The 113323-nt window shown below is 64.6% G+C and carries 107 protein-coding genes, 1 other RNA gene, 1 pseudogene and 1 riboswitch (1 of these 110 only partly in view); of the genes and pseudogenes, 36 read left to right on the forward strand and 73 right to left on the reverse strand.

The annotated features are described in order from the left end of the window. Nucleotides 1–145 precede the first annotated feature (145 nt). Entirely contained in the window at nt 146–613 is a 468-nt protein-coding gene (locus tag IGS74_RS16125; protein WP_192387461.1) for a GreA/GreB family elongation factor, read from the reverse strand. 220 nt (nt 614–833) lie between these two features. Between IGS74_RS16125 and IGS74_RS16130 the strand changes: the two genes are divergently transcribed. Then, nucleotides 834–1268: a pyridoxamine 5'-phosphate oxidase family protein gene (locus tag IGS74_RS16130; RefSeq protein ID WP_192387462.1), complete on the forward strand. Its 435-nt coding sequence runs from the start codon at nt 834–836 to the stop codon at nt 1266–1268. A 129-nt stretch (nt 1269–1397) separates the two neighbouring features. On the opposite strand, the gene IGS74_RS16135 is transcribed toward IGS74_RS16130, so the two are convergent. Together IGS74_RS16135 and IGS74_RS16140 are read right to left on the reverse strand one after the other, a co-directional pair. Then, nucleotides 1398–3590, reverse strand: a complete 2193-nt coding sequence (locus tag IGS74_RS16135) for a TonB-dependent hemoglobin/transferrin/lactoferrin family receptor (protein ID WP_192387463.1) — start codon at nt 3588–3590, stop codon at nt 1398–1400. A gap of 131 nt (nt 3591–3721) precedes the next feature. Then, nucleotides 3722–3940 carry a hypothetical protein gene (locus IGS74_RS16140; RefSeq protein WP_192387464.1) on the reverse strand — a complete coding sequence of 73 codons (219 nt, stop codon included), beginning with the start codon at nt 3938–3940 and terminating at the stop codon, nt 3722–3724. Between IGS74_RS16140 and IGS74_RS16145 the strand changes: the two genes are divergently transcribed. Beyond that, nucleotides 3939–4187, forward strand: coding sequence for a hypothetical protein (locus IGS74_RS16145; protein ID WP_192387466.1), 249 nt, complete (start codon nt 3939–3941; stop codon nt 4185–4187). The two genes, IGS74_RS16140 and IGS74_RS16145, sit on opposite strands and share 2 nt — an antisense overlap. Before the next feature lie 223 nt (nt 4188–4410). After that, nucleotides 4411–5337, forward strand: a complete 927-nt coding sequence (locus tag IGS74_RS16150) for a hypothetical protein (protein WP_192387467.1) — start codon at nt 4411–4413, stop codon at nt 5335–5337. A 47-nt stretch (nt 5338–5384) separates the two neighbouring features. Here the strand turns inward: IGS74_RS16150 and IGS74_RS16155 are convergent, their stop codons facing one another. The 4 genes from IGS74_RS16155 to IGS74_RS16170 form a co-directional block, all read right to left on the reverse strand. Next, nucleotides 5385–6413, reverse strand: a complete 1029-nt coding sequence (locus tag IGS74_RS16155) for a methionine synthase (RefSeq protein ID WP_192391846.1) — start codon at nt 6411–6413, stop codon at nt 5385–5387. A 26-nt stretch (nt 6414–6439) separates the two neighbouring features. Then, a complete protein-coding gene (locus IGS74_RS16160) occupies nt 6440–7423 on the reverse strand; it encodes a DUF1852 domain-containing protein (protein WP_192387469.1) in 984 nt (327 codons plus the stop codon). A gap of 102 nt (nt 7424–7525) precedes the next feature. Next, nucleotides 7526–7738: riboswitch (cobalamin riboswitch) on the reverse strand. 89 nt (nt 7739–7827) lie between these two features. Beyond that, nucleotides 7828–8256: a nucleoside diphosphate kinase regulator gene (gene rnk / locus IGS74_RS16165; RefSeq protein ID WP_192387470.1), complete on the reverse strand. Its 429-nt coding sequence runs from the start codon at nt 8254–8256 to the stop codon at nt 7828–7830. A gap of 548 nt (nt 8257–8804) precedes the next feature. Further along, nucleotides 8805–9209, reverse strand: a complete 405-nt coding sequence (locus tag IGS74_RS16170) for a host attachment protein (protein WP_039192016.1) — start codon at nt 9207–9209, stop codon at nt 8805–8807. A 131-nt stretch (nt 9210–9340) separates the two neighbouring features. Here IGS74_RS16170 and IGS74_RS16175 point away from each other — a divergent pair, with 131 nt between their 5' ends. After that, nucleotides 9341–9682: a CsbD family protein gene (locus IGS74_RS16175; protein ID WP_192387471.1), complete on the forward strand. Its 342-nt coding sequence runs from the start codon at nt 9341–9343 to the stop codon at nt 9680–9682. Nucleotides 9683–9740: 58 nt separating this feature from the next. Here the strand turns inward: IGS74_RS16175 and hisD are convergent, their stop codons facing one another. The 10 genes from hisD to IGS74_RS16225 form a co-directional block, all read right to left on the reverse strand. Continuing rightward, nucleotides 9741–11063, reverse strand: a complete 1323-nt coding sequence (gene hisD, locus IGS74_RS16180; protein ID WP_192387472.1) for a histidinol dehydrogenase — start codon at nt 11061–11063, stop codon at nt 9741–9743. Nucleotides 11064–11078: 15 nt separating this feature from the next. Next, nucleotides 11079–11879, reverse strand: a complete 801-nt coding sequence (locus tag IGS74_RS16185; protein WP_192387473.1) for an ABC transporter permease — start codon at nt 11877–11879, stop codon at nt 11079–11081. After that, on the reverse strand, nt 11876–12814 hold the full coding sequence (locus tag IGS74_RS16190; protein ID WP_192387474.1) for an ABC transporter permease: 939 nt from the start codon (nt 12812–12814) through the stop codon (nt 11876–11878). Before IGS74_RS16190 ends, IGS74_RS16185 begins: the two co-directional genes overlap by 4 nt. After that, nucleotides 12814–13926 carry a PotD/PotF family extracellular solute-binding protein gene (locus tag IGS74_RS16195; RefSeq protein WP_192387475.1) on the reverse strand — a complete coding sequence of 371 codons (1113 nt, stop codon included), beginning with the start codon at nt 13924–13926 and terminating at the stop codon, nt 12814–12816. Before IGS74_RS16195 ends, IGS74_RS16190 begins: the two co-directional genes overlap by 1 nt. Before the next feature lie 34 nt (nt 13927–13960). Beyond that, entirely contained in the window at nt 13961–15097 is a 1137-nt protein-coding gene (locus IGS74_RS16200) for an ABC transporter ATP-binding protein (RefSeq protein WP_246722600.1), read from the reverse strand. A 119-nt stretch (nt 15098–15216) separates the two neighbouring features. Next, the gene (locus IGS74_RS16205; RefSeq protein ID WP_192387477.1) at nt 15217–15987 is read right to left on the reverse strand and encodes a glucose 1-dehydrogenase; all 771 of its coding nucleotides are present in this window, start codon (nt 15985–15987) and stop codon (nt 15217–15219) included. A 95-nt stretch (nt 15988–16082) separates the two neighbouring features. Beyond that, on the reverse strand, nt 16083–17234 hold the full coding sequence (locus IGS74_RS16210) for a hypothetical protein (protein ID WP_192387478.1): 1152 nt from the start codon (nt 17232–17234) through the stop codon (nt 16083–16085). Continuing rightward, a complete protein-coding gene (locus tag IGS74_RS16215) occupies nt 17231–18232 on the reverse strand; it encodes an ABC transporter substrate-binding protein (RefSeq protein ID WP_192387479.1) in 1002 nt (333 codons plus the stop codon). The genes IGS74_RS16210 and IGS74_RS16215 overlap by 4 nt, the downstream gene beginning before the upstream one ends. A 92-nt stretch (nt 18233–18324) precedes the next feature. Beyond that, entirely contained in the window at nt 18325–21459 is a 3135-nt protein-coding gene (locus IGS74_RS16220) for an efflux RND transporter permease subunit (protein WP_192387480.1), read from the reverse strand. Continuing rightward, on the reverse strand, nt 21456–22586 hold the full coding sequence (locus IGS74_RS16225) for an efflux RND transporter periplasmic adaptor subunit (protein ID WP_192387481.1): 1131 nt from the start codon (nt 22584–22586) through the stop codon (nt 21456–21458). Before IGS74_RS16225 ends, IGS74_RS16220 begins: the two co-directional genes overlap by 4 nt. 125 nt (nt 22587–22711) lie before the next feature. On the opposite strand from IGS74_RS16225, the gene IGS74_RS16230 reads away from it, so the two are divergent. After that, nucleotides 22712–23302, forward strand: a complete 591-nt coding sequence (locus IGS74_RS16230; RefSeq protein WP_192387482.1) for a DUF922 domain-containing protein — start codon at nt 22712–22714, stop codon at nt 23300–23302. Between the two features lie 8 nt (nt 23303–23310). Here IGS74_RS16230 and IGS74_RS20095 read toward each other — a convergent pair whose 3' ends face one another. From IGS74_RS20095 to IGS74_RS16265, 9 genes are all read right to left on the reverse strand, one after another. Then, entirely contained in the window at nt 23311–23562 is a 252-nt protein-coding gene (locus IGS74_RS20095) for a hypothetical protein (protein WP_206688181.1), read from the reverse strand. A gap of 15 nt (nt 23563–23577) precedes the next feature. After that, the gene (locus tag IGS74_RS20100; RefSeq protein ID WP_206688182.1) at nt 23578–24093 is read right to left on the reverse strand and encodes a hypothetical protein; all 516 of its coding nucleotides are present in this window, start codon (nt 24091–24093) and stop codon (nt 23578–23580) included. Beyond that, on the reverse strand, nt 23991–24476 hold the full coding sequence (locus tag IGS74_RS20105) for a hypothetical protein (protein ID WP_206688183.1): 486 nt from the start codon (nt 24474–24476) through the stop codon (nt 23991–23993). Before IGS74_RS20105 ends, IGS74_RS20100 begins: the two co-directional genes overlap by 103 nt. 314 nt (nt 24477–24790) lie before the next feature. Then, nucleotides 24791–25819, reverse strand: a complete 1029-nt coding sequence (gene ugpC, locus IGS74_RS16240) for a sn-glycerol-3-phosphate ABC transporter ATP-binding protein UgpC (protein ID WP_192387483.1) — start codon at nt 25817–25819, stop codon at nt 24791–24793. A 19-nt stretch (nt 25820–25838) separates the two neighbouring features. After that, nucleotides 25839–26666, reverse strand: a complete 828-nt coding sequence (locus IGS74_RS16245; RefSeq protein ID WP_039191979.1) for a carbohydrate ABC transporter permease — start codon at nt 26664–26666, stop codon at nt 25839–25841. Beyond that, nucleotides 26666–27625: a sugar ABC transporter permease gene (locus IGS74_RS16250; protein WP_192387484.1), complete on the reverse strand. Its 960-nt coding sequence runs from the start codon at nt 27623–27625 to the stop codon at nt 26666–26668. The genes IGS74_RS16245 and IGS74_RS16250 overlap by 1 nt, the downstream gene beginning before the upstream one ends. Nucleotides 27626–27662: 37 nt before the next feature. Next, nucleotides 27663–28925 carry an ABC transporter substrate-binding protein gene (locus tag IGS74_RS16255; protein ID WP_192387485.1) on the reverse strand — a complete coding sequence of 421 codons (1263 nt, stop codon included), beginning with the start codon at nt 28923–28925 and terminating at the stop codon, nt 27663–27665. A gap of 62 nt (nt 28926–28987) precedes the next feature. Further along, nucleotides 28988–30040 carry a Gfo/Idh/MocA family oxidoreductase gene (locus IGS74_RS16260; RefSeq protein WP_192387487.1) on the reverse strand — a complete coding sequence of 351 codons (1053 nt, stop codon included), beginning with the start codon at nt 30038–30040 and terminating at the stop codon, nt 28988–28990. After that, on the reverse strand, nt 30037–30822 hold the full coding sequence (locus IGS74_RS16265) for a ThuA domain-containing protein (RefSeq protein ID WP_192387489.1): 786 nt from the start codon (nt 30820–30822) through the stop codon (nt 30037–30039). The genes IGS74_RS16260 and IGS74_RS16265 overlap by 4 nt, the downstream gene beginning before the upstream one ends. A 128-nt stretch (nt 30823–30950) precedes the next feature. Between IGS74_RS16265 and IGS74_RS16270 the strand changes: the two genes are divergently transcribed. Continuing rightward, entirely contained in the window at nt 30951–31970 is a 1020-nt protein-coding gene (locus IGS74_RS16270; RefSeq protein WP_192387490.1) for a substrate-binding domain-containing protein, read from the forward strand. On the opposite strand, the gene IGS74_RS16275 is transcribed toward IGS74_RS16270, so the two are convergent. Continuing rightward, nucleotides 31967–32824, reverse strand: a complete 858-nt coding sequence (locus IGS74_RS16275) for a MaoC family dehydratase N-terminal domain-containing protein (RefSeq protein ID WP_192387491.1) — start codon at nt 32822–32824, stop codon at nt 31967–31969. The two genes, IGS74_RS16270 and IGS74_RS16275, sit on opposite strands and share 4 nt — an antisense overlap. Further along, nucleotides 32821–33951, reverse strand: a complete 1131-nt coding sequence (locus IGS74_RS16280; protein ID WP_192387492.1) for a CaiB/BaiF CoA-transferase family protein — start codon at nt 33949–33951, stop codon at nt 32821–32823. The genes IGS74_RS16275 and IGS74_RS16280 overlap by 4 nt, the downstream gene beginning before the upstream one ends. Before the next feature lie 286 nt (nt 33952–34237). Here IGS74_RS16280 and IGS74_RS16285 point away from each other — a divergent pair, with 286 nt between their 5' ends. Beyond that, nucleotides 34238–35215 (forward strand): tripartite tricarboxylate transporter substrate-binding protein, encoded by a 978-nt coding sequence (locus IGS74_RS16285; RefSeq protein ID WP_246722607.1) that lies wholly within the window; start codon nt 34238–34240, stop codon nt 35213–35215. A gap of 55 nt (nt 35216–35270) precedes the next feature. Here IGS74_RS16285 and IGS74_RS16290 read toward each other — a convergent pair whose 3' ends face one another. The 3 genes from IGS74_RS16290 to IGS74_RS16300 form a co-directional block, all read right to left on the reverse strand. Beyond that, nucleotides 35271–35873 carry a LysE/ArgO family amino acid transporter gene (locus IGS74_RS16290; protein ID WP_192387493.1) on the reverse strand — a complete coding sequence of 201 codons (603 nt, stop codon included), beginning with the start codon at nt 35871–35873 and terminating at the stop codon, nt 35271–35273. Between the two features lie 116 nt (nt 35874–35989). Next, nucleotides 35990–37513 (reverse strand): fumarate hydratase, encoded by a 1524-nt coding sequence (locus IGS74_RS16295; RefSeq protein WP_192387494.1) that lies wholly within the window; start codon nt 37511–37513, stop codon nt 35990–35992. Then, nucleotides 37510–38880, reverse strand: a complete 1371-nt coding sequence (locus IGS74_RS16300) for an MmgE/PrpD family protein (RefSeq protein ID WP_192387495.1) — start codon at nt 38878–38880, stop codon at nt 37510–37512. Before IGS74_RS16300 ends, IGS74_RS16295 begins: the two co-directional genes overlap by 4 nt. 185 nt (nt 38881–39065) lie before the next feature. On the opposite strand from IGS74_RS16300, the gene IGS74_RS16305 reads away from it, so the two are divergent. Continuing rightward, on the forward strand, nt 39066–40007 hold the full coding sequence (locus IGS74_RS16305) for a LysR substrate-binding domain-containing protein (RefSeq protein ID WP_192387496.1): 942 nt from the start codon (nt 39066–39068) through the stop codon (nt 40005–40007). A 12-nt stretch (nt 40008–40019) separates the two neighbouring features. Here IGS74_RS16305 and IGS74_RS16310 read toward each other — a convergent pair whose 3' ends face one another. Beyond that, entirely contained in the window at nt 40020–40898 is an 879-nt protein-coding gene (locus IGS74_RS16310) for a LysR family transcriptional regulator (protein WP_192387498.1), read from the reverse strand. 85 nt (nt 40899–40983) lie between these two features. On the opposite strand from IGS74_RS16310, the gene IGS74_RS16315 reads away from it, so the two are divergent. Then, nucleotides 40984–42234 carry an MFS transporter gene (locus tag IGS74_RS16315; RefSeq protein ID WP_192387500.1) on the forward strand — a complete coding sequence of 417 codons (1251 nt, stop codon included), beginning with the start codon at nt 40984–40986 and terminating at the stop codon, nt 42232–42234. Here the strand turns inward: IGS74_RS16315 and IGS74_RS16320 are convergent. From IGS74_RS16320 to IGS74_RS16335, 4 genes are all read right to left on the reverse strand, one after another. Next, nucleotides 42209–43000, reverse strand: a complete 792-nt coding sequence (locus IGS74_RS16320) for a CoA ester lyase (protein ID WP_192391849.1) — start codon at nt 42998–43000, stop codon at nt 42209–42211. The genes IGS74_RS16315 and IGS74_RS16320 overlap by 26 nt on opposite strands. Next, entirely contained in the window at nt 42997–44160 is a 1164-nt protein-coding gene (locus IGS74_RS16325) for an acyl-CoA dehydrogenase family protein (RefSeq protein WP_192387502.1), read from the reverse strand. Before IGS74_RS16325 ends, IGS74_RS16320 begins: the two co-directional genes overlap by 4 nt. Nucleotides 44161–44301: 141 nt before the next feature. Then, nucleotides 44302–45375 carry a tartrate dehydrogenase gene (locus IGS74_RS16330; protein ID WP_192391850.1) on the reverse strand — a complete coding sequence of 358 codons (1074 nt, stop codon included), beginning with the start codon at nt 45373–45375 and terminating at the stop codon, nt 44302–44304. A 26-nt stretch (nt 45376–45401) separates the two neighbouring features. Beyond that, entirely contained in the window at nt 45402–46364 is a 963-nt protein-coding gene (locus IGS74_RS16335; protein ID WP_192387504.1) for a tripartite tricarboxylate transporter substrate-binding protein, read from the reverse strand. 170 nt (nt 46365–46534) lie between these two features. On the opposite strand from IGS74_RS16335, the gene IGS74_RS16340 reads away from it, so the two are divergent. The 9 genes from IGS74_RS16340 (at nt 46535) to IGS74_RS16380 (ending at nt 56909) form a co-directional block, all read left to right on the forward strand. Continuing rightward, on the forward strand, nt 46535–47272 hold the full coding sequence (locus IGS74_RS16340) for a GntR family transcriptional regulator (RefSeq protein ID WP_192387506.1): 738 nt from the start codon (nt 46535–46537) through the stop codon (nt 47270–47272). A gap of 62 nt (nt 47273–47334) precedes the next feature. Continuing rightward, a complete protein-coding gene (locus IGS74_RS16345) occupies nt 47335–48075 on the forward strand; it encodes an SDR family NAD(P)-dependent oxidoreductase (protein ID WP_192387508.1) in 741 nt (246 codons plus the stop codon). 129 nt (nt 48076–48204) lie between these two features. Beyond that, nucleotides 48205–49272, forward strand: a complete 1068-nt coding sequence (locus IGS74_RS16350) for an ABC transporter ATP-binding protein (RefSeq protein WP_192387510.1) — start codon at nt 48205–48207, stop codon at nt 49270–49272. Nucleotides 49273–49303: 31 nt separating this feature from the next. Beyond that, a complete protein-coding gene (locus IGS74_RS16355; protein WP_039191927.1) occupies nt 49304–50347 on the forward strand; it encodes an extracellular solute-binding protein in 1044 nt (347 codons plus the stop codon). Nucleotides 50348–50357: 10 nt separating this feature from the next. After that, complete coding sequence (locus IGS74_RS16360) at nt 50358–52082, forward strand: iron ABC transporter permease (protein WP_192387512.1); 1725 nt, start codon at nt 50358–50360, stop codon at nt 52080–52082. Between the two features lie 109 nt (nt 52083–52191). Further along, on the forward strand, nt 52192–52878 hold the full coding sequence (locus IGS74_RS16365; RefSeq protein WP_192387514.1) for an FCD domain-containing protein: 687 nt from the start codon (nt 52192–52194) through the stop codon (nt 52876–52878). Between the two features lie 103 nt (nt 52879–52981). Beyond that, entirely contained in the window at nt 52982–54394 is a 1413-nt protein-coding gene (locus IGS74_RS16370) for an MmgE/PrpD family protein (protein ID WP_192387516.1), read from the forward strand. Nucleotides 54395–54458: 64 nt separating this feature from the next. After that, nucleotides 54459–55802, forward strand: a complete 1344-nt coding sequence (locus tag IGS74_RS16375) for an MmgE/PrpD family protein (RefSeq protein ID WP_192387518.1) — start codon at nt 54459–54461, stop codon at nt 55800–55802. Nucleotides 55803–55814: 12 nt separating this feature from the next. After that, nucleotides 55815–56909: an isocitrate/isopropylmalate family dehydrogenase gene (locus IGS74_RS16380; RefSeq protein ID WP_192387520.1), complete on the forward strand. Its 1095-nt coding sequence runs from the start codon at nt 55815–55817 to the stop codon at nt 56907–56909. A 3-nt stretch (nt 56910–56912) separates the two neighbouring features. Here the strand turns inward: IGS74_RS16380 and IGS74_RS16385 are convergent, their stop codons facing one another. Then, nucleotides 56913–58136: a rhodanese-like domain-containing protein gene (locus IGS74_RS16385; protein ID WP_192387522.1), complete on the reverse strand. Its 1224-nt coding sequence runs from the start codon at nt 58134–58136 to the stop codon at nt 56913–56915. A gap of 3 nt (nt 58137–58139) precedes the next feature. Beyond that, a complete protein-coding gene (locus tag IGS74_RS16390; protein ID WP_192387524.1) occupies nt 58140–59063 on the reverse strand; it encodes an alpha/beta hydrolase in 924 nt (307 codons plus the stop codon). An 89-nt stretch (nt 59064–59152) separates the two neighbouring features. On the opposite strand from IGS74_RS16390, the gene IGS74_RS16395 reads away from it, so the two are divergent. Further along, a complete protein-coding gene (locus IGS74_RS16395; protein ID WP_192387526.1) occupies nt 59153–60172 on the forward strand; it encodes a 4-hydroxythreonine-4-phosphate dehydrogenase PdxA in 1020 nt (339 codons plus the stop codon). 10 nt (nt 60173–60182) lie between these two features. On the opposite strand, the gene IGS74_RS16400 is transcribed toward IGS74_RS16395, so the two are convergent. Further along, a complete protein-coding gene (locus IGS74_RS16400) occupies nt 60183–61466 on the reverse strand; it encodes an Nramp family divalent metal transporter (protein WP_192387528.1) in 1284 nt (427 codons plus the stop codon). Between the two features lie 66 nt (nt 61467–61532). On the opposite strand from IGS74_RS16400, the gene IGS74_RS16405 reads away from it, so the two are divergent. Continuing rightward, nucleotides 61533–62480: a DMT family transporter gene (locus IGS74_RS16405; protein WP_192387530.1), complete on the forward strand. Its 948-nt coding sequence runs from the start codon at nt 61533–61535 to the stop codon at nt 62478–62480. Nucleotides 62481–62684: 204 nt separating this feature from the next. Further along, on the forward strand, nt 62685–63902 hold the full coding sequence (locus IGS74_RS16410) for a porin (protein ID WP_192387532.1): 1218 nt from the start codon (nt 62685–62687) through the stop codon (nt 63900–63902). A 73-nt stretch (nt 63903–63975) separates the two neighbouring features. Here the strand turns inward: IGS74_RS16410 and IGS74_RS16415 are convergent, their stop codons facing one another. Next, on the reverse strand, nt 63976–64335 hold the full coding sequence (locus IGS74_RS16415; RefSeq protein WP_039191898.1) for a PRC-barrel domain-containing protein: 360 nt from the start codon (nt 64333–64335) through the stop codon (nt 63976–63978). A 134-nt stretch (nt 64336–64469) separates the two neighbouring features. Then, nucleotides 64470–64688: a hypothetical protein gene (locus tag IGS74_RS16420; RefSeq protein WP_156122307.1), complete on the reverse strand. Its 219-nt coding sequence runs from the start codon at nt 64686–64688 to the stop codon at nt 64470–64472. A 207-nt stretch (nt 64689–64895) separates the two neighbouring features. Between IGS74_RS16420 and IGS74_RS16425 the strand changes: the two genes are divergently transcribed. Further along, nucleotides 64896–65846, forward strand: a complete 951-nt coding sequence (locus tag IGS74_RS16425; protein ID WP_192387534.1) for a Gfo/Idh/MocA family oxidoreductase — start codon at nt 64896–64898, stop codon at nt 65844–65846. Here the strand turns inward: IGS74_RS16425 and IGS74_RS16430 are convergent. Both IGS74_RS16430 and mnmA read right to left on the reverse strand, forming a co-directional pair. After that, nucleotides 65843–66040, reverse strand: coding sequence for a hypothetical protein (locus IGS74_RS16430; RefSeq protein WP_192387536.1), 198 nt, complete (start codon nt 66038–66040; stop codon nt 65843–65845). The genes IGS74_RS16425 and IGS74_RS16430 overlap by 4 nt on opposite strands. A 98-nt stretch (nt 66041–66138) precedes the next feature. Next, on the reverse strand, nt 66139–67317 hold the full coding sequence (gene mnmA / locus IGS74_RS16435; RefSeq protein ID WP_192387538.1) for a tRNA 2-thiouridine(34) synthase MnmA: 1179 nt from the start codon (nt 67315–67317) through the stop codon (nt 66139–66141). A 184-nt stretch (nt 67318–67501) separates the two neighbouring features. Here mnmA and IGS74_RS16440 point away from each other — a divergent pair, with 184 nt between their 5' ends. Next, nucleotides 67502–67795, forward strand: a complete 294-nt coding sequence (locus IGS74_RS16440; protein ID WP_039191881.1) for a DUF1153 domain-containing protein — start codon at nt 67502–67504, stop codon at nt 67793–67795. A 149-nt stretch (nt 67796–67944) separates the two neighbouring features. On the opposite strand, the gene IGS74_RS16445 is transcribed toward IGS74_RS16440, so the two are convergent. Beyond that, nucleotides 67945–68712, reverse strand: a complete 768-nt coding sequence (locus tag IGS74_RS16445) for an outer membrane beta-barrel protein (protein ID WP_192387540.1) — start codon at nt 68710–68712, stop codon at nt 67945–67947. Nucleotides 68713–68962: 250 nt separating this feature from the next. Here IGS74_RS16445 and IGS74_RS16450 point away from each other — a divergent pair, with 250 nt between their 5' ends. Further along, complete coding sequence (locus tag IGS74_RS16450; protein WP_246722610.1) at nt 68963–69514, forward strand: thermonuclease family protein; 552 nt, start codon at nt 68963–68965, stop codon at nt 69512–69514. Here IGS74_RS16450 and IGS74_RS16455 read toward each other — a convergent pair. After that, nucleotides 69501–69839, reverse strand: a complete 339-nt coding sequence (locus IGS74_RS16455; RefSeq protein WP_039191875.1) for a DUF6476 family protein — start codon at nt 69837–69839, stop codon at nt 69501–69503. The genes IGS74_RS16450 and IGS74_RS16455 overlap by 14 nt on opposite strands. A 24-nt stretch (nt 69840–69863) precedes the next feature. Here IGS74_RS16455 and IGS74_RS16460 point away from each other — a divergent pair, with 24 nt between their 5' ends. Beyond that, nucleotides 69864–70886 (forward strand): RluA family pseudouridine synthase, encoded by a 1023-nt coding sequence (locus IGS74_RS16460; protein ID WP_192387542.1) that lies wholly within the window; start codon nt 69864–69866, stop codon nt 70884–70886. 211 nt (nt 70887–71097) lie between these two features. Beyond that, nucleotides 71098–72015 carry an RNA polymerase sigma factor RpoH gene (gene rpoH, locus IGS74_RS16465; protein WP_039191871.1) on the forward strand — a complete coding sequence of 306 codons (918 nt, stop codon included), beginning with the start codon at nt 71098–71100 and terminating at the stop codon, nt 72013–72015. A 67-nt stretch (nt 72016–72082) separates the two neighbouring features. On the opposite strand, the gene IGS74_RS16470 is transcribed toward rpoH, so the two are convergent. After that, on the reverse strand, nt 72083–72352 hold the full coding sequence (locus IGS74_RS16470; RefSeq protein ID WP_192391905.1) for a hypothetical protein: 270 nt from the start codon (nt 72350–72352) through the stop codon (nt 72083–72085). On the opposite strand from IGS74_RS16470, the pseudogene IGS74_RS16475 reads away from it, so the two are divergent. Then, nucleotides 72320–72526 (forward strand): annotated as a pseudogene (locus tag IGS74_RS16475) (sigma factor-like helix-turn-helix DNA-binding protein); the annotation flags it as partial. The gene IGS74_RS16470 and the pseudogene IGS74_RS16475 overlap by 33 nt on opposite strands. A 67-nt stretch (nt 72527–72593) precedes the next feature. On the opposite strand, the gene IGS74_RS16480 reads toward IGS74_RS16475, so the two are convergent. Next, the gene (locus tag IGS74_RS16480) at nt 72594–74555 is read right to left on the reverse strand and encodes an integrin alpha (protein WP_192387544.1); all 1962 of its coding nucleotides are present in this window, start codon (nt 74553–74555) and stop codon (nt 72594–72596) included. Nucleotides 74556–74687: 132 nt separating this feature from the next. Between IGS74_RS16480 and IGS74_RS16485 the strand changes: the two genes are divergently transcribed. Then, nucleotides 74688–74852 (forward strand): hypothetical protein, encoded by a 165-nt coding sequence (locus tag IGS74_RS16485; protein WP_192387546.1) that lies wholly within the window; start codon nt 74688–74690, stop codon nt 74850–74852. Between the two features lie 104 nt (nt 74853–74956). Here the strand turns inward: IGS74_RS16485 and IGS74_RS16490 are convergent, their stop codons facing one another. The 19 genes from IGS74_RS16490 to ruvC form a co-directional block, all read right to left on the reverse strand. Continuing rightward, a complete protein-coding gene (locus IGS74_RS16490; protein WP_192387548.1) occupies nt 74957–81370 on the reverse strand; it encodes a putative Ig domain-containing protein in 6414 nt (2137 codons plus the stop codon). A 223-nt stretch (nt 81371–81593) separates the two neighbouring features. Further along, nucleotides 81594–83063 carry a transcriptional regulator gene (locus IGS74_RS16495; protein WP_192387550.1) on the reverse strand — a complete coding sequence of 490 codons (1470 nt, stop codon included), beginning with the start codon at nt 83061–83063 and terminating at the stop codon, nt 81594–81596. A gap of 44 nt (nt 83064–83107) precedes the next feature. Further along, nucleotides 83108–84400, reverse strand: a complete 1293-nt coding sequence (locus IGS74_RS16500; protein ID WP_192387552.1) for an adenylosuccinate synthase — start codon at nt 84398–84400, stop codon at nt 83108–83110. Nucleotides 84401–84587: 187 nt separating this feature from the next. Further along, complete coding sequence (gene serA, locus IGS74_RS16505) at nt 84588–86177, reverse strand: phosphoglycerate dehydrogenase (RefSeq protein WP_039191844.1); 1590 nt, start codon at nt 86175–86177, stop codon at nt 84588–84590. A gap of 102 nt (nt 86178–86279) precedes the next feature. After that, nucleotides 86280–87455, reverse strand: a complete 1176-nt coding sequence (locus IGS74_RS16510) for a phosphoserine transaminase (protein WP_192387554.1) — start codon at nt 87453–87455, stop codon at nt 86280–86282. A 131-nt stretch (nt 87456–87586) separates the two neighbouring features. Next, entirely contained in the window at nt 87587–88342 is a 756-nt protein-coding gene (locus tag IGS74_RS16515) for an outer membrane beta-barrel protein (protein ID WP_192387556.1), read from the reverse strand. 159 nt (nt 88343–88501) lie between these two features. Then, nucleotides 88502–89848: a phosphoglucosamine mutase gene (gene glmM, locus IGS74_RS16520; RefSeq protein WP_039191840.1), complete on the reverse strand. Its 1347-nt coding sequence runs from the start codon at nt 89846–89848 to the stop codon at nt 88502–88504. Between the two features lie 163 nt (nt 89849–90011). Next, a complete protein-coding gene (ftsH, locus tag IGS74_RS16525; protein ID WP_192387558.1) occupies nt 90012–91937 on the reverse strand; it encodes an ATP-dependent zinc metalloprotease FtsH in 1926 nt (641 codons plus the stop codon). Between the two features lie 170 nt (nt 91938–92107). Continuing rightward, a complete protein-coding gene (gene tilS / locus IGS74_RS16530) occupies nt 92108–93295 on the reverse strand; it encodes a tRNA lysidine(34) synthetase TilS (RefSeq protein ID WP_192387560.1) in 1188 nt (395 codons plus the stop codon). Between the two features lie 62 nt (nt 93296–93357). Next, entirely contained in the window at nt 93358–94281 is a 924-nt protein-coding gene (ybgF, locus tag IGS74_RS16535; protein WP_192387561.1) for a tol-pal system protein YbgF, read from the reverse strand. A 195-nt stretch (nt 94282–94476) separates the two neighbouring features. Further along, complete coding sequence (pal, locus tag IGS74_RS16540; protein WP_039191830.1) at nt 94477–95007, reverse strand: peptidoglycan-associated lipoprotein Pal; 531 nt, start codon at nt 95005–95007, stop codon at nt 94477–94479. A 119-nt stretch (nt 95008–95126) separates the two neighbouring features. Next, the gene (gene tolB, locus IGS74_RS16545) at nt 95127–96437 is read right to left on the reverse strand and encodes a Tol-Pal system beta propeller repeat protein TolB (protein ID WP_039191827.1); all 1311 of its coding nucleotides are present in this window, start codon (nt 96435–96437) and stop codon (nt 95127–95129) included. A 76-nt stretch (nt 96438–96513) separates the two neighbouring features. Then, nucleotides 96514–97545 (reverse strand): hypothetical protein, encoded by a 1032-nt coding sequence (locus tag IGS74_RS16550; protein ID WP_192387562.1) that lies wholly within the window; start codon nt 97543–97545, stop codon nt 96514–96516. A 10-nt stretch (nt 97546–97555) separates the two neighbouring features. Continuing rightward, nucleotides 97556–98002: a protein TolR gene (gene tolR / locus IGS74_RS16555; RefSeq protein WP_039191823.1), complete on the reverse strand. Its 447-nt coding sequence runs from the start codon at nt 98000–98002 to the stop codon at nt 97556–97558. A 27-nt stretch (nt 98003–98029) separates the two neighbouring features. Beyond that, the gene (gene tolQ / locus IGS74_RS16560) at nt 98030–98746 is read right to left on the reverse strand and encodes a protein TolQ (protein ID WP_039191822.1); all 717 of its coding nucleotides are present in this window, start codon (nt 98744–98746) and stop codon (nt 98030–98032) included. 214 nt (nt 98747–98960) lie between these two features. Then, the gene (gene ybgC / locus IGS74_RS16565) at nt 98961–99419 is read right to left on the reverse strand and encodes a tol-pal system-associated acyl-CoA thioesterase (protein ID WP_192387563.1); all 459 of its coding nucleotides are present in this window, start codon (nt 99417–99419) and stop codon (nt 98961–98963) included. Beyond that, the gene (gene ruvB, locus IGS74_RS16570; RefSeq protein ID WP_192387564.1) at nt 99416–100456 is read right to left on the reverse strand and encodes a Holliday junction branch migration DNA helicase RuvB; all 1041 of its coding nucleotides are present in this window, start codon (nt 100454–100456) and stop codon (nt 99416–99418) included. Before ruvB ends, ybgC begins: the two co-directional genes overlap by 4 nt. After that, entirely contained in the window at nt 100453–101073 is a 621-nt protein-coding gene (ruvA, locus tag IGS74_RS16575) for a Holliday junction branch migration protein RuvA (protein WP_039191813.1), read from the reverse strand. Before ruvA ends, ruvB begins: the two co-directional genes overlap by 4 nt. Further along, nucleotides 101070–101633 (reverse strand): crossover junction endodeoxyribonuclease RuvC, encoded by a 564-nt coding sequence (gene ruvC / locus IGS74_RS16580; protein ID WP_192387565.1) that lies wholly within the window; start codon nt 101631–101633, stop codon nt 101070–101072. The genes ruvA and ruvC overlap by 4 nt, the downstream gene beginning before the upstream one ends. 139 nt (nt 101634–101772) lie before the next feature. On the opposite strand from ruvC, the gene IGS74_RS16585 reads away from it, so the two are divergent. After that, nucleotides 101773–102846 carry a serine hydrolase gene (locus IGS74_RS16585; protein WP_246722612.1) on the forward strand — a complete coding sequence of 358 codons (1074 nt, stop codon included), beginning with the start codon at nt 101773–101775 and terminating at the stop codon, nt 102844–102846. Nucleotides 102847–102858: 12 nt separating this feature from the next. On the opposite strand, the gene IGS74_RS16590 is transcribed toward IGS74_RS16585, so the two are convergent. Both IGS74_RS16590 and IGS74_RS16595 read right to left on the reverse strand, forming a co-directional pair. After that, nucleotides 102859–103608: a YebC/PmpR family DNA-binding transcriptional regulator gene (locus IGS74_RS16590; RefSeq protein ID WP_192387566.1), complete on the reverse strand. Its 750-nt coding sequence runs from the start codon at nt 103606–103608 to the stop codon at nt 102859–102861. Nucleotides 103609–103688: 80 nt separating this feature from the next. Next, on the reverse strand, nt 103689–104510 hold the full coding sequence (locus tag IGS74_RS16595) for a TIGR00282 family metallophosphoesterase (RefSeq protein ID WP_192387567.1): 822 nt from the start codon (nt 104508–104510) through the stop codon (nt 103689–103691). A 60-nt stretch (nt 104511–104570) separates the two neighbouring features. On the opposite strand from IGS74_RS16595, the gene IGS74_RS16600 reads away from it, so the two are divergent. Continuing rightward, complete coding sequence (locus tag IGS74_RS16600) at nt 104571–105152, forward strand: CAP domain-containing protein (RefSeq protein WP_192387569.1); 582 nt, start codon at nt 104571–104573, stop codon at nt 105150–105152. On the opposite strand, the gene IGS74_RS16605 is transcribed toward IGS74_RS16600, so the two are convergent. The 4 genes from IGS74_RS16605 to IGS74_RS16620 all read right to left on the reverse strand — a co-directional run bounded on the left by IGS74_RS16605 (nt 105106) and on the right by IGS74_RS16620 (nt 106629). Then, nucleotides 105106–105663, reverse strand: a complete 558-nt coding sequence (locus IGS74_RS16605; RefSeq protein ID WP_246722615.1) for a 5-formyltetrahydrofolate cyclo-ligase — start codon at nt 105661–105663, stop codon at nt 105106–105108. The two genes, IGS74_RS16600 and IGS74_RS16605, sit on opposite strands and share 47 nt — an antisense overlap. A 73-nt stretch (nt 105664–105736) precedes the next feature. Continuing rightward, a non-coding RNA gene (gene ssrS / locus IGS74_RS16610) (6S RNA) lies at nt 105737–105894 on the reverse strand. A 54-nt stretch (nt 105895–105948) separates the two neighbouring features. Then, nucleotides 105949–106308: a cell division protein ZapA gene (locus tag IGS74_RS16615; protein ID WP_039192857.1), complete on the reverse strand. Its 360-nt coding sequence runs from the start codon at nt 106306–106308 to the stop codon at nt 105949–105951. Between the two features lie 42 nt (nt 106309–106350). Then, a complete protein-coding gene (locus IGS74_RS16620) occupies nt 106351–106629 on the reverse strand; it encodes a DUF4164 family protein (RefSeq protein ID WP_039192853.1) in 279 nt (92 codons plus the stop codon). A gap of 378 nt (nt 106630–107007) precedes the next feature. Here IGS74_RS16620 and gap point away from each other — a divergent pair, with 378 nt between their 5' ends. The 4 genes from gap to IGS74_RS16640 all read left to right on the forward strand — a co-directional run bounded on the left by gap (nt 107008) and on the right by IGS74_RS16640 (nt 110695). Next, nucleotides 107008–108021, forward strand: coding sequence for a type I glyceraldehyde-3-phosphate dehydrogenase (gap, locus tag IGS74_RS16625; RefSeq protein ID WP_192387571.1), 1014 nt, complete (start codon nt 107008–107010; stop codon nt 108019–108021). A gap of 2 nt (nt 108022–108023) precedes the next feature. Further along, on the forward strand, nt 108024–108596 hold the full coding sequence (locus IGS74_RS16630; RefSeq protein ID WP_039191793.1) for a putative glycolipid-binding domain-containing protein: 573 nt from the start codon (nt 108024–108026) through the stop codon (nt 108594–108596). A 23-nt stretch (nt 108597–108619) separates the two neighbouring features. Next, nucleotides 108620–109813 (forward strand): phosphoglycerate kinase, encoded by a 1194-nt coding sequence (locus tag IGS74_RS16635; RefSeq protein ID WP_192387572.1) that lies wholly within the window; start codon nt 108620–108622, stop codon nt 109811–109813. A 108-nt stretch (nt 109814–109921) separates the two neighbouring features. Further along, entirely contained in the window at nt 109922–110695 is a 774-nt protein-coding gene (locus IGS74_RS16640; protein WP_192387573.1) for an SGNH/GDSL hydrolase family protein, read from the forward strand. On the opposite strand, the gene IGS74_RS16645 is transcribed toward IGS74_RS16640, so the two are convergent. Further along, nucleotides 110674–111687 (reverse strand): ligase-associated DNA damage response exonuclease, encoded by a 1014-nt coding sequence (locus IGS74_RS16645; RefSeq protein WP_192387574.1) that lies wholly within the window; start codon nt 111685–111687, stop codon nt 110674–110676. The two genes, IGS74_RS16640 and IGS74_RS16645, sit on opposite strands and share 22 nt — an antisense overlap. A 95-nt stretch (nt 111688–111782) precedes the next feature. Here IGS74_RS16645 and IGS74_RS16650 point away from each other — a divergent pair, with 95 nt between their 5' ends. Beyond that, nucleotides 111783–112691, forward strand: coding sequence for a methyltransferase (locus tag IGS74_RS16650; protein ID WP_246722618.1), 909 nt, complete (start codon nt 111783–111785; stop codon nt 112689–112691). Nucleotides 112692–112754: 63 nt separating this feature from the next. Then, nucleotides 112755–113323: the 5' portion of a YitT family protein gene (locus IGS74_RS16655; RefSeq protein WP_192387575.1), read on the forward strand. The gene runs 106 nt beyond the window's last position; only the first 569 of its 675 coding nucleotides appear in the window; it begins with the start codon at nt 112755–112757; the stop codon falls past the right edge of the window.

A 113323-nucleotide genomic window follows, 5' to 3' on the forward strand; every position in this document is an offset into this window, starting at 1 on the left:
GCGTGTCGGGGCTTCAAGCACCTCCTCCGCTACCACTTCAAAATCCTGAAAAATCACGGCTCTCATCGCGCATAGCACGCGCGCCAATGCCGGAATCCCGCATGACCGGTTTGCGCAGGGGCCATGAGACGCCGAACCGATGACTTCAGCAGAGAATCGAAATGATCTCTGCCTCGCCCGCACCGGCGCGAACGATTTCTCCTACTTCCCTGCCGACGAGTTGACGCGCCAGCGGAGACAGATAGGAAATCCGCCCCTCGCCGGGATCGGCTTCGTCGATGCCGACAATCCGAAAGACTTGAGTTTGACCGCCGGGGCGCCGGATCGTAACGGCATTCCCGAACTGGACGACATCGCTGTCCTCCTGCGGGATCACGACTTCGGCCGTCGAGCGGCGAGCGCGCCAGTAGCGCAGGTCGCGCCGGATCATGGCGACGGCGATCTTGTTGCCAGCGGACTGGGCCGCATCCAATTGGGCCTGGCCGGCCTCGATCGCCTTGTCCAGCATCTCGAGGCCTCGCACGGTGACGAAGTTGGGATCGGTGCCGAGATCGCGCTCGGGCAGACTTTCGACCTGCTCTTCGTTCGGCTCCTTCACGAACGCCACGCTCATCGCCTGCTCCTTTCCGCACCGCCATTCCGAGGATGCTGCCCTTACCTGACATATAGGGACAAGAGACGTAGCCCGGCAGGGTTGGTTGGATAATTCTCCAGCCCGTCCGTCCATCTCGACCTTCCTGAGGACCGCTTCCAGGATTGGCCTTGGAGCCCGCTGATCTTCGGAACGCTGTCGAATTCTACACGTTCGAACTGCAATCGAAGCGGAGGATACGATGGCAACCTGGACACTCGGCGATATCGCGGAAAAAATGGCCGATATCGATTTCTGCATGCTCGCCACGCAAGAGGCGGGATCGTCGGTCACGGGCCGGCCGATGAGCAATAATGGCGACGTGGACTATGACGGGGACTCCTGGTTCTTCGCCTACGAACAGTCGGCCAAAATCCGGCAGCTCGAGGCGAATGACAACGTCACCCTGACATTCGCCGGAGCAAAGCGACTGCTTGGTGCACCGGGCGTCTTTCTATCCGTCGAGGGGCGCGCGGAACTCGTCCGCGATAAGGCTGCATTCGACGCGCACTACCACAAGGGGCTGGACCGCTGGTTTCCCCAGGGCACCGACACGCCGGGGATGATCCTGATCAAAGTAAAGGCTGGGAAAATCCGCTACTGGGACGGCGAGGACGAAGGGACCGTGGCCCTCTGACAGCAGTGGCCTTTTTGCTTGGCTAGGATTGTTCAGATCGGCCCATGCCGCCGCATCGGGCGGCATGGACCCCTCATTCGTCGCTCCGTACGAAAAACGGCGAGACCACCCAGGTTGTCTTTAAGCCGCTTAGAACTTGTAGGAAACGTTCACTTTGAACGATCGACCCGGCTCTGAGTAGTAGGCATCGGGTTGCGTCCGGGCCAAAGGAACGCTCACCGCGTCGTAGTACTCCTTGTCGAATATGTTGAACACACCCCCGGCCACCTTCAGTCCGGGAACTTGCTTCGGCGCGTACCAGGCGGTGAAATCCGCGATACCGTAGCCCGGCGCCACAAACCCGGTATCGTCCACACGATCGCGGCGGGACGCGAGTTTGGACGAGAGTTCGGCGCCCCATTGCTCCCGGTTATAGGCAAGACCGAGGATGGCCGTCAGCGGCGAAACCGAATTGAGCCACGTATCGTCCGTGCGGTTGCGTCCCTCGGTGTATGCAACCTGGACACGGGCCGTCCAGTAGTCCGCGAAGTCGACATGGCCACCCAGTTCCACCCCCGAAATGCGCGCATCCGGAATGTTGTAATAGGATGAGATCCCGCCGAGGGGATATTCCCCGCCTGGCGGTGCGAGTTGGACCGTGTCTATGAAATTCTCGTAGTCGGTATGGAACAGGTTGATGAAAGCGCCAAAGGTTTCGCGCTCCAGCTTCAGGCCGATGTCGAAGCCGTTGCTCGTCTCGGGATCCAGATAGGCGTTTCCAGTGCGCAGATACGTTCCGGGGGCGCCGAAACGCGAATAGAGCTCTCCGACGGTCGGCGCGCGGAAGCCTTGCGTCCACTGGCCGTAGGCGGTCAGTTCCGGCAGAAGATCGTACTCGACCAGCACCTTCGGAGACCAGGCTGAGTCCGAAGAGGAAGGCGGCAGGGTCCCGTCGAAATCCGCGTTGCGTTCATACTCCGGCGTCAACTTCGGCTTTTCTTCGTACCAGTCGAAGCGCAGGCCGGGCGTTACGCGAAGCCGGCCGTCATGGAGACCGATTTCGTTCTCGGCAAAAAACGCAACCGAGCTGCCGTCCACCTTAGGGGTGTCGGCCTGGTTCGTATGCAGGAAGTTGCACGCCATGATGTCGCCGAAGCCGCGCGGCCGATCACAATTGTCGTAGCCGGCCGAATATTGCGTGGTCTGCGATGTACGCAGCTCGGTGCCGAATATCAGCCGGTTCGCCGATTGGCCTAGGGTCCAGTCGCGTGCTGCATGACCATTGAAGCCGAACGTCTCTTCCTCAATTTCGGCGGTGCGTCCATACGGCCCTATCACGGAGGTAAAGCGATAGGCATCGGTCGTCGACAGGCGCTCCACGGACTGCCAGTAAAGGGTCGCCGACGCGTCGTCGATCAAGCCCGCGCCACGCTCCGGCGCCTGATAATCATAGGTCAGTCCAATGCGCTCGCGCTTGACGTCCTCACCAGTGAAGTAGCTGCCCGCGCGGAAGTTGCCCGTGGCGCTCTGCGTCAGGACGTCGAAGTCTTCCGAACGCTTGAACAACTCTCCGAGCAACCCGATACGATGGCCCCCCTCGATCTCGTGATACACCTTACCGAGCAGGTTGTACTGATCGTAGTCCTCGGGGTTTGCTTCCGTGCGGAGTGTCCCGATGCCATCATTGTCGCCGCGCGTCTCGGTTTGATGCCCCTGGCGGTACCCCCCTTGCAGCAACACAGAAGTTGCTCCGGCTCGTGCTGCAGCCGCGCCGGTGGTGAACCAGCTTTCGTCGGCGGAATCGTAGCCGCTCTTGATGAAAGCGCCGACGGGGCGACCTCCCAGAAGGTCGCCGGGCTCGAGCGTGCGTAGCGCCAGGACCCCGCCCAGGGCTCCCGAACCGAGCAGCGGATCGGCGCCACGCGTCAGATCGGCGGCCGACACCGTATTGAAGTCGAAACTGTCCGAGCCGCCACTGGCGCCACGTGTCGCGTCGGCAAGATAGGGAACACGTATTCCGTCGATCGTCGTGAGAACGCGCGGACCTTCGAGGCCGCGAATATTGATCGTTCTGGAGCTGCGGTTGAATGTTACGCCTGCTTCCTGCCGTCGGCCCAGATCTTCGATGGAATCGATCTGGCGGCTTTCGATCTCGGCGCGCGTCGTCGTCGTTGTCGTCGCTGTGCCGGCCGGGGACGACGCATCGGTCGCGCCCTGGATGATCACCGTGCCCAAGGCCACTGGAGACTGCTCGGAAATTTCCTGCGCGCCTGCGCTGCCCGAAAACAGCACAATGAGAGCGGTGCCCGCCGCGAGATGGTGACAAGAGCGCCTTAGAGACATGGCTCGATCTGCCCAACAAGATTAGAACGAAAATAGATTGGAATGTTTCGATTCTAAATATAAGAATCGGAATAAGTAGTGAATAATCGAATGGCAGATGCAATTCAAACAATATGTACTTAATAATCATTCTAAGAATGATTATAATGCTTTCTGGTCTTGAGTTTCCAGAAGCCGGAAGGCACCGTCCGCATGGCTTTGCCATGCCTGCTCATACGATGATTTTGACGCCTCTCACCCAACCACTGGCGGTTGATGCCGACCAGATCGAGTGCGGCGACAACTGGATTGACGGCGATGTGAATCTGACCGTGTATTGGGTGTCGCAACTCGTCGAAGGTTTTCAACATGTCCATACGCACGCTTACGCTCGCAGCGGTTCTCGGATTGGGTCTTGGATCGATTGGCCATCTCGCAACGACCGCCTGGGCCAACCAGCCGGAGATGGATGCCGCAATGTCCGAACTGCGCTCAGCGCTGGACTCGCTGAGGGCCGCAGAGCCCAACAAGGGCGGGCACCGCGAGCGGGCGATAGAACTCGTCGAGCAGGCAATTGCCGAAACGCAGGCTGGAATCGATTACGCCGCCGGCCAGTAAGCGTCGCGCGGGAGAGGTTGGCGCCGGCACGAAATCGACGCGCCGGTGTCGCTCACCCCGGCGGGCCGACGGCCCTGCGGCCAGCCGGGACGTCATTTGTGCCGACAGTTAGTTGTCAACAAAACTATTATCGGGTGCGCATTTGCGGCACGGATCCGGAGTTGGCAGATGGGCAAGGCAGACGAGAAACTTACGCCGTTAGAGGCCGAAGCCGCGGGCCATTATGAAGCGTATCCAGGACGCGGGTGGCCCCCTCGCCTACTGCATCGGCTATATCAACCACATCGCGCGGCTGAAGGGTGACGGGGCGTTCGTTGTCATCCGCGAGCGGACGGCCTCTTTTCCGAGGATGGCGGTGCAGCTTGCCGCGGCGGGAGCGGCCCATGCCGCCCGGAAAGAAGGCGTGGACGAGGAAATGCGGAGCAAGGCCGAGGCGTGGGCGCGGAATGCGTGGATCCACGCAGCCGGACATTACGTCGACCAGCCTTCCGGAGGTGATGACCCCGAAGTCGTAGAGCATCCAAATGCCCAGTCGATGGCGATGATCCGGAAGGGAGCCGACACCCGCAAGGCGAAGGCCGCCGAGCAATGGGACCGCCTGATCGGCAATGGCGTGGACAGCCTCATGACGCTCGCGCTGGCTGGCCACGAGGCCAGGAAGCCGGTTACCCGAAAAGAAGGATTGATCGCCCTCGCCACTCTGGCCGGACTGGTGCTGGCGATCATAGGCTATGGTGCGTCCCACTGGTACCTGTCTGTAAAGATCACGGCGCCTTACGAGACAGAGGAAGGCCTGCAGCAGCGCCGGGACGCGACAGACCGGGTCATCGCATACGACAAGGTCATGTCCTGGACCCCGCGCAGAGGGGGCATCTTCAAGTTGTTTCTCGATTGGCCCATGTCCCCGACCACGGACGAGGAGGCAGCGTTTATCGAGTTCGCCACCGACATCATCCAGTTCAGGCGGGGCATGATCGAGGAACGCCTGATCTGCGGCGATGCCGAGGTGAGCGATGATCAGGCCATGGGCATCGTGGAGGACGTGAACGACGGTATCGACCTCCACGACAAGACGCTGGAGCCATTTACGCGGGCGCAGTCCCTGATCATCGGAGCGCTCTCGAGATTGTATCCCCTGCCCTGTCGCTGATGTCTGACTGAGGTTTTCGTCTGGAGCGGAGCTCGGCCCGGAAGACGCTACGCTGACAGTTCCTTTCGGACGATCTCCGCGCCCGCGCTAAGCGCCCGAAGCTTGCCGCTGGCGGTCTGCCGAGACAGAGGGGCCATACCACAATTGGTGCAAGGGTAGAGTTTATCGGCATCGACGAATTTGAGGGCCTTGCGGAGAGTTCCCGCGACTTCCTCCGGCGTTTCCACTGCCTCACAGGCCACGTCGATGGCGCCCACCATCACCTTCTTGCCCCGCAGAATCTCAAGAAGATCCATCGGCACATGCGAGTTGTGGCATTCGAGCGAGATCAGGTCGATGCTGGATTGCTGCAATTTGGGAAACGACTCCTCATATTGCCGCCATTCCGAGCCGAGCGTCTTCTTCCAATCGGTATTGGCCTTGATCCCGTAGCCGTAGCAGATGTGCACGGCCGTCTCGCATGTCAGGCCTTCCACCGCCCGCTCCAGGGCGGCAATGCCCCAATCGTTGACCTCGTCGAAGAAAACGTTGAATGCCGGCTCGTCGAACTGGACGATGTCGACGCCCGCGGCCTGAAGTTCCCGCGCCTCTTCGTTGAGGATCGCGGCAAACTCCCAGGCCAGCTTTTCGCGGCTCCTGTAGTGTGCGTCGTAAAGCGTATCGATCATGGTCATCGGACCTGGCAGGGCCCATTTGATCGGCTGTGTCGTATAGCGCCTGAGAAACCTGGCGTCGTCGACAAACACGGACCTGGGGCGCGACACCGCGTCGACGACGGTCGGCACGCTCGCGTCATAACGGTTGCGTATTCTGACGGTCTCGCGCTTCTCGAAGTCGACACCATCGAGATGCTCTACGAACGTCGTGACGAAATGCTGACGGGTCTGCTCGCCATCGCTGACGATGTCGATTCCGGCCTGCTGCTGGTCGGCCAGCGACAGGCGCAGCGCGTCCTGTTTCCCTTCCGCCAAATCCTGATCGTGCAACCTCCAGGGTGACCAGAGTTTCTGAGGTTGCGCGAGCCAGGACGGCTTGGGGAGGCTGCCGGCGGTGGATGTGGGTAGAAGCTTTTTCACGATGCGGGGCTTTCGATCTCGGGACATTAGGCTGCGTTGCCGAAGGACCATTCCTCAAGAGCGGTCCGGTGCGGTTTGATGAGGGTGTCTTCGATGAATTTGCCCTGCTCCAGGGCCAGGCGGCTGCGCTCTTCCCGATCGTAGACGATACGGGTCAGGGAATAGTCGTGATGGTTCAGGCTGGGCCGATAGATTGCCCCCGCGGCGGCATTGGCATTGTAGATTTCGGGACGGTAGATGCGCTGGAACGTCTCCATCGTGCTGATCGTCCCGATCAGTTCCAGATTGGAGTAGTCGGAAAGCAGATCGCCAATGAAGTAGAAGGCCAGCGGCGCGACGCTTCCCGCCGGCATGAAGTAGCGAACCTCCATGCCCATCTTGCCGAAGTACAGATCCGTCAGCGAGCGCTTGTCCTGCCGATACTCGACCCCCATGACGGGATGGCGATTGTCGGTCCGATGGTATGTCCTGCCGGTGGACACGCTGATGCAGATGACGGGCGGCTTGCTGAAATGCGTACGGTACGTCTCGGAACGCAGGAAGCTCGTGAACATACGCCCGTGCAGGTCGCCGAAATCGGTCGGAATGCTGAAGTCCGATCGACCCCTGTTATGCTCCGGCAGCGCCACGCTAAAGTCGAAATCCCGCAGATAGGATGAGAAGTTGTTGCCTACGATTCCGTCGACGGGCCGGCCGGCCTTGCGATCGACGATGGTCGTCTTGAGGACTTCGATCAGGGGGAAGGCATCCCCCGCGCCCAGCGTGCCGAGGGTCAACGCAACGGATACGATCTCCAGCTCGACCGAATAGCGATCGCCCCCTGGATTGTCCCACCCGGCCAGTGCGTTGAACCGACCGTCGATCATCCGCAGTGCCCTGCGCAGATTTTCCTGGCGGTTATCGCCTCTCGCCAGATTGGCGAAGTTGGTGGTGATGCGCGTGCCTTCCGAGGGGACGTAGTCCTCGTTGAAAGGGACGCTCCTGACGGAGAAATTGAACTTCTGAGACATGCTGTGCCCCGTTCGATCTGGGGGCATGGGTCAGCAGACGCATAGCATGAGGGGCCGCGACGATGCGGCTTCCGCTACGGCACACTGGGACACCCCGCCCGTGGACGTTGTTTTGCTGAAGGCAGGTCTCCTGGCTTGCGGCTCACCACTTGCGTCCGTCTTCCCAGGCAGAACCCAGTGACATGCTGGACGCAAGCTCACCGCTTACAGTTGCGGGGGCAGCGCCGGACTTTCCGCATGGACGGATCACCGGCTTCCCTCTTAGCTCCGGCGCGTCGCAGGCGACGACCGGAGACCTTAAGCCTGGCAAGCCTGCTGCATCGGGCTGATAGAGTCAAGTGGATATAAGGATATCCTTATATCCTGGCGTCACCATGATCCTGTTCGGCCAGACTCCTTCGCCCTCACGAGTAGGAGGCAGCACGTTCGGACGCCGGCGCTTCGACGGACTCCACCGTCAGGCGATGGGTCCGCCCGTCCCGGGCCGTCCAGTTGATGGACTGCCCGGCCGACAGGCCGATCAATGCCACGCCGATCGGCGTCAGGATCGAGACCTTGCCTTCTGCGATGTCCGCTTCGCCCGGGAACACGAGCGTGACATGCCGATCCTCGCCGAGGTCACTCGTAAACCGAAGGGACGAGCCCATGCGCACGACATTTGCGGGCAGCCGGCCATCCTCGACCATCTTTGCACGATCCAGTTCCGCAAGCAGTTCCTCGGCCACGGCCGGGTTGCGCTCGGCAAGGGTATCGGCCAGCCGCCAGAGCCGCTCGCTGTCGGTACGCGTCACGGTGATTGCCGGCTTGCGGTTCTGCCTGGTTGCCCGAGCCATCTGAATGCCCTCATGTCTGGCGCACGCGCGCAGAGGCGACGCGGCGCTTGTTATCTAAATCCGGGATTGCTGGTGTCGCTGCCGGCCCGATGTCCGCAGTGGTCGGAAACTGGCCTGTGCCCCACGACCGGGACGCGACAGGCCCTGGCCGGGGGTCAGATGCCCGCGATGGGGCACACCCTGAAAAATGCCAAGAGGGGGTGGTCGGTCGTCAACATGCCATAGACCTGGGCTCTAGCCCGCCTGAAGTCAAGCGAGAGCCCCCCTTCATCATTTTTGCAGAACTTGAGCATGGCGATTGACTTTTCGCTATGGCGCGTCCATATAGAGGCAGTGCAGCGCGTCCCCGAGAGGTTGATGCGCTCATGATTTTGGTGTTTCGTCCGACCACGGATGTACTGGCGAGTTGAGTCACCGAGATCGCACATCTCTGCAGAGAGCGCCGGAGCCGTTGGGTGAGATCCCCAGCGGCTTTTTCGTGTCCGGCCGCTTCGGGCCCGGCCGCCGGCAGTGGTTTTTGACCGCATGCCGGCGCCCGGCAAGCAGCCTCAACCCGCTGCGATCGCCTTGAGTATGTCGTCGCTCGATTGGCCGGTCAGATCCTTCGACAATTCGCCGATCAAAGCCTCCTTCAGCTTGGCGTGATAATGCTTTCGCATCTCGCCAAGCGCCCGGGGAGCGGCAATGATGATGAGGCTCTTGAGCTTGCCCGTCACGGCCCTGTCGTTCAGCTTGGCGACCACTCCGGCTACGAAGCCGTCCTCGTCCTGCGTATTGTCGTCGGGGTTCGCGGAACTGCTGGCGTGGCCGACACCGCCGCTCTTGTTATCGGTATCGATGTCGCCCGTGGCCACCGGCTTCAATTTGGGGTTCTGCTCGTCTCCCGTATTCTGGAAGAAGCTCAACTTCGCTCCATCGACCACCGCAACCATCGTGTCTTTGGGAATTCGCATTCTCATCTCCATCCTTGGACCAGACAGAAACGCGTTGACGTCCAGAACGCTCCCAAAATGAACCAATCGCCGTCTGCGGCCTTATAAGGGCACATCGGAATGTTCGACGCTTACGGCAGGAGAAATCGGATATGGACAAGAACCGTTTTGAAGGCACCGCCAAGGAATTCGGCGGCAAGGTTCAGGGCGCGTTTGGCGATGCGGTCGGATCGGACCGCCAATCGGCGGAAGGCCGGGTACGCGAGACCGAGGGCAAGGCACAGAACCTCTACGGACAGGGCCGTGACGCCGTCCGCGACGCGGCCGACGAAGCCTCGCGCTATGCATCGGACATTTACGAGAACGCCGGCGCTTACGCGCATGAAGGCCAGAAGGTCGTGCGACGCCAGGTTCAGGACCGTCCCCTGTCGTCCCTGCTGGTTGCCGGTCTCATCGGCTTTGCCATCGGCATCACCATGCGCGATCGCGGCTGAGAAATCACACGCCAAGGCAATGGCCCGCCGCACACCGCGACGGGCCTTTTTGCATTCTTTATCGAATGAACTCCTGGCGAAGCGGCGAGACCGCGAGCGCATGGGATGAGAAGCCCTCGTACAGCGCCAGCGTGTGCGCGTGTTTGGCCAGCAGCGGAAAGCCCGCCGCGGTCACGTAGCCGACGGAGCTGCGCTTGACGAAGTCGGTCACCGAAAGAGGTCCATAGGTGCGGGCCCAGCGGCTGGTGGGAAGCACGGCGTTCGGCCCAAGCCCGAAATTGGCGATGCTGCATGGTGTATGCTGCCCCAGAAGTATTTCCGACGCCTCGGTGATCCGGCCCAGATGGTCGTAGGGCTCCTTCGACAGTATCTCCAGATGCTCGGGGGCATAAGCGTTGACGAAATCATAGCTTTCCTCGACCGATCCGGTCAGCACGATGCCGCCCGTCGGACCCGTCAGAACCGCGCGTGAGAAATCCACGCGCTGAGCGCTCATCCGCGCCCAAAGGTCCGGCAGGGCGGCAAGGGCTTCATCTGCGACGCGGCGGCTGTGGGTGACGAGGTAGGCGGAGGAATCGGGCCCGTGCTCGGCCTCGATCAGGAGGTCCAGCGCCGCCAGGCCGCCATGGACCGTGTCGTCGGCGAAGATGATGGATTCCGAAGGGCCGGCGGGCAGCCCGGTGTCGAGGGTTCCGGCCAGCAGCCGCTTTGCCGCCACCACCCACGGGCTTCCAGGTCCAACGATCTTCAGGGCAGGCCTCACCGTTTCGGTACCGAAGGCCACGGCGGCCACCGCCTGTGCGCCCCCCACCTTGTAGACCGTTTCCACCCCTGCAAGCCGCGCAGCCACCAGCGTCGCAGCATCGACGCCGCCATCGGGGGCCGGCGGCGTAACGATGGCCAGATCGGGCACGCCAGCGACCACCGCCGGCACCGCCGTCATCATCGTCACCGACGGGAAGGATCCCTTGCCGCGCGGCACATACAGCGCCACCGAGCGAATGGGCGTGAACCGGTCACCGGCAAAGGCGCCCGGCCGGATCTCCTTCATCCACATGGTCTCCGGCTTCTGCTCCTCGTGGAAGCTGCGGATATTGTCGATGCCGAAGCGGATAGCGTCCACGACCGCCGCGTCCACCGCCGCGAAGGCAGCGTCAAATTCCGCGTCCGACACTTTCAGCCCATCCGCTGCCAGCCCTTCGGCACGATCGAATTCGCGCCCGAAGCGAACCAGGGCCGCGTCACCTTCCGTGCGCACCGCCTCGACGATGGGGCGCACCTTGTCGATGATCGGGGAAAGGTCGGCCTCGGAGCGCTTCATCAGCCGGGCGCGCGCGTCGGACGGAAGGGCGGCATAATCATGAAACGAAACTTCGGACATTGCAGGCTGATCCTGTCACTTCGACTTGAGGAAGATGTCTAGCCCGACCAGCCGGTCGAGCAGCGCGATCGCCAGCGCGGCGCAAACGATGAAGACGACGGAAACCGCCGCGAGATCCGGCGTGATGATCGAGCGGATGGAATTATAGATCTGCACCGGCAGCGTCACCGTTCGCGCGTCGGTCAACAGAAGGCTGACCAGAAATTCGTTGAGCGCGAGGATGAACATCAGGAGCGCGCCGCTGATGACGCCGGGCATCACCGCCGGAAGCGTGACGTGGAAAAACACTGCCAGCGGCCGCGCCCCGCAATTGGCCGCCGCCAGTTCCAGGTCCGGGTCGAGGCCGGAGGCGCTTGCCGTTACGGCCCATATCATGAAGGGCAGGTTGATGACGCAGCAGGCAAGGCCGATGGGCCATATCTGTCCGAGCATGCCCCATTGCCCGAACAGCAGCATCAGGCCGATGCCCGAGCCGATGAGGGGTATGGTAAACGGCAGCAGCAGGTAGATCTGAAGCGTCTTTTCGAAGCGAACCGCATATTTGGCGAGCGCAATGCCGGCCAGCGTCCCGGCAGGGATCGCGATCAGCGTACAGACGGCCGCCACTTTCAGCGAGCGGAAGAAGGCATTCCGCAGGTCGCTGGCCGCGGCGATCTGCCGGTACCATTGCAGCGAAAACCCATCCGGCGGAAACGCGACGATCTTGCCCGAGGTGAAGGATGCGCCGAGGACGACGATCGTCGGCGCCGACAGCATGACGAGCACAAGCGCCACCATCGCCCAGATGACGACGGTCTTGGACAAGGGCTGGGTCATCGGCGCTCCCGCCCCATGGCCAGCGTTCCCGCGCCGAACAGTGTGAATACGAGCCCCACCGCCAGCGAGCCGACCCCGACAAGGACAAGCGTCAGCGCCGCCCCCATTCCCTGGTCGGAGGTGCGAAAGAACTGGTCGTAGATGGCATTCGCGATGAAGTCCTGGGAGCCTCCCCCCAGTATGGCCGGCATGGCGAAATCGGTCAGCGTCAGCGTCATGACCACAAGGCCGGCGCCGATCAGGCCCGGCCGCGCCATCGGCAGCACGACATGGACGAGGGTGCGCCACCAGTTGGCCCCAAGCGAACTGGCTGCCGCTTCCACCTCTTCCGGGATGGCGGTCAGCGCCGGCGACAGCATCAACACGGCAAAGGGCAGCATGTACTGGACGAGACCGAAGATGACGGCCGGATAGTTGTAAAGCAGCCGCATCGGCGGCACGCCAACGAGCCCCATGACCTCGTTGACGATGCCCTGGTTGCCGAGAATGATGAGCCAGCCATAGGCGCGCACCACCTGCCCGATGAAGAACGGCAGGAAAAGCGCGATCAGCAGAATCTTCCGCAGGGTCGCGGACGGTGTGCGCACCATCAGGTAGGCATAGGGCAAGGCGAAGACCAGGCAGATGCCCGTCACGATGACCGACGCCAGCAGGCTGCGCCACAGCACCGTCCAGTAGAGGCCGGTCGTGAAGATACGGCCATAATTCTCGCCTGTCAGCGTTTCAGACGGCAGGAAAGTGGCACGGTCCAGCACGCGCAGGCTGGCATCGCCGATCTGCACCAGCCCCAGTGCGAGAAGCATGACCAGCAGGATGGAAGGCAGCAGCATAAGCCACGGCACGGCACGGTCCAGCCCTCGCGGCCACAGGGCCGCGAGGGTGGCTTCCAGCGCGTCCATCATGCGCCAGCGGAGTGGATAGGAGACGTTGGCCATCAGCCCTGCATGATCGACTTGAACCGGGCGAACCAGTCGCTTTCATGCGCAACCTGCACCGCTGTCGGTATGCGGATCAGATGCTCGAAATCCGCCGGCGTGGTCGGATAGGACGGATCTCCCGCCAGGCCCTCCGGCGGCGTCAGGCCGGATACGACGCCGGGCAGGCCGAGCCCGTCGAGCCAGACCTGCTGGGCATCCCTGGAAATCGCGAAATTGATGTACTGCTTTGCCCAGTACAGTTCGTTCTCGGGCAGCCCCTTCGGAATCCACAGGCCATCCGTCTCGAACTTGGCGCCTTCCATCGGCACTACCCACTCGATATCGATGCCGTTCTTCTGGGCTTCGCGGGCATTGGTGGAAATCGTCACCGCCAGGTCGATCTCGCCGTTCTGGAACCAGTTGGTAAAATCCGGGTCTTCGCCCAACAGGGGTTGCTGGCCCTTGACCTTGGTGATGAAGGCCCAGGCGGCGTCCATGTTGTCGGGGATGTCCTCCAGCTTGCCGCCGCCGGCCACCTGCGCCGGGAAATGGAAGCCGATACCGTCGTTGTAGAGGGCGATGCGCCCTTTGAAGCGCGGCTCCAGCAACACCTGGAGCGAGGTCGGCGGCCCGTCCGGGAAAGCCTCCGGGCGATAGGCCAGCACATAGACATATCCGTAGGTGTTGACGATGGGCACGCCTTCGAGGCCAACTGGCTTGGCCAGTTCGGTCGTCTCGGCAAGGTTGGGCAGGTCGGAGAGATCTTCCGTTACGCCCCGGAGCGCCGACTTGGTGGCATTGGTGGTGGTGTCCCAGTTGACGTGGATGGGCGGCACGCGGCCCTGTGCCACCGCCGCCCAGACTTTCGGCTGGATCTCGTTGTCTTCCGTCAGGTCGTGGCGCACGGCGATGCCGGTCATCTCCGTGAAGGGCTTGGATACGCCGGCATCCAGGCTCGCCACCCAGGAGCCACCCCAGGCCCGCACGATGATCTCGGAGGGCTTCTCGGGCTCCGCCTGCGCAAACGCGGCAAAGGGCGCGCCGATAGCCGCAAGGCCGCCGACCGCCGCCGTTCCGGCCAGGAAGCGGCGCCGCGACATCGCAAGGGGGGAAATCGTCTTCATGTCCATTCTCGAAATCTCCATCTGGTCGGCAGGGTTGAAGTCAGTGGGCGAAGATCAGCAGATCAGGCGCATTCCACCCCACTGCTATGGGGTCCCCGGGCGCAAACTGACGGTGCGTCGCGGGGTCATGGTCGAAGACGCGCAAGACCGGGCCGCCCTCGCCCGCCGCGACTTCGTAGACGATCCTTTCCCCCTCGAAGATCACGTCCAGGACAATGCCCAGCCAACGGTTGCGACACTCAGGCAGCGCATCGGGGTGCGCCCCGATCCGGATTTGCTCGGCGCGCAGGGCGCCGGTGACCGTGTCGCCCGGCCGTGGCGTGCTGCCCTGCCCGGCCCATCGCCCCAGGAGCGGCAGCCCGCCCACGGAAAACGAGATGTCTTCGCCCTCGACCGCGGCAAGCGGCCCGGACAGGAAGTTGGTGACGCCGATGAAACCGGCGACGAAGGCGTTGGCCGGCTTGCGGTACGTGTCCACAGGCGCGGCATTCTGCTGGATGGTCCCCTTGTCCATGACGATGATTTCGTCCGACACCACCAGCGCCTCGCGCTGGTCGTGCGTCACGTTGATCGTCGTCACGCCCAGCTCCCTCTGGATGCGTCGGAATTCCAGCTGCATCTCCTCCCGCAGCTTCCGGTCCAGCGCCGCCAGCGGCTCATCCAGGAGCAGAAGATCGGGCTCGAACACCAGCGCCCGCGCGATGGCGACACGCTGTTGCTGGCCGCCCGACAACTGGTGGATGCGGCGGTCGGCATAGGGGCCGAGCTGCACGAGGTCGAGATAGCGCCGGACGCGGTCCGGTATCGTCCGCGCATCGAAGCGCCGCATCTTCAGCGGGAAGGCGACGTTTTCGGCCGCCGTCATATGGGGAAAGAGCGCCAGCTTCTGGAAGACCATGCCGATCGAGCGTCGATGCGGCGGCACGGCGCTGACGGGCGCGCCGTTGATGTAGATTTCGCCCGTGGTCGGCCGCTGGAAACCCGCGATCATGCGCAGCAGCGTCGTCTTGCCGGATCCCGATGGGCCGAGAATGGTCAGGAAGCGGCCGTCCGCCAGATCGAAACCGGCGTCCCGTACGGCGTGGACGCCGTCATACACCATGCTGACGCCACGCACGGATACGGCGGCCTCAGCACCGAAAGATCGGCTTTCTCGCCTGTGGGGTGCCGACGACATGAACGTCTCCCGCTTGCTGAACCGAGACTAATACTGCCTCGATATGTCTATACAAATAACCGCAGATCGGTCAATTCAAAAACTAGGCAGTCGCAAATTCTGCCAAAAAACTATGCATATCAGATCGACGCCAGGTAGCCTCCGTCGATGGCTATGCATTGGCCCGTTACGTAGGCGGCGGCATCGCTGCACAGAAAGGCGACGGCCCCGCCGACATCCTCGACGCGGCCAAACCGTCGCTGGGGGATGCGGTCCAGCATCCGTGCCACCCAGGCCTCCTCGTCGTAGAAGATCTCGGTCATCTCCGTGCGGAAATAGCCAGGCGCGATCGCGTTGACGCGGATGCCGAGGCATGCCCATTCGCTTGCCAAAGCGCGCGTCATGCCCAGCAGCCCGGCTTTGGAACTGCCGTAGGCGACCGCTGTCGGTACGCCGACGTAGGAGGTTAGAGAGCAGAGATTGACGATCGCGCCGCCGGCCCCGCGCGCCGACATGCAGCGCGCCACCGCCTGCGCGCAGAAGAAGCCACCCTTCAGGTTGGTATCGAGGATACTGTCCCACAGGGCGGCGTCGACATCGAGCGAGGCGCGCACATTTTCGATGCCGGCATTGTTGACCAGAATATCGATTGGCCATTCGGCATCCAGCGCGGCCAATGCGGCCGGTGCGCCGGCCGTGTCGCGGACGTCCAGCACAAGGGCTCGCGCCGCCACGCCGGCATTGCTGAGGGCGGTGACCGCCTCGTCGAGCGCGGCGTGGTTGCGGCCCGCCAGGCAGACTTCGGCCCCCATCCGGCCGAGCGCCTCCGCCACGGCGCGGCCGAGCCCTCGCCCGCCCCCCGTCACCACCGCGCGCCGGCCGGCAAGGCTGAACATCGCTGGATCGAACATCGTGCCCTGCCCCCTCGCGAATCCCATCATGATCCACCAGAGGTTTACACACCGCACATGAAGGCGATGCAAGGCATATCAAAGATGGAGCGTCGTCACCGCATCTGCCGCTCAGTCAACCTGGCCGCGAGCGCAGCGCATTGAACACGGATATCGGGTATGGCGGTAACTTCCCAGAACAAGGCCCGCGTCACCGGCCCGACCCCGAACAGCCGGCCGGAGGCGCGACCCTCCGCGTCGAGGACCGCCCCGGTTTCGTCGGTCTCGATGCCGACACGCAGGGGGTCCAGGCGGGCAAGCCCCGCCCTGACGAGTTCGGCAGCCAGGGTGTTGCCGCCGGACATCGGGTCACGCAGGATTCCAGTACAGTCGATCACGCGCCGCACATCGACGGACATCTGTTCCCCGCCACGCTTGCGCACCGTCAAACGGGTCTGGCCTTCCTGCGACTGCCAGTCGACGACCCGCCCGGCAACGATGTGCAACTGTCCGTCGTCCATGGCCTGCCGCAGAGCCTGTGCGGCCTGCGGCGCCATGCGATGGCGGTGCACCTCCCAGAAGGTTCGGGCATGACGCAGGAAGCGCGCCCGCGCTTCCAGGCTCATCGATTGCCATAATGCCTGGGTGTGCGGACGCACAGCGTCGATCAGATCGCGCCAGTCGCCGCCGCGCCCCGCATGCCAAGCGGCTGCCTGTCGCAGCCAGCGCAGCAGATAAGTGGGGCTGGTGCCGAAGGGGATGTCGGCGGCATCCAGCAGAAACGGAGTGGAATGCCGGGTATGGACATGCGGCAGCAGGCCCCGCCGGGAAACAGCGGTAATCCGCCCGCGATGGCCGCTTCGGCGAAGCTGGGCGACATTGTCGACCATGGACAGGCCCGTGCCGATGATGGCCACGTCGTCATTCTCGGCAAGTCCGAGCTCGGACAGCGCGAGCAAAAGGCCGGAATAGGCCCGCATGGCCGAGGCCGCCAGATGTGGCCAAAGGGTTCCGTCGACGATCATGGCCCAGCCGGTCGCCAGTGCGGTCGATGGCGCCGCCAGCATGCGCTCGGGCAGGAAACCGGTCTGCGAGGCGAGTTCCCATGCCAGGAGAACGACGGCAGGGCCGGCCAGCCGACCGACAGGACCCAGCTTTTCCGGGGTCAGGCGCACTGGCGGCCGTCGTGCGCCAGATGCCGGCCGGGATGCCTTTCGGGCGGCGCGCACCGCGCCGACCGGTCCGGTGACGATGTCCATCAGGCTCATCGGTCGGTTGCGGCCGCAATCACCGCATCGAAACGAAAATCGAACTCTTCTGAGGCATCGAGATGGCGCGGCAGCCCTCCGGCCGCGTGAATGACGTCGATGAGGCCCTGCTGCGTTTCAACAAGCTCGCTCAAGGTCGGGAAAGATGGCTGGCCTTCGCCCTGTGCGGCGGCCAGGCCCTCTTCCGGCGGCAGGCGCTGCAACCCGGTATAATAGGTATCGGCCCAGACCTCCGTATGCTCGGAGCGCCATCGATTGGCGTCGATCCAGCCCCGCACGAACTGCGCGATGGCTGCCGTCTTGCCCGGATCGGCCAGGGCGTCGGGGCTTGCATAGAGATAGGAGAGCGTCCGGGGAAGCCGGTCGTGCTCGGCCTCGGGTAGCGCGCTGGCCCCCGGAAATGTGTTAATGTAGCGGGAATAATGCGGCTCGTTCAGCACCGCCACGTCCACCTGGCCGGCCCGCACGGCATCCGGCATGTCGGCGGCCTTCAGGCTGACGAACTGCACGTCCCCGGGCGTCAGCCCCGCCACCTTCAACGCATTCAGGATGAATGGCTGGCGCCCCGTCCCCTCGGCATAGCTGAGCTTCTTGCCCGCCAGATCCTCCAGCCTGTCGATCTGCAACCCCGGCCTGACCGCCAGATGATAGTCGACCTCGGTGGTGGTGACGGCGCCCACGATCGGCAGCACGAAGCCCGATGCATGGGCCTGTATGGGCGGCGTATTGCCAACCAGCGCAAGGTCCAGGGCGCCGGCGCGGAACGCTTCCAGTATGGCGGGGCCGCCCAGGAAATTGGCGTAGGTGACGTCGGATGCCAGCTTGTCGGCCTCGCCCGACGTCTCCATCAGTGTGCGCAACACCTCGTTCTGGTCCGCAACCGTCAACGTTGTGCCTGCCGGCACCTCGCTGCCCGGCGGCTCCTCCGCCCATGACGCCGCCGCCGCGACCGTCAATCCCAAAGCCAGAAGCCCTTTGATGCTCCAATGGATCGTCATTCCCGCCTCGCCTGTCACTGTCGGCCGATCTTGGCCTTCGTGCACCAGCTTAGCGCGACGGTCGGGGCGTCACAGGCATATTAATCTATCTTTTAACTAGACTTATGGAATTTTCGTTCAGGGCGTCGGACACGCTCCTTGATACCCTGGACCACGCTGTACAGGCCGGGAACGAGTACGATGCCCACTACCGTCGCCGCCAGCATTCCGCCGAAGACGGTCGTGCCGATGGCACGGCGCGCCCCGGCGCCGGCGCCTGTCGCCAGCATCAGGGGCAGCATGCCGAGGATGAACGAGACCGCCGTCATCATGACCGCGCGAAAGCGCTGGCGCGCACCGGTTTCGGCGGCCTCGGCGATCGCCAGCCCCTCCTCCTCGCGCTGCACGCGGGCGAATTCGACGATCAGGATCGCATTCTTGGAAGCGAGCCCGATCAGGAGCACGATGCCGATCTGCGCGTAAAGGCTGTTGGCAAGCCCGGTCGCCAGAAGCATCAGCGTCGCGCCCGCCGCTGCGACGCCGAGTGACAGGAGAATGGTGATCGGCAGCGTCCAGCTTTCGTACTGGGCGACGAGGAAAAGATAGGCGAAGATGAAGGCCAGCGCGAAGATGGCGTAGGCCGTGCCGGCGACCTGCGTTTCCTGGAAGGAAAGGCCCGACCACTCGAAGCCGTAGCCGTCCGGCAGGATTTCCTGCGCCTTGGCGGCCACCGCATCCAGCGTTACGCCCGAGCTTACGCCCTCGGCCGGCTGGCCGTTGATCTGCGCAGAGATGTAGCGGTTGTAGCGGCTGATTGTATAGGGCCCGAGAATGGTGGACACGCTGGCGACGGCCCGGAGCGGAATCATCTGTCCGCCATTGCCGCGCACATGCGTTTCCAGGACGTTGTCCACGACGGCGCGATAATCGGCTTCCCCTTGCATGTTCACCTGGAATACCCGCCCCTCGAAGGTGAAGTCGTTGACGTAGCGTGTTCCGAAAACGGCGCCGACGGTGGAGTAGATTTCGGACAGCGAGACGCCCAGCACTTCGGCGCGGTCGCGATCGACGTTCAGGAACAGTTGTGGAACGTCAGCATTGAACGAAGACGTCGCTCCCCCAACCTCCGGCAGGCCGTTCAACTCTGCAAGAAAACCGCGCATTACCTCGGCCAGGTCTTCCGCCGTCTGGCCCTGAAGAGCCTGGAGACGCAGGTCGAAGCCGCCCACGGCCCCAAGTCCGGGGATCGGCGGCGGCGCGAAGGCAGAGACAATTGCACCTGGAATGGTCGCGAACTCCTGCTGGATCGCGGCAAGTATGGCCGGCAGCGCCAGGGCCTCGTCGTCCCGCTCGTCCCAGGGCGTCAGCGACACCAGCGCAAAGCCGCCATTCGGCGCGACCGTTCCCTGGAGGATGCTGAAGCCCGCCACCGATATGACGTTCGCCACGCCCGGCTGCGCCAGCAGGCGTTCCTCCACATTTTCCATGATGCGCTGGGTGCGCTGCAGGGAGGCCGCATCCGGCAGACGCAGGTCGATGAAGATGGCGCCCTGGTCTTCATCCGGCAGGAAGGTGGACGGCAGGGCCGCGAAGGCGAACCACGCGCCGACGAAAGCCGCACCGATGCCCGCGATGGTCAGGAACTTGACCGCAATGAATCGTGCGACGATGGAGCCGTAGGCGTCGCGCGTCCTGTCCAGCCCGCGTGTGAAGAGGCCCAGCGGGCCGGATCGTTTCCGTTCGGGCGACTTCAGCAGGAGCGCGCACAGCGCCGGACTGAGCGTCAGCGCGACGACTGAGGACAACACCATGCTGGCCGACAGGGTGATGGCAAACTGGCGATAGAGCTGGCCATCGATGCCCGGCAGGAAGGCCGTGGGCACGAAGACGGCCAGGAGAACCAGTGTCGTGGAGATGATGGGGCTGGTGATCTGGCGCATCGCCTTGGCCGCCGCCTGCGGCGCATCGATGCCCTCTTCCTCCATGATCCGCTGGACGTTCTCGACCACCAGGATCGCGTCGTCCACGACAAGGCCGATGGCCAGCACGAGCGCCAAGAGCGTGATCGTGTTGGCGGAAAAGCCGGATACGTAGAGCACCGCGAACGTCGCGATCAGCGAAACGGGGATGGCGAGCGACGGAATAAGGGTTGCACGCCATTCCTGGAGGAACAGGAAGGTGACGGCGACGACGATCAGGAAGGTGAAGCCGAAGGTGACATAGATTTCGTTCAGCGAAGCGCGGACGAAATCCGTTGCGTCATAGACGACGACATACTCCAGCCCGGCGGGGAAGTTGGCTGAAAGGCGCTCCATTTCCGCGCGCACGCCCGCCGCCGTATCGACGGCATTGGAGCCTGGCGCCTGATTGACGCCCAGCATCGCGGTAGGACGCCCGTTCAGGAGTGCGCTGGCCCCATAACTTTGCGCTCCCAGCTCGATGCGGGCCACATCGCGAAGACGGACGATGCCGCTGTTGTCACCGGTCCGCAGGACGATCTCCCCGAAAGCCTCGGGGTCGGCCAGCCGTCCTTCCGCGACAAGGGAATATTGCACGGCCACGTCCTCTGGCGCGGGCGCGCCCCCGACCTGCCCCAGCGATGCCTGGATGTTCTGCGCCTGGATGGCGGCGGCGACGTCGCCCGGCGTCATCGACAACGCGGTCAGGCGGCGCGGATCCAGCCACACGCGCATCGAGTATTCCGATGTGCCCGTGACGGAGGCGTCGCCGACGCCCGGCACGCGCGAGATCACGTCCACCACGTTGGTGGACACGTAGTTCGAGATGTCCAGGGCATCCATTCCACCATCCGGCGAGACGAATCCAAGCGCCATGACGAAGTCGGGCGAGCTCGCCCGCACGGTCACGCCTTGCTGGGAAACCGGGGTCGGCAGCTGCGACAGGGCGATCTGGATCCGGTTCTGGACATTGACCTGGGCGATATCCGAATCCGTTCCGACCGCAAAGGTGACGGCCAGCGAATAGAGCCCCGCGTCGGACGAGGTGCTGCTCATGTAGAGCATGTCGTCGACGCCGTTGACGGCCTCCTCGATGGGCCCTCCGACGACATCGGCGATCACTTCGGCGCTGGCTCCCGGATAGCTGGCCGAGACATTGACCGTCGGGGGCGCGATATTGGGGTATTGCGTAATCGGAATGGCCAGGAAGGCCATCAGTCCGGCCAGTGCCAGAACGATGGAGACCACCATCGCAACGCGCGGCCGGCGGATGAAGAAATCGGAGATCATCGCGCGGCCGCACCTTCCGGCGCCTCGCCTGTAACCGTCACTGCCGCACCGTCGGACAGGCGCTGGACACCCTGCACGACGACACGATCCCCCGATGTCAGGCCGCCATCGACGAACCAGCCGCCGTCACTGCGTTCGCGCGTCTCGATGCGGCGCTGCTCCACGGTACCGCCGTCTGCGAGGACGTAGACATAGGCGCCCTCGCGGTCGCGCAGCACCGCCGTCTGCGGTACGAACAGGCGCACTTCCGGGTCGGCCGCGCCGATATGCAGCGTCACGAACTGCCCCGGCAGCAGGATGCGATCGGCATTCTCGAAGGTCGCGCGCAATGTCAGCGTGCCGGTCTGCGGATCGACCTCGTTGGAGACGAAGCTGATGCGCCCGCCTCCACCGTAGTCCGTACCATTCGGGAGCCGCAGGCCGAGGGCGATGTCGGCCGGATCGATTGTGTCCAGCGCCTGCCCATATCGCTGCCGCAGCGACACCATCACGCCTTCGGGGAGGGCGAAGGCGACATGGACCGGGTCGGTCTGCACCACGCGCGCCAGCACGCCAGAGCCCGAACCGACGAGATTGCCCTGCGTGATGAGGGGAATGCCGATCCGGCCGTCGATAGGCGACGATATCGAGGTATAGGACAGGTTCAGCTCGGCCTGCTGCACCTCCGCAGCGGCGGCTTCGACATTGGCGGAGGCGGCGGCCAGCGCCGCGGCGGCTTCGTCCAGATTGGCCTGTGCCAGCGTATTGCGCTGGACGAGCTCGCGGGTGCGGGCAAATGTCTGCTCGGCATTCTGGCGCTCGGCCTCAGCCCGCGAGCGCTGGGCCCGGGCAGCCGCAAGCGCCGCTTCGTATTGCGCCGGCTCGATGCGGAAGAGAAGGTCGCCAGCCACCACGGCCTCGCCGCCGTCGAAGGTCACCTCTTCGATAAAACCCTGCACCCGCGCCTGTATGTCGACCGATTCTATCGCCTCGACGCGGCCGATGAAACTCCGCGCATCGTCGACGGGTCGCTCCTCGACCGCGGCGACTTCCACCGGGACTGCCGGCGGACCGTCCTGCGCCAGGGCGGGTTGCGGCCCGAACAGGAGGACAACGAGGCTCAGGGCTTTCACGGTGGCTTGCTGCATGAGGGTCGTCATTCTCCGGATGGTGCCACACCGGCCCCATATATGGCGCAATGTCGCGTTCGGTAGGCTGCCAGGTGTCGCGCAACCGCAATTGGCATTCCGTCGAAGCTGGCCTATGCAGCATCATGCGCATCACAGCCCTTGCAGCCCTTATGGCTACCCTGTTCCTGGCCCACTCGCCCGCTGCCGCGTGGACGGCACAGGAAGTGGAAGAGCCCTATGCCGTCGCCGGCCGCACCGGCTTCGAGCTCTACAGCTCCATCGGCGAGCGCGGCCCATCCGCCGGTGCGTCGCGCGCCATCGCGGTGACGACGTTCAAGCTGACCTGGCAGCGGGATTATCGCCCGCGCGGGAACGGCTGCGTCCTCGTGTCGGCCCGGCCCAGGCTGATCATCACCTATCGCCTGCCCAAGCCGTCGCAACGCCTGGCGCCCGATGTCGCCGAAAGCTGGCAGCGTTTCATTAACGGCATGCGCGCGCATGAACGCGTCCACGGCGAGCATATCGTCGACATGGTGCGCCGGATCGAGGCGGCATCCGTCGGCCTGACGGTGCCGGACGACCCGTCCTGCAAACGCATCCGCGAGGTTCTCACCGAAAAGCTCGGCGCGCTGTCGCAGGAGCAGCGCGCCCGCAGCCGGGCCTTCGATCAGGAGGAGATGAGCGACGGCGGCAATGTCCATCAGCTCATCCTGGCACTCGTCAACGGCCCCTGACCCCTGGACTAGGCAAGGCCCAGCACACTGAGGCCCGTATAGATGCCGAGCAGCACGATGGCGACCGAAGACAGCACGAGCACCACGTTGAACAGGCTGCTGCCTCGTATTGCCGGATCCGTCTCGTGCTTGCGCAGGTACCAGACCGCGACCACCGCGGCGAGCAGGAAGATACCCGTGGTCACGCCGCCGATCTGGATCATCAGCACGGGCGATTGCACGATCAGGTAGGCGGCACCCCAGACAATGGGCAAAGCCACGGTGAATATCCGGATCTAGCGCATCCGGTCGGCGGTATGGTGCCAGTCCAGTACGCCGGCCACCGCAAGCAGGTTCACATACATGCGCGACCAGCTTGGAATGGCGGCCCAGAGCGTCGAGCCCAGCACGGCGATGGCGCCGACCAGGAACAGGATGCCGGCCCATTCGCCCAGCGTGTCGGTATACATGCGCGAGACGGTGGTGATCATGTCGTTGCCGCGCGGCACGAGGCCCTGCGGCTCCAGCACGGCCGCGCCCATCAGGTAGAAGGCCAGCGTGCCGAACGTGTAGATGCACCACGACAGGAAGGCATCCTTGTACATCACGGCGATCCAGCCCCGGGCGCGCCGCTTCCACGCCTCCGAGCCGTCATTCGGCCCGACATGCCGGGCATAGCCCTTTTCCACACACCAATAGGTATAGAACGTCAGTTCGTCGGCGCCGACACCGGTGATGCCGAACATGGCGATGGCCGCGCCGATGGCGCCGGCAGGGATGGTGAAGGCGAGGCCCGTGAGGAGATCGTCCATGCCGTAGGCGAACGGGTGAACGGCAAGCCGAGGGCGATGGCGATCGTGACCAGTGTAAACGAACCCACAAGCAGGATCGAACCGCGCTCGATGAGGCTGTAATTGTTGGAATAGAGCAGAAAGATGGACGCCGTCGCGATGATGACCGTCCAGATGGCCAACGACGTCGCACCCAGCGGATCGCCGCCCAGCGGCATCAGGATGGAGAAGGCGACCGCCGTGCCGCCGAGGACGCCGCCGACCTGCAGAACTTTCGACAGGGCCATGATGGCCCAGAGAATGTTGATACAGCCGATGCCGCCGATGTGCGGGGGCACCTTGTTGTAGCCTGTCGGGGCCGGCTGCCCGGTGGAAATGGTCCACCGCGCGAGTTCCACCTGCACGGCTGCGCGAAACCGGCCTGCGCGCCCAGGGTCGTCGTGGCGATCAATTCGCCCGAGCCGACGATGGACGCCGAAAGGATCAGGCCGGGGCCGAGATGCCTGAGGCTGTGGCGCCAGCCGACCGGTGGCTCCATGACGGCATCCGGGGCCAAGCGGTAGGGATCGTCCTTGTCGACGCCCGCAGGCAAGTCCACAACGGTGGAGCTCATGTGTTTCCTCCCGATATCTGCATGGTTTTTCTAGTTATTGGCCCTGCAGACTATCCGACCGTCGCTGCCCCGCAAGTTTACGACAATCACTTTTTAACATCGCTGTTATCGGATCGCGCGTCCCTGGGTATCGAAGGCATGGAGCTTGCCCGGCTCCGCCGCCAGCGACACCGCTGCGCCGCGCTCCAGCATGCGGTTGCCTTGCAGCTTGACGACGACGGGCTCCTCGCCGACCCCGATATCGACATAGGCCAGGGTCACCTCGCCAAGGGGTTCGATCAGCTTGATCGTGCCGGACAGGATGCCCTCTCCCGCCTCTGCCAGCGACAGGTCTTCCGGCCGGACGCCGACATGTACCGTCCCGCCGGGCAGGTCCACCGGGGCGGACAGGGCCGATGCCGGCACGATGTTCATGGCGGGAGAGCCGATGAACCGGGCGACGAAGAGGTTGTCGGGCCGCGCGTATAGCTCCATGGGCGACCCCACCTGCTCGATCCGCCCTTTGTTCAGCACCACGATGCGGTCGGCCAGCGTCATCGCCTCGACCTGGTCGTGCGTCACGTAGATCATCGTGGTGCCCTGCATCCTGTCATGCAGCTTGGCGATCTCGATGCGTGTCTGCACGCGCAGCGCCGCATCCAGGTTCGACAAGGGTTCGTCGAACAGGAACACCTTGGGATCGCGCGTGATGGCCCGCCCGATGGCCACACGCTGGCGCTGGCCGCCCGACAGGGCCTTGGGCAAACGGTCCAGATAGGGGTCGATCTGCAGGATGGAGGCCGCCTTGCGGACGCGCTGGTCGATCTCGGATTTCGGCGTGCCCTTCTCGAGCGACAGGCCGAAGGCCATGTTGTCGTAGACGCTCATATGCGGGTACAGCGCATAGGACTGAAACACCATGGCGATGCCTCGTTCCTTCGGCGTCCTGTCGTTGACGACCTGGCCGTCGATGGAAAACGTTCCGGAACTGATTTCCTCCAGCCCGGCCACGATGCGCAGCAGGGTCGACTTGCCGCAACCGGACGGGCCCACGAAGACGACGAACTCCCCGCTGGCGATGTCGAGATCGATGCCGTGCAGCACGGTTACCGCGCCGAAGGATTTGGTGACACCGGCGAGCTTCAATTCGGCCATGACTTGGAACTCCGGATAATCAGCCCTTGACGCCGCCGGCGGTCAGCCCGGCGATGATCTTGCGCTGGAAGATGAGGACGAGAACGATCAGCGGCAGCGTCACGACGACCGACGCCGCCATGATCGTGCCCCAGGGTATTTCCTGCTCGGATGCACCGGACAGAAGCGCGATGGCGACCGGAACGGTGCGCGTTTCGTTGCTGGCGACGAAGGTCAGCGCGAACAGGAACTCGTTCCACGCCGCGATGAAGGCGAGCAGGCCCGTCGTCACCAGCGCCGGCCACATCAGCGGCAGAAATACCCGCATGACGATGGTGAAGGGCCCTGCGCCGTCCACGATGGCGGCCTCCTCGATCTCCTCCGGCAGATCCCGCATGAAGGTGGTGAGCACCCAGACGGTGAAGGGCAGGGTGAAGATCATGTAGGCGAAGATCAGCGAGAAGAGGCTGTTGTAGATGCCCATCCACCGAACCATCTGGAACAGACCCGCCAGAACCGCGATCTGCGGGAACATCGACACGGCCAGGATGGTGAGCAGCAGAAGGCCCCGTCCCTTGAAGCGGATGCGCGACAACGCATAGGCGGCGGTGACTGCCAGGAAGAGCGAGATGACGACGACGCTGGTGGCGACGATCAGCGAGTTGAGCACATTCTGCAGGAAGACGCCGTTGTTGAAGACGCCCTCGTAATTGGCCAGCGAAAAGCTTCTGGGCAGGTAATCGACCCGAAACAGATCGGTGCCGGATTTGAAGCTGGTGACGATGGCGTAATAAAAGGGGAACACCGAAAACACGACGATGAAGAGGACGAGCGCGTAGAAGCCCGCCTTACGAGCAAGGGCAGCCATCAGCGATCTCCCGACAGGTTCAGCCGTGACAGGCGGATATAGGCGATGGTGCTGAGTGCGATGACCAGGAACAGCAGCGTCGAGGCTCCCGATCCATAGGCGAAATTGTCGAACTGGAAGAGATTCTCCTGCGCGAAGACGCTCATCGTCTTCGTTTCCGCATTGTTGGGCGTCAGCACGTAGATCAAATCGAAGACGCGCAGCGCGTCGAGCGCCCGGAAGATGACGGCCACCAGGATGGCCGGGCGGATCAGCGGCAGCGTCACCTTGAAGAACACCTTCACCGGGCTGACGCCATCGATCCTGGCTGCCTCGTAGACGTCGCCCGGCACCATCTGCAGGCCGGCCAGGATCAGCAGCGCCATGAACGGTGTCGTCTTCCAGACGTCGACGATGATGACGGCCCACAGTGCCGTGTCCGGCGAAGCGGTCCAGGCCACAGGCGCCGAGATCAGGCCGACCGTCAGCAGCATGTCGTTGAGGATGCCGAACTGGTCGTTCATCATCCAGGCCCACAGCTTTGCCGAGACGATGGTGGGGATCGCCCAGGGGATCAGCACCGCGGCGCGCACGATGCCGCGGCCGGGAAAGCTGGCGTTCAGCACGAGGGCGAAGATGGTGCCGAGCACGGTTTCGATGGAAACGGAGATGGCCGTGAACCACAGGGTGTTGCGTACGGCGCGCCACCATTCGTCGTCCACGAGAAGGCCGAACCACTCGCCCTCCCCATCGCCGTAGTCGATATATTCCAGATAGTTTCGAAAGCCGATGAATTCGGCCGTCCCCAGCGAAGACAGGCTGGCGTCGGTCAGCGAAAAGCGGATCGTCTGTGCCAGCGGCCATGCCGCCACCAATGCAAGCACCAGCAGCATCGGCGCCAGAAACAGCCATGCCGCGCGGCGGCGTTTACGCGCCGTCCGGTTGCCCGCCTTCCCGGTTTTAGCCTCGGCAGTCACCATCTGAAACCTCCTCCCCGACCGTGCCGCGTCGCGGCGCTTACCACTCGGCGCGCTTGAGCCGGCGTAGCGCCTTGTCCAGGCGGTCGAGGTTGGAGGCAGCGTCGCCGCGCCCCGACAGGGTTTGATGAACGGCGGTCCAGAACTCCTTGGACACCTCGTTATACTTGCCCTTGGTGGCCGCCGACGGGCGCGCCGTGGCCGTTTCGATGACCGGCTTCCAGTTGGCGACGATGGGCTGGGCCTCGGCCACTTCCGGGTCGTCGTAGACGCTGGGAATGGTCGGCATGCGCGACTGGTTGATGGCGCGCGTCTTCTGCCATTCGGCGGAGGTCAGGAAACGGACCATCTCGATGGCGGCCTCCTGGTTCGGCGAATGCTTCGACACCGCGACATTCCATCCGCCGAGGCAGCCGGCCGGCTGGCCACCCTCTCCGGTCGGCAGCTGCACCACGTCGAACTTGTCCTTCACGGCGCTGTCGTCGCCGCGCGACAAGGCATAGGCATAGGGCCAGTTGCGCATGAAGACGGCATTGCCCGTCTGCCAGACACCGCGCGCCTCTTCCTCCATGTAGCCGAGGACGCCACCCGGTGCGATCTTGTCGATCCAGCCCGCCGCGCGGTCGATGGCTGCCGCCGCCTCCGGATTGTCGATGGTGATCTCGCCCGCTTCGTCCACGATGGTGCCGCCGCCCGAGCTGGCGATCCATTCCAGCGCGTTGCAGGTGAGGCCCTCATAGGCGGAGCCCTGGAAGACGAAACCGTTCAGGCCGCCATTGCCGGCCTCGCGCTCGGCGGTCACGATCTCGGAGGCGATCTCCTCCAGCTCGGCCCAGGTCTTCGGCGGCTGCTTGCCGTATTTCTCCAGGAGGTCCTTGCGATAATAGAGGGCGGGTGCATCCGTGTAGAGCGGCATGGCAACGAGCTTGCCGTCGACGGTCTGCGCATCGATCACGGCCGGGAAATGTTCACCGACGCGATCGGCCATCGCTTCGGACAGATCGACGAAGTTGTCGGCGAGCTGCGGCGCCCAGATGACGTCGGTGCGGTATACGTCCACGTCGGAGTTTCCGGCCGCCAGCCAAAGGCGATACTGGCCGAACTGGTCGGTGGTGGAGGCCGGCATCTCGACGATGCGCACGCGGTGGCCGCTTTCCTTCTCGAAAACGTCCAGGGCGGCGCGCATCTCCTGCACGTCCTTGCCGACGGAGCCGAGCACGATGGACAGGTCGGCCGCCAGGGCGGGTTGCACCGTCAGGGCGGCCGTGGCCGCCAGCGCGGCGAGTGCTTTGCGAAGCTGCATTTCGATGGTTCCTCCCGTGATCGAAACCCGCTCTCCCGGCGGGCATGGTCGATGCGCCCTCCTCAGGCGGCTTTCAGCATCTTTCCTTCCGCATCCGAGACGAAGGCCAGGTCCAGCAACCGCTGCACCTCGGCGGCGCGGCGGAATGCGGGCTCGCCGTTTTCGCCCGACATCAGCGCCAGGGCGAACCGCTGTTCGTTGCGCGGCGTTTCCGGACAATCGACCGGTTTCCACGTTGCCGTCTCGATATCCGCTCCCCGGCAGGCCGAGAGGGTGGACGTGTGCTGGTTGGCCCAGATCTTCAATGCGCCACGCGTGCCGTAGATCGACAGGCTCAGATCGTTGAGATTTCCCGTTGCGAAGCGCGACATGTGCACCACACCCAGGGCGCCGTTGGAAAACTCCACCGTCATCGCGACGCTGTCGTTGACGTCCAGCGTATACGGGCCGATGGCCCCGCCTTCGGCCTTGTCGAAGGTGCGCATGCGCGCCTGCAGCGCCGCAACGTCCAACCCGGTGCCGAAGGTAACGAAATCCAGGATATGGATGCCGATATCCCCAAGCACTCCCTTGGAGCCATGCGCCGACGACAGACGCCACAGCCAGCGCTCATCCGTCCGCCAGTCGCCCCAATGGCTGCCCGTCAGCCAGCTCTGCAGGTAACTGGCGTCGACATGGCGGATATCGCCGATCTCTCCTGCGGCAACCATGCGCCGCGCCATCTGCACGGCATGGGCATTGCGATAGGTCAGGTTGACCATGTTGATGAGCCCGGCCCGCTCCGCCGCCTCCGTCATCGCCATGGCGTCACCATGGTTGAGCGCCAGCGGCTTTTCGCAGAAGACCGGCACGCCTGCACCGATCAGCTCCAGCGTCGTCGCATAATGCGCCGCATCCGGAGTGGAGTTCACCGCCGCGTCGAAGCCGCCATGCTCGAGCGCATGCGACAGCGAGCCGAAGGACTGCGTCATTCCATGCAGTTCGGCGAAACTGCGCGCACGCTCGAGATTGGTGTCGATGGCCGCCGCCAGTTCGATGCCCGGGATCGCTCCGAAGATCTCGGCATGACGGTGCGCGATGGCCCCTGTGCCCAGGATGGCGAGCCGCTTGATCATCGATAGCCCGCCTCGCCCTTCTTGTGCAGCGCCGCACCCTTGGGCGTCAGCTTTTCGCGCGCCTGGTCGTACGGCCTGTTGGGCGCTTCCGACACATCGCGCCACGGTTCGGCCGGGTTGTAGGCCCAGCGGACGGCGTTGCGCAGCACGGTCTGGATGGCCGCGTCGTGATAGATGGGGTAGGTCTCGTGGCCCGGCTCGAAGTAGAAGATCCGCCCTGCCCCGCGCTGATAGGTCAGCCCCGACCGGAACACTTCCCCGCCCTCGAACCACGAGATGAACACCGTCTCGAGCGGTTCCGGAACCAGGAATGGCTCTCCGTACATCTCCGAGTTCGGCAGCTCGATCGCCGTGTCGATGCCCTTGGCGATAGGGTGGTTGCGGTTGATGACCCACAGGCGCTCGCGCTCGCCGGCCTCACGCCAGCGCAACGAGCAGGGCGTGCCCATGAGCCGCTTGAAGATCTTGGAGAAATGCCCCGAATGCAGCACGATCAGGCCCATGCCCTCGGCCACGCGCTGCTGCACCCGGTCGACGATGGCGTCGTCCACTTGCCCATGCGCCTTATGGCCCCACCACAGGAGCACGTCGGCCTGGTCCAGCCGCGCCTGCGTCAGGCCATGATCGGGTTCCTGCAGGGTGGCCGTCGCCGCCTCGATGTCGCCTTCGGCCGAGATCGCCCTGGCGATGGTGCGGTGGATTCCATCCGGATAGACTTTCTGGACGATCTCGTTCTCCTGCTCATGAACGAATTCGTTCCACACCACTGCCCGTATGCCCATAACGGAAATCTCCCTTGGCGCTCTCCCAAAGCGCTTTGATTGAAAGTTGAAGCGCTTTGGATGTAGTGTCAACCTAAGATTTCATTCGATCGTCCTGATTGGATATGGGGAGGGAACGGGCCTTGGCCATGAGCCTGAAGGAACTTGCGGCATCGCTCGGCCTGTCGCAAACCACGGTAAGCCGCGCCCTGAACGGCTATCCCGAGGTTGGAGAAAAGACACGGCGGCGCGTATTGGAGGCGGCGGAGCGCGCCAATTACCGGGCCAGCACCGCGGCGCGGCGTCTGGCCACGGGGCGCGCGAATGCATTGGGCCTCGTCTTTTCGACAGAGCGCAACATCCTGGAACGCCCGATCGTCATGGATTTCCTGACCGGCGTCTCGGAGACCGCCGCACGCGAAGGGCTGGACATCGTGTTGACGCCGACCCGCGCCGGAGAGGAAGCGGATGCCTGCCTGCGCCTCGCCACGAGCGGGCTGGTGGATGCCCTCGTGCTGACCTCTCCGATCCTCGACGAGGTCCGCACCAGCGGCATCGCCGACCTCGCCTTTCCCATCGTGACGCATGGCAGGCCGCTGCACGGGCAGAACGTGCCTTATCTCTCGATAGACAATTTCGGCGGTTTTAGGCGGGGCGCACAGCATCTGGTGGAGCTTGGCCACCGCCGCATCGGGCTCGTCAACGGCGAGGCCCGGCAAGCCTATGCCCAGGACCGAACACAGGGGCTTGGCGCCGCCCTGGACGAAGCCGGCATCGACAGGGCGGAACATCTCGTCCGCTACGGACCGCTGACATTCACGCAGGGCTATCAGTCGACCCTGTCGATTCTCGACGAGTTCCAGGCGCCCACCGCCCTTCTCGCCTCGTCCATCCTCGTCGCCCTCGGCGCGATGAAGGCATTGGCCGAGCGCGGCCTGCGCGTTCCACAGGACATGTCGATCGTCGCCCATGACGACGAGGTGGCGGCGTTTCCGCCCTCCATGGCGACCCCGCAACTGACGACGCTCAACTCGTCCATCCGGGCAGCCGGAGCGCGCATCGCCGAGATGGCGCTGGAGCGCATCGCATCGGGCGGGAAACCGGTCCCGTCCGAGGTATGGCCCGTCCCGCTGACCGTTCGCGGCTCCACGGCCCCCGCCGTGGACTAGGCGTCGAACGTGGCCGTCGCGCTCATCGCCACCGGGCCGCCGGGGCGGGCCGTCCACAGGGTCAGGGCGCCGTTTTCATCCGTTGCGTTGAGGGTGAAGCGTGTATCGTCGAACAGGGTCGAAAGACTGCGGAACGCGAAGCCGGCAGGGGCCCGGCCTCGCAGCTTTGCCGCAAAATGATACAGCATCGTCGCCTGCATCGGCCCGTGCACGACAAGGCCGGGATACATCTCCACGCCGGTCGCGTACGGCTTGTCGTAGTGGATGCGATGGCCATTGAAGGTGAGCGCCGAGTAGCGGAACAAAAGCGGCGCCCTCGGCACCACCTCCATGACGTGCTCACCTTCCTGCGCGGCCGGCGGTTGCGCCTTCGGCGCGGTCGAGGATTCCGCCTCGCGGTAGACGATATCCTGGCGTTCCACGACGGCCACAGCCTCGCCGCTCGAAATCTCGTGCCGCACCGTCACGAAGCACAGCCGGCCGGTGCGCCCTTCCTTCAGGACGACATCCTCGATCGTCGAGCGCCTCGTCACGACGTCGCCGATAGTCAGCGCGCCCCGCATCTCGAACTGGCCGCCGGCCCACATGCGGCGCGGCAGCGGCACCGGCGGCAGGAAACCGCCGCGCGCCGGATGCCCGTCCGGCCCGAGCTCGCTCATCGGCACGGCCGGCGGCGCAAGGCACAGATGGATCAGTTCGGGCGCGGGCTGGCCGGCCTCGGTCGTGCCGGGCAGTTCCAGCGTCGCGCGAAACCGCCTGACCAGTTCCGGCGACAGCACTTCCGAGGCAGTTTCCTGCCTGCCGATCCAGCGGCGCAGATGGGCGATATCCACGGCTTCGGGCACGGCGCTCATTCGGCCGCCTCATGCGCCGCCTGCAGATCGGCATGCTCGCCGATGGCCGGCACCCGTCCATAGGCGCGCTCCTGCCCGGCCACGACGGCGGCCGGGGCCGGAAGGGACACGGGTCCATTCGGCGTCTCCACCACGATGCGGCGCAGATGCGGATGCTTCGACAGCGCGGCCATGTCGTTGACGGAGGCAAAGGCGACCTCCGCCCGCGTCAGGGCATCGGTGGCGGCGGCCTCGCCCATCGTGGCGAAGGCCGCCGATACGAGCGCATCGGTTTCCGCCCGATGGCGCACGCGCGCGACGTTGGTTGCAAAGCGCGCATCCTTCGGCAGGTCGGGACGGCCCAGGAAGACGTCGCAGAACTTGATCCACTCCCGCTCGCTCTGGATCGAGATCAGGAACACGGTCCCGTCGCCGGCGGTGAAGATGCCGTAAGGCGCAATGGACGGATGGGCGAGGCCGATGCGGCGCGGGCTTTGTCCGCCCTCCTCCTGCAGCAGCGGAACGGCCAGCCAGTCGGCCATGACGTCGAACATCGACACATGGATATCGCAGCCCTTGCCGCTGATGCCCCGCGCGATCAGCGCCTCAAGGACCGCGGCATGGGCCGTGGCACCGGTGGCGATATCGACGAGGGATATGCCGACGCGCGCCGGCTCCGCCGGCCCGCCGGTGATCGAGGACAGGCCGGATTCGGCCTGGATCAACAGGTCGTAGGCCTTGCGGTGCGCCAGCGGGCCGCTGGTCCCGTAGCCGCTGATCGTGCAGTTGATGAGGCGGGGGTTGGCGGCGCGCAGCGCCTCCGCCCCAAGGCCCAGCCGCTCCAGGGAACCGGGTTTTAGGTTCTGCACCAGCACATCGGCGCGCGATGCGAGGTCGCGCAGGACGGAAAGATCGTCCGGCCTTGTCAGGTCCAGCGCCAGCGATTCCTTACCCCGGTTCAACCAGACAAAATAGCTGCTCTGCCCTTTCGCGACGTCGTCGTATCCACGGGCGAAGTCGCCGCTCGGCCTCTCCACCTTGACGACGCGCGCACCGGCATCGGCCAGCCGGGCGGTGCAGAAGGGGGCGGCGACGGCCTGCTCCACCGCCACGACCAAAAGCCCCTCCAGTGGCAAGGCACTCTTCATGCGGACGACTCCTCCGGGACAGGCGAAACGATCATGCGCACATTGTTCCAGTACGCCCGCATGGCCGCAAAGACAGCTTCGGGCTGGCGCCCATAGCGAACTTCTATGGAAGCGCCAGAACCGCCCGTTATGCCCGCCAGACCGAAGCTGTCTTTGCCTGGCCCCCCAATCTGGAACAGTTTCAAGCTGGCGTCTGCCCCGCTTCGGGGCGGGCCCGGTCCATTGCGCCAGCCCAAAACCGACGCAAGAACGGTTGGCTGGCCCGTATCAATAGGGAGGAGACCCTTTGAAGACGCTGTTGTTCGCCGCGCTCGCCGCTGCCGTTTCCCTGTCCGCCGTCGGCGCTGCCAGGGCACAGGATTATCCAACCCAGCCCGTGACGCTGATGATCCCCTTCTCGGCGGGTGGCCCGACGGACGTCATCGCCCGCCTTCTCGCCCAGGTGATGAGCGAGGATCTCGGACAACAGGTTCTCGTCGAGAACGTCACGGGCGCAGGGGGCACGCTGGCATCCGGCCGCCTGGCCCAGTCGACGCCCGATGGTTATACTGTTCTGCTGCATCACATGGGCATCGCCACCAGCGCGACTCTGTATCGCAACCTGCCCTACGATCCGCTGACCGCCTTCGACTATATCGGGCAGGTCACGACCGTGCCGATGCTGCTCGTCTCGCGGCCCGACTATCCGGCCGAAGACTTCAAGCAGCTTCTGGAAACGATCCGCGAGAAGCCGGAAGAAACACTCTTGGCCAATGCCGGCCCCGGCGCCGTTTCTCATCTCTGTGGCATGTTGTTCATGCAGGCCGTGGGCGTGCAGTTGACGACGGTCCCCTACCCCGGAACCGGCCCGGCGATGACCGATACGATGGGCGGCCAGGTCGATCTTCTCTGCGACCAGACCACCGGCGCCACCAACCCTGTCCAGTCCAAGGCGGTAAAGGCCTATGCCACCGCGACCAAGGAGCGGATCGCCGTCCTGCCCGACGTGCCGACCGCGCTGGAGCAGGGCCTCGATGGTTTCGAGATCGGTGTGTGGCACGGAATGTATGTCCCGGCCGGGACGCCGGAGCCGGTCAAGGAGCGTCTGACGGACGCGCTCCAGAAGGCCCTGCAGGACGAGACGGTGATCCGCCGCTTCGCGGAACTCGGCACCGAGCCGGTGCCGCAGGAAGACGCCACGCCGCAATCCCTCGAAAAGCAGTACAAGGAGCAGATCGAGTTCTGGCGTCCCCTGATCGAGGAAGCCGGCGAATACGCCAATTGAACCCGGTGCGGGGCGCCTTCGGGCAGGCGCCCCGCACCGCCCTTGTCGGCGCGGCTTATATGCCGCGCAGGAGATTGATGGCGATGGTCCACATCACGAGGGCGATCACGCCCTCGAGGATGCGCCACGCAGTCGGGTTGGCGAAGACGGGTCGCAGGAAGCGCGCTCCCAACCCAAGAGAGAAGAAGAACAGGAAGGATGCGGTCGTCGCTCCCATCGCGAAGATCGCCTCCTGGCCGGGGAAACCCGTCGAAAGCGATCCCAGCAGCACGACCGTATCCAGATAGACGTGCGGATTTGCAAAGGTCAGCAGGAAGCACGTTGCCAGAACGGGCCATAGCGGCGTCGCCGCTGCGGCCGTGACCACCAGCGCCTCGCTGGACCGGAAGGCCGAAAGCATGCTGCGGCAGCCGTACCAGACCAGGAAGGCTGCCCCGGCATAGCGCATCGCCGGCTCCAGGGCGGGCATCAGTTCGGCTACGCGTGCAAAGGCGAGGACGCCCAGCCAGATCAAGGCGGCGTCGGACAGGGCACAAGCCAGCGCAACCGCCAGCACATGCTCGTTGCGCAGGCCCTGGCGCAGCACGAACGCATTTTGCGCGCCGATTGCCACGATCAGGCTGAGCCCCATCAGCAACCCATTCAGATACGCCGTCATTCCGTTCCCCGTCGCTACGAGATCGCGGTATACCCGAAGACGACGGAAATGTAGCTGACGGCTTTGCCGAACGGTCTTCTGCGGCCGTCTGGCCCCGGCGCATTCCGGGGCTCAGGCTAAATCTCCGCCCCGCGATAGGTAACCGGCGGGGCGCGCCACTGCATGGGGCCGCTCTTGTGGATCGACTGCCCCTGCGCATCGACGGCAACCGTCACCGGCATATCCTCCACCACGAATTCGTGGATGGCCTCCATGCCCAGGTCGTCGAAGGCGATCACCCTGGCCGATCGGACGGCCTTCGAAACCAGATAGGCCGCTCCACCCACCGCGATCAGATAGGCCGCGCCGTGCCGTCCGATGCTGGCGACCGTCTCTTCGCCGCGCTCCGCCTTGCCGATCATCACCAGGAGGCCGGTGCGCTCCAGAAGAATGTCCGTGTAAGGGTCCATGCGCGTGGAGGTGGTCGGCCCGGCAGGGCCCACCGCTTCGCCGGCGACGGCGTCGACCGGCCCGACATAATAGATCGCCCGTCCTCTTAGATCGACGGGCAGTTCCTCGCCCCGCCGCAGCATGGCGGCCAGACGCTTGTGCGCGGCATCGCGGCCCGTCAGCAGGCGGCCCGACAGAAGAAGCGTTTCGCCGGCGCGCCAGCCTGCCACCTCGGCCGGGGTGAGGCGATCGAGATCGACCCTCACCGCCTCGGCGCCGGCATCCAGAGCCACCTGCGGCCAATCTTCGACGCGCGGCGCCTGAAGGTCGGCCGGTCCGCTTCCGTCCAGCCGGAAACCGATGTGCCTGTCGGCAACGCATTGCGGTATGAGCGCCACCGGCATGGAGGCGGCATGCACCGGATAGGTCTCGATCTTGACGTCCAGGACGGTCGTCAATCCGCCCAATCCCTGCGCGCCGATGCCGAGCGCGTTGACGCGCCGGTACAGGTCCACGCGCATCTCTTCCTGCGGGGTTCGCGGCCCCCGCGCCAGCAGCTCGGCCATGTCGATCGGCTGCAACAGCGACTCCTTGGCAAGCAGCATCGCCTTCTCGGCCGTGCCGCCGACGCCGATTCCGAGAATACCGGGCGGGCACCAGCCCGCTCCCAGCGTCTCGACGGTGCGCACCACCCATTCCGCGACGTCGTCGCCGGGGTTGAGAGCGGCGAAGCTTGCCTTGTTTTCAGAGCCGCCGCCCTTGGCGGCCACATGCACGTCGAGGCCGCTTCCGGCCACGAGTTCGACATGGGTAACGGCCGGCGCGTTGGTGCGCGTATTGCGCCTGTCGAACAGTGGATCGGCCACGATGGAGGCGCGTAGCGGGTTGTCTGCATTGGTATAGGCGATGGCGACGGCCTCGTTCACCACGTCGCCCAAGGCCTCGTCGAAATCGAAACGCGCCTGGATGCCGACCTTGAGGAACACGTTGACCGTGCCCGTATCCTGGCAGATCGGGCGACGCCCGATGGCGGCCATGCGCGAATTCACCAGGATCTGCTTGATAGCGTCACGCGCGGCCGGGCTTTTTTCTTGCTCGAGCGCGCGGGCCAGATGCGCAAGAAAGTCCGGTGGGTGATAGACGGCAATGTACTGCATCGCATCGGCGATGGATGCCACCAGATCGGCCCGCCGGATGATCCCCCCTGTCATGCGGCCCCGGCCGAAACGGCGACCCGGTTGCGCCTGTCCATATCCAGGAACGCCTCGGCAAGGGCGGACGCGCCCGCTCTGCCCAGCACCGGCATGGCGAGGGTATCGAACTTGCTCCGCAAGGCCGCCGCATCGGGAAAGGTTTCAGGCTCGCCCGAAGGATCGGCGATCCGCCGTTCGATGGTTTCCCCGCCCTGCATCTCGACGACCAGCGTCGCGCCGAAGGGATGTTGCAGCCCCTCCAGCGTCTCGTCCCGCAGGACGTCGACGCGGTCCGCCAGCTCGCACAGGGACGCATCGCCAAGGCGTTTGTAGTCGTCCCAGCCGAACGAGCCCTGGTCCAGCATCACGGCGGCGGTGAAAGGCATGGAGAACTGCCCGTCCACGACCGAGCCGGGGCGACGCTTCTCGTCCAGCGGCGCGCCCGTCAGCACGATGCCATTGCGGTGCAGGCCGATGGTGACGCGCGAAGCCTTGTCCGCCGTCAGGCCGGCCTCTGACCGCAGCGCCTTCAACCCATCCAGCGCGGCGTGGGTGTAGCGGCAACTGGGATATGGCTTCACACCGATACGCATGGTTTCCCACACGACGCCGAGATCGGCGGTGGCCCGTTCGGGCCTTGCCCCATCGGTATAGCCGACCAGCAACCCGTGCCTGCCTTCGATCGGCTCGTCTGCCGCAAAGAAGCCGTCTGCGGCCAGCGCCCCGGCCATGACGCCGTTCATCGCGGCCTGCCCCACCTGCCATCTCTTGTTCCAGCCGCCATTCCGCAGGAATTGCAGCGAGCCGGCGGCCTGGCTCCCGGAGACGCCGAACGCCCGGGCGATGCCCTCGGCGTCCAGCCCGTACAGCCTTGCAGCGGCGGCCGCTGCCCCGAAGGTGCCCGCCGTCGCCGTCGGGTGGAAACCGCGCGCGTAGTGCGCGGTCGGATCCAGCGCCATGCCGAGCCGGCAGCAGACTTCATATCCAGCGACGATGGCGGCCACCACTTCCGCGCCGCTGGCACCGACCGCCTCGCCCACCGCCAGCGCCGCCGGCACGACGGGGGCGGAAGGATGCAAGGAGGAGTCCGCGTGGGTGTCGTCGAAATCGAGCGAGTGTCCGAGCGCGCCGTTCAACAGGGCCGCCACGGGCGGCGCGTAGAAGCGGCCGGTTCCGACGACGCCCGCGCTGCCTGCCCCGTCCAGCCCCATCCGCTGGACGGCGGCCAGGATGGCCGATGTGGAATCAGCCTCGCTACCGGCGCGCACGATGGAGCCGGCAAGATCCATCGACAGTTCCTTGGCGCGGGTCACGACATCGGGCGGCAGGTCGTCAAAGCGGAGATCGGCCACGAAACGGGCCAAAGTCATCGTCAGATCGTGCACGCTGTTCCTCCCCATGCGCGAAACATCAAGCCATTTGAGCGGCACAATCGCCGCCGCCATTCACGCGCTCCAATACAGCTTCACGATGGCCGCCAGCACGTTTCGCGCTGCCCCCTCGACTTGGCGGGTCCGGTTGACATAGGAAAGCAGCCAATCCAGCACCATCGCAACCGGGATCGCTTCATTTGGATCTAAGGCAGCTTCGTTATTTCATCGGCATCGTCGAAGCCAAATCCTTCTCGCGCGCCGCCATTTCGCTGCGCGTTGCCCAGCCTGCGCTGTCCCTGCATGTGCGCAACATGGAAGCCGATCTCGGCACCGAGCTGCTGCTGCGCACGCCACAGGGCGTCGTGCCGACGGCGGCGGGCGAACTGCTCCTGGAGCGGGCAAGGCGTCTGGTGGCCGATTTCGAGGACATGAAGCGCCAGATATCGGAATCCGACAACGAACCGGCCGGCGAAGTGCGCCTCGGCCTTCCCGGCACGATCGGCGAATTGCTGTCGGTGCCGCTGATCCTGAAGACGCGTCAGGCCTATCCCCGCATCCATCTGACGGTGGCAGAGGCGATGAGCGGCTTCGTGCTGGAGTGGCTGGCCGAAGGGCGGGTCGACCTCGGGCTTCTCTATATCCCCGTCGACAGGCACGGCCTGCGCTCCGTCGCGCTGATTTCCGAAGAGCTCTGTCTGTTCGGCCCGGCGGAAGGCGTGGCAGGCTGTCCGCCGCCACAGGGCGGCACGGCGACCCTCGATGAAATCGGCCGGATGCCTCTGGTCCTGCCGGGTATCGGCCATGGGCTGCGCACGCTCGTGGATGCGGAAATGGAGCGCGCCGGGCTGGAGATCGCCACCGTCATCGACGTCGACTCCTATGGAGCGATCAAGGAACTGGTTGCGCAGCGGGTGGGATATTCGATCCTGCCCTTCAACGCCATCGCCCGGGAGGTCGAGGCCGGGCGCTTTCTGTCGTGGCAGGCCGGCCAGCCCGCTTTGTCGCGCAACGTGCATCTGGTGCAGCCCTTCGACCGGCCGACCGCCAAGGCGGCCGCCGCCATCGAGGCCCTGTGCCGGGAAACCCTTGCCGAACTCGTCGCATCGGGCCACTGGCGCGCCCGCCTGATCCACGGCTGATCCCGGCCGGCACTAACGGCGCAGGAGCTTCCAGAAATTCAGGGCCGTGGGCGGCGTTCGCTGGGCCGCATAGGCCACCGCCAGCGGTATCCCGGCATGGGCGTCGGAAAGCGGCCGGTAGACCACGCCGGCAAGGCCGATGCATCTCATGGATTCCGGCATCAGGGATATGCCAAGCGCCGCGGAAACGAGCGACAGGATCGAGGCGATATGCGGCGCTTCGCGTCCGATGCGCGGCTCGAAGCCGGCTTCGCGGCACAGATCCAGCGTAACGTCTCGCAAGCCCCGCCCCACCTCGCGCGGGGTCAGGATCAAGGGATCGTTCCGCAGGTCGATCAGCCTCAGCGTACTCCCTGAAGCCAGCGGGTGCCCTTCCGGAAGCGCGGCCATCAGCCGCTCGTCGATCACGGTGCGGAGGGTCAAAGTCGGGCGGTCCAGCCCGGCCGGCCGCACCAGCGCGATATCCAGTCGCCCTTCATCGATATGGCGGACCAGTTCCAGCGAATTAGCCTCTTCGATCCGCAATGCCACATCCGGGTAGAGCTGGCCGAAGCACCGGATACCGTCGGGCACGATCGGATTCAGCGCGGCGGTGGAGGTCATGCCGATGGCAAGCCTTCCGCCTTCTCCGCGCGCGGCCCTGCGGGCCGCCTTGGCGGCCTCGTGGGCTCGGTCCGGCATGCCGCCCACGCCATCCAGAAATGCCCGTCCCGCCTCCGTCAGTTCGGCCCCGTGCGGACGACGATAGAACAGGGCGGCGCCTATTTCCCGCTCCAGGTCCTTGATCTGCATGCTCAGCGGCGGCTGCCCGATGCCGAGCCGCTCGGCGGCGCGGGTGAAGTTGCCTTCCTGTGCCACCGCCAGGAAGTAACGGATGTGGCGCAGTTCCATCCCATATATTCCGTATATCGCAAAAACCCTTTCCATATATTAGCCGCATGGAGGCCATCGGGATATACCGGTGACAGAGGTTTCGATGTCACAGCTCACTGCGTCTTCCGTAGTTTCCGTCCAGGCCATGCCGCAGGGCCAGCCGGGCGAAGGCTGGATCCGGTCCGGCACGGTGGAGCATCGCCGCGCCGGAATGGCCCTTTTCCTCGCGGGTTTTGCAAGCTTTTCGCTCATCTATTGCGTCCAGCCCCTGCTGCCTTCCTTCGCCGAGGATTTCGGCATCGGGGCCGCGCGGAGCTCCCTCGCCTTGTCGCTGACCACCGGGCTGCTCGCCTTTTCGATCATGGCCGCAGGCGCCCTGTCGCAGGCCGTCGGACGGCGCGAATTGATGTTCGCATCCATGCTGCTTGCCGCCGCGCTCAATCTGGCCGCGGCCTTCGCACCCGGCTGGAACGGCTTTCTGGCGGCACGCGCGCTGGAAGGGATCGTGCTTGGCGGTGTGCCGGCCGTGGCCATGGCCTGGCTGGCGGAAGAAATACACCCGTCCCATCTGGGACGGACCATGGGCCTCTACGTCGCCGGCACCGCCTTCGGCGCGATGATCGGTCGTGTCGGCATGGGGCTGATGACGGAAATCACCTCCTGGCGCGTGGCGCTGGCAACGCTGGGAATCCTGTGCATTCTCTCGGCCATCGGTTTCCTGATGCTGCTGCCGCGGTCCCGAAACTTCGTTCCACAGCCCGGCCTGTCCCTGCAATTTCACCTTCGCGCCTGGGGCGACCACCTGCGCAACCGCAACCTGTGGCGTCCCTACGCCACCGGCGCCATCCTGACAGGCGTATTCGTCACACTGTTCAACTACGCTACATTCCGGCTGGCAGGCGCACCGTTCGGCTTCGACCAGACACAGATCAGCTTCATTTTCCTGGCCTTCGCCATCGGCTGCGTGTCCTCGACATTGGCGGGGCGGCTGGTAGGCCGGTTCGGCCGCCGCACCATGCTGGTGGCCGGCTTCGCGATCATGCTCGCCGGGGTCGGGCTGACGCTGTCGGCCGCCCTGCCGGTCATCATCCTCGGCATCGTGCTGGTGACCGTCGGCTTCTTCATCAACCACTCGGTCACGAGCAGCAGCGTGGGGCCGTTGGCCGGGCGCAACCGGGGCCACGCGGCATCGCTTTACCTGTTGTTCTACTATCTGGGCGCCAGCATCATTGGCTGGCTCGGCGGGTGGTTCTGGCAAGCGGGCGGCTGGCCCGCCGTCGTCGGACTGACAGCCGCGCTGACCCTGTCGGGCCTCGTCCTTTCCGTCGCTACACCGACCGCCGCGCGCGGCTGAGAAGCGCCTCGGCACGCAGGCGCACGGGCGCGTCGACCATCGCTCCATCGACCTTGGACGCGCCATCGGCGGCAGCGACGACACGGCGGGCCCACGCGATCTCGGCCGCATCCGGCATCAGGCCGGCAAGAGCGGGCGCCACCTGACGCGGGTGGATCAGCAGCTTGCCACCAAAACCGAGTTCTCGCGCGTGGCGGGCATCGCTCTCGATGGCTGAGGCATCGTCGATGGCGGTCGTCACCCCGTCCAGCGGCGCTGCGATACCGGCCAGGCGCGAGGCCAGCACGATCTCGCATCGCGCGGCCGACAGCGCCTCACGCGTATGGGCGCATCCGAGATCGGCGCAGAAATCGATGGAGCCGAACGCCAGCAGGACGACGCTGTCCAGGGCGGCCAGGGCTCGCGCGTCGGCCAGCCCGCGCGCGGTTTCCACCAGCGCGATCACCGGCTTGTCGCCCAACGCGGCGGCAAACCCGCGTCCCATCTCGGCCTTCGGCACCATCACCGCCGCAATATCCAGCCCGGCAACCGCCGCCATGTCGGCGGCGTGCCACTGCGTGCCGGGTGCGTTCACCCGCACGATGATGGGCACGCTTCCGAACCCGGCGCGCAGCGCAGCGCGGGCTGCCTCCTTGTCGTCGGCGGCGACGGCATCCTCAAGGTCGATGATGATGGCGTCGGCACCGGATGCGGCTGCCTTCTCGAACCGCTCCGGGCGATTGCCCGGCACGAAAAGCGGCGCGGCAAGCTGCAGGCGCGTCATCAGAACGACCTCGGCAGGCCCAGGACATGCTCCGCCACATAGGAGAGGATCAGGTTGGTCGAGATAGGCGCGACCTGATAGAGACGCGTTTCGCGGAACTTGCGCTCGATGTCGTATTCGGCCGCGAAACCGAAGCCGCCATGGAACTGAAGACAGGCGTTCGCGGCCTCCCACGATGCCTTGGCCGCCAGATACTTGGCCATGTTGGCCTCGGTGCCGCAGGGCCGGTTCTCGTCATAGAGGCGGCAGGCCTCGAAGCGCATGAGGTTGGCGGCCTCGACCTCGATGAAGCTTTCGGCGATGGGAAACTGCACGCCCTGGTTCTGCCCGATCGGCCGGCCGAAAACGACCCGTTCCTTCGTGTAGGCCGTCACCTTGTCGATGAACCAGTAGCCGTCGCCGATGCATTCGGCCGCGATCAGCGCGCGCTCGGCGTTGAGGCCGGTGAGGATATACTTGAAACCCTGCCCCTCCTCTCCGATCAGGTTTTCCGCCGGGATTTCCAGATTGTCGAAGAACAGTTCGTTCGTCTCGTGGTTCACCATGTTCAGGATCGGCTGAACGCTCATGCCGTTGCCGATGGCGTCCTTCAGGTCGACGATGAAGATCGACATGCCTTCGGACTTCTTCCTGACCTGATCGAGCGGCGTCGTCCGCGCCAGGAGGATCATCAAGTCGGAATGCTGGATACGGGAAATCCAGACCTTCTGGCCATTGATGACGTAGCGGTCGCCCTTGCGGACGGCCGTCGTCTTGATCTTCGTCGTGTCGGTGCCTGTGGTCGGCTCCGTCACGCCCATGGACTGGAGGCGCAGCTCGCCGGCGGCGATGCGCGGCAGGTATTTCTGCTTCTGTTCGTCCGAGCCGTGCCGCACCAGCGTATTCATGTTGTACATCTGGCCATGGCACGCACCGGAATTGCCGCCGGCGCGGTTGATCTCCTCCATGATGACGGAGGCTTCCGTCAGGCCGAGGCCCGAGCCGCCGTATTCCTCGGGGATCAGCGCCGCCATCCAGCCGGCTCTGGTCAACGCATCGACGAAGGCTTCGGGATAGCCGCGCTCCTCGTCGATCTTGCGGTGGTACTCGGCCGGAAACTCCGCGCACAGGGCGCGCACGGCCTCGCGGATGTCCGTAAACTGCTCGCTTCCCACCGTCTTCATGCCGTCTCCCCGCGAAAGGCTCGTGTGTTCGTTGCGGCGAGTGGTATCAAAGGGCGAAGGGCGGCACGAATAGACAATTGCGCGCCGCCATATAACTTTCCGCTATGAAACGGGCCTTCCCGCCTGGTGCTTCGTCCGCCCTCAGATATTGGAGGCGCGGATCGCTTCGCAGACCGCGTCCGTCACCTCCTGCGTCGTGGCGCTGCCGCCGATGTCCGGGGTCATGACTCCGTCGCCCGTTACCGTCTCCACCGCCTGCATCAGGCGGGTCGCGGCCCTGCCTTCGCCTAGATGCTCCAGCATCTGCGCCGCCGTCCAGAATGTCGCAACCGGGTTGGCGATCCCCTTGCCCGTTATATCGAATGCCGAACCGTGGATCGGCTCGAACATCGAGGGATAGCGCCGCTCCGGATCGATGTTGGCAGTCGGCGCAACGCCGAGGCTGCCGGCCAGGGCGCCGGCGAGGTCGGACAGGATGTCGGCATGCAGGTTGGTGGCGACGATCGTATCCAGGCTTCGTGGATTGAGCGTCATGCGGACCGTCATCGCATCCACCAGCATCTTGTCCCAGGTCACGTCGGGAAATTCGGCCGCCACTTCCGCGGCGATCTCGTCCCACATCACCATGCCGTGGCGCTGCGCATTGGATTTGGTGACGACTGTCAGAAACTTCCTCGGCCGGGACCGGGCCAGGCGGAACGCGTATCGCATGATGCGCGTCACCCCGACCCGGGTGAAGATGGCGACTTCCGTTCCCACTTCCTCCGGAAGGCCCTTATGGGCGCGCCCGCCATGGCCGGAATACTCGCCCTCGGAATTTTCCCGCACGATCACCCAGTCGAGGTCGCCGGGGCCGACGCCGGCCAGCGGAGACACGATGCCGGGCAGAATCCGCGTCGGCCGCACATTGGCATATTGGTCGAAGCCCTGGCAGATCGGCAGCCGCAGGCCCCACAGGGTGATATGGTCCGGCACGTCCGGCGCTCCGACGGCGCCGAAGAAGATCGCATCATAGGCTTTCAGCGTGTCGATGCCGTCATCCGGCATCATGCGGCCATTGGCCTTGTAATAGGCCGAGCCCCAATCGAACTGCGTGACGTCGAGCCTGAACGTGCCCTCGCGCCGCTCCAGGGATTCCAGAGCCTGCAATCCGGCCGCGATGACTTCCGGGCCGATCCCATCCGCCGGGATCGCTGCGATCTTGTACGTATTCAACTTGTTCATCCCTCGTCCCTGGCCCTTTACTGGGCCGGCGTTTCCAAAGAGCCGATCAGCCGTGTCCACCGCTCGACCTCTGATCTGAAATGCGTATCCAGCGCTTCCGGCGTGGCCGCCTCGTCGGCTACGGGTACGGTGCCCAGAGCCGCGAAGCGCTCCTTTACGGTGGCGTCATGAAGCGCGGTGCGCAGCGCCTCCGCCAGCCGATGGCGGATATCGTCCGGCGTTCCGGCCGGCGCCCACAGCGCATGCCAGGCGGTGATCTCGAAACCGTCGACGCCGCTTTCCGCAACGGTCGGCAGGTCGGGAAACCGGTCGATGCGCGTACGCGTCGTCACCGCATAGGGCTTTACCTCGCCGCTTTCGATCTGGTTCGCCGTGTTGGTGGTCTGGTCGCACATGAGGTCGATCTGGCCTCCCATAAGATCCGTCATGGCCGGGCCGGTCCCCTTGTAGGGAACGACGACCATCTCGGCCCCCAGCGCATCCGAAAGCAACATGCCGCACAGATCGGACACGGCCCCCACGCCCGCCGTCCCGAAGCTCAACGCCTCTCCGCCCCGAAGAGCCTCGATCAGGCCTGCGATATCGGCGGCGGGCAGGTCCTTTCGCCCGACGATCGCCATAGGCACCTCGGTAATAAGGCCAATGGACGAAAAGTCGCTCGTCGGTTCGTATGGCAGTTGCGGATAGAGCGCCGAGAATGTCGCGACCCCGACATGGTACAGCAGCAGCGTGTACCCGTCCGGAGCGGCCCGCGCGGCCTGCCCCGCCCCCAGGGAGCCGCCTGCTCCACCGAGGTTCTCCACCAGCACCTGCTGGCCGAGCGTTTCTCCCATCGATTGGGCGACAAGCCGCGCCACCGTGTCGCTCGGCCCTCCCGCGGCCGCCGGCACGATGATCGTGATGGGTTTGTCGGGAAATGCCCATGCCGGTCCCGCCAGTACCAGCGCCGCCAAAGCAGAGCCTGCCATTATCGCCTTCATCCATGATCCTCCCGACCCGGAGCCGGTTGTCCGGCTTCTATGCATACTTGCATGCATGTTTGAATTTATGTTGATAGGGATTGCCCGCCGTTGTCAATCCGGTATCGATCCGCTTTGATCCTGCCTTCGGATCCCGGAGCGTCACGGCGCTGCACAACCGATGGAACACAATGCCCCGTCCCCCAAAGTCCGGTTCTGCGTCGCCGCTCTCGTATCGCCTGGGGAAGACGTCGGAAGACACGCCGGGCGCCGGCCTTGCGAATGCCGCCTATACGGCGATCAAGGAGGCGATCCGATCCAACCGCTTCGAACCCGGATATCATGCCGGCGAAGTGGAGATCGCCCGCCAGCTCGGCATGAGCCGCACTCCGGTCCATCAGGCAATGGCGCGCCTTCAGGAAGAAGGTCTCGTGCGGATACAGCCCAAGCGCGGCATCCTGATCTGTGGCCTGTCCCCCGCCGAACTTGCCGATGCCTACGAGATCGTGGTGGCGCTGGAGGGCGCGGCGGCCGAGCGTCTCGCCGGGCAGCCGGTGGAAACCCGGCGGGCAACGGCCGACAAGCTGGCGGCCCTGACCGATCGAATGGAAGCGGCGTTGCAGGACGACGACCTGACGGGCTGGGCGGCCGCCGACGAAGAGTTCCACGAAACCCTTGTCGTTGGCTGCGGCAATACCCGGCTGCGAAGAATGGCCGGCACGATCGAGGACCAGTTGCATCGCGCGCGCATGTTCACCCTGAAACTCCGCCCCTTGCCGGTTGACTCCGCCGGGCAGCACCGCGCGATCGTCGACGCGCTGCGGGGTGGCGACGCCGCTGCGGCGCGGGAAGCGGCGGCGTCGCATCGCCGGGCAGCCTGCGCTGCGATACTGCCGCTCGTGCGCAAACTCGGCCTGTCGCGCCTCTAAGTCCCTTGAATTGTCGACAGTTTTCAATTCATGTGAATCATCGACGAAACTGGAGTCTGACGATGTCGAATGCAATACAGCGGTCTGTTCTGGTCACCGGCGCGTCCCGCAATATCGGGCGGGAGATTGCGCTTGCCTTCGCACGCGACGGCGCTTTCGTACTCGTCCATGCCGGGCAGGACGAGACGGCCGCAAAGGAGACGGCCGATCTCGTCGAGCAGGCCGGAGGCAAGGCGGCAGTCGCCATCGGCGACCTGGCCGACCCTGAGACTCCTGCCAGGCTCGTGCACGAGGCGGTCCAGTCGTCCGGCCGGTTGGATGTCGTCGTCGCCAATGCGGCGATCAGGCCCGAAGCGAGTTTCGAGACATTGCGCTTCGAAGAATGGCGCCGGGTCATGGCGCTTGCGCTGGACAGCGTGTTTCTGCTGGCTCAGGCGGCGCTTCCTCACCTGCGGCAGGGCACCCATCCGTCCTTTATCGCCATCGGCGGCATGACGGGCCAGAGCGGCGCCAAGGGCCGCCCCCACGTCGTGGCGGCCAAGGCCGGCGTATCTGGCCTCGTCAAGGCGCTCGCCCATGAGGTCGGCAACGACGGGATTACGGTCAATTGCGTTTCGCCCGGCCTGATACACACGCAGCGCCAGGGGCCGGAGCCTGCCCATCACGCGGAAAGGCGCAACCCGTTGCGGCGCCTTGGAACCGCGTCGGAAGTGGCCGCGGCCGTCCATATGCTGGCCGGTCCGGAGGCCCGCTTCATCACCGGCCAGACGCTTCATGTGAATGGGGGCGCGTTGATGCCCTGATATACCGCCACCTGCGGTGCACCGCACCACGGCCCGCAAATAGTAATCTGTTGACAGTTTTCAGTGCGAGTCCTAACGTCCCTGTCATGCAACGCCGGAAGAAGCGATCGCATCACGGGAGGCAAGAAATTGGCATTCCTCGAACTTGACAGGCTTATCAAGAATTATGGGGACTTCCAGGCGGTGCGCGGCATCGACCTGGCCGTCGAACGGGGCAAGCTGGTGTGCCTTCTGGGTCCGTCCGGCTGCGGCAAGACGACGACCCTGCGGTTGATCGCAGGGTTCGTGCCGGCGTCGGGCGGCGCAATTCGGGTGGGCGGGCGCGTCATATCCTCGGGCGCGTCCACTGTCGCGCCGGAAGACAGGAATATGTCGATGATCTTCCAGAGCTACGCGCTCTGGCCTCATATGACGGTCTTCAACAACGTTGCCTATGGCCTCAAGCTGCGCAGGATGAAGGGCGACGAGGTGAAGGCCCGCGTCCACGAAATTCTCAACGCCACGAAGCTGACGCCGCTGGCCGATCGATATCCGGGCGAGTTGTCCGGCGGACAGCAGCAGCGCGTATCCCTGGCCCGGGCGTTGGTGATCAAGCCGCAGATCCTGCTTCTGGATGAGCCGCTGTCCAACCTGGACGCCAATCTTCGCGAGGAGATGCGCTTCGAGATCCGCCGCCTGCATGACGAGTTCCGCTACACCACCGTCTACGTCACGCATGACCAGGCCGAAGCCATGACGACGGCGGACATGATCGTCGTCATGAACGATGGTCGCATCGAGCAGGCCGGGTCGCCGGAGGACATCTATGAGCGGCCGGAAACCGAATTCGTGGCCAACTTCATCGGCGGCACGAACATCCTTCGGGGCGATCGTGGGCCGGGCGACAGCGTGATCGGCGATACCGGCATCGTGTTGCGCTGCGGCAGCGGCGAGCGGGCGGCCAATGGCAAGACAGCGGTCTCCATCCGGCACCACAACATCAACCTGTCGCCGCGCAAGCCGGCGGATACGCAAACCAATACCGCCAACGGCATCGTGCAGCGGCAGATCTACCTTGGCTCGCACCGGGACTATCTGGTCTCGCTGCCCAACCAGGAGACGATCCGCGCCGTGGCGCCGGTGGATGTGGAGATACCGGTCGGCCAGGAGGTCTGGCTGGAATTTCCGCCGCAGCACTGCCGCGCGCTGGCGCGCTGAAAACAAAAGAAAATAAGGGAGGAAAGACAAAATGTGGTTGAAGCATCTGTCCGCCACTCTGATGGCCTTTGCCCTGGGCGGCGCATCCGCGCTGGCGCAGGCGCCGGAGCCCTATGAGATCACACCCGAACTGGTCGAAGCGGCCAAGGCCGATGGCAAGGTCGTCTTCTATACGGCGACGGATGTCGCGGTTGCCGAGCAGCTGGCCCAGCTTTTCCGCAAGTCCTATCCGGAGATCCAGGTCCAGGTTGAGCGCGCGGGTTCCGAGCGCGTCTTCCAGCGGATCGGCCAGGAATATATGAGCGGCATCTACAATGCCGACGTGATCGAAACATCGGACTCAGTCCATTTCGAGTATTTCAAGCGGGAAGGCTGGCTCGAGCCGATGGTCCCCAAGTCCGTGGCCGACCTTTGGCCCGAAGAGGAAAAAGACCCGGACGGCAATTTCGCGGCTTACCGCGCCCATCTCTCGGTGCTCGCCTACCGCTCCGATCTCGTCGATGCCGCCGACGCGCCAAAGACATGGACCGACCTTCTGGACCCGAAATACAAGGGCAAGATGGTCAAGGCCCATCCCGGCTATTCCGGCACCGTCATGACGGCCACCTTCGCCCTCAGCGAATTGCTCGGCTGGGAATTCTTCGAGAAGCTCGGCTCCCAGGACGTCATGCAGGTGCAGTCCTCGACGGAACCGCCCAAGAAGCTGGCGCAGGGCGAGCGATCCATCGAGATCGACGGCAACGAGTACAATATCTTCCGCCTGAAGGATGAAGGCGTCCCGATCGAGATCGTCTATCCCGAAGAAGGTACGCCCCTGGCGGTCGGCAACGCGGCCGTCCTGAAGAACGCGCCCAACGCGGATGCCGCCAAGTTGTTCTACGCCTTCCTGTTCTCCAAGGAAGCGCAGCAGCTGAACAGCGATTCCGGTGGCCTGCGCTCCTTCCACCCGGAGGTCGTCGAGAAGGCGGGCAGGACGCCCCTTTCCGATATCAAGGTGCTGCAGATCGATCCGCTGAAGCTCGAAGAGCAGATCGATACGATCAAGGGCAATTACGAACAGTATTTCGGCACGTGAGGGCGCATCGATGACCGCCGTGATCGCGCAGGAAATGCAAGGTCGGCGCAAGCGCGTCGACCTTTCATGGGCCGTCTTCGGGCTGCTGGCCGGACTTCTCAGCGTCCTCGTCCTGCTGCCGCTGTTCTGGCTTCTCTATTACAGCTTCCGCTCCGACAGGGGCGGCGGCTTCACCCTGTCCAACTTCGCCGCGCTGATAACCGATCCGACGCTGACGAAAGCCTATGGCCTCGCCTTGGGCATGTCCCTGGCGGTGGGCGTGGCATGCTGTGCCGTGGCAACGCCCATGGCCTGGCTTGTGGCGAGGACGGATCTTCCCGGGCGGCGGCTCATTCGCATTCTGGTGACGGCATCCTTCGTGACGCCGCCCTTCCTTGGCGCGGTGGCCTACGAAATCATCGCCGCTCCGAATTCGGGCCTCGTCAACGTCGCCTATCGCAACCTGTTCGGCCTCGATCGCTCGGCCCATCTGGTGAACATCTACACCTTCACCGGGCTCGTCTTCGCCATCGCGTGCTTCACCTTTCCCTATGTCTTCACGCTGGTGTCCAACGCGCTCGACAAGGTCCCCTCCGACCTGGAGGACGCCTCGTCCATCCTGGGCGGCCGCGCCATGACCACGCTGCGCAAAGTCACCATACCGATGGTGCTGCCCGCCATGCTGGCCGGCACGCTGATCGCCATCCTGCAGGCCCTGACCATGTTCGGTTCGCCTGCCATCATCGCCCTCCCCGCCGGCTTCCACGTCATCACGACCAAGATCTGGAGCCTGTTCCAGTTTCCGCCCAAGCCGGGGCTGGCAGCGGCGGCTGCCATTCCACTGCTCATCATCACCGTCATGCTGCTGCGGGCGCAGCGCTCCATTCTGGGGCGGCGGGGCTATACGGTCCTTGGCGGCAAAAGCGGCACGCCGCGCATAACCAAGCTCGGCAAATGGAAATGGCTCGCCGTCACCTTCGCGCTTACCGTCCTGTCGCTGACCATCTTCCTGCCCTATGCGGCAATCGTGAAGACGGCTTTCACCAATACCGTCGGAGATTCCCTTACTTTAGAAAACCTGACGCTCCGGCACTGGAACTTCGTGCTCTTCGAATTTTCGGCGACGCAGCTCGCGTTGCGCAACACGTTTTTCCTGGGGGTCGTCACGGCGACGATCGTCACGGGCATCGCGCTGCTGGTTTCCTACCTCGTATCGCGGCGCTCCATGCCCGGGGCCCAGTATCTCGGGGTACTGGCGACGGCGCCGATCGCCATTCCCGGGATCGTGCTGGGCGTCGGATTGTTCCTGTCCTACGCCAACCCGACGTTCCAGCTCTACGGAACGCTCTGGATCCTGCTCATCGCCTTCATGACGATCGAGCTTCCAGCGGGCTACCAGCAGATGTCATCGGCATTTGCCGGTGTCCATCCCGAATTGGAGGAGGCAGGGCGCATCATGGGGGCGTCGCGGCTGAAGACCCTATGGGACATAACAGCGCCCCTGCTCCGCACCAGTGTCGTCGCGGCATGGTGCTTCGTGTTCGTCGGCACGATCCGTGAACTGTCGGCAACGATCCTGCTGACGACGGCCAACACCAAGCTCGTCTCCGTCATCATCTACGATCTCAACGAAAGCGGCGATCTGGGTGCGATCTGTGTCCTTGGCATCATCCTGCTGGTCGCCTCGTTCAGTGTGGTATACGTGGCGAACAAGGTTCCGGTGCTGGGTGGCTCCCAGATGAACGCGCGGGGCTGACGCGGCCGCCGCAACATGCACTAGTATTGCCAAGACTGACTTAGTCAGGCAGGGAGCGGCGTCCATCCGGACGCCGCTCCATCGACCCGCAACCGTTCATGGTTTCCTGATGTCCAAGCTCACCGATACCAATCTTTCCGCCATCGATTTCCTGCGCACGCGCTCCCTTGCGAATGTCGTGCAGGCGGAAATCGAGCGGATGATCATCGATGGCGAACTGAAGCCCAATGAGCGCGTCAACGAAAATGGCCTCTCGCAGCGCCTCGGCGTCAGCCGGGGCCCCATCCGCGAAGCATGCAGCGCGCTGGCGGCCATGGGCCTGATCGAGATCATCCCCAATCGCGGCTTCTTCATCAGGGCCCTCACCAATGACGAGGCGCAGGACCTGTCCGAGGCGCGCGCCAGCGTATTCGGCTGCCTCGCCATGATGGCGGCGGAACGCATCACCGACGACGAGATCGCATCGTTGCGGGTGCTGACGGACCGGATGGACGAGGTGGCGTCCCTCAACGACGTGCACATCTACTACCCGATCAACCTGGAATTTCACCGCCGCATCACCGAGCTCGGCGGCAACAAGCGGCTGGCCCTCATCTACCAGAGCTTCGTTCGGGAATTGCATATCCAACGCTATCGCGCCTTATCCAGCACCGATGTGCTCCAGGTCTCGAACGAAGAGCACAAGGCCATCGTGGAGGCCCTCGCCACCCGCGATCCGGCGCGCGCGCTGAACGCCGCCCGAGGCCACATCATCAACGGCATCACCCGGACGCGGCAGGCCAAGGAACCGCGCTAGCCACCGACGGGGCGCCCGCCAGTGTCAAACTTTATCGTCGTTTGTTGACAATTTACAGTTTTCATCAGAATGTCGATCAACGACAGAGAATCAGGGAGTGAACATGAATCAGATGGCCCCCGTTAAGACCGGCCTGACCGCGGAAGTCGCGGAGTTCGTTGTGCGCACCGACGGCTCGACCCTTTCGGAGGAGCTCGTCGCCATTGGCAAGAAATCCATCCTGGACGGTTTCGGCCTGGCGCTTTCCGGCTCCGTGGCGCGCTCCGGTGCCCTGGTCCGCCGCCACCTGGACGACCTGTCGCTCGGCGAAGGGCAGGCCACGGTCATCGGGGCGGGACGCAAGGTCGCGCCCCGCTTCGCGGCTTTCGCCAACGGCGTCGGCATCCATGCGGACGACTATGACGATACCCAGCTCGCTGTCGCCAAGGACAGGGTCTACGGCCTCCTGACCCATCCGACGGCGCCGGCGCTTCCGGCGGCGCTGGCCATGGCCGAAGCAACAGGTGCATCCGGCGCGGATTTCATGCTGGCCTATCATCTGGGCGTCGAGGTGGAGTGCAAGATCGCCGAGGCGATCAACCCCCGGCACTACCAGACCGGTTTCCACGCAACGGCGACCTGCGGCACCTTCGCGGCGGCGGCGGCGGCATCGCGGCTTTCAGGCTTCGACGTGGAAACGACGCAGCGCGCCCTGTCCATCGCGGGCAGCCAGTCGGCCGGGCTCCGCGAGAACTTCGGCACGATGACCAAGCCCTTCCATGCCGGCAAGGCCTCGGAAAGCGGCGTCGCGGCGGCGCAGTTCGCGGCCTATGGATGGACGGCGACATCGAAGATCCTGGAAGCGCCGCGCGGCTTCTTCTCGGCGGCAGGCGGCGGCTACGACCCGGCGGCCATCGAGGGGCGCCTCGGCAAGCCGTGGACCTTCGTAGACCCGGGCGTATCGATCAAGCCGCATCCATCGGGCTCGCTGACCCATCCAGGCATGACGGAGATGCTGCGCCTCATCCGGGAAAACGGCATTCGCGCCGAAGATGTGGTGCACGTTCGCGTCGGCACCAATTCCAACATGCCGAACGCGCTGATCCACCATCGGCCCACAGATGAGCTTCAGGCGAAGTTCTCGATGGAGTTCTGCATGGCGATCCTGCTTCTGGAGGGGCGCGCCGGGCTTGCGGAATTTACCGACGAGGTCGTCGCCCGCGAGGACGTCAAGGCCATGATCGAGAAGGTCGATTTCGTCGTCGACGACGAGGCGGAGGCCGCCGGCTACCATCTCATGACGACGATCATCGACATCGACCTGAAGGACGGCCGACGCATCTCCGGCCGCGCGGATTTCGGCAAGGGTTCGCCGGCATTTCCGATGAGCTACGACGAGGTTGCGGACAAGTTCCGGGAGAATGCGGGCTTTGCCGGGATGAGCCGGCAGAAGGCAGACGAGATCGTCGGGCTCGTCCGCGATCTGGAGACGCTGCCGAGCGTCGATCCCATCACCAGGCTGCTGATAACGGTCTGATCCGCCGCATGGGGCGCGGCATCGGACGCGCCCCTCCCGCCGCGCCCAAAATCTCGGAAACATCATGGAACAGACAGACGTTACCCGCCAGCTCGCGCGCTGGATCGTCGGGCTCGATGCCGATGCCATTCCCGATACGGTACGCCAGGAAGGCGTGCGGACATTCGTGAACTGGTTCGGCTGTGCGCTCGGGGGCGCTTCGCATGAAACGGTCGACAGGGCGCTTGCGGCCGTCAGACCGTTCTCCGGTCAGGCGAGCGCCCAAATTATCGGGCGAAGCGACCGGCTCGACGCGCTCCACGCGGCGCTCGTCAACGGCATCTCCTCGCATGTGCTGGACTATGACGATACCCACCTGAAGACGATCATTCATCCGGCCGGCCCTGTCGCCTCGGCCATCCTTGCGGTGGCGGAAGGGCGCGGCGTCAGCGGACGGGACTTCCTGACCGCGCTGATCGCCGGCATCGAGGTGGAATGCCGTATAGGCAACAGTGTCTACCCCGATCATTACGACAGGGGCTGGCATATCACCGGCACGGCCGGCGTCTTCGGCGCGGCAGCGGCGACGGGCCGGCTCCTCGGTCTGTCGGAGCGGCAGATGACATGGGCTTTGAGCCTGGCTGCGACACAGGCATCGGGCCTGCGCGAGATGTTCGGCACGATGACCAAGAGCTTCCATCCGGGGCGTGCGGCGCAGAACGGCGCGATGGCTGCCTTTCTGGCGGCCGCCGACTTCGATTCCTCGGAACGCGGCATCGAGGCGCCGCGCGGCTTTGCCAATGTCCTGTCCACGAAGCAGGATTACGACGAGATCCTCGGCGGCCTCGGCGAGCGGTGGGAAGCCGCGCTGAACTCCTACAAGCCCTTTGCCTGCGGCATCGTCATCCATCCGACGATCGACGGTTGCCAGCAACTGCGCGAGCGGCTGGCGCAGGACGGCGGCGACATCGCCTCGGTTCATCTGCGCACTCATCCGCTCGTGCTCGAGCTGACCGGCAAGAAGACACCGCGCACCGGGCTGGAAGGAAAATTCAGCGTCTATCACGCGGCGGCGGTGGCGCTGCTGCACGGCGACGGATCCCCGACAGCCTTCACCGACGCCATCGTGGCGGATCCGGAAGTCATCGCCCTGCGCGACAAGGTGGAGGCCGTCGCCGATCCGGCGATGCCCGAGGACGCCGTCTTCATCCGCATCGCCCTGGCCGATGGCCGGACGGTCGAGCTGGATGTGCCCCACGCCATAGGCAGCATCGAGCGGCCTTTGTCCGACGCCGCGATCTCGGAGAAATTCGACAGGCAGGCCGCTCTGGTGGTCGGCGCCGACAAGGCCGACAGGCTGCTGCAATCGGCCTGGCAGATCGGCTCGAGCGCGGATGCAGGGTCCATCGCGCGCGACAGCGCCCACTGAGGAGGCAGTCTCATGACGCAATTGAAGATCGGCATCCTCGAAGGCGACGACATCGGCCACGAGATCGTGCCGGCCGCGGTGGCGGCGGTGAAAGCCGCCGCGCGCGCCAGCGGCCTGGCGATCGATTGGCGGCCCTTCCCGATCGGCCGGCGCGCGCTGGACACGCTCGGCACCACGCTGCCGCAAGACACGCTGGAGGAACTCGCCAGGCTCGACGGATTCATCCTCGGCCCGATCGGGCATCAGGCCTACCCCAAGGTCGACGGCGCCATCAATCCGCATCCGATCATGCGAAAGCACTTCAACCTTTTCGCCAATGTCAGGCCGACGCGGGCTTTTCCCGGCCTCGGTGCGCTGCGCGACGATATCGACCTCGTGATCGTGCGCGAGAACAACGAGGGCTTCCAGCCGGACCGCAACGTGGTTGCCGGCTCCGGCGAATTCCGGCCGACGGAAGACACCACGATCTCCGTCCGCGTGATAACGCGCCAGGGCTCTGCCCGCGTTGCCCGCGCCGCCTTCCAGATCGCGCGGCAGCGCCCCCGCAAGCATCTGACGGTCGTCCACAAGAACACGGTCTTCAAGCTGGGCTGCGGCATGTTCGTGGAAGAGTGCCACCGCGTCGCCGCCGAGTTTCCGGATGTGCGGATGGACGAGGTGATCGTGGATACGATGGCCCTTCGGCTCATCCGCGATCCGCAAAGCTTCGATACGATCGTCACCACCAACATGTTCGGCGATATACTGACCGACGAGGCGGCGGGGCTGGTCGGCGGCCTGGGAATGGCGCCCGGCCTGTGCATCGGAGAAGGTGCCATCGCCATGGCGCAGGCCACCCATGGCTCGGCCCCGGATATTGCCGGCAAGGGCATCGCGAACCCGTTTGCCATGATCGAATCCGCGCGGATGATGGTGGAATGGCTGGGGCACGATCGCGGCATCGGCGAGGCCGTGGAGGCCGCACGCCGGTTGCAATCGGCGATTGCGGTCGCGCTATCCGAGCCTTCCACCCGCACACGCGACATCAACGGCACGGGCGGAACGCAGGACATGCTGAACGGCATCGTCAGGGCCATCGGAAAGGAAGCCGGAGCGGCAGCCGCCTGATCGTCAGAATGGCGAGGGGCCGATGCGGAACTCGGCCCTTTCCTCCGCATCCAGCCGGCCGACCAGCCCCGTTTCCCATGCAAGATACCGCCTTGCCGCATCCAGGCTGTCATCCTGCGGAAGAGGTGGCGGAACGGCCCGGTCGTCCAGCGGCCTCGGCGTGGCCGACATCTCGGCCCCGATCAGCACATGCACTTCGAAATTCATCGCCGACAGGAACACGGCCGCCACCGCCGCACGCAGGCCCGTATCGTCCACCAGCACAAGCCGCGCCCGCCGGACGCCGATAAACCGGTCGGTCGCCTGCACCAGTTGGACGAGGGGCGCATGGACCCAATCGGCACCGCTGCCGGCCTCGAACTCCTCGCGCGAGCGGACATCGATCACGAAGGTCGTCCGGCCGGAGTCCGCCTGCATTGCCGAAACATCACCGGTTTCGATGCAGGACAAGCCTCTGCGGCGGATCAGATCCTGCGCCCTGGCGCGGCTGGCCCGCACGCCCTCGGCACCGAGCGGCGGGAGAGCCTGTGCGGTTGCGCCGCGTGTGAGGGAACGGCCCGACAGGAGCCACCCCCTCGTACCGTTCTCCAGCGCGTAAACCGGCTGCCGGAACCCTGCCAGCGCCACGCTGGCGGCCCCGACGATGCCCCGGGTCCGCCCAGCGCAGCAGACGACGACCGGCGCCTCGTCCGAGAGAAATTCCGCCGCCCGATGGACCAGCTCGCCATTCGGTGCGTTGCATGCGCCCGGTATCGTCGTGCGGCTGAAATCGTCGGCGGGGCGACCATCGAACAGATGAAACGCCCTGCTTTCAGATTGCCAGTCCGCAAGTGTATCCGCCCCTATGCGAGGCACCCGCCATTCGGCGTACAGAAGTTCGCCCAGCGTCTTGCTCGGCACGTTCACGCCCTCGTAGAGCGTGTAGCCGGCGTCGGCCCATGCCTGTACGCCGCCCTCGATCCACGAGACGTCACAATATCCGAATGCCGCCATCCGGTCGGCAGCTTCGGCCGCCGTGCCATCGCCTCCATCGACAAGCAGGACGGGGCAGTTGCGCCGGGGCGCCAGCCATCGCAGGTCCGCATCGAACCGGCCGACAGGACAGGGAGCCGCCAGGAGGGGATGGCCGGAGGCAAAGGGCACGGCATCGCGAATATCCAGAAACGCGATTTCGTCGGCGCCATGCACCCGGCGCTTGGCCTCGCCCGCGGAAATCGCACCGGCCATCGTTCAGGCAGCCGGATCGAAGAAGTCTGCGAAAGCGGCAAGCACGAGATCCGGCCTTTGCTCGGCCGGGTAATGACCCGTCTCGATGGCGTGGCCCCGCAGATCGTCCGCCCAGCGGCTCCAGCTTTCCAGCGGCTTCAGATGCCGGCCGACATGGCTGTTGCTGCCCCAGAGCACCAGGACGGGGCAGTCGATCTTGCGGCCGGCGGCCCTGTCCGCCGCATCCGTCCGATGGTCGACCGTCACCGTTGCGCGATAGTCCTCGCATACGGCGTGGATCTGCTCATGCGTCGTGCATCGCTTGTACTCGGCGAAGGCTTGCGGATCGAAGATCGAAAGACCGACGCCTTTCTTGTTGAGCTTATAGTCGATGTAATAATCGAGATCCGCTCCGATGAGCCGCTCTGGAAACGGCGCCTTCTGGGCCATGAAGAACCAGTGATAACTCTCCAGGCCCCACCCCAGCGTCACATCGGACAGAAGCTCATAGGTGGGCACGATGTCCAGTGCAGCCAGCCTGCTCACCGCCTCGGGTGCGTCGAGCGCCATCCGGAACGCAACGCGGGCGCCGCGGTCGTGGCCCGCAACCTGGAAGCGATCGAACCCCAGACTGCGCATCACCTCGATATTGTCCTGCGCCATGGCGCGAAAACTGTAGGCGGAATGGTCTTCGCCTCCATCGGGCTTGGAGCTGTCTCCGTACCCGCGCAGATCCGGGAGGACGACGGTGAACCGTTCCGCAAGCGAAGGCGCGACCTTGTGCCAGCTGACATGCGTCAGTGGATTGCCGTGCAACAGCAGCAGCGGGGGCCCACCTCCGCCGATGGCATAGTTGATGTCCGCTCCCGTCGTACGCAGCCTTCGGTGGTCGAAGCCCGGCAGCAGGCTGCCGGACGGATGGACCGCCGATTCCGCTTGTTGAGACATTGCTGTCCTCCGGATTTGTCGCCGACACCATCTTGCTTTGCTGTCCAAAATTGTCAACAGTTGATAATAGACAGTTATGGGAGGATTTTATGCCGCATCGACCGATCATCGCGCTTACGGCCGGCGACTGTACCGGGATCGGGCCGGAGCTCGTCGCCACGATCGTCGCGGAGCGAAGGGTCGCCGAGGACGCCCGCCTGTTGCTGATCGGAGATGCAAGGGTTTTCGAGGAGGGCCAGCGCCGTGCGGGAAAACCCTTCAGGATGCAGCCATGCCTCCACCCGGCTCAAGCGGACTGGAGCGGTGAGGCCATCCCGACGATCGATCTTGCAAACACCGATCCGTCGCACTTCCCCGTCGGGGTCGCGGATGCCAACTCCGGCAAGGCGACCGGCGATACGCTGAAGGCCGCGATCGACCTCGCCATCGCCGGTTCGGTCGACGCGGTCAGCTTCGCTCCCCTGAACAAGCGCGCTCTCTACGATGGCGGCTGGCGCTTTCCGGACGAACACAGGATGTTCGCCCATCTGCTGGGCCATCGCGGCCATTTCAGCGAGATGAATGTCCTCGGCCCGTGGTGGATGTCGCGCGTTACGTCGCATGTCTCCCTGCGGCAGGCGCTCGACCAGATCGACGCGACATCCATCCGCAACGCCATCCGCCTGGCGGTCGATACGATGCGGCGGGCCGGCATCGAGCAGCCGCGCCTTGCCGTTGCGGCACTCAATCCGCATGCCGGGGAAAACGGGCTGTTCGGCAGCGAGGAAATAGACACGATCGCGCCGGCCGTCGCGGCCATGGCGGCGGAAGGCTATGCCTGCGAAGGCCCCTTCCCCGCCGACACGGTCTATCTCAAGGCATTCGGCGGCGTATATGATGGCGTCCTTGCGATGTATCACGACCAGGGACAGATCGCGACCAAGCTGAAAGGCTTCAACCAGGGCGTGACGGTCACCGCCGGGCTTTCCACCGTCTTCACCACGCCGGCCCACGGCACGGCCTTCGATATCGCCGGCACGGGCAGCGCCGATGCGGGCGCAATGGAAGCCGCGCTGCGTCTCGCGGCGCGGCTTGCGGCACGACAGACCGCGGCTGAGGCCGCGGCCTGACGCTGAGCCCTCAACCGGCCACGAGCTGCCAGATTTCGTTGAGGCAGAGCACGATGAAGAGCGCCGCGGAAAGGCCGAGCAAGCCGTTCGAGACCCACCCGCTGCGCCATTCCGCCGGCATGCGGCTGGAATTCAGGAGTACGATCAGCGTCAGCGCAAGGAACGGCATGAAGAAGGCACCCAGTGCCCCATAGATGATGACCAGCAGGAATGGCCTGCCGAAGGCCAGAAGCACCATTGGAGGGATGGTCAGCCAGAACAGATAGAAGCGGAAGGCCGGGCTGGTCTGCAGGTCGGCGCGTTCGCCGGAGCCGCCGCGCAGGTTGCGCCAGAAGTCGGCGAACAGCAGCGACACGCCCTGCCACACCCCGAGAACGGAGGAGATGGCCGTGGCGAAGAAGCCGACCAGGAAGAGCTTCGACACAAAGACGCCGAACCGCTCTTCCAGCACCGCGTCGAGATCCAGCAACCCCCGGTCTCCCTCGGTCAGCGCGATCTGGGCCGTGTACAGAAGTTCCGCGCCGATGATAAGCATGGCAATGACGAACAGGCCGGTGACGCCGTAGGCGACCCGGTTGTCCAATCGCATGACGCCCATCCATTTCGGCGAACGCCAGCCTTTGGCATTCACCCAGTACCCGTAGGACGCCATGGTGATCGTGCCGCCGACGCCGCCGATCAGGCCCAGCGTATAGATGGCTGAGCCCTGCGGAACGCTGGGGATGAGGCCCATGAACGCTTCGCCGACATTCGGCGCCACCAGGATCGCGATGCCGATGACGATCACGAACATCACGCCGATAAAGACCTTCATGATGTTTTCGAAGACCTCGTAGCGGTTGAGCGCCACGAAGATCGCGCAGGAGATGCCGGTGATCATCGCCCATGCCCACAGCGGCAGGAACGGGAACAGCGCGGCCAGCGGCAGCGCGCTCGCACTCATGGCCGTCGCGCCGTAAACGAAGCCCCAGATCATGATGTAGATGCCGAAATACCAACTCGTCCATCGGCCAAGAGACCGCCACCCATCGAGGATGGTGGACCCTGTCGCCAGATGGTAGCGCGCCGATCCCTCCGCCAGGGCGATCTTGACGATGCAGCCGACGACAGCCGCCCACATCAAGGCATATCCAAAACGCGAACCGGCGATCAGGGTGGCGACCAGGTCGCCGGCGCCCACGCCGGTTGCGGCCGCCACGATGCCCGGGCCGATCAGTTTCCAGCGCCCGCGCCGAGGCGGGTCGCCGGCATCGGGAAATCCGGTCTCGTCGACCACGGCTCTGCTTTCCGACATCAGCTCTCGCTCACTCCAGTTTGACAAGTTGGTGACCTCAACCTAGAGCGGCGAGGGAGGTATGGAATGTCAAAAGACGATGTCGCGCGGCCGCGCGCCGCCCGGCGGCGCCTCCAGATCGCGCCGCTGATCCTCCTGACGCTGGCCGCCTGCTTCTGGGGCGGCAACGTCATTGCCGGCAAGCTCGCAGCCGGTACGCTGGGGCCGCTGTCGCTTTCCACCATGCGGTGGGCCCTGGCAGCGCTGGCCATTCTGCCCTTCGCGCTGCCGGGCCTGCGGCGGGACTGGCCGCACATTCGCGCCGGCATGGGCTGGCTTGCCTTCTACGGCATCATCGGCTTCACCAGTTTCAATGCGCTGCTGTACAGCGCCACGCTCTACACGTCCGGCATCAACGTCGCGATGATCCAGGCGGTCATCCCCGTCTTCGTGATGATCGGCAGTTTCTCGCTCTTCCGTGTCGGCAGCTCCGCCCTCCATCTGCTGGGCGCCGCCCTGGCGATCTACGGCGTTCTGCATGTCGCGTCCGAGGGCGCTCCTCAGCGCCTGCTCCAGCTTCATCTCAACATCGGCGACGTCATGATGGTACTCGGGTGCCTGTGCTATGCGGCGCATTCGCTGTGCCTGCGCTATCGGCCGCGCATCGGATGGCAGAGCTTCCTTCTGGTCACCAGCCTGTTCGCCGCGGTCTCGTCCCTCATCCTGCAGCTTCTGTTCGGCGGCGGCATAGGCAGCCTGGTATCCGATGTCGCGCGGCTGGATGGGGCCGGATGGACGATCGTCGCCTATACGACGCTTTTCGCCTCGATCCTGGCACAGATGTTCTACGTCAGCGGCGTGGAGGCGGTCGGAGCCAACCGGGCCAGCCTGTTCATCAACCTCGTCCCTGTCTTCGGCGCCCTCATGTCCGTCGCCATTCTGGGAGAGCGTATGGCGCCTTATCAATTCGTCGCGGCGCTTTTTATCGTTGCAGGCATCGGCCTTGCCGAATACTCCGCCGCACGCCGAAGGTGAGACTACGGCGCAACATTAGTTGCATTATTATCACGACTGTTACGTTCTGACACATACATGGCCTGAAAGCGGCAACTTCAAACTTGCTTGTGACGACGCAAAACATAACCGTCGGTTGCGGAAACCAAAGACAATAACCAAAGGTTTTCGACCGCCGAATCATAATATAAGGCGTCCTTACAAAAAATGTTCTGGAGTTCCTCTATGAGTATCAAGGGCCTTCTTCTTGGCTCCGCTGCGGCTCTCGTCGCAGTATCCGGTGCGCGCGCGGCCGACGCGATCGTGGTCGTCGAGCCCGAGCCTGTGGAATATGTTCGCGTCTGCGACGTGTACGGCACGGGCTTCTACTACATCCCGGGTACCGAGACCTGCCTGAAGGCCAGTGGTTATCTTCGTTTCCAGTACAACGTCGCCGGCAGCCCGGTCACGAACTCTGAAGGCGACGACTATCAGGCCCTTTCGGCCGTCCGCGCCCGTATCAACCTCGACGTTCGCGAGGAAACGGACCTTGGCACGCTGCGCGCCTATTTCCGCATCCAGGCGCAGAACAACGGAGCATCGGTCGAGGACGAGTTCGCGATGATTCGCGGCTTCCTGCAGCTCGGCGGTTTCCTCGCCGGCTACCGTGACACGCTCTGGTCGTCCGACGTCGCGGGTATCGAAGATGGCCTGCCCACCGACGACGACCTTCCGGTCGGCGACATCAACACCAACCAGGTGTCCTACACCTTCACCACCGGCGGCTTCGCAGCCACGCTCGGCCTCGAAGACGACGGCACCGGCGACATCGCGCCCGACGTCCATGGCAAGCTGACCTACACGGATGGATGGGGCGGCGTATTCCTGTCGGCCGTCTATGACGAAACCTTCAACCGTGAGGATCTGGGTCGACTGACGTCGTTCTTCCCGCTTGTCCCGACACGCGACATCGACGGCAGCAACGACGCCTTCGCGCTGAAGGCCGGCCTGACCCTGAAGGATGTCCTGACCCAGTCTTCGGTCCTCAAGGTCGACGGTCACTGGGCATCGGACCCGACGAGCTACGCCATCATCAGCGGCTTCACGACGGCCGGCGGACTGATCCCGAGCAACCCGACGCTCGACAACCCGACGCCCGGCTCGTTCCCGCTGGTTCTGGAATGGTCGGTCGGCGCCGGTTATTCGCAGAAGTTCAACAAGCTGACGGCAGGCCTTTCCGGCCGGTACGGCGAGACCTTCGACTACCTCTTCATCGACACCGCCTCGCCGACGGGCTTCAGCTCGTCGTCCGCCGAGTACTGGGCAGTCGTCGGCGATATCGGCTACGACCTGACCAAGAACATGAATGTCCTGGCCGAGGTGAAGTACCAGAACATCGACTTCGGCGGTATCGCCTCCAGCGACCAGACCTCCGGTTTCCTGCGTTTCCAGCGCAACTTCTAGAACGCGCGAGGAGGGCCGCCCAAAGGCGGCCCTCCAAGACCCTGATCATCAGACGGACTTGCCCGCCTGACGGTTAATCGTCATAGGCCGGCAATGCGGCCAGTTCTTCCGGCGTCATGTTCACGGTCAGGACGCCGTTCGTATTCTGGAAGCGCTCCAGCGGCACGATCACGTCCAGGTCGGAATTCTCAAGGTCGATGACCAGCGCCGTCGGGCCGTTCTCAGCGGTCCCGATGACCTCCTCGATATCGCCGATCCGGTTGCCGGCGGCGTCGGTCAGGGCCTGCTTCTCCAGTTCGCCGACGCTGATGTTGAACGCCGGCACGATGACGTTGTCCTCGAGCTCGATGATCCTGACCACCTGCGCCTGGGCACTCGCGCCGAAGGTGAAGGCGGCGAGCGTCGTGGCGAGACCAAGTGTTCGAAATGTCATTTCGGTATTCTCCTGTTTCAGGCTTTCGCGGCACCAACGGGCAACAAGGTTGGCGGTTCCGCGCCTGAACAGGCACCGAAACGTAAAAAGGGGCCTTGCGGCCCCTTGTAAAAAGCAGCCTGGTTTGTCTGACGCTACAGGATGCCAAGCAGCCGCGCCGCGGGTTCCGGCTCGTGCTTCTTGTGCGACCCGCCGACCGCCGGCGCGGAGACATAGGCAGCCACGCTCATCGCCTCGCCCCAGCCTTCATTCCAGGCGGTGAATTCGGGCGTGCCCGGCTCGTAGGCGCATGCCGTGCGCGGCAGCCCGCGCCCATGGTCCTTCTTGCCTTCTTCGAATGCCTTGCCGCTCATCGTCGCCTCCATGCCGTCTGCGCGGGCCACCGGCCCGTACCGACAGGATGGCACAACCGCCGCCAAATACCAGTGCTGTCACACAAGATTCATCTAGAGCAAAAGGCGGTGGAGGCCCTTCGACGGGCGGGGGACGGACGCTGCCGCCTTGCGCCCGCGGCGTCGCGGCGTTACCTCCCCTGCGAGCGAACCGGCAAAGGATGCGACATGACTGTGAAGGCAGCGGTGGTCGGCTGCGGCCAATGGGGCCGCAACCATGTGCGGACACTGGCCGGCATGGGCGCTCTTGCCGCCATCAGCGACAACGATCCCGACCGCGCGGCTGCCCTTTCGGCCGAGCACGGCGTCCCTGCCCTGCCACTCGACGATATTCTGCAGCGGCCCGACATCCAGGCGGTGGTGCTGGCCCTGCCACCGCGCCTCCACGCCGAGATCGGGCAGAAAATCCTGTCGGCCGGCAAGGACGTGCTGATCGAGAAGCCGATCGCCCTGGCTCCCGCGGACGCGGAAGCCAGCGTCGCGTTGGCCGAAAAGGGCGGACGGGTGTTGATGGTCGGGCACGTCCTGCGCTTCCACCCCGTCTTCGAGGAATTGGTCCGCCAGGTGGAAGCCGGACGCATCGGAACGCTGCGCCATATCGTGGCCACGCGTCTCGGGCTTGGCCGCTTTCTCGGGATGGATGCCGTCTGGGACCTTGCCCCGCACGACCTGTCGCTGGTGATCGCGCTTGCCGGCACGTACGACGTCGAAATGCAGACGCTGCGCCAGACCGTCCTGTCCGATGAAACGGATGTTGCCGATCTTCGACTTGCCTTCGGCAACGGCGTAACGGCAGAGATTCACGTATCGCGCATATCCCCGTTCCGGGACCGGCGTCTCAGCGCCATCGGCACGGATGGCATGCTGACCTTCGACGATCTGCAGCCGGATGGGCAGAAGCTGGCGTTCTGGGGGCATCGTGTCTGGCGGGAAGCAGGCGGTTTTTCCTTTACCCAGGCCGAACCCGAATTTCTGCCGACGCCGGCCGGCCTGCCGCTGGACGCGGAACTGCGCCATTTCCTGCACTGCGTCGAAACGCGGCAGGCCCCGCGCACCGGCCCGCAGGAAGCGGCCCTGGTGGTGCGCCTTCTCGAGCAGGCTTCGCCGCGTCAGGGCTAAAGCGCCGCCGCCATTTCCGTCGGCGTTTCCAATGCCGTCTCGACCCGCTCGGTAGCGGCTATCACGCCGCCGCCCAGAACCTTGGCGCCGGCGCCATCTCCCTTGTAGAAGAAGGCGGTTTTTCCTTTACCCAGGCCGAACCCGAATTTCTGCCGACGCCGGCCGGCCTGCCGCTGGACGCGGAACTGCGCCATTTCCTGCAATGCGTCGAAACTCGGCAGGCCCCGCGCACGGGCCCGCAGGAAGCGGCCCTGGTGGTGCGCCTTCTCGAGCAGGCTTCGCCGCGTCGGGGCTAAAGCGCCGCCGCCATTTCCGTCGGTGTTTCCAATGCCGTCTCGACCCGTTCGGTAGCGGCTATCACGCCGCCGCCCAGAACCTTGGCGCCGGCGCCATCTCCCTCGTAGAAGACACAGGCCTGGCCGGGTGAGACGCCCTCCTCGCCAGCCAGCAGCTCGACGCGGATGTGGCCATCCACGAGCGTCAGCCGTGCCGGTGCGGGCGGCCGCGCCGACCGCACCTTCACCATCAGTCCATCGATTCCGCTTGCTGCGGTTTCCTCGATGCTCCGGTCTCCCAGCCAGTTGACGTCGCGCAGGCGGAGATGGCGCGTCTGGAGGGCGCTCCGCGGTCCTACGGTGACGATCTTGCGGCGTGCATCGATGGAGACGACATAGAGCGGCTCTCCGGTCGCGACGCCGATGCCCTTGCGCTGCCCTACCGTGAAGCCGACGACGCCGTCATGACGGCCGAGGACGCGGCCATCCAGATGGCGGATATCGCCCGGCTCCCCCGCATTGGGGCGAAGCTTCTGGATGACATCGGTATACCGGCCGTTGGCGACAAAGCAGATATCCTGGCTGTCCGGCTTGCTTGCGACACCCAGACCGTGCGCCTCCGCTATTGCGCGTGTTTCCGGCTTGGTCAGTCGTCCGAGGGGAAAACGCAGGAAGTCCACCTGCTCCTGCGTCGTCGCATACAGGAAGTAGCTCTGGTCGCGATTCAGATCGACGGGACGATACAGGCTGCGATGCGCGCCGTTGGCCCGGCTTTCGATGTAGTGGCCCGTCGCCAGGACGTCCGCGCCGAGGTCGCGCGCGGTGGCGAGCAGATCCTTGAACTTGACGGTCTGGTTGCAGGCGACGCAGGGGATGGGCGTCTCGCCGGCCATGTAGCTTTCGGCGAAGGGATTGATGACCTGCTCGCGGAACTTGTCCTCGTAATCCAGCACGTAATGCGGGATGCCGAGGATCTCGGCGGTGCGTCGCGCATCGTGGATGTCCTGCCCCGCGCAGCATGCCCCGGCGCGGCGCGCCGAGGCGCCGCCATCATACAGTTGCAGCGTGATGCCGATGACCTCGTAGCCTTCCGCCTTCATGATGGCGGCGACGACGGACGAATCCACGCCGCCCGACATGGCGACGACGACGCGGGTTTCCGACGGCGGCTTTGAAAGGTCGAGACTGTTCGGCATGGCGTGGTTCGAATTCAGGTTCCTGTCTTCTCGGCCGACATATAGGCCATTGCGCCGCGAAATGCGAACGCAGCATCCGGTTAAGACAGGTTAGCGATTTGTTACGAGTGGGTTAGCGAAATTTTTAAAGGCAGTGGTCTAGCTTGATCCGGCGATTGGGTCCTTGCAATGTGTAGAGAGTACAATGACCGATCAGGTTAGACCGAGAGTGAAATACGTCATCGGGCCGGATGGCAGCCCGCTGACGGTGGCGGACCTGCCGCCGTCCAATACGCGCCGCTGGGTCATCCGGCGGAAGGCTGAGGTGGTTGCCGCCGTGCGCGGCGGGCTGCTGAGCCTGGACGAGGCATGTTCAAAATATACCCTGACGGTCGAGGAGTTCCTCTCCTGGCAGGCATCCATCGACAGGCATGGGCTCGCCGGGCTGCGCACGACGCAGCTCCAGGAGTACCGCAAGAAGGTCGAACTCCGGCATTAGGCGTCCCTAGACGCCTGGAGCGAATCGATAAGGCGCCATCTTCGGGTGGCGCCTTTTTTTATTGTCCGCCGGCCGGCCGACAATAAAAAAGGGCCCCCGGTTTCCCGGGAGCCCTTCCTGATCGAGAGCCGTTGCCGGCCCTGCCGATCTTAGTTGAAGCGGAAGGAAGCCTTCGCCCAAACGGTGTGGAAGTCGAGATCCGTGCTGGACGACGTCGACAGGACATCCGTCGCGCCACCGCCAGCCGGCGTATAGGCGACGTCGAGCTTCGAATCGCCGAGGTCGGTGTAGAGGTACTCGACACCCAGCGAGAAGTTCTGCGTCACCAGATAGTCGACGCCGGCGCCGACCGAGTAACCCACGTCGTCCGTGTCTTCCGACACCGAGACGTTGTAGGCCGTGCCGCCGATGGTGGTGACCGTATCGCCGAGGTAGCTGTTCTTGGTATCGCCATAGGCGAGACCGCCCGTGGCATACACGGCAAAGCGGTCGGCCGCATAGCCGAGCTTGGCGCGGACGGTGCCGACATAGTCGATCTTCTGCTCGGCGCCGTAGATGGTGGTGCCGCCGAACGTGTAGTCGGAAGAAGACGTCGCGTCGATGTAGCTGAGGTCAGCCACGGCGCCGACCAGGAAGTTGCCGACCTGGTAGTCGTAACCGATGTGACCACCGCCGATGAAGCCCGACTGGCCGTCATCACTGCCACCGGTGAAGCCGGAGCTGTCCGACGAGAACAGGCCCGAGTCACGGTTGAACGCGACACCGGCCTGGCCACCGACGTAGAAGCCGGTCCAGGTGAAGGCCGGCTCGTAGGCGACGACCGGGGCGGGCGCGACCGGCTCTTCGTAGATGACGTCCGCGGCCATGGCGGGCGTGACGAAGGCTACGGAGCCGAGAAGAAGTGCAAAACGGTTCATGAGAAACCCCTCAATACTCTGCATTACCGCCGAACCATGAGCTTGGGAGCTGCTTGGGTTCGGTTGACGCGTCAGTTGCGTGACGTCGATATGGATGCCGCTTGGGGCCGAACAATGGCCTAATTCAGGATAGTCCCCGACTGTCGCAAATCGGCCACAGACGCCATCAGGAGGCGATAAGTCACTCGCTGAATCAGCGGTTTGAAGGCACAATCGGTAGCTGCATCTACTAAGATTCGGACAACCGCGAGTGCCAGACCTTCGCCATATTCTCCTCTGTTTCGCCGCGCTCGTCATCGGCGCGACGGCCAATCCTGCCGAGTCGGCCAGCGGCGGCATCCATGCCGGGCGGGTCGAGATCGTCGATGGCGATACGTTGATCCTTGCGGGCACGGCGGCGCGTATCCGCCTTTACGGCATCGATGCACCCGAGGGCCGGCAACGATGCAGGGATGCCGGCGGCGCTCCCTATCTGTGCGGCGCACGGTCGGCCGAGCATCTCCATCGTCTCGTCGGTCGCAATGGCCGCCTCTCCTGCGTTGAAATGGACAGGGACCGGTACGGCCGGATCGTTGCCGAATGCTTCCGGCCGGACGGCGTCAGCGTCAATGCCGCGATGGTGGCCGACGGCTGGGCCGTGGAATATGCGCGCTACAGTGACGGCCGCTACGGCCGCGCCGAACGTGAGGCCCGTCGTGCGGGCCGCGGACTTTGGGGTGGGCATTTCACGCCCCCGGCGGAGTGGCGACGCGGCACGCGCCTTCCCGCCGAGGCGAACGCCGGCGGGCTCAAGGGCGGTTGAGCGGATATCGGTTCACGATGGAGCCGTCGCGCCGATCGAAAAGGATGATCTCCTCCCCTTCCGGCATGAAGACGCGGACGAGGATCGTATCCCCGGACAGCGACGTTTCGGCCACCTCGGAGCCGGCGGGCAAGGCCAGCGCGATTTCGGCGCCATGCTCCGGACCGGCCGAATCGCCGGTTCGGTAGACAACAGCGGCCAAGACGGCCATAACCCCGACGAACATGATGCCGATGGAGACCGCCAGAAGGCGCACCATCTTGCGGCGCAGCCGTTCCGTGGCTGGGTCGATCACGCCTTCGGCTTCCGTGTTCGCGTCCGTCATATTCCTCAATCGCACTTTCGGTCCATGGCTATTTCGCACCTGAGTACAGAAGAAGAAGAGGTCGAGGCAACCCGCTTCGACGTCCCGGCGGAAGCCGTCGGCAAACGTCTGGACCAGTTCCTCGCGGAAGCGATGGGCGATGACGTCTCGCGCAACCGGGTGCAATGGATCATCGCGGGCGGCGGCGTGACCCTTGCCGACGGACAAGCCGTGGGCCAGGCCCGCCGCAAGGTCGCGGCGGGCGAAAGCTTCTTCGTCATACTGCCGGAGCCTGCGGATGCCGATCCACAGCCGGAGGCGATCCCGCTGAACGTCCTTTACGAAGACGAGGCCGTCATCGTGATCGACAAGCCGGCCGGCATGGTGGTCCACCCCGCGGCCGGCAACTGGTCCGGGACGTTGGTCAACGCGTTGCTGCATCACTGCCGCGACAGCCTGTCCGGTGTCGGCGGCGTACGGCGACCCGGCATCGTCCATCGTCTGGACAAGGATACGTCGGGCGTGATGGTGGTTGCCAAGTCGGACGTTGCGCACACATCCCTTGCCGCGCAGTTTGCCGCCCATGGCCGTGACGGCCGCATGGAAAGGCGCTACCGGGCGCTCGTCTGGGGCGTGCCCTACCGCCGCGACGGCACTGTCGACGCGCCTCTGGGCCGCTCCGCGACCGACCGTATCAAGCGGGCGGTGGTACAGGCCAGCCGTTCGGATGCGCGGCACGCCGTCACGCATTATCATGTCGAGGACATCTTCGGCGACGACGCCGCCCTGGTGGAATGCCGGCTTGAAACAGGGCGCACCCACCAGATCCGCGTCCACATGGCGCATATCGGCCATCCCCTGCTTGGCGACCCGCTCTACGGCCTCGGGTTTCGCAGCAAGGCGGAGCGGCTCAAAGAGCCTGTCCGCACGATGGCCCTGTCGTTTTCGCGGCAGGCGTTGCATGCCGGGTTTCTTGCTTTCGAGCATCCCGTCACCGCCCGGCCGATGCAATTTGAGTCCCCCCTCCCGGACGATATTCGGGAACTCGTCGCCGCATTGCGGCGTTGAAGCCGTGCGAATGTGACATCCTCTAGTCGCGGCTGTTTCCGTCGATAGGGTGAGCGGCTTTCGGTGAACGGTGCGTTTCACGCGGCCGTATTAGTCGCTGCCGTGCATTCGCCTCGAAGAATACCCATATTACTCTGGAGCTGCCCCGGCTGACTGGCGGGCGGCCCGTACGGTTGGCCTCGATGGCGACCGTCATATCGGAGGGCTATCCATGGCAAATGCCAATTTACCCAGTATCGCTTCCGGCGAAGGCGGCCTGTCCCGCTACCTGGAGGAAATCCGTCGCTTTCCCATGCTCGAGCCGCAGGAAGAGTACATGCTCGCCAAGCGCTACGCGGAGCATGACGATCGCAATGCGGCCCACAAGCTGGTGACGAGCCATCTGCGTCTGGTAGCCAAGATCGCAATGGGATACCGCGGCTACGGGCTGCCGATCGGCGAGGTCGTGTCGGAAGGAAATGTCGGCCTGATGCAGGCGGTCAAGCGCTTCGACGCGGATCGTGGCTTCCGGCTGGCGACCTACGCCATGTGGTGGATCAAGGCCTCCATACAGGAGTATATTCTGCGGTCGTGGAGCCTCGTGAAGATGGGCACCACGGCCAACCAGAAGCGGCTGTTCTTCAACCTGCGCAAGATGAAAAGCCGCATCCAGGCTTTGGACGAAGGCGACCTGCGGCCCGATCAGGTAAACCAGATCGCCACGCAACTCGGTGTCAGCGAAGAGGAAGTCGTCTCGATGAACCGGCGTCTTTCGGGCGACGCCTCCCTGAATGCCCCGATCCGGGCAACCGAGGGTGAGTCCGGCGAATGGCAGGATTGGCTCGTGGACCAGAGCGAGAGCCAGGAAGAGGTTCTGGTGCGCGAAGACGAGCTGGACCAGCGGCGCGCCATGCTGGAAAGCGCCATGGACGGGCTGAACGATCGGGAAAAGCGCATTTTCCAGGCTCGTCGCCTTTCGGAAGATCCGCTGACGCTGGAAGCCCTTTCGGACGAGTTCGACATCAGCCGCGAACGCGTTCGCCAGATTGAGGTCCGGGCTTTCGAGAAGGTCCAGAAGGCCGTTCGCGAAAACGCCGAGGCCGCTGAGCGCGCTTTGCGTGCCCCCGAGCGGGAGCGCATCTCCGCCTGACGGCAGAACGGAATTCCGTTTCATGAGAAACCCCCGCGGCCTGGGCCGCGGGGGTTCTTTTTTGGCCTTAGACGGGCAACACCGTCAGCGTTTGCAGCACATAAACCGTTCCGAGCGCGGTGTTGTGGTTCCACGCATCGTAGGTGCCCCCGGCGTAGTCGACCGTTCCGGACTTGGTCCAGCTGGTAAGGCCCCCCAACTGCACCGTATCGCCCGCATCGCCGGTCACCATGAGCTGGTGGCGTCCAGTGGTGGCGAACAGGTTGGCCTCGCTCATGTCCAGGACATCGTTGAGCGACAGCTTCAGCGTGTTGTTGCCGGTGCCCGTCAGGTCCACGCGTTCGACGCTCGTGATCTGGAAGCCCTGTCGGACGAGTTCGACATCAGCCGCGAACGCGTTCGCCAGATCGAGGTCCGGGCCTTCGAGAAGGTCCAGAAGGCCGTTCGCGAGAACGCCGAGGCCGCCGAGCGCGCTTTGCGTGCCCCCGAGCGGGAGCGCATCTCCGCCTGACGGCAGAACGGAATTCCGCCTTATGAGAAAACCCCCGCGGCCTGGGCCGCGGGGGTTCTTTTTTGCCTTACACCGGCATCACCGTCAGCGTTTGCAGCACATACACCGTGCCGAGCGCGGTGTTGTGGTTCCACGCGTCATAGGTGCCCCCGGCGTAGTCGACCGTTCCGGACTTCGTCCAGCTGGTAAGGCCCCCCAACTGCACCGTATCGCCCGCATCGCCGGTCACCATGAGCTGGTGGCGTCCAGTGGTGGCGAACAGGTTCGCCTCGCTCATGTCCAGGACATCGTTGAGCGACAGCTTCAGCGTGTTGTTGCCGGTGCCCGTCAGGTCCACGCGTTCGACGCTCGTGATGCGGCTGGAACCGTTGGGCAGCGAGGCCGACGCATTGCTGACCTGGGTCAGGTCGAGGGTCAGCCCCGCCCCGTCGAGCGTCAACGTATCGACACCGCTGCCCCCGCCGATCGTGGCGAGTTGTCCCAGATTTCCTCCGGCGCCGTACTTGGCCGTAAGAGCCGAGATCATTGCGCCATTGATGTGGATGACGTCGTTGCCGGCGCCGGCATAGGCGATGCTGCCCGCCGCGCTGAGCGTGACGACGTCGTCGCCCGCTCCGGCGACGATCGTCATCGCCGCGCCGCCATCCCCAAGTGCGTTGGCAGAGGCGTCTCCGAGAACATCGACGGATGTCCCGCCCATCGCGCCATCGGTCCGTCCGAGGATGAGATAGGCGCGTCCGGCGTTGGTGGCGGTGGTGGCGTTGTTCCAGGCACCGACCAGCAGGTCGCCCAGTCCATCGCCATTCACATCGCCTGCGTTGGAGACGTCGAACGAGAACTGGTCGCCCGTACGCTCACCGGTGATGGCGAAGCCGCCGGAATTGCGCGCGATATCCGTCAACTGGACGGTGGCTGTTCCGGACTTTCCGTACACCACGTAGGCACGGCCTGCATTCGATCCGCTGAAGTCGTTGTAGCGGGCGCCCACCAGGATGTCGGACAGTCCGTCACCATTGACATCGCCGGCGGCCGAAACGCTGACGCCCTGCGGCCAGCCTGCGGCATCGCCCTCGATCGTCATGCCGGCCGTACCGAGGCCGGATAGCTGGAGCGGCGTATTGCCACTTCTTCCGAAGATGACATGCACGCGCCCTGCAGAACCGGATCCCGGCACTGCCACGGCAATGTCGGAAAGGCCGTTGACGTCGGTGTCGCCGGCGGCGACCACATACTTGAACCGCAGCGTCGTGCCGGTAGAGGACGCGGCATCGTAATCGGCGAACTTCGTTTGTCCACCAACGTTGATCGCCAGCCTTGGCGTGCCGCCAGCCGTGCTTACGGTGACGGCACTTTTCATCGCGACGTCGAAAACGACAGTATCGCCGGCGTTAGCGATGCCGTTGGTCAGGCCCGAGCTCTGACCGCCACTGAAGGTGACGGATGAAACGTCGGAGAGGAAAGGCGTCGTTGTCGTGGAATCGAAACCGGTTACGGCGTCGATGGAGACATCCAGGTTCGTTCGAAGCGCTGCGTTGACGTTTTGGGTCAGCACGGCACCATCGGCGAATACGAGCTTGTCTCGCGTCAACGCGGAAACACCATTGCCGACTGTGACGGTTTCAGTACGACCGCCGATACTCCTCGTAAATTGAATGCTGCCGGAGACCACGGTTGTGCTCTTTGCGTATTCCGACCAGTTCCCGGTGAAATAGATGATGTCTTCGCCACCAAGCAAACTGCGCGCATCTACAATCGAGCCAGCCTTGACGTAGACCTTATCGACGGCGTTCGTGCCGGTATAGACGCTCTTCTGGCCAGCCTCGCCGATCGCAAATGTCGCACCGGACCCGTCTGTTCCGCTTCCCCCAGCCGCAACGGAATAGACACTGTCGGCGCTGGTTTGCGTGACGACGTTGAGGTTCGTCAGGGCGACATCATATCCCGCAACAGCCGACATCGCGGCGTTGATGTCGGCCCGGAGCGCCGAGTTGGCGTTCTGGGTCAGGACGGAACCGTCGGAGAAGATCAACTTGTCGCGCGTCTGACCGCTGACGCCGTTGCCGACGGCTACCCGTTCGGTAAGGCCGCTGACGGAATCTGTATATGTAAACAGAATACCGCCCGGAACCGCTGAAACACTTTTTGTATAGTCGGACCAAGCGTGCGTAAAGATGATGACATCTTCGCCGCCGGCAAGGTTTCTCGCATCGAGGCTTACCCCCGGCGCTGTATAGACAGCATTGCTTGCCGACGAGCCCGTCACCACGATCTCTTCGCCAACCAGATCGAATTCTCGACCTGGCGTGCGCAGGTCGAGAAGATCTGAGGCGGTTCCGCGAATAGAATACTTAATAACAATAGACATAATTCACCTTGCGCACGCTGAAATCGTAGTATTTCATAATTATTTATCGACTGATGTTAGATCCATCAGCCCATCGTAAACATATCCCGGATCGTCGGGATGTAGTCCACCAGCCAGTTGGGGGTGGCACCGCCTTGGAAATCGGCCTGCAGAGCAGTCTCGAGAACAATGTCGATACTGGCCTTGTCGCTTTGCGATGTGCCCGCAAAACCACCAGAGAACGGCCACAAAGACGTCCCATCGCCACCTGTGAAGATGTTATCGTCAAATTGTGCGAGTGCGTCTGGGAGATTGAACTTATCGTCCAGATAGAAAGTATCCCGCAAGCCGAAGTTCTCGATTCGGATAAATCCGTCTTCGAGCACATAACTAATAAGTTCCGGATCCTTATCCGAGAGCACAAAAGCGTAGTTGTCGGGCAGCGCATTGAACGTCTGCGGAGTTCCGTTTGCCACGTCGTCATTGGCGGGATTTGTCATGTCTAGCCACTTCTGCGTAGCGACCAGGGCGCCAGTGGTATTGTCGACCTTCTGTGCGAGAACGCCACCGCTGCCCTGGTTCCAGACGCCTGGCGTCACCGTGGAAAAAGTCGTTGAGAATGCCGTATTGGCGACGCCGGATGTCGCACCGGTCAAGGCGCCGGCCGATACTTCCAGCCGGTAGTTGGAAGACAGGTCAAGATCGAAGGTCGGGTCGATGACAAGCAGGACGTGTCCATTGACATGCTGGATACTGACCCCGGGGAGTGAACTTGTCAGGGAGAAAATCTGCGTATGGTTCTCGTTCTCACCCTGATAGCCCGAGCCGGCCGGACCGGAGCCGCCCAGATCGGTGATCGTGATCGTGCCGGAGCCGCTGAAAACGACGTCCTGATCCAGAGTGAGGACCAGATTGCTGCGCACGTCGAAGTTCGTGATGCCCGAGAAGGCTGCACTCAGCGTCGGCGCGGACTGAAGGTTCAGGGAGAACGTGTCAGCCACCGTCAGCGAGCCGTCCGACGCAGTGACCTTTATGTCGATGGCACCGGAAGCACCGCCAATGGACGTTGAATGGAACACGCCGGTTGACGAGTTGAATGTCAGCCAGGCCGGCAGCGGCGATCCGTCGACCAGCGTCGCCGAATAGTGGAATGTCGTTGCGTTATCCGGATCGGCGAACGTGTTGGCTGGAATGGTGAAATCGAAGGCCTGACCGATAACGGCGGTCTGGTCCAGAAGCGCGTTGGCAACAACGGGGGCCTCGTTCACATTCGTCAGATGAACGATGATGTTCTGCGTTGAATGGTTGCCGGCAGCATCGGTTGCATTGACCGTGATCGTGTAATTGCCGTCCGTGTCGGCATCGCCCGGATTTTCGAAGTTTTGAGGTGAGACGAACCGCAGCGTGCCGTTGCTCGTCAGACTAAAGAGTGCACCGTCGCCGGAGAGGGGGTTGAGTATCCAGGTAACGTCGTGCGAATCCGTAGCCGCCAGCACGCCGACGACGGTGCCGTTTTCAGCTGCGTCAAGGCTGGTCGTCGTGATCACGGGCGCCGTGTTGTCCAGATCATAGGCCCCGGTCGCACTCGATGAGCCGACCCAATTCTGGTGACTGATATTCCCCGTAACCGCGCCGGATATGGTGGAAATTGAGAATTGTGCCCCATTCACGGTGCCCGGCGCCGTGCCTGTGAAGTACAATCTGTCGGTATCGCTTCCGGTGTCATAACTTGCCGTGACGGCCACACCGTTGATCATAAAGGTGATCTGAGGAGTTCCGGTAACGGTCACCGCTTCCGTGAACACGACTTCAAACGTCAGAGGGTCGCCGCCTCTGCCAACATTGATATCGCCGTCGGCATCGTAGACGGTGAAACTCGAAATCGTCGGCGCGGATACAACGGCGAGGTTGAAGGTCTGCGAGGCGGACAGGCCACCCCGATCGGTCGCCGTGACCGTATAGGAAGCAGAGGCTGAAGCCACTGTCGGAGTGCCGGAGATGACGCCGGTCTGCGCGTCGAGCTGGAGACCCGCAGGCAGCGTTCCGGATGTGATCGAATAGGTCAGAATGTCCTGATGATCGACATCGGTAAAGTAATCCGCCAGCGCGAGGGTCCAACTGTTTTGGTTCGTGACGGCCGTTTGCGCGCTGAGGGTGCCTGTGGCGTCCGGAGCCTCGTTCACATTCGTCAGTTGGACGGAGATGGTCCGCGTCGAGCTGTTGCCGACAGCATCGGTTGCGGTCACATCAAGCAAATATTCGCGGTTTGCGTTCGCATCCGCTGGGGCCTCGAAGTTTTGTGGAGAATTGAACGCCAACGCACCCTGGCTCGTCAGATTGAAAAGCGCGCCATCCCCAGCCCCTGAGTTAAGCGTCCATGTGACGTTATGGGCGTCCGTTGCAGTCAGTTGCGCGACGACGGTGCCGTTTTCAGCTGCGTCAAGGCTGGTCGTCGTGATCACGGGCGCCGTGTTGTCCAGATCATAGGCCCCGGTCGCATTCGATGAGCCGACCCAATTCTGGTGACTGATATTCCCCGTAACCGCGCCGGATACGGTGGAAATCGAGAATTGTGCCCCATTCACGGTGCCCGGCGCCGTGCCTGTGAAGTACAATCTGTCGGTATCGCTTCCGGTGTCATAACTTGCCGTGACGGCCACACCGTTGATCATAAAGGTGATCTGAGGAGTTCCGGTAACGGTCACGGCTTCCGTGAACACGACTTCAAACGTCAGAGGGTCGCCGCCTCTGCCAACATTGATATCGCCGTCGGCATCGTAGACGGTGAAACTCGAAATCGTCGGCGCGGATACAACGGCGAGGTTGAAGGTCTGCGAGGCGGACAGGCCACCCCGATCGGTCGCCGTGACCGTATAGGGAGCGGAGGCTGAAGCCACTGTCGGCGTGCCGGAGATGACGCCGGTCTGCGCGTCGAGCTGGAGACCCGCAGGCAGCGTTCCGGACGTGATCGAATAGGTCAGAATGTCCTGATGATCGACATCGGTAAAGTAATCCGCCAGCGCGAGGGTCCAGCCGCTCTGGTTCGTAACCGCAGTTTGCGCTTGAATCGGGCTCAAGGTGGTAAATGTGGGCGCGTCGTTCATGTCATTGATGCCGACCGTGACCGTCTGCACGGAAGAATTTCCGAGCGCGTCACTGGCCGTAACCTGCACCGTATAGGAGCTCTTAGCTTCGAAGTTCGGATTGGCGACGAAGGTCAACGTGCCATCGGAAGTGAGCGTAAACGCACTGGCATCGGCTCCGGAAAGGCCGCCCCAGGTGACGGGGCCATGAGCATCCGTTGCAGTCAGCACAATGCTGGCGAGTGGCGCATTGCTCACCGTGACTTCGTTCACCGGATAGGAGGCATGGACGGTAGGCGGGGTCCTGTCGACCGTGAAGCCGAGCGAGCCGCCATCAGCGCCCAAAGCACCCCCGACGACCTCGATACGGGCATATACAGAGTGCGTGCCATCGGTCAGGGAGACTGTCGGAGAGAAACTCCACGCGTTTCCATTGACAGAAGCCTCGCCCAGACGGGTCTGCCCATCGTAAATTACAACAGACATACCTGCGACGAGTACGCCCTCGATGGTACCCGATATCGTTGGCACGGAATCATCGGTAGCACCATCGTTGCTGACCGGGCCGGTCTCTGTGCCCGCGTGATCGGTCACCGCCGGTTGCGCGGAGGCGTGGGCGATCGCATCGATCTGGTCTGGACGCAGCCCCTCTACTTGCGACATCGTCATCGCCAACAATTGTGCGCTTGTCATCTCATGCAGTTGCGCCGGGGAGAGAGCCGCGATCTGTTGTGAACTCAGGTGCGAAACGGTCGCTGTTGGAAGGCCCGCGATCTCGGACGCCCTTATCGCAGCGATCACTGGTACGCTAAGCGCAGATATCTCCTGGTCGGAAATGGTTGCCAGTTGCGACGCCAAGAGACCGACCGCTTGCACCGCGGTGATTGCCTGAAGGTGCGTCAGCGTGAATTCCGAGAACTGCGAGACATCGAGCGATGCCATCTGATCCGCTGTCATGTGCGCGACGGCACCGTCGGAAATGTGGGATATCAGTGACGAGGAAAAATGATCCAGCTGCGTCACCGAGAGGCTCGCGAAGGCCAACGGATTCAGGGCAGCAACCTGGCCAGCCGTAAACTGTTGAATCTGCGAGCCTTGGAAGCCAGGCAGCTGCGCAGCGGTGAGCGCAGCGAACTGACCGGTCGTCATTTGTAGGATCTGGGCATCCGTAATCGATCCGATCGCCGACACGGAAATATGTGAGATGATGGACGGAGCGATCGCGGCGAATGCGGTCGGCTGCAGTTCGACGATCATGTCGGACGTAAGGACCGCAACCTGCGCGGCGCTCAGGCCGCCGACCTGCCCCGCCGACAGGGAGTTGAGCTCACTGTCGGAGAGGGTCGCGAACTGAGCGACGGGGATACGCCCCATTTGCGTATCAGCGACGGCACCCACCTCACTGACGTCGAAAACGAGCGCATCGCCCACGCTATAGACCGGCCCGCCCGGAATGACGGCCTTGACGGTCAGGGTATGGCGACCGGCAGACATCGCAACTGCAGGCGTCAGGCTCCAGGACGTTCCATCCGCGGATATCGTCGCCTGACCCAGATCGACGTCACCCTCGTAGATATGGAGCGTGACACCGGCGGCGATCTTGGAACGGATCTGGCCGCTGAAGGTCGGCATGTCCCTGATCGATATGGCCAGTTGGGGGATCGTGACGTAGGAGGTGTCACTGTCGGAATAGGTCGACCAGAACTGCAGCCTGCTGAGGGCGGCAATCTGGGCATCGCTGAATAGCGATGTGTTGAGTGCGGCGAGCGCGGACGGCGACATGACCGAAAGCTGGTCCGCCGTGAAGGCCGCCGCCTGCGTTGCGTTCAGCGCGCGAACGGTATCGGCGGACAGGGCCGCGACCTGCGAGAGGGAGACCTGCGCGATCTGGCCGACCGTGCTTTGAGAAAGTGTCTGCGTCGCCTGGGTGGCATTCGAAACGGCCGACGCGATCGCCGCGTCCGTCCTAGCCAGGCCAGCAAGCAACTGGCCGGATGCATCGGCAACCGTCACGCCGGCGATCCTTAGCGCCACTATCCGGTCCGTATCACCGGAGGCAACCGCGGATGCGACCTTGGCGAGATAGTCACCACCGGAATACAGCTTATCCAGACCGGACAGGGCGGCAAGGGCAATGCCCACTGCGTTGGCACTGGTATTCGGCGTACCGTCCTGGTTGATGACGGCGATCGCCGGCTGGGTCGCGTCCCCATCGAGACCAAAGGCTCTGGCCACCTTAAGGTTGGCGGCATTCACCTGGGCCGCGGTCAGATTGCTTGCCGTGACCGACGAGTGCCCGTCGTCTCCCGAAGACAAACCGAGTTCGCGAACAGCCAGCTCGGAGATCGGGTTGACCGAGATCCTGATCGTCTGGACACCGGAAGAGGAGACGAACATGGTTCGCAGGTCGCCGACAAGGTCCTTCTGGGTGCCTGTCGCCTCGTCCGCATAATCGGTGCCGGCATCCCTGTCGATGACGCGCGCAAGAACGGGGCCAATATAGCTACCCGAATAGCTGAGCACGAATGTCCCATCCGAAGCCACGGCCACAGGCCCGGCAAGGACCGCCCCGTCCGCGCGGTAGAGGGTGACCGACAGGCCGTTTCCGCTGACGACCGGACCCGCCACGACCGAACCATAAACCGTCACGGTCTGGTCCACCGGAGTCGGCAGGGGCGTCGGGGCGGGCGCCGAGCCTCCCGAGCCACCGCCGCCTGCCGCGACTGCGACGATACCGCCGACCGCGGCGAGCAGGCCAAGAGGAAGAGCTGGCCCATGGGACATGAGTCCCGCAATCCCCGAGTCGGTCGCCGAATGCGTTTCGACGGCGTGCGCCGCCTGCGCCGGTTCGCTGCCGAAATAATGACCATAGCTTTCCACGAGTTCGGCGACCGCGCCGGATCCGCCCAGCGAGTAGACGAGACGCGCATCGCCGCCACCGATGGAATGACCCTGCGTCGCGGTTCCAAGAACGGTCCAGCCGCCGGTATTGCTCGGCAGCTCCAGCCCGCACAAGCCTTCGTCGCAGACGGAATAGAATTTATCGAAGACGATGTGCGTATTCTTGCCGAGCATCACGATGAGGTCGGAGTCCGCCTTGCCGTCGGCCCGGACCACGGCGGCTTCGGAAATATCCTCGATGATCTTGTCGCCGCCGACGAGCTTGCGCTCCATGATCCGGTAGCGACGGCCAGCTATCGGCTTGACCGTCCTCGCCCCGCCTGCCGCAACATCGATACTGTCGACACCGTCGAAGACGACATATCCCAGGACGCGAACCGCGTTCGTCGGAGCAGCGCCATCAACGCGATTCGCGCCCGCGACGGAGCCGTCCATCGTTGAAGTTGAACCACTTTCTCCGACCGAGGTTCCACCACTGGTTCTTTTGGAATTAGCCATCTTCAACTCGCGATCCATAAGTTACACATCATCGTAATCATAAGCAGATATACAATTGTTTTTCAACCTAGTACATATTTTTGATATCATATGTATCTATTGAAAATGTTGAGTGTGTGTTCGCGCGCCAGAAGGCTGGACGTGCGAAAACGGGCCCGCCGACGCGCCTCGGTTCGAAGCGCGTCAGCGGGCCCGTGGCCGCTCATCTATTCTGAAATCAATGCAGGGACTTAGGCGGTCCTCAGGTCCGCGCGTCCCAGGCCGCGAGGGCGTCACGGAAGGCTGCTTCGCCGTCCGCTCCCTTTTCGATGGACAGGAGCGCCCGCTGCCCCGTCTCGTAGGCGAGCGGCACGTCGATCCACTTTTCGTTCGCCATCAGCGACAGGTTGTCCTGAACCGCCTGCTGCAGGTCGTTCAGCGCGATCCAGAAGAATCCGTCCGATATCTTGCCTGCGACACCGATCAGCGGGCGCCCGCGATCCTGCTCGGTCGGCTTGAACGCCAGACGCTGGACGTTGGCGATCTCACCCCCGGGAAAGTTCTCAGGCACGTCGAACATCATTTCGATGACATGACTGGCCGGCAGGGTCGCGTCGGCGTTGCGACGGATCGTCATCGTCATGGTGACGCCGGAGTCCGGAATCTGGACGATCGCGCGAACCGCAGGCTCCGGCGGCTGCCCATCGGCGGGCGCCTCCTCGACGACGCTCCAGCGAACATTGCCCTGATGCTGCGCACCAGGCGTATCGTTGAACCGCTCTTCGTAGAACACGGCCACTTCGGCGCCGTCGGGAACGTCAGACCCTGCGGCGGGCGCCGGTTGCCCAGGTGGGCTCGCCGATGGCGCGGCAGCGGGCGTCGCTTCGGAAGCCGGGGCCACATCGGTGCCTTCATCGAAGGCATTGGCCGTCGATGTACCTGGGCCCGGATCGGTCTCTGTGCCGTCGGGCATCAGGCGTTGCGTATACTCGCGCGCTCCGGGCTCCTGCGTGACGGCGGCCGGCGGCGCCTCGGCGGCGCCCTCGCTCGGTGGCGTCGCCTCGGGCGGCGTCTGAGCCACCGATGCGTCGGGCGCCTCTCCGCTGTCCGTCCCCTCGATGGGCTGCTCCGCCGTCTGGACAGGCTCCCCGCCCCGTGGCAGCAGCCCACCGAACTCGTAGCCGGAAATATAGGCGGCGCCCGCACCACCGGCGATCAGCAGCAGGGCGACACCGGTGTAGAGGCCCGCGCGCGACTTCTTCTCGGGCACCGAGGCCCGGCGCGCGCTCGAATATCGCGGCGCGGCCATGTCCGGAGCGGGGATGGCCGTATCCTGCCCGTCCCTGTCCGGTTTTTGATCCGCAAGCCGGGAGTCGCCAGTGGATGGAGAGGATGGTCCAATTTCACCGACGGATTCCGCGGTGTGACCCGCCGGCGCGGCCGGCGTCATCGGCTCGGCCGCATAGGGCTCGGACGCCGGTTCCGGATCGTCGCCCCCGGCTATGTCGGGTTCGGCCTCCAAAGCGGCGTAATGCGCCTCGGTGCGCCGGATCGCATCTTCAAGTGAGTCGCGCCTGGCCTGCGCCGCCTCCTCGCCAAGCGGGGGATTGGCGGCGGCGATCTGCCTGTCGATCGCCGAGCGTGCCTTGTCGTAGACTTTGGCACGCAGCTGCGGGCTCGAGCCGGGCAGACCATCGATGGTCTTTCGAAGAACGGCGCTCAAATCCGCCATGGCAATGAGGTACTCTCAGCTCGAATGGGCAATCGTGCTGGAACTTAGTCCTGAAAAGGATCGCGAACAAGTATCGTGTCGTCACGCTCGGGCGAGGTCGACAGAAGCGTGACGGGCGCCCCCACGAGTTCCTCGATCTCGCGGACATACTTGACAGCCTGCGCCGGCAGATCGCTCCAGGAGCGCGCGCCAGCGGTGGTGTCCCGCCAACCCTCGAAGCTGCGATAAATTGGTTTGACGCGCTGCTGTGCCGCGAGACTGGCAGGGAAATAGTCGATCTGGTGACCGTCCAGTTCGTAGCCGACGGCGATCTTGATCTCGTCCAGGCCGTCCAGAACGTCGAGCTTGGTCAGGGCCAGGCCGTGAATGCCGTTGATGGCCACCGCCTGCCGAACCAGCACCGCATCGAACCAGCCGCAGCGGCGCTTGCGCCCCGTCACCGTACCGAACTCGTGCCCGCGCTCACCGAGAAACTGACCGACCTCGTTATCCTGTTCGGTCGGGAAAGGCCCTTCTCCCACGCGGGTCGTGTAGGCCTTGGTGATGCCGAGCACGAAACCCGCGGCCGAGGGACCGAGGCCCGAACCGGCGGCCGCCTGCCCGGCAACGGTGTTGGACGATGTGACGAAGGGATAGGTCCCGTGGTCGATATCCAGGAGGGTCCCCTGCGCGCCCTCGAACAGGATGCGGTCCCCTGCCTTGCGGCGCGCATCGAGAAGCCGCCAGACGCGATCCATGTAGGGCGTGATCTCGGCCGCGACCGAGGTCAGCTCATCCAGAATGGCGGATGCCTGGATTTCCGGCTCGCCCAGACCGCGCCGTAGCGGGTTGTGGTGCGCAAGCAGACGCTCGATGCGCTCCGGCAGGGCATCGATCTCGGCCAGGTCCATCACGCGGATGGCGCGTCGACCGACCTTGTCCTCGTAGGCAGGGCCGATGCCGCGCTTGGTGGTGCCGATCTTGGTGCCGCCGGCCGCGTTCTCGCGGATGGCGTCCAGTTCGCGGTGAAGGGACAGGATCAAGGCGGCATTGTCGGCGATACGCAGCGTCTGCGGCGTGATGCTCAGCCCCTGCCCTTCCAGACGTTTCTTTTCCGCGACGAAGGCGTGCGGATCGAAGACGACGCCGTTGCCGATGATGGACAGCTTGCCGCCTCGTGCGACACCGGAGGGAAGCAGCGACAACTTGTAGCTGACGCCGTCGACGACAAGCGTATGCCCGGCATTATGGCCGCCCTGGAAACGCACAACGACGTCGGCCCGCTCCGAGAGCCAGTCGACGATCTTGCCTTTTCCTTCGTCTCCCCATTGGGAGCCGACGACAACACAATTGCCCATAAATTCTCCTGCGGGGGCGAGAGCCCCTTTCGATCCCGTCGCTGCCCAAGGTTGATTGACCCCGCCGACAGCGGGTCAGGCGCTGCCCGGCGACAGCCCCCAAGCAAACGCGCGCGACTATAGAGAAACCCGGCCGGCGATGCGAGAGCCGACGGCCGGGTTTCCGCTTCAAATACGACGAGCCGCCTCAGACGTCGAAGGTCAGCAGCTTTGCCTGCCCGATCGCCTTCAGCGCCCGCACCTCGTCGAGGAATTCTTCGCTCAGCGGCCCATCGAGATACAGGAGTGCGATGGCGTTTCCGCCCTCGTGATCGCGGCCGAGATGGAAGTTGGCGATATTGATTCCCTTCCGGCCGAAGGTCATACCGAGTTCGCCGATGACGCCCGGAATATCCTTGTTGGCTGTATAAAGCATGTGGCTGCCGACATCGGCCTCCATGTTGATGCCCTTGATCTGGATGAAACGCGGCTTGCCATCCGAGAAGCAGGTTCCAGCGACCGACCGGCTCTGCTTCTCGGTCCTGACCGTCAGCTGAACGTAACCGTCGAAGACGCCGCTCTTGTCGCGCCGCACTTCGGAAACGGCGATGCCGCGCTCCTTGGCCATCAGCGGCGCAGACACCATGTTGACGCTCTGCATCTGGGGCTTGAGAAGGCCCGCAAGCGTCGCCGCGACCAGCGCCCTCGTGTTCATGCCCGCCGGCGCGCCGTCGAACAGGATCTCGACTTCCTTGATGGGCTCTTCGGTCAGCTGCCCCGCGAAGCTGCCCAGGATTTCGGCCAGCTTGACGTAGGGCGTGAGGATCGGGGCTTCCTCGGCGCTGATGGACGGCATGTTCAGGGCATTGGACACCGCGCCCTGGACCAGATAGTCGGCCATCTGCTCGGCAACCTGCAGCGCGACGTTTTCCTGCGCCTCGGATGTCGAAGCTCCGAGATGCGGCGTGCAAACGACGTTATCGAGGCCGAAGAGCGGCGAAGCCGTTGCAGGTTCCGTCTCGAAGACGTCGACGCCCGCGCCGGCCACCTTGCCCGAGCGGATGGCGTCGGCAAGGTCCTTTTCGACCACCAGCCCGCCACGGGCGCAGTTGATGATGCGGACGCCGTCCTTCATCATCGCGATGGCGGCGGCATCGATGATGTTTCGCGTCCGGTCGGTCAACGGCGTATGCAGGGTGATGAAATCCGCTCGCCGGAACAGCTCTTCCAGTTCCACTTTCTCGATCCCCAGAGTTGCGGCGCGCTCGGGGGAAAGGAAGGGGTCGAATGCGACGACGCGCATCTTCAGCCCCACCCCGCGTGACGCGACGATGGCGCCGATATTGCCGCAGCCGATGATGCCCAGCGTCTTGCCGGTGATTTCCACGCCCATGAAGCGGTTCTTTTCCCACTTGCCGGCCTGGGTGGAGGCATCGGCCGCGGGAATCTGGCGCGCCACCGCGAACATCAGCGCGATGGCATGCTCTGCGGTCGTGATCGAATTGCCGAACGGCGTATTCATCACGATGATGCCCTTGCGGCTTGCGGCCGGTATGTCGACATTATCGACACCGATGCCGGCGCGCCCGACGACCTTGAGCTTCGTTGCGGCCTCGATGACCTTCTCGGTCACCTTGGTGGCGGACCGTATGGCGAGGCCGTCATACTGACCGATGACTTCGAGAAGCTTGTCCTTGTCCTTGCCCAGATCGGGCAGGTAGTCCACCTCGACGCCGCGATCCTTGAAGATCTGGACGGCGGTCGTGGACAGTTTGTCGGAAACGAGAACACGGGCCATGACAATACCTTGGGCTGCGGGCGGCGCAACGCGCCTGCCCGGAAGAGAAAGAAAGGGGATGGAGCGGTTGGCCGGGCATCCTTCAACGGACGCCCGATCAGGTCAGGCCGCTTCGGCCAGCGTCGCCTTCTGCGCCTCGTAGGCATAGGCAATCCACGGCAGAAGCGCCTCGATATCGGCAAGCTCGACCGTGGCGCCCGCCCAGATGCGCAGGCCGGGAGGGGCATCGCGATAGGCGCCGATATCCAGCGCGACGCCCTCTTTTTCGAGCTGCGAGGCGACGCCCTTGGCAAAGGCATCCTGCGCCTCTTTCGGAAGCGCGACGATCTCCGGGGCCGTGAAGCACAGGCAGACCGAGGTGTTCGACCGCGTCGCAGGATCGCGCGCCAGGAAGCCGATCCAGTCATGCGTGTCGACGAAGCGTTCGATCGCTTTCAGATTGGCGTCGGCACGGGCCTTCAAGGCCGGAAGACCGCCGATCTGCCGGGCCCAATCGAGAGCGTCGAGATAATCCTCCACGCACAGCATCGATGGGGTGTTGATGGTCTCGCCTTTGAAGATGCCCTCGCTGAGCTTGCCGCCTGAGGTCAGGCGGAAGATCTTGGGAAGCGGCCAGGCCGGCTTGTAGCTCAACAGGCGCTCGACCGCGCGCGGGCTGAGGATCAGCATGCCATGCGCACCCTCCCCGCCCAGAACCTTCTGCCAAGAGAAGGTAACGACGTCGAGTTTGTCGAACGGCAGGTCCTGTGCGAAGGCAGCGGACGTCGCGTCGCAGATGGTCAGCCCCTGGCGGTCTGCCGGGATGGCGTCCCCGTTGGGGACGCGTACACCGGACGTCGTGCCGTTCCAGGTGAAAACGACGTCCCTGTCGAAATCGACGGTCGCAAAGTCGACGATTTCGCCGTAGGGCGCTTCGAGGACGCGGGCGTCCGGAAGCTTGAGTTGCTTGACGACATCGGTCACCCAGCCGGAGCCGAAGCTTTCCCAGGCCAGCATGTCGACGGGCCGTGCACCGAGAAGCGACCAGAGCGCCATCTCGACGGCGCCCGTATCGGATGCGGGCACGATGCCGATACGGTAATCGGCGGGAACGCCCAGAATGTCGCGGGTGTCTTCGATGGCCTTGAGCAGCTTGGCCTTGCCAAGCTTGGCACGATGCGAGCGACCAAGCGCGGCATCGGACAGCGCATCCAGCGTCCAGCCAGGACGCTTGGCGCAGGGGCCAGACGAGAATCGAGGATTGGCCGTACGAACGGCGGGTTTGGCAAGCGGAGCCATAGAGCTACCCTTTCAGATAGAAGCGCCTCGTTGGGGAGGCGTGTCCCACTGACGGTGCTATCCGTGCCGCCATCGCCCGTCAAGCGGCAATAGAGTCATCATTCGTATTTTTCCACCAAGGTGGTAGCCTCTCAGGGCAGGCGGAATCGAAGTCCAACCGTTACGAGATGCCGGTCCGCGCCCTTGTCCTGCACCAGGATATCGCCCTGCGCAAACCCGGCCTCGAACGCATCGCCACCGCCGGTATGAGTATAGCGATACCCGGCATCGACCGAGATCGTGCCCGAAAGGGCATAGGCCGCGCCGGCCATCAGCGAATAGCTGGTGCGCCATCCGTCGTGCCCGGCAATGTCGCTCGCCGCCACACAGGCTCCACCGCTGCAAACGGAGGCGGCGACCGCCTCGTACGAAATGTGGCTGGCCCCTATTCCCGCTCCGACATAGGGGGTGATGCCCATGATCGTCCCCAGATCGGCATACAGGTTCGCATCCAGATCCACGACATCGCGCCGTCCGGCCATGTCGAGGCGGCATCCAACGCCGCAGAAGGCATTGGCCTCGGCTGCCCCGGCCGCATCATAGCTGCCGTATCGCGCCGTGACGTCGGCCCGGAGAATGTCGTTGAAGCGATAGCCGATGCCGGCGCCGCCGGAGAAATCTTCCGATTCCCGGAGATATCCACCGCCGACGTCGCCGGAGAGGCCCAGGACCCGGGCCCCCTTGCCGCCATTGCCCACCGAATGCGCCGCGTCGATGCGCGCATACCAGCCGCTGTCCGGCTGTATCGAAGCGGTCGTTATTTCCGGCGCATCGACAAGGTCGCTTGCCGACGCCGGCAAAACCACTGCGGCGACGAGCAAGGAAGCGAGGCGGGACAGCAGGCGCATTGCGGACATCCAACTTCTGGCGCTTCGGCGTTTCCGTAACCGGATATCCGACGCGCGGGAAAGGCCGGGCCGGTTGTCGCCCGATGAAGGGCGAACCGGTCCGGGGGTGTTTCCGCACTTTATTAACCATTACCTGCGCCAGGCTTTCGCCTTCTGCGTTCAGGCCGCCTGCTGATGACGAAGAACACCGATGATGTCGTCGACAACGGAGTTGACAAGGGAAAGGTCATCGCCCTCGGCCATCACGCGGATCAGCGGCTCGGTTCCGGATGGACGGATGACGAGGCGCCCGCTCCCGCCGAGGCGGGCGCGCCCCGCGTCGATGACGTCTCGCACGTCGCTGCGTTCGAGTGGCTTGCCGCCCGCGAAGCGGACATTCTTCAGGACCTGCGGCACCGGGTCGAACTTGCGCGCGGCCACCGAGACAGGCTCGCCGCGCCCACGCATGACGGCCATCAACTGCAGCGCCGAGATCAGCCCGTCGCCCGTGGTACCGTAATCCGACAATACGATATGCCCCGATTGTTCGCCGCCGACATTGTAGCCATGTTCGCGCATGTGTTCGACCACGTAGCGGTCGCCGACCTTGGTGCGCGCCAGCTCGATTCCCTTGCCGGACAGGAACCGCTCGAGACCAAGGTTCGACATGATGGTGGCTACGATGCCCCCCGCCGCGAGCCTTCCCTCGTCTGCCCAGGACTCGGCGATGACCGCCATCAACTGGTCGCCGTCGACGATGTCGCCATGTTCATCCACGACGAGTACGCGATCGGCGTCGCCGTCGAGAGCGATCCCGATGTCGGCCCGCACTTCGCGGACCTTGGCAGACAGTGCGACGGGGTTGGTCGACCCGCAGTTGAGGTTGATGTTGACGCCGTTCGGCTCCACGCCGATGGCCACTACCTCGGCGCCCAGTTCCCAGAGCACCTCCGGCGCGACCTTGTAGGCGGCGCCGTTGGCGCAATCGATGGCAACGCGCAGTCCATCAAGGGTGAAGTCCTTGGGCAAGGTCCGCTTGGCAAACTCGATATAGCGGTCATGCACACCGTCGATGCGCTTGGCACGGCCGAGTTCGTGGCTGGTCGCCAGTTGCCTGGACAGATCCTCTTCGATCAGAAGCTCGATCTGGTGCTCCAGTTCATCCGAAAGCTTGTAGCCGTCCGGTCCGAACAGCTTGATGCCATTGTCTTCGAACGGGTTGTGCGAGGCGGAAATCATGACGCCGATATCGCATCGGAGGGAGCGGGTCAGCATGGCGACCGCCGGTGTCGGCATCGGACCTACAAGGAAGACGTCGACGCCGGCGGCCGTGAAGCCAGCCACCAACGCGTTCTCGATCATGTAGCCTGACAGACGCGTATCCTTGCCGATCACGACCCGGTGCCGGTGGCTGCCCCGGTTGAAGGCGATACCGGCGGCCATGCCGACTTTCATGGCGATCTCGGCCGTCATCGGATGCGTATTGGCGCGCCCGCGAATGCCGTCGGTTCCGAAGTAGGATTTCATGCGTCTCTGTCCATTGGATGGTTGCGCGCATCTAGTGCGACAGACACTGCCACAAAAAGTAAAAAATAATATCACCGGGAAAGGTCGAACCCGCATCCCCAAAAGGAAAGTGCCGCATCCCTTGTGGGATACGGCACCTCGATTATCCAGAGTGACCTGCGGTTCAGGTCGACGGCTGCGGCTCCAGGCCGTCTTCCTTGCCGGATGGCTTGGAAGACCCGGCCTTCGGCACCGCGGACCCGCGCGACGGGGGCGTATCGTCCCCCATGTCGCGGGAAAGCGGCTTGCCTGCCAGAAGGTCGCGAACCTCATCACCCGACAGGGTCTCGTACTCCAGCAGCCCGTTGGCGACCGTGTGCAGATCCTCGATATGATCGTTGAGGATCTTGCGCGCCCTGTTCTCGGCGACCTCGATGATGCCGCGCACTTCGGAGTCGATCAGCCGCGCCGTTTCCTCGGACATGTTCTGCTGCTGCGAGACCGAATGACCGAGGAAGACCTCTTCCTGGTTCTGTCGGTAGCGAAGCCGGCCCAGCTTGTCGCTCATGCCGTATTCCATCACCATGGCGCGCGCCATGTTGGTGGCCTGCTGGATGTCGTTGGACGCGCCGGTCGTGACGTTCTCGAGACCATAGATGATCTCTTCCGCGGCACGTCCGCCGAAGATCATGGCAAGACGCGCTTCCATCTCGTTCTTGCGCATGCCGTAGCGATCGCGCTCGGGCAGATTCATCGTCACGCCCAGGGCGCGGCCGCGCGGAATGATCGTCACCTTGTGGAGCGGGTCGTTGCCCGGCTCGTAGATGCCGACAAGGGCGTGTCCGGCCTCGTGATAAGCGGTCAGGCGCTTTTCGTCCTCGGTCATGGCCATGGAGCGGCGCTCGGCGCCCATCATGACCTTGTCCTTGGCGTCCTCGAATTCCAGCATGGTCACCAGCCGCTTGGAGCGACGGGCGGCCATCAGGGCAGCCTCGTTGACGAGGTTGGACAGGTCCGCACCGGAAAAACCGGGGGTGCCGCGGGCAATGGTCTTCAGGTCGACATTGGGCGCCAGAGGCACATTGCGAACGTGCACCTTCAGAATCTTCTCGCGGCCACCGACATCGGGATTGGGCACCATGACCTGCCGGTCGAAACGGCCCGGACGCAGCAATGCGGGGTCAAGCACATCCGGGCGGTTCGTGGCGGCGATCAGGATGATGCCCTCATTGGCTTCGAAACCGTCCATCTCCACCAGAAGCTGGTTCAAGGTCTGCTCGCGCTCGTCGTTGCCACCGCCGAGCCCGGCCCCGCGATGGCGGCCGACCGCGTCGATCTCGTCGATGAAGATGATGCAGGGGGCGTTCTTCTTGGCCTGCTCGAACATGTCACGCACGCGGCTGGCGCCGACGCCGACGAACATCTCCACGAAGTCCGAACCGGAGATGGTGAAGAAGGGAACGTTCGCCTCGCCCGCGACGGAGCGGGCCAGCAGCGTCTTGCCGGTGCCCGGAGGGCCCACCAAGAGCACGCCACGCGGGATCTTGCCGCCGAGCCGCTGGAACTTCTGCGGTTCGCGCAGAAATTCGACGATCTCTTCCAGGTCCTGCTTGGCTTCGTCCACGCCGGCGACGTCGCCGAAGGTGACCCGGCCATGCGCCTCGGTCAGGAGCTTGGCCTTCGACTTGCCGAAGCCCATGGCCTTGCCGCCGGCACCGCCTTGCATCTGCCGCATCAGGAATATCCAGACGCCCAGGATCAGAAGGATCGGGCCGAACGACAGAAGCATCGACCAGATCGGGTTGCTGTTGTCGGCCGGCGGGCTGGCGCTGATCTGCACCCCCGAGTCACGCAGGCGGGTGACCAGCTCCGGATCGTTCGGCGCGTAGGTCTGGAACGGGTTCGTATTGTCCGTGTAGGTTCCGGTGATGCGCGGCCCCTGGATGGTTACCGAGCGAACGCGGTTGCCTTCGACGTCGGAGAGGAACTGCGAATAGGGGATTTCCCGCGATGCCGCTGTCTGCGAGCCGTTCGAGAAAAGCTGGAACAGCGCAATCAGCAGGAGCGCTATGATCGCCCAAAGGGCAAAATTCCGGAAATTCTGATTCATTATCCGTCCTGGATGTGCGCCGCAGCGTCGCCGCAATCACGACGATACCGGAAACGACGGCAAGTCCGTCAGTGGTCAAGATAGTAATCCGCCAAATGCTTGCCAACAGGCAAGGGCGGATTTGCGGCAAAATCACCCCCTCGCCTGAATTTTCGGTGTTTGGCATACCGCTAAAGGTCGGCCATCAGTCGCCAGCCTACACTTTCCCGGGCATACAGCACGTTCGACGGCCCGCCGCGCCAAAGGCGGATCGCGGGATGGCGGGCCAGCGCCTCGCCGGTCGGCGAGACCAGAACGGGCAGGCAGCGTTCTGTGGCGTTCCCCCGGGCGAAGGCCCCAAGGGCAACCATCGTCCCGGCATCCAGCCCCGATACCACGAAGCGCCGGTCGAACCATGCCCGGCCCTCCGTGGCCTCGGTCGGGCCGATTCCCTCACGGCCGTACTCGCGGCCGATCGCGACACGGCCGTCCCGCCACTGGAGGCGTGCGCCGCCAAGCGTGGCATACCCCTTGCCGGCATAGGAACGGTCGGCCAGCCGGGCCAGCTTGTCGGACTGAGGCGGGTACAATCCACCGCCGGCCGCCGTAATGGCCCGTCCGATCACCGCCCGCCTGAGCTCCGGCTCAAGCACGGACATTGTTTCCGCCACGATGTCGATCGAACCGCTTTCGTCCACCGTGATGCCCGCGCTTCGGATCGCCGATCCCACTGCGCGGTCGTAGGCGACCCGCTCCCGGCCGGCCTTCTCCAGGGCGCCGGGCACCTCTTCGGCATCCACCGTGCCGTCCTTCAGCGCGGCACGCAGCCGGGCGCGGGCATAGTGCATGTTACGGTTGGTGGGGTCTTCGCACCATGCGATCCCGGCTTGCGAAAGGGTTGCCCTCAGCCGCGTGCCCGCAATGCCGAGGAAGGGGCGCGCCAGCACCACGCCCGGCCGCAGCGCCCGAACCGGCCGCATGCCGGCAAGGGCTCGTCCCTCCGCGCCCCTGGCCCTGGCAAGCAGATACGTCTCGATCTGGTCGTCCAGTTGATGCCCCGTCACGACCGCGCCCGCCCGAACGGTCCAGGCAAACCGGCCGAGAAGGTCGTAACGTGCTTCGCGGGCCGCCGCCGAAAGGTTGCCGCTGCGCCCGCCGCGGTGATGCCAGCGCAACGTCCGGTGCGGAAGGCCATAGGAGCGGCATAGGCGTTCGACCGAGCGCGCCTCATCGGCGGACTCGGCTCGAAGCCCGTGGTCGACGGTCACGACATGGATGGCGGGATCGGCCAGATGCGCCCGGGCCATGGCGGCAAGATGAAGGAGTGCCGTGGAGTCCGCGCCGCCCGACACGGCCAGAACCAGCCTTGCCGCGTCCACCGTATGGGGGGAGGAGGCAAGGAGCGCCGCGGCCTCGCAAACGCCGACCGGGCTGTCGTCGCCTAGCTGCAGCGGGATGACTGCTCTTCCGTCTGCAGCTTGCGGCGGACATTGTCGCTCATCTGCGGATACCGCTTCTCCACCTCGGCATAGGTGGCGCAGGCCGTATCGCGATTGTCCAGCGCGGCAAGCGACATACCGAGCTTCAGCAGCATCTCCGGTCCCTTGGAGCTGGTTCCATGCTGCTTCTGCGCCGTCAGGAACACTTCAGCCGCTTCGCGATACTTTTTCTGGGCATAGAGGCTCTCGCCCAGCCAGTACTGCGCATCGCCTGCGTTCTCGGCGCTCGGATAGGTCTGCGTATATTGCCGGAACGTCTCTTCCGCCCGCACATACTCGCCAGCCAGCAGGTAGTTGTAGCCGAGACTGTAGAGGTCGGACTCATTGTGCGGCTGGATCGATGCCACGGTGTCGGAGCCCCCGGCCGGGGCAGTCTGGAATGCGCCGCTGTCGATGCTGGCGCCGAGGATCGAGCCGATCTCCTCCGAGCTCGCCGAGCTGATCTGCGATCCTGAAGAGGACGGCGGCGTTGCCGAAGCGAAATCCCCATCGCCGCTTCCGCCAGCGGGAGGCGTCGTCAACGCGCCGCTGCGCTGGCCGCTCTGGCCCGAGCCGCCGCCACCGCTGCCACCCTCCAGATCCTGGAAGCGCATGTCGTTGTCGGCCTGCGCGTTACGCAACTGCTCCTGCAGCTGCAGCACCAGAAACGACATTTCCTCGACCTTGCCGGTCAGGCGGCGGATCTCATCTTCCATCTGCGACAGGCGCACGGATGTATCGCCGGCCTGCGCCATCAGGACAGGCGCCTGCTGCGTCCGCTGGCCGCCGAAAATGTCGATGGCTGCCGCCGGCTGCACCACCATGAGGCCCGCAGCGAACGCCAGAATGGAAAGTCCCGCAAAGCGGGTCCCGGGTGACGTGGTCATGACAATTCCCCTGAAGTGTCGCAGCCGATAGTAAGGGGCCGCTTTTACGCTTCTTTTACGTTCTGGAGAATGGCAGTTCGGCCAAATTTTGGCATCGCACGCCGCAGGCGGCAGAAACGCGAGACGGCCCCTGTGGGGCCGCCTCATTTCATCGTGAGTGTTGCGCCTGCGCCAGTGGGCAGGCCGGCCGGACGCTCAGCTTCCAGCGCCGCTCAGCACCGTGACCGCACGGCGATTCTGGGACCAGCAGGAGATGTCGTCGCAGACGGCGACCGGGCGTTCCTTGCCGTAGGAAATGGTGCGCATGCGCTGGGGCTGCACGCCCTGAGCGGCCAGATAGTCGCGCGTAGCGGCGGCACGGCGGGCGCCGAGGGCCAGATTGTACTCGCGCGTGCCGCGCTCGTCGGCATGGCCTTCCACCACGATCTGGTAGTTCGGGTAGCGGTTCAGCCACTGGGCCTGCCGCGCCAGGGTCTGCTGGGCGTCGGCGCGGATGGAGGTGGAATCCGTATCGAAGAAGATGCGGTCGCCGACATTGACGGTGAAATCCTGCTGCGTACCGGGTGCGGCGCTGCCGGCGCCATAACCGCCGGCGCCGCCAAGGCCGAGGCCGCCGGCATTGTCCGGCAGGCCTTGGTTCTTCTTGGCGCAACCGGCAAGAGCGAGTGCGGCGACGAGGGCCAATACGATCCGGCCCATTGGTACGCGGCTATCTGTGCGGCGCATGGCCGACTCCTTCGAATTTGATCGATTCTGGTGATCTTGCATTTACCCTACGCGGGTTAACGCAAGGTCAATGAAAAAAGACGCCGCGTCCGTCAAGACGCGGCGCCGGATGGCACCGCCTATTCCAGCGAGGGCGACCACGCCGGGTCGGAGCCGAAGTTCGGCGTGGCGACCCGTTGCTCGTTACGGCCGGTCAGGTCGATCGAGTAGAGCTGGGGGCCACCGCTGCCGCGATCGTCGCGGAAGAACATCAGGACACGACCGTTGGGCGCCCAGGTCGGCCCCTCGTTGTGGAAGCCGGAGGTGAGGATGCGCTCGCCCGAACCGTCCGGTCGCATGACCCCGATCTGGAACTGGCCGCCCGTCTGCTTGGTGAAGGCGATGAGGTCGCCGCGCGGCGACCAGACCGGCGTCGAGTAGGACCCCTGCCCGAACGAGATCCGCGTCTGCCCGCTGCCGTCCGCGCCCATCACGTAGATCTGCGGCCTGCCGCCGCGATCGCTTTCGAACACCACTTTGGACCCGTCCGGCGAATAGGAGGGCGAGGTGTCGATGGCGTTGGTGGATGTCAGCCGCGTCGTCGCACGCGAGCGCAGGTCCAGCGCATAGATGTTCGAGGAGCCGTCCTGCTGCAGGCTCATGATGACGCGCTGCCCATCGGGCGAGAAGCGCGGAGAGAACGTCATGCCGGGGAAGTTGCCCACGATCTCGCGCTGGCCGGTTTCGAGCTGCAGCAGATAGACGCGTGGATCGCCCTGCCCGAACGACATGTAGGTGATCTCCTGCCGGTTGGGCGAGAAGCGCGGCGTCAGCACCAGGTCGTTGCCCTGCGTCAGGTAGCGCACATTGGCGCCGTCCTGGTCCATGATGGCAAGGCGCTTGCGCCGCTGGTCCTTGGGGCCCGTCTCGTCGACGAACACGACGCGGGTATCGAAATAACCCTTTTCGCCGGTCAGCCGCTCGTAGATGGCGTCGGAGATGATATGGGCGATGCGCCGCCAATTGTCCGGGTTGGCATAGAATTGCTGGCCATCGAGCTGCTGGCCGGCATAGGTGTCCCACAGGCGGAATTCGACGCGCAGGCGCCCGTCGGCCTCCGGCGTCACGCGGCCCACGACGAGCGCCTGTGCATTGATGACGGTCCAGTCCTGGAAGCGCGGCGTCGCATCCGGCCCGGCATCCTTCTGGATGAAGGCGGCGGGCGCCACGGGTGCGAACAGGCCGGACCGCTTCAGGTCCGCCGTGACGACTTCGGTGATCTGCTGGCCGAGCTGGTTGCCCGACTGGAATGCCGGCAGGGCGATCGGCAGCGGCTGGACGTTGCCCTGCGTGATGTCGATCTCCACCTGCGCCTGGGCAGGCGCAGTCATGGCCACCCCGCTCAAGGTCAGCGCAAGAATGGCCAGCATCGGTTTTAGAATGGATTTCATGACTCGGGACCCCTCCGGTTCCGGGAAGAATTTCGGGTAAGACGGCTCGGGCTGCGGTTTTGGCTCATGCGCGCCCTCAGAACATCTGGCTCGGATCGAAGTTGAAGGTGACGTCTTTCCACGTCTCGTATTTCTCGGGCGGCAGCGAATAGGGCGCACACCGCCGCACCGCGCGCACGGCAGCCTCGGCGGCGACCCGCTGCGCGGTCGATCCCGAGCCGCCCTCGACGATCTCGGGCAAACCGATAAGCTGCCCCGCCTGGTCCAGTTGCAGCCGCAGCGAAACGCGCAGCGAACCGGCATCGGAAACGCCCGACGGCGGCGACCAGCAGCGGCTGACCTGGCCGCGCAGGGCATCGTATTCGGACTGGCTCAGCCGCGCGCCCGTCGTGTGGGTGCCACCCAGCGACGCCTGCTGTTGCGAACGCCGCGCACCACCGCCCGCCGATTGCTCGCGGTTCAAAAGCGCGGCGATCTCATCTGCATCGAACTCGCGCTCGCGCGTATCGTTTGCGGTTTCGCGCGGCTTCGGCTGCGCCTCGGCGGTGCGTGTCGGCTGCTGGCGCGGCGTTTCGGGCGGGCGCGGCGGCTGCGGCCGCACCTGTGGCAGCGGAACGTTCTGCGGCAGTTGCGGCGCGGGCTCCACGGCGGCTTCCTCTACCGGAGCCGGTTCCGGCTCGGGTTCCGCCTCGGCGGGTGGCTCCGGCTGTGGCGCGGGCTCGGGCTCCTCGGCGGGTGGCGGCGGCGTTTCCTCTGCCGGTTGCGGTGGGGCAGGCGGCGGTGGCGCATCGGCGGTTGCCGTCTGCACCGTTTCCCGCGGGGCGGCGACCGGCTGCGGCGCGCTTTCCAGGTCGACCTCGTTGTTGCCGACATTCTCGGCCGGCATGGGCAGGCGCTCGGGCGCTTCGGTCGGCGTCGGCGCCGGCGTATCCGCCATCTCGGCATCGGCCTCGCCTTGCACGACCTGGCTGTACTCCTCAATGGGAACCACGGATACCGGCATGGCTTCGCCCTGCGTCATATCGAGCGGCCGTGGCGAGCCGAACGACACGAGCATGGCCGTCAACAATGCCGTATGCAGGGCCGCTGATGTGGCGAGGGATTTCATCGCGGTGCGCTCAGCTCCGCGTTTCCTGAGCCGTCACCAGCCCGATATTGCTGTAGCCGGCGGCGGATATGCGCGCCATGACGCGCGCGACGGCGCCATAGTCGGCAGCCTGGTCGGCGCGGATGAAGATGCGCTCCTCGTAGCCCGTCTGGGCGATGGCCTGGAGTTGGGGCACGAGCGCCTCGGGCTCGACTTCCGTTTCCTGGATGAAGACCTTGCCGTCCGCCTGGATGGCGATGGTGATCGGCTGCGTATCCGCGTTCAGCGCGCGGGCCTGCGTCTTCGGCAGGTCCAGCGGCACACCCACCGTCATCAACGGGGCGGACACCATGAAGATGATCAGCAGCACCAGCATGACGTCGACCATCGGCGTCATGTTGATTTCGCTCATCGGCGCGCGCTTTGCGCGTCCGCGCCTGCCGCGGCTGGAGCCGGAGGGCATTCCGGAAATGGCCATGTCGCTTGTCCTCCGTTCCGGTCCCGCTCAGCGCGATGCCATCTTCTCATCGATCTGCCGCGAAAGAATGGCGGAGAACTCGTCGGCGAAGGTCTCCATCCGGGCGCCCAGCTTGCCGGCGTCGGCCGACAGCTTGTTGTAGGCGATGACGGCGGGAATAGCGGCGACGAGGCCGATGGCGGTCGCCAGCAGCGCCTCGGCGATACCGGGCGCGACGACTGCAAGGCTTGTCTGTTCGGAGGCGGCGATGGCCTGGAACGAGGTCATGATGCCGACCACGGTGCCGAACAGGCCGACGAAGGGTGCGGCCGAGCCGACCGAGGCGAGAAAGCCCAGGCGCGATTCCAGCCCCTCGACCTCGCGTGCGATGGACACGTCCATGGCCTTCTCGATGCGGGTCTGAAGGCCGATCGGCGAGCGCGCGCCCTTTTCGAAGCTCTTCTTCCATTCACGCATGGCGGCGACGAACAACGCGCCCATGCCGGTGGTCTTGCGGTCGGACAGGGTGTGATACAGCTCTTCGAGGGACTGGCCCGACCAGAAATTGCTTTCGAACTGGTTCAGCTGGCGGCGGAAGGCGGCATAGCGCGTCACCTTGTCGAAGATGATCGCCCAGCTCCAGACGGAGGCGACAAGAAGCCCGAGCATGACAAGCTTGACGATGATGCCGGCCTGCCAGAACAGGTCCATCAGTCCGACGCCGTGAGCCTGCGCGGCAAGGCTCGTCTGGGCGACTTCGTTCATGTGCTTTGACCCTCGAATGGCCGCGGCTCGCACGAGGCGCGGCTGAGCTATCCCTGAAATTGCCTGAAGCGGCGGACACGAAGCGTCCGGCCGCCCCTTCCCCCAAGCCGCCCTTTCACCCATAGAATCAGGTAAAAGAATGGCGTAGAGGCGTCTGAAGCAGCCTGCCGACTATGGGCTTGTTAAGGTTAACGCCGCGTTACAAGGCGCGCTTTCAACCTTCGGATGCGCCCAACAGGCGCGCCACCGCAGACGGCATGCGGCGTGGCTTGCCCTCCGGCGAAATCACCGCAACCTTGACTTTCGCTTGCACCAGAAGCGCGTCGCCCCGGCTGATCCTCTGGTTCAGGACCACGCGCGCGCCGCCAAGAAGCGCTGTCGATGTTTCGACGCTCAGTATGTCGTCGATCCGTGCAGGGCGCAGAAAATCGATATCCATATGGCGCACGGCAAAGGCCATCGGCTCGCCGAAGCGGCCGTCCATCAATTCCCCGTGCCCGATTCCGTGAAGGCGCAGATAGTCCGTGCGACCCCGCTCCAGGAAATGGAGGTATCGGGCATGGTAGACGACGCCCGAAAAGTCCGTGTCCTCGAAATAGACGCGCACCATCAGCCGGTGCCCGGTCGGCGTCAGTTCTCCGGCAAGTCCGGGCACGCCCGCATCGCCGCTCATGCATCCGGCTCGTCGAACAGGGTAGACTGGGCGCCTTGATAGGTCGATGGCACGGCAAGCCCGAGATGGCGGAAGGCATGGGCCGTCAGCAGCCGGCCGCGCGGCGTGCGCTGGATGAAGCCCTGCTGTAGCAAATAGGGCTCCACGATATCCTCGATGGCGTCGCGGGGCTCCGACAGGGCGGCGGCGATCGTCTCGATACCGACCGGGCCGCCACCGAAATTCAGCGCGATGAGGTCGAGATAGCGCCGGTCCAGCGGATCCAGCCCCAGGCTGTCCACCTCCAGCCGGGTCAGCGCCTCGTCCGCCACCCGCCGGTCCACACGGGCGGCATCGGCCATGGTGGCGAAATCGCGCACGCGGCGCAGAAGCCGGCCCGCGATACGCGGCGTACCACGAGCCCGCCGGGCGATCTCGCGCGCGCCGTCGTCGGCCATCTCCAGCCCCATCAGCCGCGCACCGCGCCGCACGATGAGTTCCAGTTCCTCGACCGTGTAGAAGTTCAGCCGGACCGGAATACCGAACCGGTCGCGCAGGGGCGTCGTCAGAAGGCCGATGCGGGTGGTGGCCGCGACCAGGGTAAACCGCGAAAGATCGATCTTGACCGAGCGGGCCGCCGGCCCCTCGCCGATGATGAGGTCGAGCTGGAAATCCTCCATCGCCGGGTAGAGGATTTCCTCGACAGCGGGATTGAGGCGGTGGATCTCGTCGATGAAGAGAACGTCGCGCTCTTCCAGATTGGTCAGAAGCGCGGCCAGGTCTCCGGCCTTGGCGATGACGGGACCGCTGGTGGAGCGGAAGTTGACACCCAGCTCGCGCGCCATGATCTGCGCCAGGGTCGTCTTGCCGAGGCCGGGTGGTCCGACGAAGAGAACATGGTCCAGCGCCTCGCCGCGCGCCTTTGCCGCCTCGATGAAGACCTTCAGGTTGGCGCGCGCCGCCGCCTGCCCGACGAAATCCTCCAGCCGCTGCGGCCGAAGCGTGTTGTCGTCCTCGCCCCGGCTGTCGGGCGAAATGAGGCGCCGTGCGTCGCTCATCGGCTCAGCGCCTTCAGGCCGAGGCGGATCAACCGGGCGGATTCCGCGTCCTCGCCCGCCTCGCGCACGGCGCTTGCGATGGCGCCGGCCGCCTGGTCGCGGGCGTAGCCCAGATTGACCAGCGCCGACACTGCGTCGGCCACCGCCCCGGCGGCCACGCCGTCGCCAAGGTCGCGCTTCAGGGCAAAGCCATCGATATCGCCGGCCGTGGCGAAAGCCGGGGCCTTGTCCTTCAACTCCGCCACGATGCGGGCGGCGACCTTGGGGCCCACACCCGGCGCGCGTGCCACCATGGCCTTGTCCTGCAGGGCCACGGCATTGGCGAGGTCGCCGGCCGACAAGGTGCTCAGCACGGCCATGGCCACCTTGGCCCCGACGCCCTGCACGTTCTGCAGCAGGCGGAACCAGCCGCGCTCCGCATCGCTGGCGAAGCCGTAAAGGCGGATCATGTCCTCGCGCACGATGGTCTCGATGAACAGCGTCACCGCTTCTCCCATGCCGGGCAGGTTCGACAGGGTGCGTGCGCCGCAGAATGCGACATAGCCGACGCCATGGACGTCGACCACCACATGGTCACCGCCGATCTCGTCCACCGTACCCTTGAGTTTACCGATCAAACCCTGCCCCCTGCCAGGACGCCCCTGTCGCGTCCCGCTTCCAGTGCCGCAAGCCGCGCCGTCGCCGACTGGCGTTGATGCGTATGGCATATGGCGATGGCCAGCGCATCGGCGGCATCGTCCGTATCGAAGACGGCTTTCGGCATCAGAACCCTGACCATCATATGAATCTGGGTCTTCTCGCCATGGCCGACACCGATGACCGCCTTCTTGACGGCGTTCGGGGCATATTCCGATACCGGCAGGCCGGCAAGGGCTGGCACCAGCATGGCGATGCCACGCGCCTGCCCGAGCTTCAAGGTGGCCGTCGCGTCCTTGTTCACGAAGGTGTGCTCGACGGCGGCCTCGTGGGGGCTGAAGCGATGGATCACCTCCGCCAGACCGTCATGAAGCTGCCGCAGGCGCGAGGCGAGATCAAGCTTGTTGTCGGAGGTGACGGTGCCGGAATCCACGAAACGAAGGCTGTTTCCAAGGGTTTCGACGATACCCCAGCCCGTACGGCGCAGCCCCGGATCGATGCCGATGATGCGAATGACGCTCTCCTGCCTCGGGCGGACCATATCTTCTCCATTCATAGGCACATCGGTCGATTCGATAAAGCGCAAGAGTGAACAAAAGAGAAACATTCATTCGGGCGGTCGCAATGCCGCCGGACAGACGACATATGCCGGGTCGGAACTTGCCGAAGGACGACGCCCCATGCTCCCGACGATCCGCACGCTCGCCATCGCCGTCATGCTGGCGTCACCGCATGCCGCCGCCGCGCAGGACGCCGTGCCGGACGACGTGCGGGAGGCAAGGCCGGCCACGGCCGCCCCCGGCATTGCCGATCTGTCCGGCGCCTTCGAGGCCCTGCAGCCCCTGGAAACAGTCGTGATCGCCCGCAAGGGCGAGATCGTCCTGGACCGCGGGTTCCGGGGCAACCGGACCGATCGGGCCACCAACATCAAGTCGGCGTCCAAATCTGTCATCTCGGCCCTTGTCGGCATCGCCATCGACAAGGGCATTCTGGAGGGGACCGACCAGAAGATCGCGACCGTGTTGTCCGGCTCGTTCCCCGCCGATCACGACCCGCGCCTCGACGATGTCACCATCGGCCATCTCCTGTCCATGCAGGCCGGGCTGGAGCGAACCTCGGGCAGCAACTACGGCGGTTGGATCGCCAGCCGCAACTGGGTTTCCGACGCACTGGCCCGCCCCTTCACGGACGAGCCGGGCGGCGCCATGCTGTATTCCACCGGCTCGACGCATCTTCTGTCCGCAATCCTGACGCGCGCCAGCGGCAAGCCCACGCGGCAACTGGCGCGGGAGTGGCTGTCACCGGCAGGAGCCACCGTCTCGGGTTGGGAACGCGATCCCCAGGGGATCGACCTTGGCGGCAATCAGACGGCCATGACGCCGCGCGCCCTTTTGGCCTTCGGCGAAATCTACCGGCGCGGCGGGCTGGATGCGGAGGGCCGGCGCGTCGTCTCGCAAGGCTGGATTAACGAAAGCTGGACGCCGCGCACCCGATCGCGCTTCACCGGGGAAGCGTATGGCTATGGCTGGTTCCTGTCCCGCTTCGCCGGCCATGACGGCACCTATGGCTGGGGCTATGGCGGCCAGATGATCTATGTCATCCCGGACCTGGAGCTCACCATCGCCATCACGTCGGACGAGTCCCAGCCTTCGGGCCGCAGCGGCTATGTGCGCCAGCTTCACCGCATCGTGGCCGAGCAGGTGGTGCCGGCGGCCGAGGCCGCCATGCAGGCGGAGGGTGGGGAGGCCGGCTGAGCCGGCCCTGCCTCACGCGGCCGACAGGCGCGCCAGGACTTCTTCGTCCACTTCGAAGTTGGCATAGACGTTCTGCACGTCGTCGTCGTCTTCGAGGTTGGCGATCAGCCTCAGGATCGACTGTGCCTTTTCCTCGTCCACCGGGGCGCTGGTTTGCGGACGCCAGATGGCCTTGACGCTTTCCGCCTCGCCCAGCGATGCCTCGAGGGCGTTGGCCACATCGCCGATATCCTCGAAGGCGGTGATGATGCGGTGGCCGTCCTCGTCCGACTGGACATCGTCGGCGCCGGCCTCGATCGCCGCTTCCATGACGGTGTCGGCATCGCCTGCCGAAACCGGATAGACGATCTCGCCGACACGGTCGAACATGAAGGCGACGGAACCGGTTTCGCCAAGGGCGCCGCCCGATTTGGTGAAGTAGGACCGCACGTTCGAGGCGGTCCGGTTGCGATTGTCGGTCAACGCCTCGACGATCACCGCCACGCCGGCCGGCCCATAGCCCTCGTAGCGGACGGACTCGTAGTTGTCGCCCTCGCCGCCCGCGGCCTTCTTGATGGCGCGCTCGATATTGTCCTTCGGCATGGACTGCGCCTTGGCATTGTTGATCGCCAGGCGCAGGCGCGGGTTCATGTCGGCATCGGCCAACCCGCTCTTGGCGGCCACGGTGATTTCACGCGCCAGCTTGGAGAAGAGTTTGGAGCGGACGGCATCCTGCCGACCCTTCCGGTGCATGATGTTCTTGAATTGTGAATGACCGGCCATTTGGCACCTGTTTCTTGTCGATTATGCACTGGGTTGGGCGGACATATAAAAAAACGCGAGCCCTGCGTAAAGTTGGACCCCTACCAGAAGTCCGGCACGCATTCCGCCAGGCGCGGGCCGAGCCGCACCGGTGACACATGCTCGGCCAGCCCGGTGCGATCCGATATCTCCACGGCCAGCCCGCAAAGCGTGCCGGGGCCGGACGCCGCCTCGAAGCGGCCGCGCGGCACCTTCGTCACGAAGCGGTTGAGCGGCTCCTCCTTGTCCATTCCGAGCGATGAGTCGTAGTCGCCGCACATGCCCGCGTCGCTCTGGTATGCGGTCCCATGCACCAAGATCTGCGCATCCGCCGTCGGCACATGGGTATGCGTCCCCACCACGACGCTGGCCCGCCCGTCCAGGAAATGTCCCATCGCCTGTTTCTCGCTTGTGGCCTCGGCGTGGAAATCCACGATCACGGCGTCGGCCTGCTCCCCCAGCGGGCTGGATTCGACCAGATCGGCGGCACAGCGGAAGGGATCGTCGAGGTCGGGCGACATGAAGACGCGCCCCATGATGTTGGCGACCACGATACGCGCGCCGTTGCGCGCGATGAACAGGCCACTGCCGCGCCCCGGCGTGCCCTGCGGATAGTTGGCCGGCCGCAGGAAGGCATCGTAGCGCCCCGCGAAGCCCAGCGCCTCGCGCTGGTCCCAGACGTGGTTGCCCGTCGTCATGACGTCGGCGCCGGCTTCCAGCGTCGCCTCCAGTATGTCTTCGGTGACGCCGAAGCCACCGGCCGCGTTCTCGCCGTTCACCACCACGAAATCGAGCTTCCAGTCCGAAATGAGACCGGGCAGCCGATCCAGAACGACGGTGCGGCCGCTGCGTCCCACAAGGTCGCCGAGGAAAAGAAAACGCATGCCACCCCCTTGCCCGATTCGTGTCATTCTTGCCTTCCAGTACGCCAGATAGGAGGCAACGTGAAAGAAACAGATTGGTCGGCGTTCGGCGGCATGTCGCGGCGCGCCTTCGTACTGGCGGGCTGCGCCGCCCTCCTCGCCGGCTGCGCGGGGCCCATGGCAGGCGGTTCCAATACGGTCGCACTGCCGATCGCGGACGGCGCGGCATTGGCCAGCGCCAACCGGTTTCGTGCCGCCAACGGCCTGCCGCCCCTTTCCATCGATGGGCGGCTGATGCAGGCCGCACGCATCCAGGCCGAGGCGATGGCCGCCTCCGACACGCTCAGCCACACAGCAGGCGGACGCCTGCCAGGACGCGTCTCGGCGGCTGGTTACGAGTGGTCGACGACCGCGGAGAACATCGGTCGGGGATATGCCGATTACGAAGCCGCCATGCGTGGCTGGATCGGCTCGCCCGGACACCGCAGGAACCTGTTGAACCCCAATAGCGTGCATATCGGATTTGCCGGCGCGCGCCGGGCGGATGGCGGCCGGAATTACTGGGCGCAGGTGTTTGCCGCTCCACGGCCGGAGGCGGCGGCGGGCGGCGTTGCCTTCAGGGGCCAGGTGCTGTCGACGGGTGGTGTACTGCGCTTTCCGTGACGATCATGTCCAGCGCACGATCATGCGCGTCCATCGGCACGTGATCCACCCTCTGGGCGTCGAAGGCCACGCCGATGGCCAGAAGCCTGCCGCCTTGCGCCAGGCGGGCGATGGCCCTGTCGTAGAAGCCCTTGCCGTAGCCGCAGCGCCCGCACGCCCTGTCGAAGGCGGCCAGGGGAACGATCAACAGGTCCGGATGGAGTTGCTCGGCGTCCGGGCCGGGGGCATAGGTGCCGAAGCCCTGACGCTCCATGCCCTCGGCACCGTCGAGGCGGCGGAACACCAGATCGCCATCGACGATGGCCGGTACGGCGACAGGTATGCCGCGCGCCGCAAGCTCAGCCATCGCCGGTTGCGGATCGACCTCCGAGCGGATCGGCAGGTAGCCCGCTGCGGATAAAATCCGGCGGTCGCCGAGCATGGTCAGAAGGCGGTCGTTGATCGCGGCGGACGCCAAGGCCCGCGCTTCGATGGACAGCGCGTCGCGGCGTCGAAGGCCGAGTTCACGCACGATCGCCTTTTCTTCACGCAAGGATTGCCGCACGCCGCATCACCGCTCGTCGGATGGAAAGAAGATGAGGGAGTGACGAGCCACCTCGGCCGATGAGAAAGTCGATCCCGGGAACCTACAGAGTAGGTGGGCGCCGTGTGCCCCAGTCCACGGACCAGGGCAGGGACAGCTCCCTTCGGAATGACTAAGGCCCCGAGGAAAAGTTATCCCTGTCGTACCGTGCAGCCCGTCGCCAACCAATATAGCGGTGCCGCGCGCAGCTTGCCAGTGGGTGCCGGCTGGCGGTCATCGTTTTTCGCCGGCGCGCTCCAGCTTCAGCGCCACGCGCTCGATGGCTTCCGACATGCCGTTCATGGTTTCGATCAGCACTTCCCGGCCGTTGCGCGATTTATCCTGCGCCTCGCGCAGCGATGCCATCTCGGATTCGAGCGCGGAAAGGCGGGCCCTGGTCTCGGACAACTCGTCCATCGTCATGATGGCGGCCATCACGGTCAGGCGCTGGTCTCCGATCTCGCCGAAGCTCGACCGCAGTCCCACGACGCGCTCGTCCAGCTCCGCGCCGAGCGAAAGAAGATGGTCTTCCTCGCCTTCCGCGCAGGCCATGCGATAGGCCTTGCCGTCGATGGTCACCACGATCTGTGGCATCGTCATCCCCCGTTACGCAAACGACACTGTGCGGCCGTGCCGTCAGCCGCGCCTCTGTTCCATGACCTGCCGGATCGCCTCCATGGCGGCCACGAGCCGCCGGGACACTTCGCGGTTCGCCTCTTCCAGCCGCCCGGCCTTCAACATGCAGGCGTCCAGTTCCCCTGCAAGGCGACCGCGATCGGCGGTCATGCGCTGGATTTCCTCGTCGACGGTCATGGAAGCGCCGTTCTCGATGACCCTGTCGCTCGCCTGCTCGAGGCGCTCCAACGCCCTCTGCAATCGTGCCGAGGCGCCCGCCAGCGTCGTCTGGTCCTCCATGTGCGTCAAATACCCCCTCATGCCCGCGACGTCGTGGCCGATGGCCTTCATGAATGCCGGGCAGCAAGCCGATGGCAGATTTGTAAATCACCTGAGGCGCGATGAGAAGCGCGCCCTTTCGACAAGCGATTCTTTTGGACGGTCCTTGGACGCGGTAAATGCGGCGAAAGGCCGGAATAAGTCAGGCTTTCCGCGCGGCGCTTCCTAATCGGTTGAATGGATGGAGTGCCGCATTTTTCCGCCGCGAGCCCAGAAAAACCCGCAATTTTGGTTCCCACCCGGCGCTCGAATGCTCTAAGAAGCTTGGCGCTACGGGCCGGCCATCCACTGCGCCGGCATGCTCCGGTTTCCGGGGCGAAGGTTCCAAGGAGGACAGACATGGCAATTCGCGTCGCCATCAACGGATTTGGCCGCATCGGTCGCAACGTGCTTCGGGCGATCGTCGAATCGGGCAGGACCGATATCGAGGTGGTCGCCATCAACGATCTCGGCCCGGTCGAGACGAATGCGCACCTGATCCGCTTCGACTCCGTGCACGGACGCTTCCCCGGCGAAGTCAAGGTAGACGGCGACACGATCGATGTCGGACGCGGCCCGATCCGCGTGACCGCCGAGCGCGACCCGAAGAACCTCCCCTGGAAAGAGCTCGGCATCGACGTCGCGATGGAGTGCACAGGCATCTTCACTGATCCGGCGAAGGCCGGCGCGCACCTGGAGGCCGGCGCTCGCAAGGTGCTGATCTCCGGCCCGCTTTCCGGCACTGCCGGCGCAGAGAAGACGATCGTGTACGGCGTCAACCACCAGACGCTGACCGGAGACGACAGGATCGTCTCCAATGCCTCCTGCACCACCAACTGCCTCGCCCCCGTGGCCAAGGTCCTCAACGATGCCATCGGCATCGACAAGGGCTTCATGACCACGATCCACTCCTATACGGGCGACCAGCCGACGCTGGATACGATGCACAAGGACCTGTATCGCGCCCGCGCCGCGGCGCTGTCCATGATCCCCACCTCCACCGGCGCGGCCAAGGCCGTCTCGCTGGTGCTGCCCGAGCTCAAGGGCCGGCTGGATGGCGTCGCCATCCGCGTGCCGACGCCGAATGTCTCGGTGGTGGACTTCAAGTTCGTGGCCAAGCGCGCCACCACGGTGGAAGAGGTGCAGCAGGCCATCCGGGCCGCCGCCGACGGGCCGCTCAAGAGCATTCTGGGCTACACCGACTTCCCCAATGTCAGCCACGACTTCAACCACGACGCCCACTCCTCGGTCTTCCACATGGATCAGACCAAGGTCATGGACGGCACGCTGGTCCGCATCCTGTCCTGGTACGACAATGAATGGGGCTTCTCCAACCGCATGTCCGATACGGCCGTGGCCCTCGCCAAGGCCTGATCGTGTTCGCCCCGCCGCGCGCATGTGACGTTCGCTGGCGCCCGCTCGATGGAGACGGGCTGGAGCAGCTCAGCCTGCGGCCCGCCGCTGCCGGCGGCATCACGGCGCGCGGCGTCGTCATCGGCGCGCGCGGTGGCAAGACCTACGGCGTGTCCTACCGGATCGACTGCGATGCCGGCTGGACGATACGCCGCCTCGGGCTGGCGGTCACGGATGGCCGCCGGCTTGCACTGGAGTCGGACGGGAACGGCAACTGGCGCACCGCGGACGGCACGGCGCTGCCCGACCTCGCCGGCTGCATCGACGTCGATCTGGCTGGAACGCCCTTCACCAACACGCTGCCCATCCGCAGGCTCGGGCTGACGCCCGACCATGGCACGGTCGAGTTGTCCATGGTCTACGTGCCGTTCGACAGCTTCGAGCCGGTCGTGGACGGCCAGCGTTACACCTGCCTGACGCCGGCGCGCCTGTATCGTTACCAGGCTGCGGACCGGACATTTACCGCGGACCTGCCCGTCGACGAAGACGGGCTGGTGCTCGACTACCCCACCTTGTTCAAGCGGCTCGGCGGCTGAGGCCGGGCCCGACGGAGGACCGCATGACCCTTTTCAAGACGCTGGACGACGTCGACCTGGCGGGCAAGCGCGTTCTTGTCCGCGTGGACCTGAACGTGCCCATGCAGGACGGCAGGATCAGCGATACGACGCGCATCGACCGGGTGCTGCCGACCATCCAGGAGATCGCAGGCAAAGGCGGCAAGGTCATTCTGCTTGCGCATTTCGGGCGTCCCAAGGGCAAGGTCGACAAAGCCCAGTCGCTGGAGCCGGTTGCAGGGGCCCTGTCCGACAAGCTTGGCAAGCCCGTGGGCTTCGCCGAAGACTGCGTTGGGCCGATCCCCGAAGGCATCGTCGCCAACATGGCCGATGGCGACGTGCTGCTGCTGGAGAACACGCGCTTCCACCCCGAAGAGGAAAAGAACGACGACGCCTTCGCCGCCAGCCTCGCCAGTCTTGGTGACCTTTATGTCGACGACGCGTTCTCGGCGGCGCATCGCGCCCATGCCTCGACGGAGGGCATCACCCATCATCTCCCCTCCTACGCCGGCCGTGCCATGCAGGCCGAGCTGGACGCGCTGGAAAAGGGCCTCGGCGATCCGGCCCGCCCGGTGGTCGCCATTGTCGGCGGCGCGAAGGTCTCCAGCAAGATCGACCTTCTGTCCAACCTCGTGACCAAGGTGAACTGCCTCGTCATCGGCGGCGGCATGGCCAATACCTTCCTGGCCGCGCTCGGCAAGGATGTCGGCAAATCCCTGTGCGAGCATGACCTCACCGATACCGCCCGCTCCATCCTGAAATCGGCCGAAGGGTCGGGATGCGTGGTGCTATTGCCGGTGGATGCGGTCGTCGCACGCGAGTTCAAGGCCAATGCACCAAGCGAGACCGTATCGGTCGACAGGGTGCCGTCCGATGCCATGATCCTGGATCTCGGGCCGGCCAGCACCGGGCAGATCAAGGAGTGGATCTCCAAAGCCCGCACCCTGGTCTGGAACGGTCCTCTCGGCGCCTTCGAGATCACCCCGTTCGACGCAGCCACCGTCGCGGCGGCCAGGCACGCGGCCGAGCGGACACGCAACGCGCACCTGGTTTCCGTCGCGGGCGGCGGCGATACGGTTTCGGCCCTCAACCATGCGGGCGTCGTGGACGAGTTCACCTATGTTTCCACGGCAGGCGGCGCCTTCCTCGAATGGATGGAAGGCAAGCCCCTGCCCGGGGTCGACGCCCTCAAAGCCTGATGGCGCCTGACGGAAGTTTCATGCACCCGTCATGCAAATGAAGCCTATACTGTCGGGGTCGGCCTTGCCGGCCCCGTTTTCGTGCCGCTCGATACAAGGAAGTCACTGATGTGGAAAGCCTTTCTGACGTGGCTGATGTTTCCGGTCTATGTCTGGCAAGGCGCCCGGATCCGCCGGCGCATCGAAAGGCTGCGTCCGCCGGAGGGGCCGTTGGCGGGCTATTTCGGGCCGCATGCCGAAAGCCCGCATATAAGGCTGCTGGTGCTTGGCGACTCATCCGCCGCGGGCGTCGGCGTCGACCGCATGGAAGACAGTCTGGCCGTGCGGCTGGCCGAGCGCCTCCATGCCGTGTCGGGCCTGACGGTCGCCTGGCGTGCGATCGGTTCCAACGGCGCGGTATCGGCGGAGCTGCGCGACTATGTCGTGCCCAACATCGCCCGCGAGGCCTTCACCCACATCGTGCTGATGGTCGGCACCAACGACGTCAAGAATTTTCATGGCCTGCGACGCTTCAAGAAGGGTTTCGGCGGCCTCCTCTACGCGTTGCGGGCCCGCTGGCCGCAGGCGCGGATCGTGTGGTCTCCACCGGTGGACATGCGCCGCGTGCCCGCCCTTCCACGCGGCATCGGCGCCGTCTTGGAAATGCGGGCGGACATGTTCCGTCGGCTGGGTACCCGCCTGTGCCACGAGCGCGGGGCAATCCCGTCCATCACCCTGCCCCGCGTCGAGCCGGCGGGGTTCTCGCGCGATGGGTTCCACGCCTCGGCGGAGGGGTCGGCATACTATGCCGGCCATCTCGTCTCCTATGTGATCGGGGATCACGCCACCATCAATCTCGCGACCACCGGGTCGGCCGGCTCTCAGTCACCTTCATCCTCGTAGCCGACGAGGTGAAGCGGGCGGGCCCGCATCCCCTGCAACTCGCACCAGCGCACCAGGGCTTCCTCGCGGCCATGGGTGACCCATGTTTCATCCGGCTTCAACTCTGACAAGGTGTCGGTCAGCTCGTCCCAGTCGCAATGGTCGGAGATGACCAGCGGCAGCTCCACACCGCGCTGGCGGGCCCGCTGGCGCACCTGCATCCAGCCGCTGGCGAAACAGGCGACCGGATCGGGAAAGCGCCGCGCCCATCGGTCGGCAAAAGCCGAGGGCGGGCCCACCACGATGGCGCCGGCGAATTCGCCCTTCTGCCCCTTGCCGAGCGTGGCCGGCAAGAGCGGACCGAGGTCAATTCCCTCCTGCGCATAATACTCGCATAGCCGCACGAGCGCCCCGTGGATGTAGATGGGGGCGTCGTACCCTTCGTCGCGGATCATGCGGATCACGCGTTGCGCCTTGCCGAGGGCATAGGCACCGACGACGTGCGCGCGCTCCGGAAATTGCCGCAGGGACTCCAGAAGCCTGCCGATCTCGTGCCGGCCGGAAGGATGGCGGAACACCGGCAGGCCGAAGGTCGCCTCGGTGATGAAGACGTCGCATGGTACCGGCTCGAAGGGTTCGGACGTCGCATCCGCCGTTCGTTTGTAATCACCGGAGGCGACGATGCGGGTGCCCTTGTGCTCCACGGCGATCTGGGCAGAGCCGAGGACATGTCCGGCCGGGTGGAAGGTCACGGTGACGTCGCCGATGGTGATCGGCGTTCCCCAGTCGGCGACCTGTCGCTGGCCGGCAAAATCGGCGCCGTAGCGCAGCGCCATGATGTCCAGCGTCCGGCGGGTGGCCAGCACGGCCCCATTGCCCGGTCGCGCGTGGTCGGCATGACCGTGCGTGACCAGCGCACGGGCAACCGGACGCACCGGATCGATATGGAAATCGCCGGGTGGGCAATACAGGCCCTCCTCCGTCGGCCTCAGCAGGGTCTCGTAGGCCGCCATGCATACTCCCGGTTCGTATCCGACCATTTGAAATTGCTTGCGCCGGACAGCGCGCGCACGCCATATGCATCACGTCAATTCTTTCGACAGAGCCCGTGTTCCAACACCGTCATCGCTCCGGCGACGCGCGCGCCGACCGCCGTGCCGAATATGCAGAACATTATGCGCAGGCGGGCGATGTCCACACTGCGATGGAGTTGATGCGCCAGGCGCTCGAGTTGACCCCCCGCTGGCCGCTGGGCCGGCTGCGCCTCGGCGAATATCTGGAGATCGCCGGGCAGCACGATGCGGCCGCCGACATCTACCGGGAACTCCTCTCCGATGGCGGGGAAGATGTCTACGGCGCCGGGCTGAAGCTCGCCGCGCTGGGCCAGGCGCCCGTTCCGGACAGCCCGCCCCCGGCCTTCGTCGCCAGCCTCTTCGACCAGTATGCCGACCGTTTCGAGACGGCGCTGGTGGACCGGCTGTCCTACAGCGTTCCCGAGGCGATCGTGGCGATGCTGGCCGGTGCGGACCCCCTCGGCGCAGTCCTGGACCTCGGTTGCGGAACCGGCCTCATGGGGGAGCGGATCGGTGCCCGGGCCAGCCGCCTGGACGGCCTCGACCTGTCCGATCGGATGCTGTCGCATGCGCGGCAGAAGCACATCTACGACCTGCTCTGCCAGGCCGATCTCTGCGACCCGCCGGCCGAAATCCGCGCCCGGCGCTACGATCTCATCACGGCTGCCGACGTTCTCATCTACATCGGCGACCTTGCTCCGGCTTTTCGCCTGGTGCGCTCGCTGATGACGGCGGGCGGCCGCTTCGCCTTCTCCGTGGAGGCGGGAGCCGAGGGCACCGGCTACAGCCTGTGGCCAACGCTGCGCTACTCCCATGCGCCCGACTATATCGAGGCGGAATTGACCCTGGCGGGCATGCGGGTGGTGGAAACATGCCGGACCGTCCTTCGCCAGGACAGGGGAGCCGACGTTCACGGCATCCTGTATTTGTGCGGTTGCGCCTGACGGCCATATTGAACAAATGTGCATTGCGTTATAGCCTGTTCGCACGTGCGAAAGAGGTGGAGCATGGCGACGCTGGATACCGATCGTCCGCCTGTCGTTCAGGAAGCGCAGCGGGCCCACCGCTTCGGCAACTGGAGCCCGACGCCCACCCGCCACACGATATGGGAAGATGCATTCGGCATCCTGGCGGGGACCGTACTGACCGCGCTCGGCCTGTCGATGCTGGGGGCACTCGGCTTCCTGACGGGTGGCACGGCAGGACTGGCCTTCGTCATCCATTATGCCGGCGGCTGGAATTACGGGCTCGTCTTCTTTCTCGTCAATCTTCCCTTTTACGCACTCGCCGTCGGCCGCATGGGCCGCGCCTTCACCATCAAGACGGCCTTCGGCGTGGCGCTTCTGTCGCTCATGACGGCCGTGGCGCCGTCCTATCTGCGGTTCGACCATATCCAGCCGCTGCTGGGCGCCTGCCTCGGCGGCCTTCTGGTCGGGTTCGGGCTTCTGGCGCTGTTCCGCCATCGGGCCAGCGCGGGCGGCGTCGGCATTCTTGCCGTCTATCTCCAGGACAGGTTCGGCTGGCGCGCCGGCGTGACGCAGATGGCAACCGACCTTCTGGTCCTTGCCACGTCCTT

This window comes from Aureimonas sp. OT7 (genome assembly GCF_014844055.1).
Classification (GTDB): Bacteria; Pseudomonadota; Alphaproteobacteria; order Rhizobiales; family Rhizobiaceae; genus Aureimonas; species Aureimonas altamirensis_A.

Bases quoted from the DNA above. Each gene is read 5' to 3' on its own strand.
- IGS74_RS16125 (WP_192387461.1), bottom strand. From the start codon at position 613: ATGAGCGTGGCGTTCGTGAAGGAGCCGAACGAAGAGCAGGTCGAAAGT.
- IGS74_RS16130 (WP_192387462.1), top strand. From the start codon at position 834: ATGGCAACCTGGACACTCGGCGATATCGCGGAAAAAATGGCCGATATC.
- IGS74_RS16135 (WP_192387463.1), bottom strand. From the start codon at position 3,590: ATGTCTCTAAGGCGCTCTTGTCACCATCTCGCGGCGGGCACCGCTCTC.
- IGS74_RS16145 (WP_192387466.1), top strand. From the start codon at position 3,939: ATGTCCATACGCACGCTTACGCTCGCAGCGGTTCTCGGATTGGGTCTT.
- IGS74_RS16140 (WP_192387464.1), bottom strand. From the start codon at position 3,940: ATGTTGAAAACCTTCGACGAGTTGCGACACCCAATACACGGTCAGATT.
- IGS74_RS16150 (WP_192387467.1), top strand. From the start codon at position 4,411: ATGAAGCGTATCCAGGACGCGGGTGGCCCCCTCGCCTACTGCATCGGC.
- IGS74_RS16160 (WP_192387469.1), bottom strand. From the start codon at position 7,423: ATGTCTCAGAAGTTCAATTTCTCCGTCAGGAGCGTCCCTTTCAACGAG.
- rnk (WP_192387470.1), bottom strand. From the start codon at position 8,256: ATGGCTCGGGCAACCAGGCAGAACCGCAAGCCGGCAATCACCGTGACG.
- IGS74_RS16170 (WP_039192016.1), bottom strand. From the start codon at position 9,209: ATGCGAATTCCCAAAGACACGATGGTTGCGGTGGTCGATGGAGCGAAG.
- IGS74_RS16175 (WP_192387471.1), top strand. From the start codon at position 9,341: ATGGACAAGAACCGTTTTGAAGGCACCGCCAAGGAATTCGGCGGCAAG.
- hisD (WP_192387472.1), bottom strand. From the start codon at position 11,063: ATGTCCGAAGTTTCGTTTCATGATTATGCCGCCCTTCCGTCCGACGCG.
- IGS74_RS16185 (WP_192387473.1), bottom strand. From the start codon at position 11,879: ATGACCCAGCCCTTGTCCAAGACCGTCGTCATCTGGGCGATGGTGGCG.
- IGS74_RS16190 (WP_192387474.1), bottom strand. From the start codon at position 12,814: ATGGCCAACGTCTCCTATCCACTCCGCTGGCGCATGATGGACGCGCTG.
- IGS74_RS16195 (WP_192387475.1), bottom strand. From the start codon at position 13,926: ATGGACATGAAGACGATTTCCCCCCTTGCGATGTCGCGGCGCCGCTTC.
- IGS74_RS16200 (WP_246722600.1), bottom strand. From the start codon at position 15,097: ATGTCGTCGGCACCCCACAGGCGAGAAAGCCGATCTTTCGGTGCTGAG.
- IGS74_RS16205 (WP_192387477.1), bottom strand. From the start codon at position 15,987: ATGTTCGATCCAGCGATGTTCAGCCTTGCCGGCCGGCGCGCGGTGGTG.
- IGS74_RS16210 (WP_192387478.1), bottom strand. From the start codon at position 17,234: ATGAGCCTGATGGACATCGTCACCGGACCGGTCGGCGCGGTGCGCGCC.
- IGS74_RS16215 (WP_192387479.1), bottom strand. From the start codon at position 18,232: ATGACGATCCATTGGAGCATCAAAGGGCTTCTGGCTTTGGGATTGACG.
- IGS74_RS16220 (WP_192387480.1), bottom strand. From the start codon at position 21,459: ATGATCTCCGATTTCTTCATCCGCCGGCCGCGCGTTGCGATGGTGGTC.
- IGS74_RS16225 (WP_192387481.1), bottom strand. From the start codon at position 22,586: ATGCAGCAAGCCACCGTGAAAGCCCTGAGCCTCGTTGTCCTCCTGTTC.
- IGS74_RS16230 (WP_192387482.1), top strand. From the start codon at position 22,712: ATGCGCATCACAGCCCTTGCAGCCCTTATGGCTACCCTGTTCCTGGCC.
- IGS74_RS20100 (WP_206688182.1), bottom strand. From the start codon at position 24,093: ATGGACGATCTCCTCACGGGCCTCGCCTTCACCATCCCTGCCGGCGCC.
- ugpC (WP_192387483.1), bottom strand. From the start codon at position 25,819: ATGGCCGAATTGAAGCTCGCCGGTGTCACCAAATCCTTCGGCGCGGTA.
- IGS74_RS16245 (WP_039191979.1), bottom strand. From the start codon at position 26,666: ATGGCTGCCCTTGCTCGTAAGGCGGGCTTCTACGCGCTCGTCCTCTTC.
- IGS74_RS16250 (WP_192387484.1), bottom strand. From the start codon at position 27,625: ATGGTGACTGCCGAGGCTAAAACCGGGAAGGCGGGCAACCGGACGGCG.
- IGS74_RS16255 (WP_192387485.1), bottom strand. From the start codon at position 28,925: ATGCAGCTTCGCAAAGCACTCGCCGCGCTGGCGGCCACGGCCGCCCTG.
- IGS74_RS16260 (WP_192387487.1), bottom strand. From the start codon at position 30,040: ATGATCAAGCGGCTCGCCATCCTGGGCACAGGGGCCATCGCGCACCGT.
- IGS74_RS16265 (WP_192387489.1), bottom strand. From the start codon at position 30,822: ATGGGCATACGGGCAGTGGTGTGGAACGAATTCGTTCATGAGCAGGAG.
- IGS74_RS16270 (WP_192387490.1), top strand. From the start codon at position 30,951: ATGAGCCTGAAGGAACTTGCGGCATCGCTCGGCCTGTCGCAAACCACG.
- IGS74_RS16275 (WP_192387491.1), bottom strand. From the start codon at position 32,824: ATGAGCGCCGTGCCCGAAGCCGTGGATATCGCCCATCTGCGCCGCTGG.
- IGS74_RS16280 (WP_192387492.1), bottom strand. From the start codon at position 33,951: ATGAAGAGTGCCTTGCCACTGGAGGGGCTTTTGGTCGTGGCGGTGGAG.
- IGS74_RS16290 (WP_192387493.1), bottom strand. From the start codon at position 35,873: ATGACGGCGTATCTGAATGGGTTGCTGATGGGGCTCAGCCTGATCGTG.
- IGS74_RS16295 (WP_192387494.1), bottom strand. From the start codon at position 37,513: ATGACAGGGGGGATCATCCGGCGGGCCGATCTGGTGGCATCCATCGCC.
- IGS74_RS16310 (WP_192387498.1), bottom strand. From the start codon at position 40,898: ATGGAACTGCGCCACATCCGTTACTTCCTGGCGGTGGCACAGGAAGGC.
- IGS74_RS16315 (WP_192387500.1), top strand. From the start codon at position 40,984: ATGTCACAGCTCACTGCGTCTTCCGTAGTTTCCGTCCAGGCCATGCCG.
- IGS74_RS16325 (WP_192387502.1), bottom strand. From the start codon at position 44,160: ATGAAGACGGTGGGAAGCGAGCAGTTTACGGACATCCGCGAGGCCGTG.
- IGS74_RS16335 (WP_192387504.1), bottom strand. From the start codon at position 46,364: ATGAAGGCGATAATGGCAGGCTCTGCTTTGGCGGCGCTGGTACTGGCG.
- IGS74_RS16340 (WP_192387506.1), top strand. From the start codon at position 46,535: ATGCCCCGTCCCCCAAAGTCCGGTTCTGCGTCGCCGCTCTCGTATCGC.
- IGS74_RS16345 (WP_192387508.1), top strand. From the start codon at position 47,335: ATGTCGAATGCAATACAGCGGTCTGTTCTGGTCACCGGCGCGTCCCGC.
- IGS74_RS16355 (WP_039191927.1), top strand. From the start codon at position 49,304: ATGTGGTTGAAGCATCTGTCCGCCACTCTGATGGCCTTTGCCCTGGGC.
- IGS74_RS16360 (WP_192387512.1), top strand. From the start codon at position 50,358: ATGACCGCCGTGATCGCGCAGGAAATGCAAGGTCGGCGCAAGCGCGTC.
- IGS74_RS16365 (WP_192387514.1), top strand. From the start codon at position 52,192: ATGTCCAAGCTCACCGATACCAATCTTTCCGCCATCGATTTCCTGCGC.
- IGS74_RS16370 (WP_192387516.1), top strand. From the start codon at position 52,982: ATGAATCAGATGGCCCCCGTTAAGACCGGCCTGACCGCGGAAGTCGCG.
- IGS74_RS16375 (WP_192387518.1), top strand. From the start codon at position 54,459: ATGGAACAGACAGACGTTACCCGCCAGCTCGCGCGCTGGATCGTCGGG.
- IGS74_RS16380 (WP_192387520.1), top strand. From the start codon at position 55,815: ATGACGCAATTGAAGATCGGCATCCTCGAAGGCGACGACATCGGCCAC.
- IGS74_RS16385 (WP_192387522.1), bottom strand. From the start codon at position 58,136: ATGGCCGGTGCGATTTCCGCGGGCGAGGCCAAGCGCCGGGTGCATGGC.
- IGS74_RS16390 (WP_192387524.1), bottom strand. From the start codon at position 59,063: ATGTCTCAACAAGCGGAATCGGCGGTCCATCCGTCCGGCAGCCTGCTG.
- IGS74_RS16395 (WP_192387526.1), top strand. From the start codon at position 59,153: ATGCCGCATCGACCGATCATCGCGCTTACGGCCGGCGACTGTACCGGG.
- IGS74_RS16400 (WP_192387528.1), bottom strand. From the start codon at position 61,466: ATGTCGGAAAGCAGAGCCGTGGTCGACGAGACCGGATTTCCCGATGCC.
- IGS74_RS16405 (WP_192387530.1), top strand. From the start codon at position 61,533: ATGTCAAAAGACGATGTCGCGCGGCCGCGCGCCGCCCGGCGGCGCCTC.
- IGS74_RS16410 (WP_192387532.1), top strand. From the start codon at position 62,685: ATGAGTATCAAGGGCCTTCTTCTTGGCTCCGCTGCGGCTCTCGTCGCA.
- IGS74_RS16415 (WP_039191898.1), bottom strand. From the start codon at position 64,335: ATGACATTTCGAACACTTGGTCTCGCCACGACGCTCGCCGCCTTCACC.
- IGS74_RS16420 (WP_156122307.1), bottom strand. From the start codon at position 64,688: ATGAGCGGCAAGGCATTCGAAGAAGGCAAGAAGGACCATGGGCGCGGG.
- IGS74_RS16425 (WP_192387534.1), top strand. From the start codon at position 64,896: ATGACTGTGAAGGCAGCGGTGGTCGGCTGCGGCCAATGGGGCCGCAAC.
- IGS74_RS16430 (WP_192387536.1), bottom strand. From the start codon at position 66,040: ATGGCGCAGTTCCGCGTCCAGCGGCAGGCCGGCCGGCGTCGGCAGAAA.
- mnmA (WP_192387538.1), bottom strand. From the start codon at position 67,317: ATGCCGAACAGTCTCGACCTTTCAAAGCCGCCGTCGGAAACCCGCGTC.
- IGS74_RS16440 (WP_039191881.1), top strand. From the start codon at position 67,502: ATGACCGATCAGGTTAGACCGAGAGTGAAATACGTCATCGGGCCGGAT.
- IGS74_RS16445 (WP_192387540.1), bottom strand. From the start codon at position 68,712: ATGAACCGTTTTGCACTTCTTCTCGGCTCCGTAGCCTTCGTCACGCCC.
- IGS74_RS16455 (WP_039191875.1), bottom strand. From the start codon at position 69,839: ATGACGGACGCGAACACGGAAGCCGAAGGCGTGATCGACCCAGCCACG.
- IGS74_RS16460 (WP_192387542.1), top strand. From the start codon at position 69,864: ATGGCTATTTCGCACCTGAGTACAGAAGAAGAAGAGGTCGAGGCAACC.
- rpoH (WP_039191871.1), top strand. From the start codon at position 71,098: ATGGCAAATGCCAATTTACCCAGTATCGCTTCCGGCGAAGGCGGCCTG.
- IGS74_RS16490 (WP_192387548.1), bottom strand. From the start codon at position 81,370: ATGGATCGCGAGTTGAAGATGGCTAATTCCAAAAGAACCAGTGGTGGA.
- IGS74_RS16495 (WP_192387550.1), bottom strand. From the start codon at position 83,063: ATGGCGGATTTGAGCGCCGTTCTTCGAAAGACCATCGATGGTCTGCCC.
- IGS74_RS16500 (WP_192387552.1), bottom strand. From the start codon at position 84,400: ATGGGCAATTGTGTTGTCGTCGGCTCCCAATGGGGAGACGAAGGAAAA.
- serA (WP_039191844.1), bottom strand. From the start codon at position 86,177: ATGGCCCGTGTTCTCGTTTCCGACAAACTGTCCACGACCGCCGTCCAG.
- IGS74_RS16510 (WP_192387554.1), bottom strand. From the start codon at position 87,455: ATGGCTCCGCTTGCCAAACCCGCCGTTCGTACGGCCAATCCTCGATTC.
- IGS74_RS16515 (WP_192387556.1), bottom strand. From the start codon at position 88,342: ATGCGCCTGCTGTCCCGCCTCGCTTCCTTGCTCGTCGCCGCAGTGGTT.
- glmM (WP_039191840.1), bottom strand. From the start codon at position 89,848: ATGAAATCCTACTTCGGAACCGACGGCATTCGCGGGCGCGCCAATACG.
- ftsH (WP_192387558.1), bottom strand. From the start codon at position 91,937: ATGAATCAGAATTTCCGGAATTTTGCCCTTTGGGCGATCATAGCGCTC.
- ybgF (WP_192387561.1), bottom strand. From the start codon at position 94,281: ATGACCACGTCACCCGGGACCCGCTTTGCGGGACTTTCCATTCTGGCG.
- pal (WP_039191830.1), bottom strand. From the start codon at position 95,007: ATGCGCCGCACAGATAGCCGCGTACCAATGGGCCGGATCGTATTGGCC.
- tolB (WP_039191827.1), bottom strand. From the start codon at position 96,437: ATGAAATCCATTCTAAAACCGATGCTGGCCATTCTTGCGCTGACCTTG.
- IGS74_RS16550 (WP_192387562.1), bottom strand. From the start codon at position 97,545: ATGAAATCCCTCGCCACATCAGCGGCCCTGCATACGGCATTGTTGACG.
- tolR (WP_039191823.1), bottom strand. From the start codon at position 98,002: ATGGCCATTTCCGGAATGCCCTCCGGCTCCAGCCGCGGCAGGCGCGGA.
- tolQ (WP_039191822.1), bottom strand. From the start codon at position 98,746: ATGAACGAAGTCGCCCAGACGAGCCTTGCCGCGCAGGCTCACGGCGTC.
- ybgC (WP_192387563.1), bottom strand. From the start codon at position 99,419: ATGAGCGGCGATGCGGGCGTGCCCGGACTTGCCGGAGAACTGACGCCG.
- ruvB (WP_192387564.1), bottom strand. From the start codon at position 100,456: ATGAGCGACGCACGGCGCCTCATTTCGCCCGACAGCCGGGGCGAGGAC.
- ruvC (WP_192387565.1), bottom strand. From the start codon at position 101,633: ATGGTCCGCCCGAGGCAGGAGAGCGTCATTCGCATCATCGGCATCGAT.
- IGS74_RS16585 (WP_246722612.1), top strand. From the start codon at position 101,773: ATGCTCCCGACGATCCGCACGCTCGCCATCGCCGTCATGCTGGCGTCA.
- IGS74_RS16590 (WP_192387566.1), bottom strand. From the start codon at position 103,608: ATGGCCGGTCATTCACAATTCAAGAACATCATGCACCGGAAGGGTCGG.
- IGS74_RS16595 (WP_192387567.1), bottom strand. From the start codon at position 104,510: ATGCGTTTTCTTTTCCTCGGCGACCTTGTGGGACGCAGCGGCCGCACC.
- IGS74_RS16615 (WP_039192857.1), bottom strand. From the start codon at position 106,308: ATGCCACAGATCGTGGTGACCATCGACGGCAAGGCCTATCGCATGGCC.
- IGS74_RS16620 (WP_039192853.1), bottom strand. From the start codon at position 106,629: ATGGAGGACCAGACGACGCTGGCGGGCGCCTCGGCACGATTGCAGAGG.
- gap (WP_192387571.1), top strand. From the start codon at position 107,008: ATGGCAATTCGCGTCGCCATCAACGGATTTGGCCGCATCGGTCGCAAC.
- IGS74_RS16635 (WP_192387572.1), top strand. From the start codon at position 108,620: ATGACCCTTTTCAAGACGCTGGACGACGTCGACCTGGCGGGCAAGCGC.
- IGS74_RS16640 (WP_192387573.1), top strand. From the start codon at position 109,922: ATGTGGAAAGCCTTTCTGACGTGGCTGATGTTTCCGGTCTATGTCTGG.
- IGS74_RS16645 (WP_192387574.1), bottom strand. From the start codon at position 111,687: ATGGCGGCCTACGAGACCCTGCTGAGGCCGACGGAGGAGGGCCTGTAT.